Source organism: Microbispora sp. H10830 (assembly GCF_014161375.1).
Taxonomy (GTDB): Bacteria; Actinomycetota; Actinomycetes; order Streptosporangiales; family Streptosporangiaceae; genus Microbispora; species Microbispora catharanthi.
This window is the reverse complement of the sequence record NZ_JABBWX010000020.1, coordinates 57,672-153,935: the sequence shown is the minus strand read 5'-3', so window position 1 is coordinate 153,935 and position 96,264 is coordinate 57,672. Positions and strand designations below refer to the sequence as shown.

At 72.6% G+C, this 96,264-nt stretch carries 86 protein-coding genes, 1 pseudogene and 1 riboswitch (1 of these 88 cut by a window edge); of the genes and pseudogenes, 36 read left to right on the top strand and 51 right to left on the bottom strand.

The features are described from left to right. Positions 1 to 250: pseudogene (locus HHX35_RS36880) on the bottom strand (glycoside hydrolase family 11 protein); the annotation flags it as partial. Between the two features lie 376 nt (positions 251 to 626). Here HHX35_RS36880 and HHX35_RS36875 point away from each other — a divergent pair. Both HHX35_RS36875 and HHX35_RS36870 read left to right on the top strand, forming a co-directional pair. After that, complete coding sequence (locus HHX35_RS36875) at positions 627 to 3,590, top strand: helix-turn-helix transcriptional regulator (RefSeq protein WP_182903232.1); 2,964 nt, start codon at positions 627 to 629, stop codon at positions 3,588 to 3,590. A gap of 38 nt (positions 3,591 to 3,628) precedes the next feature. After that, positions 3,629 to 5,134 carry an aldehyde dehydrogenase family protein gene (locus tag HHX35_RS36870; RefSeq protein WP_182903231.1) on the top strand — a complete coding sequence of 502 codons (1,506 nt, stop codon included), beginning with the start codon at positions 3,629 to 3,631 and terminating at the stop codon, positions 5,132 to 5,134. A 170-nt stretch (positions 5,135 to 5,304) separates the two neighbouring features. Here the strand turns inward: HHX35_RS36870 and HHX35_RS36865 are convergent, their stop codons facing one another. The 5 genes from HHX35_RS36865 to HHX35_RS36845 form a co-directional block, all read right to left on the bottom strand. Continuing rightward, positions 5,305 to 6,096 carry a ThuA domain-containing protein gene (locus HHX35_RS36865; protein WP_182903230.1) on the bottom strand — a complete coding sequence of 264 codons (792 nt, stop codon included), beginning with the start codon at positions 6,094 to 6,096 and terminating at the stop codon, positions 5,305 to 5,307. A gap of 268 nt (positions 6,097 to 6,364) precedes the next feature. Further along, on the bottom strand, positions 6,365 to 7,615 hold the full coding sequence (locus HHX35_RS36860) for an epoxide hydrolase family protein (protein WP_182903229.1): 1,251 nt from the start codon (positions 7,613 to 7,615) through the stop codon (positions 6,365 to 6,367). A 3-nt stretch (positions 7,616 to 7,618) separates the two neighbouring features. Further along, on the bottom strand, positions 7,619 to 8,134 hold the full coding sequence (locus HHX35_RS36855) for a MarR family transcriptional regulator (RefSeq protein WP_310739550.1): 516 nt from the start codon (positions 8,132 to 8,134) through the stop codon (positions 7,619 to 7,621). Between the two features lie 107 nt (positions 8,135 to 8,241). Beyond that, on the bottom strand, positions 8,242 to 11,214 hold the full coding sequence (locus tag HHX35_RS36850) for an AAA family ATPase (RefSeq protein WP_182903228.1): 2,973 nt from the start codon (positions 11,212 to 11,214) through the stop codon (positions 8,242 to 8,244). Positions 11,215 to 11,227: 13 nt separating this feature from the next. Next, positions 11,228 to 11,899, bottom strand: a complete 672-nt coding sequence (locus tag HHX35_RS36845; protein ID WP_182903227.1) for a hypothetical protein — start codon at positions 11,897 to 11,899, stop codon at positions 11,228 to 11,230. Positions 11,900 to 12,235: 336 nt separating this feature from the next. On the opposite strand from HHX35_RS36845, the gene HHX35_RS36840 reads away from it, so the two are divergent. Together HHX35_RS36840 and HHX35_RS36835 are read left to right on the top strand one after the other, a co-directional pair. Next, entirely contained in the window at positions 12,236 to 12,598 is a 363-nt protein-coding gene (locus HHX35_RS36840; RefSeq protein WP_182903226.1) for a carboxymuconolactone decarboxylase family protein, read from the top strand. A gap of 51 nt (positions 12,599 to 12,649) precedes the next feature. Further along, a complete protein-coding gene (locus HHX35_RS36835) occupies positions 12,650 to 13,399 on the top strand; it encodes an SDR family oxidoreductase (RefSeq protein WP_182903225.1) in 750 nt (249 codons plus the stop codon). A 1-nt stretch (position 13,400) separates the two neighbouring features. On the opposite strand, the gene HHX35_RS36830 is transcribed toward HHX35_RS36835, so the two are convergent. Next, a complete protein-coding gene (locus HHX35_RS36830; protein WP_182903224.1) occupies positions 13,401 to 14,624 on the bottom strand; it encodes a nucleotide sugar dehydrogenase in 1,224 nt (407 codons plus the stop codon). Positions 14,625 to 14,791: 167 nt separating this feature from the next. Here HHX35_RS36830 and HHX35_RS36825 point away from each other — a divergent pair, with 167 nt between their 5' ends. Together HHX35_RS36825 and HHX35_RS36820 are read left to right on the top strand one after the other, a co-directional pair. Then, positions 14,792 to 15,961, top strand: coding sequence for a glycosyltransferase (locus HHX35_RS36825; protein ID WP_182903223.1), 1,170 nt, complete (start codon positions 14,792 to 14,794; stop codon positions 15,959 to 15,961). Further along, positions 15,958 to 16,965 (top strand): hypothetical protein, encoded by a 1,008-nt coding sequence (locus HHX35_RS36820; RefSeq protein WP_182903222.1) that lies wholly within the window; start codon positions 15,958 to 15,960, stop codon positions 16,963 to 16,965. The genes HHX35_RS36825 and HHX35_RS36820 overlap by 4 nt, the downstream gene beginning before the upstream one ends. A gap of 6 nt (positions 16,966 to 16,971) precedes the next feature. Here HHX35_RS36820 and HHX35_RS36815 read toward each other — a convergent pair whose 3' ends face one another. Beyond that, entirely contained in the window at positions 16,972 to 18,192 is a 1,221-nt protein-coding gene (locus HHX35_RS36815; RefSeq protein ID WP_139574818.1) for an ABC transporter ATP-binding protein, read from the bottom strand. 126 nt (positions 18,193 to 18,318) lie between these two features. Between HHX35_RS36815 and HHX35_RS36810 the strand changes: the two genes are divergently transcribed. Further along, positions 18,319 to 19,323 carry a LacI family DNA-binding transcriptional regulator gene (locus HHX35_RS36810; protein WP_182903221.1) on the top strand — a complete coding sequence of 335 codons (1,005 nt, stop codon included), beginning with the start codon at positions 18,319 to 18,321 and terminating at the stop codon, positions 19,321 to 19,323. On the opposite strand, the gene HHX35_RS36805 is transcribed toward HHX35_RS36810, so the two are convergent. Further along, positions 19,313 to 19,801 carry a glutathione peroxidase gene (locus HHX35_RS36805; RefSeq protein ID WP_182903220.1) on the bottom strand — a complete coding sequence of 163 codons (489 nt, stop codon included), beginning with the start codon at positions 19,799 to 19,801 and terminating at the stop codon, positions 19,313 to 19,315. The genes HHX35_RS36810 and HHX35_RS36805 overlap by 11 nt on opposite strands. Before the next feature lie 314 nt (positions 19,802 to 20,115). On the opposite strand from HHX35_RS36805, the gene HHX35_RS36800 reads away from it, so the two are divergent. Further along, entirely contained in the window at positions 20,116 to 20,619 is a 504-nt protein-coding gene (locus tag HHX35_RS36800; RefSeq protein ID WP_182903219.1) for a lytic transglycosylase domain-containing protein, read from the top strand. Positions 20,620 to 20,642: 23 nt separating this feature from the next. Here HHX35_RS36800 and HHX35_RS36795 read toward each other — a convergent pair whose 3' ends face one another. Continuing rightward, the gene (locus HHX35_RS36795) at positions 20,643 to 21,335 is read right to left on the bottom strand and encodes a TetR/AcrR family transcriptional regulator C-terminal domain-containing protein (protein WP_182903218.1); all 693 of its coding nucleotides are present in this window, start codon (positions 21,333 to 21,335) and stop codon (positions 20,643 to 20,645) included. Positions 21,336 to 21,442: 107 nt separating this feature from the next. Here HHX35_RS36795 and HHX35_RS36790 point away from each other — a divergent pair, with 107 nt between their 5' ends. The 3 genes from HHX35_RS36790 to HHX35_RS36780 all read left to right on the top strand — a co-directional run bounded on the left by HHX35_RS36790 (position 21,443) and on the right by HHX35_RS36780 (position 24,114). After that, the gene (locus HHX35_RS36790; protein ID WP_182903217.1) at positions 21,443 to 22,555 is read left to right on the top strand and encodes a ferritin-like domain-containing protein; all 1,113 of its coding nucleotides are present in this window, start codon (positions 21,443 to 21,445) and stop codon (positions 22,553 to 22,555) included. Positions 22,556 to 22,663: 108 nt separating this feature from the next. Beyond that, positions 22,664 to 23,227 carry a hypothetical protein gene (locus HHX35_RS36785; RefSeq protein WP_182903216.1) on the top strand — a complete coding sequence of 188 codons (564 nt, stop codon included), beginning with the start codon at positions 22,664 to 22,666 and terminating at the stop codon, positions 23,225 to 23,227. Next, the gene (locus HHX35_RS36780) at positions 23,227 to 24,114 is read left to right on the top strand and encodes a hypothetical protein (protein WP_182903215.1); all 888 of its coding nucleotides are present in this window, start codon (positions 23,227 to 23,229) and stop codon (positions 24,112 to 24,114) included. The genes HHX35_RS36785 and HHX35_RS36780 overlap by 1 nt, the downstream gene beginning before the upstream one ends. A gap of 116 nt (positions 24,115 to 24,230) precedes the next feature. Here HHX35_RS36780 and HHX35_RS36775 read toward each other — a convergent pair whose 3' ends face one another. The 3 genes from HHX35_RS36775 to HHX35_RS36765 form a co-directional block, all read right to left on the bottom strand. Beyond that, complete coding sequence (locus tag HHX35_RS36775; RefSeq protein ID WP_310739549.1) at positions 24,231 to 24,557, bottom strand: DUF202 domain-containing protein; 327 nt, start codon at positions 24,555 to 24,557, stop codon at positions 24,231 to 24,233. 7 nt (positions 24,558 to 24,564) lie between these two features. Further along, positions 24,565 to 24,900, bottom strand: a complete 336-nt coding sequence (locus HHX35_RS36770; protein WP_142562835.1) for a YidH family protein — start codon at positions 24,898 to 24,900, stop codon at positions 24,565 to 24,567. 68 nt (positions 24,901 to 24,968) lie between these two features. After that, positions 24,969 to 25,829: a helix-turn-helix domain-containing protein gene (locus HHX35_RS36765; protein WP_182903214.1), complete on the bottom strand. Its 861-nt coding sequence runs from the start codon at positions 25,827 to 25,829 to the stop codon at positions 24,969 to 24,971. Positions 25,830 to 25,908: 79 nt separating this feature from the next. Here HHX35_RS36765 and HHX35_RS36760 point away from each other — a divergent pair, with 79 nt between their 5' ends. Beyond that, the gene (locus HHX35_RS36760) at positions 25,909 to 27,303 is read left to right on the top strand and encodes an MFS transporter (protein WP_182903213.1); all 1,395 of its coding nucleotides are present in this window, start codon (positions 25,909 to 25,911) and stop codon (positions 27,301 to 27,303) included. A 27-nt stretch (positions 27,304 to 27,330) separates the two neighbouring features. On the opposite strand, the gene HHX35_RS36755 is transcribed toward HHX35_RS36760, so the two are convergent. Both HHX35_RS36755 and HHX35_RS36750 read right to left on the bottom strand, forming a co-directional pair. After that, complete coding sequence (locus tag HHX35_RS36755) at positions 27,331 to 27,696, bottom strand: hypothetical protein (RefSeq protein ID WP_139574802.1); 366 nt, start codon at positions 27,694 to 27,696, stop codon at positions 27,331 to 27,333. A gap of 84 nt (positions 27,697 to 27,780) precedes the next feature. Continuing rightward, positions 27,781 to 28,497, bottom strand: coding sequence for a ferritin-like domain-containing protein (locus tag HHX35_RS36750; RefSeq protein ID WP_182903212.1), 717 nt, complete (start codon positions 28,495 to 28,497; stop codon positions 27,781 to 27,783). Between the two features lie 123 nt (positions 28,498 to 28,620). Between HHX35_RS36750 and HHX35_RS36745 the strand changes: the two genes are divergently transcribed. Further along, on the top strand, positions 28,621 to 28,881 hold the full coding sequence (locus HHX35_RS36745) for a ubiquitin carboxyl-terminal hydrolase 14 (RefSeq protein ID WP_142562839.1): 261 nt from the start codon (positions 28,621 to 28,623) through the stop codon (positions 28,879 to 28,881). An 18-nt stretch (positions 28,882 to 28,899) separates the two neighbouring features. Here the strand turns inward: HHX35_RS36745 and HHX35_RS36740 are convergent, their stop codons facing one another. Together HHX35_RS36740 and HHX35_RS36735 are read right to left on the bottom strand one after the other, a co-directional pair. Further along, entirely contained in the window at positions 28,900 to 30,489 is a 1,590-nt protein-coding gene (locus tag HHX35_RS36740) for a Na+/H+ antiporter (protein ID WP_182903211.1), read from the bottom strand. A 47-nt stretch (positions 30,490 to 30,536) separates the two neighbouring features. Continuing rightward, positions 30,537 to 31,820 (bottom strand): hypothetical protein, encoded by a 1,284-nt coding sequence (locus HHX35_RS36735; RefSeq protein ID WP_182903210.1) that lies wholly within the window; start codon positions 31,818 to 31,820, stop codon positions 30,537 to 30,539. Positions 31,821 to 32,045: 225 nt separating this feature from the next. Between HHX35_RS36735 and HHX35_RS36730 the strand changes: the two genes are divergently transcribed. Then, a complete protein-coding gene (locus HHX35_RS36730; RefSeq protein WP_182903209.1) occupies positions 32,046 to 34,133 on the top strand; it encodes an ATP-dependent DNA helicase in 2,088 nt (695 codons plus the stop codon). Positions 34,134 to 34,176: 43 nt separating this feature from the next. On the opposite strand, the gene HHX35_RS36725 is transcribed toward HHX35_RS36730, so the two are convergent. Further along, on the bottom strand, positions 34,177 to 34,905 hold the full coding sequence (locus HHX35_RS36725) for a hypothetical protein (RefSeq protein ID WP_220506297.1): 729 nt from the start codon (positions 34,903 to 34,905) through the stop codon (positions 34,177 to 34,179). 224 nt (positions 34,906 to 35,129) lie between these two features. Here HHX35_RS36725 and HHX35_RS36720 point away from each other — a divergent pair, with 224 nt between their 5' ends. Beyond that, the gene (locus HHX35_RS36720; protein ID WP_182903208.1) at positions 35,130 to 35,621 is read left to right on the top strand and encodes an NUDIX hydrolase; all 492 of its coding nucleotides are present in this window, start codon (positions 35,130 to 35,132) and stop codon (positions 35,619 to 35,621) included. Between the two features lie 63 nt (positions 35,622 to 35,684). Here the strand turns inward: HHX35_RS36720 and HHX35_RS36715 are convergent, their stop codons facing one another. From HHX35_RS36715 to HHX35_RS36675, 9 genes are all read right to left on the bottom strand, one after another. Continuing rightward, positions 35,685 to 36,479 (bottom strand): SGNH/GDSL hydrolase family protein, encoded by a 795-nt coding sequence (locus HHX35_RS36715; protein WP_182903247.1) that lies wholly within the window; start codon positions 36,477 to 36,479, stop codon positions 35,685 to 35,687. Positions 36,480 to 36,493: 14 nt separating this feature from the next. After that, positions 36,494 to 36,928: a type II 3-dehydroquinate dehydratase gene (gene aroQ, locus HHX35_RS36710; RefSeq protein WP_030505341.1), complete on the bottom strand. Its 435-nt coding sequence runs from the start codon at positions 36,926 to 36,928 to the stop codon at positions 36,494 to 36,496. Then, positions 36,925 to 38,001 carry a 3-dehydroquinate synthase gene (gene aroB, locus HHX35_RS36705; protein WP_182903207.1) on the bottom strand — a complete coding sequence of 359 codons (1,077 nt, stop codon included), beginning with the start codon at positions 37,999 to 38,001 and terminating at the stop codon, positions 36,925 to 36,927. The genes aroQ and aroB overlap by 4 nt, the downstream gene beginning before the upstream one ends. Then, positions 37,998 to 38,510 (bottom strand): shikimate kinase, encoded by a 513-nt coding sequence (locus HHX35_RS36700; RefSeq protein WP_182903206.1) that lies wholly within the window; start codon positions 38,508 to 38,510, stop codon positions 37,998 to 38,000. Before HHX35_RS36700 ends, aroB begins: the two co-directional genes overlap by 4 nt. A 14-nt stretch (positions 38,511 to 38,524) precedes the next feature. Further along, positions 38,525 to 39,703, bottom strand: a complete 1,179-nt coding sequence (gene aroC / locus HHX35_RS36695; RefSeq protein ID WP_182903205.1) for a chorismate synthase — start codon at positions 39,701 to 39,703, stop codon at positions 38,525 to 38,527. Positions 39,704 to 39,796: 93 nt separating this feature from the next. Beyond that, positions 39,797 to 40,495: an A24 family peptidase gene (locus HHX35_RS44890; protein ID WP_182903204.1), complete on the bottom strand. Its 699-nt coding sequence runs from the start codon at positions 40,493 to 40,495 to the stop codon at positions 39,797 to 39,799. A gap of 208 nt (positions 40,496 to 40,703) precedes the next feature. Further along, positions 40,704 to 41,273 (bottom strand): SseB family protein, encoded by a 570-nt coding sequence (locus tag HHX35_RS36685; RefSeq protein ID WP_182903203.1) that lies wholly within the window; start codon positions 41,271 to 41,273, stop codon positions 40,704 to 40,706. A gap of 36 nt (positions 41,274 to 41,309) precedes the next feature. After that, a complete protein-coding gene (locus tag HHX35_RS36680; RefSeq protein WP_182903202.1) occupies positions 41,310 to 42,416 on the bottom strand; it encodes a ring-opening amidohydrolase in 1,107 nt (368 codons plus the stop codon). Then, the gene (locus HHX35_RS36675) at positions 42,416 to 43,351 is read right to left on the bottom strand and encodes a carbamate kinase (RefSeq protein ID WP_285781234.1); all 936 of its coding nucleotides are present in this window, start codon (positions 43,349 to 43,351) and stop codon (positions 42,416 to 42,418) included. Before HHX35_RS36675 ends, HHX35_RS36680 begins: the two co-directional genes overlap by 1 nt. Before the next feature lie 226 nt (positions 43,352 to 43,577). Between HHX35_RS36675 and HHX35_RS36670 the strand changes: the two genes are divergently transcribed. Then, the gene (locus HHX35_RS36670) at positions 43,578 to 44,219 is read left to right on the top strand and encodes a TMEM175 family protein (RefSeq protein ID WP_161628002.1); all 642 of its coding nucleotides are present in this window, start codon (positions 43,578 to 43,580) and stop codon (positions 44,217 to 44,219) included. Here the strand turns inward: HHX35_RS36670 and HHX35_RS44110 are convergent. Beyond that, positions 44,203 to 44,325, bottom strand: a complete 123-nt coding sequence (locus HHX35_RS44110; RefSeq protein ID WP_259405721.1) for a hypothetical protein — start codon at positions 44,323 to 44,325, stop codon at positions 44,203 to 44,205. The two genes, HHX35_RS36670 and HHX35_RS44110, sit on opposite strands and share 17 nt — an antisense overlap. A gap of 277 nt (positions 44,326 to 44,602) precedes the next feature. Continuing rightward, the gene (locus tag HHX35_RS36660) at positions 44,603 to 45,778 is read right to left on the bottom strand and encodes a pyridoxal phosphate-dependent aminotransferase (RefSeq protein WP_182903200.1); all 1,176 of its coding nucleotides are present in this window, start codon (positions 45,776 to 45,778) and stop codon (positions 44,603 to 44,605) included. A 242-nt stretch (positions 45,779 to 46,020) separates the two neighbouring features. Here HHX35_RS36660 and HHX35_RS36655 point away from each other — a divergent pair, with 242 nt between their 5' ends. The 4 genes from HHX35_RS36655 to HHX35_RS36640 are packed head-to-tail and all read left to right on the top strand — an operon-like array spanning position 46,021 to position 48,697. Next, positions 46,021 to 47,064 (top strand): DUF418 domain-containing protein, encoded by a 1,044-nt coding sequence (locus HHX35_RS36655; RefSeq protein ID WP_182903199.1) that lies wholly within the window; start codon positions 46,021 to 46,023, stop codon positions 47,062 to 47,064. Beyond that, positions 46,994 to 47,785, top strand: a complete 792-nt coding sequence (locus tag HHX35_RS36650) for a carbon-nitrogen hydrolase family protein (protein ID WP_182903198.1) — start codon at positions 46,994 to 46,996, stop codon at positions 47,783 to 47,785. Before HHX35_RS36655 ends, HHX35_RS36650 begins: the two co-directional genes overlap by 71 nt. Positions 47,786 to 47,795: 10 nt before the next feature. Then, positions 47,796 to 48,254, top strand: coding sequence for a hypothetical protein (locus HHX35_RS36645; protein ID WP_259405720.1), 459 nt, complete (start codon positions 47,796 to 47,798; stop codon positions 48,252 to 48,254). After that, positions 48,251 to 48,697: a hypothetical protein gene (locus HHX35_RS36640; protein ID WP_182903197.1), complete on the top strand. Its 447-nt coding sequence runs from the start codon at positions 48,251 to 48,253 to the stop codon at positions 48,695 to 48,697. The genes HHX35_RS36645 and HHX35_RS36640 overlap by 4 nt, the downstream gene beginning before the upstream one ends. Before the next feature lie 69 nt (positions 48,698 to 48,766). Here the strand turns inward: HHX35_RS36640 and HHX35_RS36635 are convergent, their stop codons facing one another. From HHX35_RS36635 to HHX35_RS36625, 3 genes are all read right to left on the bottom strand, one after another. Next, positions 48,767 to 50,269 carry a carboxyl transferase domain-containing protein gene (locus tag HHX35_RS36635; RefSeq protein WP_182903196.1) on the bottom strand — a complete coding sequence of 501 codons (1,503 nt, stop codon included), beginning with the start codon at positions 50,267 to 50,269 and terminating at the stop codon, positions 48,767 to 48,769. Further along, the gene (locus HHX35_RS36630; RefSeq protein WP_182903195.1) at positions 50,266 to 51,432 is read right to left on the bottom strand and encodes a CaiB/BaiF CoA-transferase family protein; all 1,167 of its coding nucleotides are present in this window, start codon (positions 51,430 to 51,432) and stop codon (positions 50,266 to 50,268) included. The genes HHX35_RS36635 and HHX35_RS36630 overlap by 4 nt, the downstream gene beginning before the upstream one ends. A 148-nt stretch (positions 51,433 to 51,580) precedes the next feature. Further along, complete coding sequence (locus tag HHX35_RS36625) at positions 51,581 to 51,736, bottom strand: hypothetical protein (RefSeq protein ID WP_161628001.1); 156 nt, start codon at positions 51,734 to 51,736, stop codon at positions 51,581 to 51,583. 209 nt (positions 51,737 to 51,945) lie between these two features. On the opposite strand from HHX35_RS36625, the gene HHX35_RS36620 reads away from it, so the two are divergent. After that, a complete protein-coding gene (locus HHX35_RS36620) occupies positions 51,946 to 53,874 on the top strand; it encodes a hypothetical protein (RefSeq protein ID WP_182903194.1) in 1,929 nt (642 codons plus the stop codon). On the opposite strand, the gene HHX35_RS36615 is transcribed toward HHX35_RS36620, so the two are convergent. After that, positions 53,871 to 54,335, bottom strand: a complete 465-nt coding sequence (locus tag HHX35_RS36615; protein ID WP_182903193.1) for a hypothetical protein — start codon at positions 54,333 to 54,335, stop codon at positions 53,871 to 53,873. The genes HHX35_RS36620 and HHX35_RS36615 overlap by 4 nt on opposite strands. Positions 54,336 to 54,443: 108 nt before the next feature. Here HHX35_RS36615 and HHX35_RS36610 point away from each other — a divergent pair, with 108 nt between their 5' ends. Then, positions 54,444 to 54,734, top strand: a complete 291-nt coding sequence (locus tag HHX35_RS36610; RefSeq protein ID WP_182903192.1) for a hypothetical protein — start codon at positions 54,444 to 54,446, stop codon at positions 54,732 to 54,734. 13 nt (positions 54,735 to 54,747) lie between these two features. On the opposite strand, the gene HHX35_RS36605 is transcribed toward HHX35_RS36610, so the two are convergent. From HHX35_RS36605 to HHX35_RS36595, 3 genes are all read right to left on the bottom strand, one after another. Next, positions 54,748 to 56,595: a hydantoinase B/oxoprolinase family protein gene (locus HHX35_RS36605; RefSeq protein WP_182903191.1), complete on the bottom strand. Its 1,848-nt coding sequence runs from the start codon at positions 56,593 to 56,595 to the stop codon at positions 54,748 to 54,750. After that, a complete protein-coding gene (locus HHX35_RS36600) occupies positions 56,585 to 58,630 on the bottom strand; it encodes a hydantoinase/oxoprolinase family protein (protein WP_182903190.1) in 2,046 nt (681 codons plus the stop codon). Before HHX35_RS36600 ends, HHX35_RS36605 begins: the two co-directional genes overlap by 11 nt. A gap of 94 nt (positions 58,631 to 58,724) precedes the next feature. Continuing rightward, entirely contained in the window at positions 58,725 to 59,387 is a 663-nt protein-coding gene (locus HHX35_RS36595; protein ID WP_182903189.1) for a DsbA family protein, read from the bottom strand. Positions 59,388 to 59,831: 444 nt separating this feature from the next. On the opposite strand from HHX35_RS36595, the gene HHX35_RS36590 reads away from it, so the two are divergent. From HHX35_RS36590 to HHX35_RS36580, 3 genes are all read left to right on the top strand, one after another. Then, complete coding sequence (locus HHX35_RS36590; protein ID WP_182903188.1) at positions 59,832 to 60,800, top strand: hypothetical protein; 969 nt, start codon at positions 59,832 to 59,834, stop codon at positions 60,798 to 60,800. A gap of 106 nt (positions 60,801 to 60,906) precedes the next feature. After that, positions 60,907 to 61,554 (top strand): PadR family transcriptional regulator, encoded by a 648-nt coding sequence (locus tag HHX35_RS36585; RefSeq protein ID WP_182903187.1) that lies wholly within the window; start codon positions 60,907 to 60,909, stop codon positions 61,552 to 61,554. 138 nt (positions 61,555 to 61,692) lie between these two features. Next, a complete protein-coding gene (locus HHX35_RS36580) occupies positions 61,693 to 62,874 on the top strand; it encodes an NAD(P)/FAD-dependent oxidoreductase (RefSeq protein WP_182903186.1) in 1,182 nt (393 codons plus the stop codon). Positions 62,875 to 63,058: 184 nt separating this feature from the next. Here HHX35_RS36580 and HHX35_RS36575 read toward each other — a convergent pair whose 3' ends face one another. Further along, entirely contained in the window at positions 63,059 to 63,751 is a 693-nt protein-coding gene (locus HHX35_RS36575) for a carbon monoxide dehydrogenase subunit G (protein ID WP_182903185.1), read from the bottom strand. 281 nt (positions 63,752 to 64,032) lie between these two features. Here HHX35_RS36575 and HHX35_RS36570 point away from each other — a divergent pair, with 281 nt between their 5' ends. The 3 genes from HHX35_RS36570 to cydB all read left to right on the top strand — a co-directional run bounded on the left by HHX35_RS36570 (position 64,033) and on the right by cydB (position 67,352). Then, a complete protein-coding gene (locus HHX35_RS36570) occupies positions 64,033 to 64,449 on the top strand; it encodes a hypothetical protein (RefSeq protein WP_182903184.1) in 417 nt (138 codons plus the stop codon). A gap of 492 nt (positions 64,450 to 64,941) precedes the next feature. After that, positions 64,942 to 66,429, top strand: coding sequence for a cytochrome ubiquinol oxidase subunit I (locus tag HHX35_RS36565; RefSeq protein WP_182903183.1), 1,488 nt, complete (start codon positions 64,942 to 64,944; stop codon positions 66,427 to 66,429). Positions 66,430 to 66,440: 11 nt separating this feature from the next. Then, a complete protein-coding gene (gene cydB, locus HHX35_RS36560) occupies positions 66,441 to 67,352 on the top strand; it encodes a cytochrome d ubiquinol oxidase subunit II (RefSeq protein WP_139574745.1) in 912 nt (303 codons plus the stop codon). 39 nt (positions 67,353 to 67,391) lie between these two features. Here the strand turns inward: cydB and cutA are convergent, their stop codons facing one another. The 6 genes from cutA to HHX35_RS36530 all read right to left on the bottom strand — a co-directional run bounded on the left by cutA (position 67,392) and on the right by HHX35_RS36530 (position 74,512). After that, positions 67,392 to 69,776 carry an aerobic carbon-monoxide dehydrogenase large subunit gene (gene cutA, locus HHX35_RS36555; RefSeq protein WP_182903182.1) on the bottom strand — a complete coding sequence of 795 codons (2,385 nt, stop codon included), beginning with the start codon at positions 69,774 to 69,776 and terminating at the stop codon, positions 67,392 to 67,394. Then, on the bottom strand, positions 69,773 to 70,261 hold the full coding sequence (locus tag HHX35_RS36550; protein ID WP_182903181.1) for a (2Fe-2S)-binding protein: 489 nt from the start codon (positions 70,259 to 70,261) through the stop codon (positions 69,773 to 69,775). The genes cutA and HHX35_RS36550 overlap by 4 nt, the downstream gene beginning before the upstream one ends. Further along, positions 70,258 to 71,133, bottom strand: a complete 876-nt coding sequence (locus tag HHX35_RS44885) for a xanthine dehydrogenase family protein subunit M (RefSeq protein WP_182903180.1) — start codon at positions 71,131 to 71,133, stop codon at positions 70,258 to 70,260. Before HHX35_RS44885 ends, HHX35_RS36550 begins: the two co-directional genes overlap by 4 nt. Before the next feature lie 27 nt (positions 71,134 to 71,160). Next, on the bottom strand, positions 71,161 to 72,543 hold the full coding sequence (locus HHX35_RS36540; protein WP_182903179.1) for a uracil-xanthine permease family protein: 1,383 nt from the start codon (positions 72,541 to 72,543) through the stop codon (positions 71,161 to 71,163). 146 nt (positions 72,544 to 72,689) lie between these two features. Further along, positions 72,690 to 72,917, bottom strand: a complete 228-nt coding sequence (locus HHX35_RS36535) for an RNA-binding S4 domain-containing protein (RefSeq protein WP_167538717.1) — start codon at positions 72,915 to 72,917, stop codon at positions 72,690 to 72,692. 17 nt (positions 72,918 to 72,934) lie between these two features. Beyond that, entirely contained in the window at positions 72,935 to 74,512 is a 1,578-nt protein-coding gene (locus HHX35_RS36530; protein WP_182903244.1) for a PucR family transcriptional regulator, read from the bottom strand. A gap of 249 nt (positions 74,513 to 74,761) precedes the next feature. Here HHX35_RS36530 and HHX35_RS36525 point away from each other — a divergent pair, with 249 nt between their 5' ends. From HHX35_RS36525 to HHX35_RS42855, 5 genes are all read left to right on the top strand, one after another. Next, the gene (locus HHX35_RS36525) at positions 74,762 to 75,667 is read left to right on the top strand and encodes a DUF2877 domain-containing protein (RefSeq protein ID WP_310739547.1); all 906 of its coding nucleotides are present in this window, start codon (positions 74,762 to 74,764) and stop codon (positions 75,665 to 75,667) included. Beyond that, positions 75,664 to 77,031: an FdrA family protein gene (locus tag HHX35_RS36520; protein WP_310739546.1), complete on the top strand. Its 1,368-nt coding sequence runs from the start codon at positions 75,664 to 75,666 to the stop codon at positions 77,029 to 77,031. Before HHX35_RS36525 ends, HHX35_RS36520 begins: the two co-directional genes overlap by 4 nt. Positions 77,032 to 77,065: 34 nt before the next feature. After that, entirely contained in the window at positions 77,066 to 78,451 is a 1,386-nt protein-coding gene (locus HHX35_RS36515) for a DUF1116 domain-containing protein (protein ID WP_182903178.1), read from the top strand. 152 nt (positions 78,452 to 78,603) lie between these two features. Continuing rightward, positions 78,604 to 80,775: a serine/threonine-protein kinase gene (locus HHX35_RS42860; RefSeq protein ID WP_220506295.1), complete on the top strand. Its 2,172-nt coding sequence runs from the start codon at positions 78,604 to 78,606 to the stop codon at positions 80,773 to 80,775. Between the two features lie 138 nt (positions 80,776 to 80,913). Then, positions 80,914 to 82,563, top strand: a complete 1,650-nt coding sequence (locus HHX35_RS42855; protein ID WP_220506294.1) for a serine/threonine-protein kinase — start codon at positions 80,914 to 80,916, stop codon at positions 82,561 to 82,563. 18 nt (positions 82,564 to 82,581) lie between these two features. Here the strand turns inward: HHX35_RS42855 and HHX35_RS36500 are convergent, their stop codons facing one another. Genes HHX35_RS36500 through HHX35_RS36490 form a run of 3 tightly spaced genes read right to left on the bottom strand, consistent with a single transcriptional unit; the run spans position 82,582 to position 87,391 of the window. After that, positions 82,582 to 84,207 carry a bifunctional 3'-5' exonuclease/DNA polymerase gene (locus HHX35_RS36500; protein WP_310739545.1) on the bottom strand — a complete coding sequence of 542 codons (1,626 nt, stop codon included), beginning with the start codon at positions 84,205 to 84,207 and terminating at the stop codon, positions 82,582 to 82,584. A gap of 51 nt (positions 84,208 to 84,258) precedes the next feature. Further along, positions 84,259 to 85,758, bottom strand: a complete 1,500-nt coding sequence (locus HHX35_RS36495; protein ID WP_182903177.1) for a metallophosphoesterase — start codon at positions 85,756 to 85,758, stop codon at positions 84,259 to 84,261. A gap of 19 nt (positions 85,759 to 85,777) precedes the next feature. Beyond that, positions 85,778 to 87,391, bottom strand: a complete 1,614-nt coding sequence (locus tag HHX35_RS36490; protein WP_259405719.1) for an FAD-binding oxidoreductase — start codon at positions 87,389 to 87,391, stop codon at positions 85,778 to 85,780. A 57-nt stretch (positions 87,392 to 87,448) separates the two neighbouring features. Between HHX35_RS36490 and HHX35_RS36485 the strand changes: the two genes are divergently transcribed. The 3 genes from HHX35_RS36485 (at position 87,449) to HHX35_RS36475 (ending at position 90,478) form a co-directional block, all read left to right on the top strand. Further along, complete coding sequence (locus HHX35_RS36485) at positions 87,449 to 88,966, top strand: glycerol-3-phosphate dehydrogenase/oxidase (RefSeq protein ID WP_182903176.1); 1,518 nt, start codon at positions 87,449 to 87,451, stop codon at positions 88,964 to 88,966. A 175-nt stretch (positions 88,967 to 89,141) separates the two neighbouring features. Next, complete coding sequence (locus HHX35_RS36480) at positions 89,142 to 90,047, top strand: sucrase ferredoxin (RefSeq protein WP_182903175.1); 906 nt, start codon at positions 89,142 to 89,144, stop codon at positions 90,045 to 90,047. A 116-nt stretch (positions 90,048 to 90,163) separates the two neighbouring features. Next, complete coding sequence (locus tag HHX35_RS36475; protein WP_076434697.1) at positions 90,164 to 90,478, top strand: WhiB family transcriptional regulator; 315 nt, start codon at positions 90,164 to 90,166, stop codon at positions 90,476 to 90,478. Positions 90,479 to 90,565: 87 nt separating this feature from the next. Here HHX35_RS36475 and HHX35_RS36470 read toward each other — a convergent pair whose 3' ends face one another. The 5 genes from HHX35_RS36470 to HHX35_RS42845 form a co-directional block, all read right to left on the bottom strand. Further along, positions 90,566 to 91,240, bottom strand: a complete 675-nt coding sequence (locus tag HHX35_RS36470; protein WP_259405729.1) for a phosphoribosyltransferase — start codon at positions 91,238 to 91,240, stop codon at positions 90,566 to 90,568. 48 nt (positions 91,241 to 91,288) lie between these two features. After that, positions 91,289 to 92,389 (bottom strand): ribosome small subunit-dependent GTPase A, encoded by a 1,101-nt coding sequence (rsgA, locus tag HHX35_RS36465; RefSeq protein WP_182903173.1) that lies wholly within the window; start codon positions 92,387 to 92,389, stop codon positions 91,289 to 91,291. 280 nt (positions 92,390 to 92,669) lie between these two features. Then, positions 92,670 to 93,929: a serine hydroxymethyltransferase gene (glyA, locus tag HHX35_RS36460; RefSeq protein WP_139574723.1), complete on the bottom strand. Its 1,260-nt coding sequence runs from the start codon at positions 93,927 to 93,929 to the stop codon at positions 92,670 to 92,672. A gap of 29 nt (positions 93,930 to 93,958) precedes the next feature. Beyond that, positions 93,959 to 94,060: riboswitch (ZMP/ZTP riboswitch) on the bottom strand. A 40-nt stretch (positions 94,061 to 94,100) separates the two neighbouring features. After that, positions 94,101 to 95,543 (bottom strand): serine/threonine-protein kinase, encoded by a 1,443-nt coding sequence (locus HHX35_RS42850; RefSeq protein WP_220506293.1) that lies wholly within the window; start codon positions 95,541 to 95,543, stop codon positions 94,101 to 94,103. A 61-nt stretch (positions 95,544 to 95,604) separates the two neighbouring features. Next, positions 95,605 to 96,264, bottom strand: partial view of a serine/threonine-protein kinase gene (locus HHX35_RS42845; protein WP_220506292.1) — the 3' end only. It continues 828 nt past the right edge of the window; the window shows 660 of its 1,488 coding nt (coding positions 829–1,488); its start codon lies beyond the right edge, outside the window; its stop codon occupies positions 95,605 to 95,607.

Here is a 96,264-nt window from a genome sequence, read left to right as displayed (position 1 = left end):
CGGTGTTGCGCCAGGAGGTGCTGTAGTTCCCGCCGGACCCCAGATCCATGGAGACCGTGCCCTGGCTGTCGGTCCAGAACGAAAAGAAGTAGCCGTTGTTGGTGCCGGTCTGGTTCGTGGTGACGGCAGCGTGGGCGACGCCGGGCAGCAGCGCCACAGCCGCGGCCAGCGCCACGGCGCAGGCCCGGACGACGAGCAGCCTGAGGCCGCCGCGTCTGCGGCCTGACCAGTGAACGGGAGCGTCGATCATGCGCGCTTCCTCCTCGTGAGGCTGAGGGGACAGGCACCGTGGGCTGGGGCGGCCGAAGTGACGGCCACCGCGCCGGCGCCGCGATTCCGAAAGTATCGGCGTAGTGGCGAAAGTATCGGACCACCTCGCCGCGTCGTCAACGTCACCCGAAACGATCCGGAAAAGTACATCCACCCGGCATCGCACGAGAGGAGGCATTCAGCCTGGTGGAAGGTATGGCGACGCGATCAACCGCTCGACGGACGGTTCGGCGGACGCTGAAAAGTTCAGCGGCCTTTCGGATCACGCTTCGGGGCCGGATGCGGCGGCGTGCGATGCCGGGGCGGGCGGAAGCGCGGGACCGGTTCTGTCGGGGTCGCGTGTCATACTCACCTGCGTGGTTGCGCGTACGCCCCAAAGGGTGCTGATCGGGCGTTCCGCAGAGCTCGATCGGCTCGTGGGCGTGCTCGACGCCGCCGCGGCCGGGCTCGCGGGGGTCGCCCTGGTGGGCGGCGACGCGGGGATCGGCAAGACCCGGATCGTCACCGAGCTGTGCGACCTCGCGCAGCGGCGGGGCTTCGTGACCCTCACCGGCCAGTGCGCCGAGCTCGGCGACGCCCTGCCCTACCTGCCGCTCGCGGACGCCCTGCGCGGCGCCGACGCCGACGGGCCGGTCGGTCCGGCCGTCACGGCCCGTCCCGCACTGCGGCGGCTGCTGCCCGGCGACGAGGCGGGCCCGGCGGAGGGGACCACCGGGGGGCTCGCCCAGCAGCGCCTGTTCGGGTCGGTGCTCGACATGCTGTCGGAGGTGGCCGGACGGCAGCCGGTCCTGTTCGTGTTCGAGGACCTGCACTGGGCCGACCGCTCGACCCGGGACCTGCTCGTCTTCCTCACCCGCATGCTGCAGCGCGAGCGGGTCTGCCTCGTCGGCACCTACCGCACGGACGACCTCCACCGCCGCCACCCGCTGCGTCCGGTCCTGGCCGAGCTGCGGCGGCTGCCGCTGGTCACCTCCGTCGAGCTGCCGCCGCTCGGCGACGACGAGATGGCGGAGTATCTCGCCGTCCTCGACCGGTACGGCGAGGGCCCCGCGGGTCCGGTGGCGGGACACGGCCTGACGACCGTCATCGAGCGCGCCGGGGGCAACCCGTTCTTCGCCGAGGAACTCCTGGCGGCCGGCGCCGAACGGGCTCGGCTGCCAGGAACGCTGGCCGACCTGCTGCTCGCCCGGGTGGAAACCCTGTCGGAGACCGCCCGTCAGGTGCTGCGGGTCGCCGCGGTTGCCGGCCGCCGGGTCGGCCACGACCTACTGCGCGACGCGACCGGGCTCGGCGACCTGCCGCTGGAGGACGCGCTGCGCGAGATCGTCTCGCAGCGGCTGCTCACGGCGGGCAGCGACGGTTACACCTTCCGGCACGCGCTCCTCCAGGAGGCCGTCTACGACGACCTGCTGCCGGGCGAGCGGACCCGCCTGCACACCGCGTTCGCCGCGCTGCTCGCCGAACGCGGCGGCGCCCCCGCCGAGCTGGCCCATCACCACCTCGCCGGACACGATCTGCCGGGCGCGCTGCGGGCGTCGGTGGAGGCCGGGCGGCTGGCCGCCGGGCTCGGCGCGCCGGCGGAGGCGCACCGGCACTTCGAGCGGGCGCTCGAGGTCTGGGACCAGGTGCCGGAGGCCGAACGGCTGGCCGGGGAGAACAGGGCGAGGATCGCGCTGGCCAGCGCCGCGGCGGCGGCCGCGGCCGGCGACTACCACCGGGCGGCGGAACAGGTGCGGCGGCTGCGCCGCGAGGCGAGCGACCCGGTCCTGATCGCGGAGACCGGCGAGCGGCTGTCCTACTATCTGGCGGACGCGGGCGGCGACGAGGCCGAGGCGATCGCGGCCGCCCGGGAGGCGGTGGACATCGCACCGCATAGCCCGCTGCTGGCCAGGGCCCTGGCCACCTACGCCCGCGCCCTCTTCAGGCAGTACCACGACGAGGAGGCGGCGGCGACGGCGTCCAGGGCGCTGGAGGTCGCGGAGGCGACCGGCGCCCACGACGCGGAGGTCAGCGCCCTCGTCTCGCTCGCCCTGATCGAGGAGGAGTTCGGGAGCAGCGTCGAGCACGCCGTCGACCTGCTCACGCGCGCCACCCGCCGCCCCTCGGGCGACCTGTCCATCGACCTGCGGGCGCGCTTCAACCTCGCCCGCATCCACTACGAGAACGGCGCCCTCGCGGTGGCCGCCCGCATCACCGAGGACGGCGTACGGCTCGCCGGGGAGACCGGGCTCACCTGGAGCACGTTCGGCACCGACCTGCGTTTCCTGCACTACCTGGTGCACTACGCCGACGGCGACTGGGACGCCGCGGAGCGGCTGGCGGGAGGGTTCGGCGTCCGGGTCGGCACCAGGGCCGAGGCCCAGCTGTCGTCGTTCGCCCTCTTCGCCGAGGTGGGCCGGGGGCGCCCTGGCGCCGACGAGAGACTGCGGTGGCTGTCCCGGTTCTGGCCGGATCCGCTGGTCGCGTACATGGCACGCGGCATGGCGGCCGAGCAGGCGCTGTGGCGCGGCGACCCGCAGACCGCGCTCGACCACGTCGACGCGATCGTCGCGGCGCTCGAGCCGTTCGATCCCAGTGTGATCCGCATCGCGGCCACCGGCCTGTGGGCGTTGGCCGACCTCGGCCGGGCCGGCGAGCCCTGCGACGACCTGCTGCGCCGGGCGCGGTGGGCGGCGGAGAACGGGCCGAACGGCCCGCGCGGCCGCCTGGGCCCGGAAGGGATCGCCTGGCTGGCCCGGGCGGAGGCCGAGTGGCACCGCGCCCACGGCACGGAGGACCCGGAGGTCTGGCGGCGCGCCACCGAGGCCTTCGGCTTCGGCTTCGTCTACGAGGAGGCGCGGTCGCGGTGGCGTCTGGCCGAGAGCCTGCTGCGGACGGGTGACCGCACGGCGGCCCGCGACGAGTGGGAGCGCGCAGTGCACGTGGCCGCCGCGCTGGGAGCCCGGCCCCTCCTGGAGACGCTCAGGGCGGTCGGGGCGCGGGCCGGATTCCCCGACCCGACGGCGGCCACCCCCACGGCCTCCCCCGCCGCCCACGACGGCGACGCACAGGAGATCGCCGCCGGTGAGCCGCCGAGAGCGGCACGGGAGCCGGGGCGGCTGTCCGCGCTCACCGCGCGCGAGCGGGAGGTGCTGGCCCACGTCGCGGGCGGCCTGGCCAACCGGGAGATCGGCGCGCGGCTGTTCATCTCGCAGAAGACGGTCAGCGTGCACGTCTCGAACATCCTGGCCAAGCTCGGCGTGACCAGCCGCACCCAGGCCGCCGCCGTCGCCCTGCAGGAGGGGCTGTCGCCGGGCGCCGCGGACGGAAATACTGTGTAATCGAGGCTTGGCGCCAGCAACAATTCCGGAGGTCAGCGGTGGCTCTGCAGATCGTTTCCGTCGTCGCGGGTGAGGAGCTCTCTTCGGGCACGCCGTACGAGTCCGTGAACCCGGCGCGGCCTTCGGAGACGGTGGCGACCATCCTGCTCGCCGGCGCGGACGACTTCGCCGGCGCCTGCCGCGCCGCGGCGGCGGCCCAGCGGGAGTGGGCGCGCGTCCCCGCGCCGGTGCGCGGACGGGTGATCGCGTCGATCGGCCGCCTGGTCGAGGCCAACACCGAGGCGCTGGCCCGGCTGGTGACCGAGGAGATCGGCAAGCCGTACGCCGAGGCGCTGGGCGAGGTCCGCGAGATCGTCGACACCTGCGACTTCTTCCTCGGCGAGGGCCGCCGTCTCTATGGGCAGACCGTGCCGTCGGAGATGCCCGACAAGAGCCTGTTCACCTTCCGCGTCCCGGTCGGCGTGGCGGCGGTCGTGACGGCGGGCAACTTCCCGGTGGCCGTCCCCTCGTGGTATCTGGTTCCGGCGCTGCTGTGCGGCAACACGGTGGTGTGGAAGCCCGCGGAGTACGCCGCGGCCTCCGCGCACGCGCTCTACCGGCTGTTCGCGGCGGCCGGACTGCCCGACGGCGTGCTCAACCTCGTCTTCGCCGACGGCGGCCAGACGTACGAGGGCCTTGATCGCGCGCTCGGCGAGGGCACCGTGCAGAAGGTCGGCTTCACCGGATCGAGCGCGGTCGGCCGGGCCGTCGGCGAGCTGTGCGGGCGGCACCTGCAGTCGCCCTGTCTGGAGCTCGGCGGCAAGAACCCGATGGTCGTCATGCCGGACGCCGATCTCGACCTCGCCGCCGAGGGCGCCCTGTTCTCCGGCTTCGGCACCGCCGGTCAGCGGTGCACCTCCCTCGGCACGGTCATCGTCCACGAGGACGTCCACGACGAGTTCCTGCGCCGGTTCACCGCCGCCGTGCGCGACGCGAAGATCGGCGACCCGAACGGCGACGTGCTGTACGGCCCGCTGCTCGATCACAAGTTCGCCGAGCGATACGAGGAGTACCTGGGCTGGGTCCAGCCGCACCACACCGTGCTGCCGGGCCCGGTCGGCCGGATGGACGGCGAGGGCCTCTACTACCACCCCGTGGTGGTGGACGGCGTCCGCCCCGACGACCGGCTGTTCCTGGAGGAGACGTTCGGCCCGATCGTGGGCGTGACGACGTTCTCCACCCTCGACGAGGCGATCGCCCTGGCCAACCGGTCGGGATACGGCCTGTCGTCGTCCATCTACACCACCGACCCGAAGGCGGTGTTCCGGTTCCGCGAGGGCGTGTCGGCCGGCATGGTCAGCGTCAACAACTCCACCTCCGGCGCGGAGGCCCACCTGCCGTTCGGCGGGAACGGCAAGTCGGGCAACGGCAGCAGGCAGAGCGGCATGTGGGTGCTCGACCAGTTCACCCGCTGGCAGGCGATGAACTGGGACTACTCGGGCCGCCTGCAGAAGGCCCAGATGGACGTGGCGGAGATCACGCCCGACCTGGGCTTCCGGCTCTGACCCGAGGACCGATCGCCGCCCCGCGACCCGCGGCCCTGACACGCGTGGGCACGCCGCCCGGTGACCACACCGGACGGCGTGCCCGTCACGTGCCTCGTCCGGATGCCTCAGGGCATCGGCCCCGGCACCGCCGCTCGCCCGTCACGCGGTGGAACGATCCCCGCGCGTGCTCAGTCGTCGTGGGGGTCGCAGGGGAAGCTCGCCGCTCCGGCGGTCATCTGGATGCCGCCGAGCAGGTGCTTCAGGAACAGCGGGTCGCTGTAGGCCTCCTTGGTGTGGCCCATGCCCGTGTACCAGGCACGCCCGCCGTCGTAGTTGTGGCACCAGGCGATCGGGTGGTCGCCCATGGCGCCGGAGCCGGGGTTGTAGGACGTCTCGTCGAGGGCGGCGAGCACCCGCACCCCGGCGTCGCGCGGGTTGGTGCGGTAGTTGTACCACTCGTCCCAGCGGTTCCAGCGGTTCGGCAGCCCGCGGTTGGACGCCGCGCCCTGGCCGACGATCTTCACCGTGGCGTACTGCTGTGCCGGGTGGTTGCGGAAGTAGGCGCCGACGAGGCCGCCATACCAGGCCCAGGTGTAGCCCGAGTCCCCGGCGGCGTGCACGCCGGCGAATCCTCCGCCGTTCTCGATGTAGCGCTCGAACGCCGCCTTCTGCTCGGGCTGGCCCAGCGGATCGCCGGTCGTGGACATGAAGACGACGGTCTGATACTTGGCCAGGTTCGCGTCGGTGAACTGGGTGGCGTCCTCCGTCACGTCCACCGCGAAGCCGTTCTCCTGACCGAGCTTCTGGATCGCCGCGACACCGGCGGGGATCGAGTCGTGGCGGAAGGCGGTGGTCTTGGAGAAGACCAGCACGCGGAACGCGGAGTCGTCCGCGCCGGCCGCGTGCGCGCTGACGCCGGCGAACGCCGGCGCGACGATCGCGGACAGCGCCGCCAGAGCGAGTAGTCGCTTACGTGACATGGGTGACAGTCCTCCATCTCGTGCGCCCTGGACGCCGTGGCCCACCTCCAGGGGTGGGTCACGGGTCCGGTGACGAAGGCGGGGTCGTGCGCCGGAAGGTGGCGACGGCCTCAAGTGGCCGCCAAGTTACCCTCTTTGGTCACGAGTGGGAAGAAGTTACATCCAAGTTTCAACGACTTTCGTTTGAGGTAGGACAAAGTCGTGACCGAATCAGAATTACTGCGGACAGTCCGTTCGCCCAGGTCCTCGCCGCGGCGTGAAGGACGGGTCAGCGCCGGCCCCGGAAGGTGCGCCGCAGGTCGTCCACCCACTCGCCGGGAATCTCCCAGGGGATGAAGTGGCCGCCGCGGTCGTGGGCGTTGAGGTTGACGAGGTTGTACCAGCCGGCGCGGTCGCCGTCGAGGAAGTGCCGCACCCGCTGGTCCGTGCTCACGCCGGGCGGATTCTCGTAGCCGACGAAGGTGATGCCGGTGGGGGCCTCGACGACCGGCTGCCGCTCGTGGGACGGGGTCCACGGGTAGCGGTTGTTGTTGGCGTAAGTCCGTATCGACGTGCCGATCGAGTTGGTCACCCAGAAGATCATGGCGTGGGTGAGCAGGTCGTCCTTGGTGAAGACGGTCTCGACGTCGCCGCCGTTGTCGCTCCAGTTCGCCCAGCGCTCCAGTATCCAGGCGAGCATCCCCGCGGGTGAGTCGGACAACCCGTGGGCGAGCGTGCTCGGGGCGAGCACATGCGCGGCGAGGTGGACGGCGAACCGCCTCTCCCACGCGACGACCTGGGCGTGGACGTCGGCGGGCAGGCCGTCGGGGATGGGCTTGCCGCCGCTGAGATCCCAGCCCCGGTCGCCGTTGAACAACGTGAGCTTCTGGCCCGACCCGATGTGGATGGCGTGCAGCTCGCCGGCGTACTTGTGGCCGAGCTGTCCGGTCACCATGGCTCCGACGTCGCAGCCCGCCGCGCCGTACCTCTCGTAGCCGAGCGTCTCGGTCATCAGCGTGTGCCAGAGGTCGGCGACCTTCCAGAAGTTCATGCCGAGGTGGCCCGGCAGTGGGGTGGAGAACCCGAAGCCGGGGAACGAGGGCACGATCACGTCGAACGCCTCGGCGGGGTCGCCGCCGTACGCGCCGGGGTCGGCCAGCGGATCGACGACCTTGGACCAGTGCCAGAACGTCCAGGGCCAGCCGTGGGTGAGGATCAGCGGTGTGGGGGCGGGACCGGCGCCGGGCCTGCGCATGAAGTGGACCGGCACGCCCTCGATCTCGACGCGGTAGTGCTCGTAGGCGTTGATCGCGGCCTCGGCCGCCCGCCAGTCGTAGCCGTCGCGCCAGTAGTCGACGAGTTCCCGCAGGTAGGCGGCGCTCACGCCGTAGCGCCAATCGTCGTTGCCCGCGTCGTCGGGCAGGCGGGTCAGCTCCAGGCGCCGCCGCAGGTCGGCGAGCACCTCGTCGGGCACGTGGATCGGCGCGGGCGCCAGCGGGAACGGCCGGGCCTCGGCGGACGGGGTGGTGGTGGGGTGCATCGTTCATCTCCTCGCACTGTCGCGCGGCGTGTCCGTGCCGGAGTCGCCCGCACAGGCTTCCCCTTCGATCGGTGAGTCTCCGATCGCGGTGGAGTGCAGTTCGACCATGCGGGCCAGCGCGGGCAGCGCCGCCGCGACGGCCGCCCGCTCCGCCTCCGTGAGCCGGTCGGCGAGCTCGGAGAGCCGGGCCATGCGCTCGGCGCGCCGTCCGTCCACGATCGCGGCGCCCGCGGCCGTGACGCTGACGAGGACCGCCCGGCCGTCCGACGGATCGGGGTGACGCTCCACCAGGCCCTCACGCTCCAGCTTGGTGACCATCTGGGTGATCGCCGACTGCGTGACCTGTTCGCTGCCGGCGAGTTCGGTGAGCCGCTTGGGGCCGTCGCCCGCCAGCGTGTGGAGGACGGACAGGGTCGTGAAGCTCAGCCGCCGCTCCGCGGGCAGCCGGATGTGCATGCGGGTGAAGTCTTCGAGCACGCGGGTCAGACCGGCGATGCTCAGCTCGGCGGACTCAGGCACGCGGCAACTGTATCAGAAACTTAATTAAGTTACTGAAGTTAATAACGGGCCGGAAAACGCCGATCCCCGGCGGGCCGTGCCCGCCGGGGATCGGATCGCAGAACGCCTCAGGCCTCCGGGCCTCGCCTGCCGTCGTAGCCGAGCAGCCGCATCGCGACCTCGGGGTCCATGGCCGCCGCGAGCAACTGCGCCCGTTCGGCCGCCCGGTCTCTGGCCTCCTCGGCCCGCCGCCGCCCCGTCTGATGGGACCGGACCAGCAGGGCCGCGACCGCGATGCCGCCGATCACCGCGACCAGCGCGACGGCCAGCAGCACGGCCGTGCCGGCGGGCACGCCCCCGACGGCGGCGGCGGCGGCCCCGGCGCCGGCCGCGCCCCGCGGCGAGGCGAAGAGCAGCACCCCCAGCAGCGTGAGCAGCACCACCGCCACGACGACGCCGACGACCGCCCACAACGCGCCGTACGACGTGCGGGACCGCGCGCCGGGCGCCCCCCCGAGCAGCGGGGCCGGGGAGACCGGTGGCTGCGTGCCGTTCCAGGGCACGAAGTCCGGCTGCGCCACGCCGGGCTGCACCCCCGGGGCGTGCCCGTTGCCGCCGGCCAGGCCGTTCGGCGACGGGGCGACCAGCACCGGCGCGGCGCCGCCCGAGGACGCCGCCACGACCGACGCCTCGATCACCCGCGTCCGGGGCAGCGGAAGCTCGACGGGGACCTCGCTGTGCGCCTTGTGGGCCGCCGCCGCGGCCGTGTGGTATGCCTCGATCTCCTCGTAGAACTCGTCGGAGGTGTAGGCGCTGCCGTCGATGAGCGGGCCCATCCTGCCCTCGATGACCGCGACCACGTCGTCGCCGTTGAGCGTCTTGTGCTGTTCCAGCGCGTGCGCGACCGACAGCACCTCGCGGCGGTTCTCGCGCAGCAGCTCGGCCGTCTTCTCCAGAAGCCGGCTGAGGTTGAACTCGATGCGCTCGGGGAGCATGTCGGGCACCATCTCGTCGCGCCCGCCCGCCGGAGTGCCGGTGAAGCCGGTGCCGCCGCCCCCGGGCTGCGGCTGGGCCGCCTTGCCCTCGCGCAGGCCGAGCTCCTGCAGCGCCGGCAGCGAGGCCACCCCGATGCCCATGCCCCAGTGGGCCTCCATCAGCCCGGTGATCGCGGTGGCGCTCTGCAGGTCGCCGGAGACGCCGGAGGAGTTGTCCTCGCCGAAGAACATCCGCTCCCCCGCCAGCGAGGCGAGGGACACCATGATGTCGGCCTCGTACTCCGACTTCCACCGGGTGAACTGGTCCTCCGGCTTGATGCTGGCCACCATGCCGAGGTAGTCGGCGCCCTTCTCGATCGTCGCCAGGTCGATCTCCAGGTGGTGACGGGTGCGGTAGGCGGCGACCGCGTGGCACGCCTCGTGCACCGCGACCGCGTGCCGCTCACGCTCGATGTACTCGACGTCCTCGGGCGGCCCGAGCTGCTTGAGCCGCTTGGCCCGCATGACGTCCGACCAGGTGATGGTCTCGCGGCCGTCCCGGATCGCGGTGATCAGCGACTCGTTGACCAGGTCCTTGATCGTCGCACCTGTGGCGTACGGCGTGATCGTGGCCAGCTTGTCGATCTGCTCGTCGGTGAGCTGGTGGCTGACCTTGTCGAAGTAGCCCTTGTACGTGCGGATCCGGCCCGCCTTCGAGGGATAACCGACCTTGTAGATGCGGTCGATGCGGCCGGGCCGCAGCAGCGCATCGTCGAGGGCCTCGGGCAGGTTGGTGGCCATCATGATGAGGATGCGGTACTTCGGCGGCGGCTTGGGCCGCATACCGAGCAGCCTGCGCACGTAGCGGTTGACGAAGCCGCGCGGCTTCTTCAGGCCGGAGATCTCGGTGAGCAGAGCCTCCAGTGTCCCCATGCCGCCACCGCCGCCGCCCATGCCCGCGCCGTACATCACGCGGTTGACGAAGGCGCCGGTGCGCGGCGTCCGCGGGCGCGCGGCCTCGGCGGCCGGACCGGCGGCGTGACGGCCGAGCGCGGTGCGGGTGTGCGGGTCGAGGTAGGCGAAGCCGTTGCAACCGGAGCCCTCGAACGGCGCCGGCACCGACCTGCCCCACCCGCCGGGGCCGCCCTGCGCGAGGGCGCCGCGGTTGCCGAGCGAGTCGGCCTCGTCGAAGAAGACGATGACGCCGCCGTACCGCAGGGCCAGCTTGCGCAGCTTGCGGAACAGCGACTTGACCTTCAGGACGCCGACGCCGAAGAACATGTTGATGAACGCGCCCGGGTCGACGAACACGTACGGCTTGCCGGTCGAGCCCGCGACCGCCTCGGCCATCAGCGTCTTGCCGGTGCCGGGCGGGCCCCACAGCAGGATGCCGCTGGGCACGTAGCCGCCCCTGGCCTCGATCTCGTCCGGCTTCTCCAGGAAGACGATGTTCTCCTTGACCCGCTCGACGACGTGGTCCTGGCCCCAGACGTCGGAGAAGCGGGTCTTGATGTCGTCGGGGTAGTAGACGTCGACGCCGCCCCGCGACAGGAACCAGAAGATCGCCACGAACTGCCCGACCGCGACCACCATGATCAGCACGAGCTGCAGGACCATGGGGAGGAAGCCCCACACGGTGGCCGGCACGCTGTACAGCGCCTCCAGCGGCGAGACCTGCTGCAGCTTGCCCAGCACCAGCGCGATGACCGCGATCCAGACGACCCACTTGACGGCCCGCGCGATGCGGTAGCGGTTCCAGTCGTTGAACCTGCGGTGGGTCCAGCGGTTCCAGCCGCCGAAGACCTTCTGCGTCCAGAACCGGTGGTAGCCGGCCGAGCGCTCGCTGATCAGGAAGTGGATCTGCCGGACCACCTCGATGCCCGCAAGCCAGAGCACCCAGGACGCGTCCCGGACGGTCATCACCAAGGCGTCGTAGAGGGAGATGATGCCCTCGTACGTGGCGATCTGGTTCCAGAGCAGCACGCCGAACGCGACGGCGAGCAGGATCAGGAACTTGGTCCGGTCCCACAGCGGCAGACGTTTCCTGGTGCGGGGGTCGCGGTCCACCGGACCCGACCCCGGCTCGCGAAGCCCCTCGTGGTGCTTCGGTGGGAGGGCCGTGCTCATATGAGGGGCTCCTTCACGGGTTGATGAGGTGCTTGACCTTGAAGGACTTGACGACGGCGGCGATCTCCGTGGCCCGCTTTCTGTAGCAGGCGGGCGAGCAGCGGATCAGGAGGGTGGAGACCGTCGTCCCGTCGGCCGACAGATAGGCGGTCTTGTCGAACGTCTGCACCGGCCCGTCCAGCAGGCTGTAATTGAAGACGCTGTGCGTTCCCCGCACACCGTCCGTGACCGGCAGCACCTCGTCGTCCAGCAACTCGAAGCCCGACAGGCCTTGCGTCTCCAATTGCTTCCGCTGTTCCTCGGGCACCGCCACCGGCATCAGAGCGGAGTTGCGCAGATCGTTGAGCGACACCGCGTTCTGCGCGTCCTCGCTGAGCTTCTCCACCCTGGCCAGCACGAACGGTTCGTCCTCGGCGCCTGCTGAGCCCTGCAGCAGATGCCCGAGGGACGGATTGGCGTGAGCGTCGAAGGCCGTCGTCCACACCGCCTGCTTCGCGAGCTGGGCGGTGGCCGACTCGGCGTCACCGAAGAACTCCTTGTCGAGTGTCTTCTGGTCGATCTGCCGCCATGACGCGGGGACCTTGAAGTAGGTGCCGCCCGAGTCGTCGCGTACGTAGGTGTATTCGGCGCCGGCACAGCCGGACAGCACAGAGGCGGCCACCGCCGCCCCCACGACCGTTCCCACCACCCCGGTCCTTACCCGCGGTCTTTCCACCAGGGCCCAACCTCCGCTTTGCGGGTCTACGAGGTAGTAGTGCCCGTTTTCCAACTATCTCTCAACGGTAAATCTGCGATGGGCCGGAAAACTAGACCGAATCTTTCTCGAATCTTGGCTCTTCCTGTTATACGGAGGCTGCTCGCGTCAGCGGCCGGCGCCGGCACCCGCCCCCGGTGGCCCTCAGATTGCGATACCCAATGGACGACCGGCGAAAGCAGGGGAAGACCCGCGCGGTGAGATCGGCGACTGTCGGATGAGCAGATCATGTAACGCCTGACTGCCTCGAACACGACAACTTGATGCATGCCGTCAGGAATCACCGTGGGAGGGCTGGCGTACATGAAGCAGGTCTACGAAGAAGACGGCACCGGCGAGGGGCCGGACGGCTTCTTCGGGGTGACGGCGGAGCGCATGTTCTCCGAGGTGTGGTCCCGGCAGGTCCTCACGGTCAGGGAACGGCGGTTGCTGCTGCTCGGCCTGCTCGTCGGCCAGGACATGGACGACATGCTCGAACTGCACCTCGACACCGCCCTGCGCTCGGGCGAGCTGACCCCGGCCGAACTGCGCGAGACGGTCGTGTTCCTCACCCTGTACGCCGGGTGGCCCCGTGCCGCCCGGCTCAGCGCGAAGGTGGAGGAGCTGATCAGCCGCGCCGCCGGGGTGTGACCGCCGCTACGGGCCGGACGGGTGGACCCGTGCGCTGGGTACGCTGCCGTCATGCCCACCGCACTCATCACCGGCGCGACCGCCGGGATCGGCGCCGCCTTCGCGCGCCGCCTGGCCGCCGACGGATTCTCCCTGGTCCTGGTGGCCCGCGACGAGGAGCGGCTCGCCGCCTCCGCCGAGGCCCTGCACAAGCGGTACGGCGTGCCGGTCGAGCCGCTGCACGCCGACCTGACCACCGAGGAGGGGATGGCGGCGGCCGAGGAGCGGCTGCGCTCCGGCATCGACCTGCTGGTCAACAACGCCGGGTTCGGGCACCCCGGGGGCTTCCTCGACACCCCCGTGGAGGACGAGGTCCGGATGCTGCGGCTGCACTGCGAGGCGGTGCTGCGGCTGACCCGGGCGGCCCTGCCGTACATGATCTCCAAGAGGCGGGGCGGGGTGATCAACGTGGCCTCGGTCGCGGCGTTCCTCCCCGGCGGCACCTACAGCGCCACGAAGTCGTGGGTGGTGAACTACAGCGCCTCGGCGGCCAACATGGTCAACCGGCACGGCGTGCGGGTGATGGCGCTGTGCCCGGGGTTCGTGCGGACCGAGTTCCACGACCGGGCCAAGCTCGACATGTCCGGCCTGCCGCGCTTCGCGTGGCTGTCGGCCGACCGCGTCGCCGCCGACGCGATGCGCGACCTGGCCCGCGGGGCCTGGGTGAGCGTCCCGTCGGCCCGTTACAAGGCGGTCGCGGCGCTCGCCAGGCTCCTGCCGCTCAACCTGGTCGGCCGCATGGCGAGGCTGCGCTACCGCTGACTCACAGCCGCTCGACGTTCGGGCCGCGGCAGCGGCCCCGGGTGTCGAAGACGAACCGGCTCGCCCGCTGGACCAGGTCGTAGTCGTAACAGTCCTGCCCGCCGAGCACGACGACCGCGTCGGCCCTGGCCATCTCCGCGGCATCCGGCTCGACCACCTCGACCCCGGCCGGCACGACGAAATCGTCGGCACGCGGATCCGCGGCCCGCACCCGGGCGCCGAGCCGGCACAGCGTCTTGGCGACCTCGACAGGCGACAGCCCGAGCAACAGGATCCTGCTGCCCCTGAGCGAGCGGCACCTCCGGTTGAGCGCGAGGCCGAGCCGGTCGACCACATGGGCGGGCATGTGCGCGTTGACGTCGTTGGCCGCCTCGACCAGCCGGAATCCCCGTCCGACGCCGCGCCGGATCCCCCACGGCAGGTACGCCACGTCGAGCGGTAGGCAGGAGTCCTCGAGCCCGGGGCAGGGCGCCACGGCGGCGTGCCCGAAGGGCGTGGAGGCGGCGGCCTCGACCGCCTCCCACACGTCGACGCCGACGTGCGCGGCGAAGACCGACAGCTCGTTCGCCAGGGCCGCGCCGACGTGCGCGCGGGCGCTTTCCAGCAGCGCGCACAACTCCGACACCCGGGGCGAGGAGACCGGCACGGTTTCCCGCACCAGCCTGCCGTAGAAGTCCGTCACCGCCCGCAGCGAGGCCGCGTCGACGCCCGAGACGACCTTGGGCGTGTTGCCGAGCCGCCAGCGCGGATTGCCCGGCTCGGCCCGGTGCGGGCTGTGGCCGAGGTGGAAGTCGTCTCCCGCGCACAGGCCCGACCCCTGTTCGAGCAGCGGCCGTACGAACTCCTCCGTGGTGCCGGGATAGGCGGTGCCCTCCAGCACCACGGTCGCCCCCGGCCGCAGGAACGGGGCGATCCGGCCGGCGGCCGAGCCGAGCGGGCCGAGGTCGGGCGCGCCGTTCCGCATGCGCACGGGCGAGGTGAGCACGCAGACGTCGAACCCGGAGGCGTCGGCCGCGTCGGCGCTCGCCGCGTACCGGCCGGAGGCGTGCGCGCCTGCCAGCGCGGCGGCGCCGACGCCCTCGGCGCACGGCTCCCCCGCGTTCAGCCGCTTGACCCGCCACTCGTCCTCGTCGAGGCCGACGACGCGGAATCCCGCCTCCACGGCACGCATCGCCAGGGGCAGCCCGGCCGGGCCCTGGCCCACGACCACCAGCTTCTCCGCCACGCTACGAACTGTAGGAGCGACCCCGCCGCCGCCCCCGGGATTGGCGGACGGGACGGCTGTAAGGCTTGGGTACGGATAGGGAAAAGTCTCTTCCGGCGGCGTCCGGGCGCCCCGTCGGCGGTGGGACCGCGGACTAGCTTCTCCGACATGATCAGGGAGGAGCCAGCATGAAACCGGACGACCGGATTCGTGTCATGGAGATAATCGCCCGGATGAACGTGAGCGGTCCCGCCACCCAGGTCACCGGGTTGTGCGAGCGGCTCAGCCCGGAGGAGTTCGACCACCGCCTGTACACCGGATACGTCGACGGCGGCGAGGGCGACCACCTGCAGCTTCGCGACGTGACGATCCCGGTCCACCGGGTGCCGGGCCTCGGCCGTGCGATCAAGCCGGCCGACGATTACCGGGCCCTGTTCCGGCTGACGAACGCGATGCGCGAGTTCAGGCCGCACATCGTGCACACCAGGACCACCAAGGCGGGCGCGCTCGGCCGCCTCGCGGTGCGGCTGTCGGGCGTCGAGGCGGCCCGGGTGCACAGCTATCACGGCCACCTCCTCGACGGACAGCTCTCCCGCCTGCGGCGGGCCGTCTACGTCCGCACCGAGCGCCGGCTGGCGAGGATGACCGACCGCCTCGTCACGGTCGGCGCCCGGGTGCGCGACGACCTCCTCGCGGCCGGGATCGGCCGGCCCGAGCAGTACGTCGTCATCCCGCCCGGCGCCGGGCTCGCCCCGCTGCCCGAGCGTGCCCGGGCCCGCGCCGCGCTGGGCGTCCCACTGGACGCGCCGGTCGTGGCATACGTCGGTCGGCTGAAGAAGGCCAAACGGCCCGACCGGCTCGCGGAGGTCGCCAGGGCGGTCCTGGCCCGGCTGCCCGGTGCCCGGTTCCTCGTCTGCGGCAGCGGCGAGCTGAAGGAGGAGGTGGAGCGGGCCGTCATGCCGATGTGGGAATCCTTCCGGCTGCTCGGCTGGCGGCGCGACGTCGAGACCGTGTACGCCGCGGCCGACGTGGTGCTGCTCACCTCCGACAGCGAGGGCACGCCGCTGGCGCTCGTGGAGGCCGGCATGGCGGGCCTGCCGGTGGTGGCCACCAGCGTCGGCAGCGTTCCCGAGGTCGTCATGGACCGCCGCACGGGGTTCCTGACCGAGCCGGACCCGGACGAGATGGCCGACCACGTCGTACGGCTGCTGGTGGACCCCGGCCTGGCGCGGCGGATGGGCGAGTCGGCCCGCGCGTGGACCGGGCGGGCGTTCTGCGTGGACCGGCTGGTGGCCGACACCGAGGCCCTCTACCGGGCGCTGCGCGGCGCGACGCGGTCGGAGGTGGGCAGCCGATGACGCCCCTCCCGGCGCTGGCGCCCGCGCTCGCGGGAGCGGTCGCCTGCCTGCTCGCCGCCGCGGGCCTGCGGCCGGTGCGGCGTGCGGTCCCCTATCTGGGCGGGGTGACGCTGGCGGCGGCCACGGCGGGCGCCGCGGTGACGGGCACGATGACCGCCGTGGGCCCGCTCGACCGGCGGGTGAGCGCGGTCCTGCTGGCCGCCGCCGCGGTGGCGCTGCTCGGGCTCATCGCGGACGTGGGCGCGCTGCCGCTCGTCACGCGGCTCATCGTGGAGTCGGTGGCGGCGGGCGGGGTCGTGCTGTGCGGAGTGCAGGTGACGCTGACGGGCGACTGGCTGGACGGCCCGGTCAGCGTGATGTGGATCGTCGCGATGACCAACGCGTACGGGCTGCTCGACCGGCTCGGCGGCGCGCTGGCCGCGGTGGCCGCCGTCACCGGCGCGTTCCTCGCCGGGACGGCGCTCGTGCTGGGCGACCCGCCCCTCGCGGCGCTCGCGGCCGCCCTGGCGGGGGCGTGCCTCGGCGCCCTCCCGTACGGCAGGGCGCGGGGCAGGGTCAGGCTCGGGCCGTCCGCCTCGCTGTTCGCCGGGTTCGTCCTGACCTGCACGGCCGCCGGGCTGACGGCCGGACGCGGCACCGCCGTGGTCGCGGCCGGGCTGCTGCTGCCGGCGCTGGCCGCGATCGTGGGGGCCGGGGCGTACGCCGCCCGCGGTTCGCGGCGGGCGGGCCGGCCGGCGGGACCGTCACGGAAGGCGGCGCCCGCGCTGTGCGGTGTTTCGGCCGGCACCGGGACGGCCGGGCTCGCGGTCGCGCTCGGCTGGGTGCCCGCGAGCGCCGCGGCGACGGTCACCGCCGCGACCGTCACCGCGCTGCTTTTCTACGCGCGCCCGCGGCGGGCGTGGACGTCCTTGTGGATGCCGGCCGGTGACGACCGGCAGCGCGGACGCGTGCCGCGCCCGCGCTCCGCCGGAACCCCCCCGCCGCCCGTAGTACGGCGGGGGTGACCCGGGTCAGCGGCCGATGTTGGCCTCGTGGCCGATGGACAGGCCCGAGTCGACGTCGAAGAAGTGCAGGTTGTGCGTGTCGACGACCAGCTCGATCTCCTGGCCGGGACGGACGTGGCTGCGGGCGTTGACACGCGCGGTCCACAGCGACTTGTCGCCGGTCAGCGGGAGCGTCGTCTCCTCGTCGTCGCCGTCGTGGGCGGCGGCCACGGTGTCCTTGTGCTCGACCGGCGGGGCGTCGATCGTGAACAGGACGTTGATCTCCGAGCCCAGCTCCTCGGTGACGTTGGCGCGGACCGGGATGCGCACCCACCCGGCGCCGTTGCCGCTGGCCGAACCGGCGTCCTCGAAGTCGGAGGGCCGGATGCCGAGGATGATCTTACGGCCGATGTAGCGGTCGAGGCCCGGCTTCTCGGCGAAGGTCGAGTCGGGGACGGGGAGGCGGTAGCCGGCGAAGGCCACGGCCGCGCCGCCGTTGTCGCGGATCAGCTCGGCGTAGGTGAAGTTCATGGCCGGGGAGCCCATGAAGCCGGCGACGAACAGGTTGACCGGGTTGTCGAACAGGTTCTGCGGGGTGTCCACCTGCTGGAGGACGCCGTCGCGCAGGACGCAGACGCGGTCGCCGAGGGTCATGGCCTCGACCTGGTCGTGGGTGACGTACACGGTCGTGACGCCGAGGCGCTCGTGGAGCTGGTTCAGCGAGGCGCGCATGGAGACACGGAGCTTGGCGTCCAGGTTGGACAGCGGCTCGTCCATGAGGAAGGCCTGGGGCTCGCGGACGATGGCGCGGCCCATCGCGACACGCTGGCGCTGACCACCGGACAGGGCGGCCGGCTTGCGCTTGAGGTACTGCTCCAGGCCGAGCATGCGCGCGGCGTCGTTGACCCGCTTCTGGATCTCGGTCTTCGACATCTTGCGCAGCTTGAGGCCGAAGGCGAGGTTCTCCTCGACCGTCATGTGCGGGTACAGCGCGTAGTTCTGGAAGACCATGGCGATGTCGCGGTCCTTCGGAGGAAGGTGGTTCACGACACGGTCGCCGATGACGATCTCGCCGCCGCTGATGTCCTCCAGGCCGGCGATCATCCGCAGGGCGGTGGACTTGCCACAGCCCGACGGGCCGACCAGCACCATGAACTCGCCGTCCTTGATCTCCAGGTTGAGGCCGTTCACGGCCTTCACCCCACCCGCGTAGATCTTGTCGACGTTGTTCAGAACGATAGAAGCCATGCCAGTCCTTCGCGCTTCCGAGACAACAAGAAGAAGTGGATACGTTTTCAAGACTGTCCCGTGAAATACCGCCTATTGTCAAGATTTCGGAGACACAACCCATGGAATCATGATGGAATCGTTTCCATGAGTGGTCCAGCGCAGCGGCGAATAACGATCAAGGAAGTGGCGGAGGCGGCCGGGGTCGGGATGGCCACCGTGTCCCGGGTCCTGTCGGGCGGCTCGGCGAGCGCCGAGACCCGCGAGAAGGTGCTCGCCGTGGCGGCGCGGCTCGACTACCGGCCGAGCGCGCTGGGACGCAACCTGAGGCGCCAGCGGACGGGCGGCATCGGCCTGCTGGTCCCCGACATCACCGACAGCTTCTACGCGCGGCTGACCGACGGCGTGCTGTCGTGCGCGCGCTCGTACGGCGAGCCCGTCACGGTGGGGGTCACCGGCGACGATCCCGAACGGGAGGCCGAGCTGATCGGCACGCTCATCGAGCAGAGCATGGACCGGCTGATCGCGGTGCCGTCCGGGGACGGCGAGATGTGGGCTCCCGCGCTGCGCGCGGGGCTGAACGTCGTGTTCGCCGACCGGCGGGTGCGCGCGGACGTGCCCAGTGTGGTGCCCGACGACCGGGCGGGGGTGCTGACGGCCGTCGAGTACCTGGCCGGGCTGGGCCACCGCAAGATCGCCTATCTCGGCCGGCACGGGCAGTCGCAGCGGGTCGCCGCGTTCGGCGCCGCGGTCGCCTCGCTGGGCCTGCCCGCCGACCGGGATCTGGTCGTGCACGCCCGGTCGAGCCGCGACTCCGCCTACGCCGCGGCCGCGGGCCTGCTGCAGCACCGGCCGGACGTCACCGCGGTGATCGCGGGCGGCAACGTGCTCGGCGAGGCGGCCGTGCTGGCCGCCCGCGAGCTGGACGTGCGCATCCCCAGGGACGTGTCGCTCATCATGTTCGACGACGTGCCCTGGGCCGAGCTGTGCTCCCCGCCGCTGACCGTGATCGCCCAGCCGGCTCAGGACATCGGCTACCGCGCCGCCGAGCTGGTGCTGCGGCAGGGCAGGCGTCCTCCGACCGTCACGCTGCCCACCCAGCTCGTCGTACGGGCGAGCTGCGGGCCCAAGGTCTCGGTCCCTAGGCGATGACCTTCTCGATCGCCTCGGCGATCTCCGGGGCCTCGGGGACGACGCGGGGGCGGAACCGGGCGACCACCTGGCCGTCGGCGGCGACCAGGAACTTCTCGAAGTTCCACTGGATGTCGCCCGCCTCGCCCTCCACGTCGGGGGTCTCGGTCAGCCCGGCGTAGAGAGGATGCCGCCCCGGGCCGTTGACCTCGGTCTTCTCCAGCAACGGGAAGTCCACGCCGTAGGTCGTGGAGCAGAACTCCTTGATCTCCTCCGCCGAGCCGGGCTCCTGGCCCATGAACTGGTTGCAGGGCACGCCGACGACGGTGAACCCCCGGCCGGCGTACGCCCGCTGGAGCGCGACCAGGCCCTCGTACTGCGGGGTCAGCCCGCACCTGGACGCCACGTTGACCACCAGGGCGGCCCCGCCGCCGAGCAGGTCGCCGAGGGTCGTGCCCTCGCCGTCGATCGTGGTCACCGGAATATCGAGAACGCTCATGTCCGCACCCTAAACGAGCGTCCCGTCCGTTCTCGCCGCAGGGCACGCCGTGCACGGTAAGCCGCGCCTCCGGGAACGGTCGGCGTTGGGGGGCGGATCGGCAAAGAACCGTCCGCGAGGTGTCGCGGATGCCGCCGGGGAGGCGGGCGGCCGTATTTCAATCCGCGTGAGGACCCGTCGCGGTGCCCGCCGGAAGCTCTTGGTGATCCGGTGCGGGCCGAGCGGACGGCGGCGCCCACGCCATGGGCGCGCGGCCGCGCGGCGGGCGCCACGCGCGCCCGCCTTCCGCACGCGACCCGACGACAAGGACCGATTTGGACAGCAGAAGCGTTCTACGCAACACAGTCGCCGCCGTCATCGCGGCCACCGTCACCGGTGGCGGAAGCGGAGTGGCGTGGGCCGACGAGTGGGCCGCCGCGGAGCGGACCGGGGAGAGCGTGCGGCCCGTCACCCACGTCGGAGTGTGGACGACGCGGGTGGCGGCGCAGCCGCCCCGGTTCCGCCAGGCGCCGGCGAAGATCCGCAGCAAGGCGTACGCCTTCCGGCTCGTCACCCGCCACACCTGGTCGGGCGAGCAGTTCCAGTGCCTGGACAGCCTGTGGACCAGGGAGAGCAACTGGGACCACCGGGCCTACAACCAGGGCTCGGGCGCCTACGGCATCCCGCAGGCGCTGCCCGGGCGGAAGATGGGCTACGTCGCCAGCGACTGGCGGTTCAACCCGCAGACCCAGATCAGGTGGGGGCTGCGGTACATCAAGGGCCGCTACGGTTCGCCGTGCGGCGCCTGGGGCCACTTCCGGTCCCACAACTGGTACTGACCCGGGCGGAGGCGCCCGGCGGCCTACTGCCGGGCGCCTCCATGACCGGCCCGCTCGCCGCCCCGCTCGCCGGTCCCGCGGCCGGCCTGCGCGTCCGCCCGTGCGGCGGCTCGTACGGCCATCGCCTGGACCAGCAGTTCCAGGCCGAACTCGAACTCCTCGTCGTGGTCGCAGGAGTCCAGATGCGGCCGCAACTCGCTCACCACGGGGAACAGCGCGGGGTCCACCTCGGCGATGACCGCGTCGGCCCGCACAGGGGCGAACGTGGGGGTCACCCCCACCTCCCGCAGCAGCGAGCCGACGACGTACGCGATGAACATGCGCAGCATCCGGACGGCCTCCCGGCCGTCGAAGCCCGCCTCGCGCAGGGTCGCCAGGGCGCGCTCCACCGGGAGGAGGCCCGCGGTCGAGCTCAGCTGCCTGCTCACCACGACCATCGTGGACCGGGGATAGTGGTGGGCGATGCGCCGGAAGGCCCGCGCCTGGATGCGCACCCGCTCGGTCCAGTGGGCGGACGGGTCGTCGGTGAAGCCGATCCGCGACAGCACGTCCTCGGCGACCGCGTCGAGCAGCGCGGCCTTGCTGGGCACGTGGTTGTAAAGCGACATGACGCCGACGCCGAGTTCCGCGGCGATCCTGCGCATCGAGACGGCGTCGGCGCCCTCTCTCTCGATGAGCTCCACGGCGGCGGCCACGATGCGGTTGCGGTTGAGCATGACCGAATCCTCTCTCGCCGCGCACGGTCGCCCGTCCATTGACGTACGTACAGCGTACGTGACACTCTCACAGGGATACGTACGGTGTACGTCAAGGGAGGTCCCCCGTGTCGACCCACGAGCTCTACACCATCCCCGCCGAGCTGTCCACGTGGGACGTGGAGATGACCGGAGCGGCCCGGTTCACCTGGGAGTACGACGACGGCAGGGACCGCATGCTCGCCCTCTACCAGAAGGGCAAGGACAAGCAGTGGGACTCCGTCAAGCGGATCGACTGGGACCTCGAGGTCGACCCCTACGACGTGCTCGGCATCCCCGACACCACGCTCGCCATCTACGGCTCTCCCCTGTGGGACCGCATGGACCGCCGGCAGCGCGACGAGGTGCGCAGGCACAACGCCGCCTGGCAGTTCTCCCAGTTCCTGCACGGCGAGCAGGGCGCGATGATCTGCTCGGCCCGGATCGTCGAGTCGGTGCCCGACCTCGACTCCAAGTTCTACGCCGCCACCCAGACGATGGACGAGGCGCGGCACGCCGAGACGTACGCGCGGTTCCTGCAGGAGAAGGTCGGGCTCGCCTACCCCATCAACGAGCACCTCAAGGCGCTGCTGGACAGCACGCTGAACGACTCCCGGTGGGACATGCCCTACCTCGGCATGCAGGTGCTGATCGAGGGCCTGGCCCTGGCCGCGTTCGGGGTGATGCGCGACATCACCACCAAGCCGCTGCCCAAGCAGATCCTCGCGTACGTGATGCAGGACGAGGCCAGGCACGTGGCGTTCGGCCGGATGGCGCTGCGCGACTACTACCGGAACCTGTCCGACGCCGAGTTGCGCGAGCGCGAGGACTTCGTGATCGAGGGGTGCTACCTCATGCGCGACCGGCTGCGCGGCGAGGAGATCTGGGAGACCGTCGGCCTGTCGCGGCAGGAATCCGCCGAGGCCATGGAGTGCGTGGACCGGTCGGAATACCTGCGGCTGTTCCGTTCGCTGCTGTTCAGCCGGATCGTCCCCTGTGTGAAGGACATCGGCCTGTGGAGCCCCCGCCTGCGGAAGGCGTACGCCGACATGGGCGTGCTCGACATGGCCGGGCAGAGCCTCGACGCGCTGATGCGGCAGGACGAGGAGATCGCCGAGCGGCTCGACGCCGAGCGCTTCGCCCGCGAGGAGGAGGAACGGGCGGAGGAGGTCGCCGGGACCATCGCCGCCGCGGGCGACTGACCGCGGCTCACATCGTGGTCGTCACGACCGTGGACGCCGGCCAATCGATCGGCGAGATTCGCGATCCTTGTCCCCATATATGGGGAATCCTTGCCATACTCCGTCTTCGTGACTGTGGAGTTGACGCGGAGTGGCCGCGGGTCTCGCCGGATCACGGTCGTGGCGATCGCCGCGGTCGTCTTCCTGCTCGCCGGCGTCGGCGCTTACGCCGTCGCCTCCGACGTTCGCGAGCAGGACACGAAATACTGCGGCCACGACTGCGTTCCCGGCCTCGAGATCGGCACCGTGGTGGAGGCGCTGCAGGGCCGGGGGCACACCTGCGCCGACAAGAGACAGTTCTGGTCCTGTGAGCTGAGAATCGGCAAGGTCCGGTTCGAAGCGGACCTCTTCCGCGCCGTCAACGTGGCGGACTTCTACGAATACATCAGCAAGGTCGAGGCCAGGATCATCAACCCGGACAGCACTACGGCGGCGGCCGGGTTGGACTACATGTCGTGGTTCGCGATGCTGCCCCACCGTGACGATCCCTCGACGGTCAAGAAGGTCGACGGCTGGCTGGCCGAGCAGATCGCGGGCGACGGGGATGTGGCCTTCATTCTCGACTGGGAGTACGCGCTGGAGCGGAAGGCGAACACCCGATCCATCGAACTCACGATGAAGAGGAGACATTGATGGCGGCTCCACCCGGCTGGCCGTACTCTCCCGACGGCAGGTTCTGGTGGGACGGCGCCGCCTGGCAGCCGGTGCGGACGCCGCCGCCTCCCGGAACACCCGCCCAGCAGGGCCTCACCGCGCCGCCGCCTCCCTGGCCTGCGACCGGTCACCCGTCCGCGGCCTCGCCCGGACCGCAGACACCCGGGCCGCAGACACCCGGGCCGCAGGCGGCTCAGCCGTACGCCGTCCAGCAGACGCTCCCGTACACGCCCCCCGGAACCGGGGTTCCCGCTCCGGCCCCTTCCGACGCCGGCCCTCGGCCCCGCCGGGCGGGAACCGCGGTATTCGTGCTGGTCACTTCGGGTACGCTGATCGCGGCGCTGGCGCTGGGCGGGGTCGCCGGCGGTGCCGTCGGCCTGGCGACCACCGAACCGGTGACGGACGCCCCCGCGCCTTCCTTCCCCGGGAGGTTCCCCACGGGAAAGCAGCGGTACCTGCCCAAGGTGACGCTCGACATGGTCGCGGTGAACTGGCTCCAGGCGGCCAATTCGTGGAGATGCGCGAGGTCCGCGGCCTCCGACCCGCTGACCGGCGCCAAGATGGGGATGATCTGCCGTCCCGGCGACGCCGCCAGGCTCCATATGTCCGTCTATATCTGGTACGACGGGCCGGACAAGGTGCTGTCCGTGAAAGCCCGCTGCGATCTCGGCGTCAGATCGAAGGCGTGCACGAGCCTCTTCTCGATGATGGCGGGCACTCTGCTTTCTCCCGATCGGACCCTGCGCGGGCAGGCGGAGGCGTGGGCGGGGAAGAACGCGGGCAAGGCGGCGGTGACGGCCATCGGCGGCGTCCGGCTGGAGACCAGCCCGCGCCCGCACAGCATGGAAGCCGTGCCGGCGATCTGAAAGATCCTGCCGGCCACGATTCCCCTCGGTGACCCGCCGTTCCGCGTGACGGCACGGACGAGCGAGCGGGCCGCGCGGGAGCGACGTCCCTTCCGGCTCCCGCCGGACCGGTGGGTTCACGCGGCCAGTACGAGCACCGCGACCAGCGCCGCGGCGGCGACGGCCAGCGCGCCCGCCCAGGCGACGCGGGCGTCCAGCCGGTGGTCGAGCGGACGCCCGTGCCGGAGCGTCCGCTCCAGGGCGCGGTGCCGCCTCCCGGTGCGCAACAGCAGGACCGCCCCGGCCAGCGCGGCCGCCGCGAAGGGGACGGCGAGGCCGGGCAGGTCGTGACGGACCATGATCCCCGCCGCTCCGACGGCCGAGCCCGACATGGTCACGGCCGTGCGGACCCAGGCCATCCGGGTCCGCTCGCTGTGCAGGCCCGGCCTCGGCTCGCCGCTCACGCGCCGCTCACCGTGCCAGGAGGATGAGGAGCAGGGCCAGGACGGCCACCCCGGCCACGCCGTACCCGAACATGGGGGCCAGGGCGGGCGGCGGGAGCGCGCGGTCCTGCCGGAGCGCCCGGTCGATGTGCCGCCAGCGGGGATAGGCCGAGCCCGCCGCCACGGCGGACAGCAGCACGAGCACGACGGCGAGCAGCGTGCGCACCCACGGCACGAAGACGTCCTCGGGAACGACCGCGATGGCGATGCCGCCCGCGCTCAGCGCGAGGGAGGTGCTGATCCAGGTGAGGAACGTGCGCTCGTTGGCGAGGACGAAGCGGGGGTCGGGTTCGTTCTCTTCCATACGAGAACGCTATTTCTGCCCCTTTTCCCCTAGATTTGCCGGGTTGCCACTTCTTAGGGTCGTCTCTTTTACGAGAGATGGGACGACGCCACACGCGTTGTCGTGGCGATCAGGTGACGCAGCCTGTCCTCCGACTCCGAACCGGGCTCTGCGGCGAACAGGTCCATCCCCTGCAGCTCGGGGTCGCCGGGCAGGCCGACGAGCTCGGCGGACAGCCGCAGCTCGCCTGCGACCGGGTGGTCCAGCACGTAGTCACGGTGTGTCGCGACGGCCACGTGATGCTCGTGCCACAGTTTCCCGAACTCGGGGCTCTGCCGGCAGATGGTGTCGACGTGCTCCATGATCTCCGCGTTCTGCGGGTGACGCGCGGCCAGGACGCGGAGCTGGGCCACGTGCTCCCGGGCCAGCCGCGGCCACCCCTCGCCGTGCATGCGCCTGAACCCCTCGTCCAGGAAGATCAGGTGGGCGATCGTCCTGCGCTCTTCCGGGATCGCGGCGAAGTCGGCGAACACGGCGGCCGCCGGCCTGTTCCAGGCGACCACGTCGGCGTGCCGCCCGAGGACGAGCGCGGGGGTGAGCACCAGCGAGTCCAGGACACGCCGCAGCCCCGGCCTGATCGGGGCCTGCGCGACGTCCTGGCGCCGATGCGCCGGGCGGGCCAGCGCGTGCAGGTAGGCCCGCTCGTCCCCGGTGAGCCGCAGCACGTCGGCGATCGCGTCCAGCACCTCGGCCGAGACGTTCCGGCTGTTGCCCTGTTCCAGGCGCGTGTAGTGACTGACGCTGACCCCCGCCGCGAGCGCCAGCTCCTCGCGGCGCAGGCCGCGCACGCGCCGCGTCCCGTTGCCCTTGTAGGGCAGGCCGACGTCCTCCGGCCGCACCCGCGCTCTGCGGGACTTGAGGAACTCGCTCAGCTCGACCCCTCGATCCACGGTCGTCCAGCCTAGGCGACTTTTGAGTAGTCAGAACTCGGGGCTGGCTGGGGCCCGGGGCCGCGATCAGGCTGCCTGCATGCGATCCGTGATCCCTCTCGTCCTTCTCGGCCTGGGCAGCTCGATCACCGCCCTGGACTTCACCGTCGTCTACGTCGCGCTGCCGCAGATCGCCCGCGAGGCGGGGTTCTCCCCGTACGCGCTGCAGTGGGTGGTCAGCGGCTACGCGGTGCCCTTCGGCGGCTTCCTGCTGCTCGGGGGCCGCCTGTCCGATCTGCTCGGCAGGCGGCGCATGTTCGTCTCCGGCATGCTGCTGTACGGCGCCGCCTCGCTGCTCGGCGGGCTGGCCTCCTCCCCCGCACCGCTGGTCTGCGCCAGGGCGCTGCAGGGGCTCGGCGGAGCGGTGCTGATGCCCGCGACCCTCTCTCTGGTCGTCACCATGTTCGCGGAGGGGCCCGCGCGCAACCGGGCGATGACCGTGTGGGCGACGTGCGGCGCCGCCGGGCTGAGCCTCGGCGCGCTGCTCGGCGGCGTCCTGACCGGCGCGTTCGGCTGGGAGGCGGTCTTCTTCGTGAACGTGCCGCTGACGACGGTGGGCGCCGCTGCGGCGTTCGCCGTGCTGACACCGGACGGGAGGCGGCGGGCCGGCGGACTCGACCTGCCGGGAGCCCTCATCGGCACCGCGGGCGTCACCGGACTCGTGTTCGCCGTCGCGCAGGGCCCCCAGCGGGGCTGGACCTCCCCCGGCGCCCTGGCGTCCGCCGCCGCGGCTGCCGGGCTGCTCGCCGCCTTCCTCGTGATCGAGGCACGGAGCCGCGAGCCGTTGCTGCCGCCGCGGCTGCTCGCCAACCGGCACACGGCCGCCGGGGCCGGGGTCATCCTGGTCTACGGCCTGACCCTGCAGTGCGTGCCGTACTTCCTCACGCTGCACTTCCAGGACGTGCTCGGCTACGACGCCGCCGCGTCGGGCCTGGCCTTCCTCGGTCCCACCCTCGCGATCACCGCGGGCAACCTGGCCGCCGAACGGCTCATCCCGCGCCTCGGGCTGCGCGGCACGCTGATCCTCGGCATGGCCGTGGGGGCGACGGGCACGGCGGTGCTGGCGTGGCGCCTGTCGGCCGACGGATCCTACCTCGGTCTGCTGGCCGGCGTCGTCGGGTTCGGGCTCGGCGCGGGCCTGTGGTTCTCCACGATGTTCATCCTCGCCTCGACCGGCGTGGCCCCGCAGGAGCAGGGCGTGGTCTCCGGCCTGTCCTCCACCGTCCTTCAGGCGGGCAGCGCCGCGGGCCTGGCCGTCCTGGTGGCCGTGGCCGGCCGCGGGACCGCCGGCCTGACCGGGGAGGCGCTGCGCGCCGCCACCGCCGGCGGCCTGCGCTCCGCCGTCCTGGTCGCCGCCGTGATCTCCGTGACCGGCGTGGTGGTCACGCTCGCACTCGGTCCCGCCGGAAGGGACCGGCTCGCGGACCGCGCCTGAGCGGAGGGGGCGGTGCCGGGGGCCGGGTCAGAGGCAGGCCCGGCTGACCTCACGCAGGTAGCTCGCACCATCGGTGGCGACCTTCTGCGCCGCGTCCACCGCCGCGTTGGCGTCGTCGACATCGAGCTTCTTGAGGCTGTCGGCGAGTCCCTGGAGAGCGTCCCTGAGCGTGGTGTCGGCGGCCTTGTTCGCCATGTCCTCCAGATCGGCGGCGCCGTCCTCGATCTTCTTGCGCATGGCGGCGGGGTCGTCCACGACCTTGCCGATTTCGCTGATGGTCTGGGTGATCAGTCGCGTCGACTCGGCGCACGTCTGCGCCTTGTCCGCGCTCGCGCAGCCGGAGGCGAGCAGGACGGCGGCCGCGCAGGCGGCGGCGAACGGGAGGAGTCGCATGCCGATCACCCTACCCAACGGCGGCCCGCCCGCGCGGAACCGAAGCCGGGGCGCCCTTCGGGCCCCTCCGCACTCACCCCGTCGTCACCGCGTCATCACCGCGGTGACGACGTCGCGGAAATACCCCGCGACCTCGCGGGCGAAGGCGGTCCTGGACACTCCGGCCCGGCGCAGGGCCTCGCCGTGGTCAAGGGAGACCACGGCCAGCACGCCCGCCAGCAGCGACCACCACAGGGCCGAGGCGATCGACCGCGACAGCCGGGAGGACCTCCGGAAGGACCGCCGCAGCCGGTCACGGTGGAAGGGGACATGGCGCAGCTCGTCGGCGAGGATCCGGCCCGCGACCTCCGCGGCGAGCAGGTCACGGACGCCGTCGCGCACCGCCCGGTAGTAGCCGAGCGCGACCACCTCGGCGAGCATCAGGACCATCAGCTCCGTGCGCAGTCCGAGGAGCCGCCGCAGCCGGACGAAGGCGGCGTCGGTCCAGTGTCCGGAGATCGTCGCCGCGCCCGCCGCCTCCAGGAGCCGGCCCAGCAGGCGGGCGTGCTCGCACTCCTCGGCCACGAACAGGCGGACCGCCTCCGCGTAAACGGGGTCGCCCGCCTGACGGGCCTTGTCCAGCAGGCGGGCGCCGTCGCCGTCCTCCCCCACCTGGAACCGCTGGAGGCTCCGTACGAGGGCGGGCTCCAGCCGTGCTCCCGCGCTCCAGTCGGGGTCGCCCCAGGTGCGCCGCAGCAGCGCCGCGCCCTCGAAGTCGCGTAACCAGGCGGTGAAGTCGCCCGTGTCGACCGTCGTCGTCATGGCCCACGAACCTACGGAAGCGATGTGCAGATCCCGAGGGGGAGTTTGTAGAGGTTCGGCGTACACGGCCCACGGGCGCGGGGGCGCGACGGGCACCCGAGCGCGGGCCGTAGCATCTGCGGCATGGGGAATTGCGAACACCTGCTCGTGGCGGCCGACCCTGAGCCGCTCACTCCCGAGGGCTGCCAGGAGTGCCTGGAGCGCGGCATGCGATGGGTCCACCTGCGCAAGTGCCTGGAATGCGGCCACATCGGCTGCTGCGACTCCTCTCCCGGCAAGCACGCCACCGCCCACTACAAGGAGACCGGCCACCCGGTGATCCGCTCGTTCGAGCCGGGAGAGAACTGGCGCTGGTGCTTCGTGGACCAGCGCCTGAGCCAATAGACCGCGCTCTGAGCCCGCTCAGCCGCGTTCGAGCGTCGCCTCCTCGAAGTCGAGCTCCTGCATGACGCGGTGGAGGACCTCGTCGTCGATGCGCCGCTCGTCGCGCAGCCGCACGAACACCTCACGTTCCGCGGCGAGCATCTCGCGGCGCAACCGCCGGTAGAGCGAGGCGGGCGTCTCCTCGCCCTCGGGGCCGGTGCCGCCGCCGAGCCGCTCCCAGGCGTGCAGGGCCCGGCGCTCGGAGCGGGTGCGCAACTGGTCGACGACCTCTTCGTGGACGTCCAGCACGCCGTCGGAGGTGAGCTCCTCCAGCCGCGCCAGGGCCGCGGCCGCGGCGGCCTGCTGGGCGCCCGCCTCGGCGAGGTCGTCGGCGTACCGCTCCCGGGCCGTGGAGACGCCCAGCCGCCTGATCAGCCAGGGGAACGAGAGCCCGTGGACGATCAGTGTGCCCACGACGATCGCGAACGTCAGGAACAGCAGCAGGTTGCGCTGGGGGAAGTGCTCGGGCAGGGCGAAGGCCGCGGCCAGCGACACCACCCCGCGCATGCCCGCCCAGCTCGTCAGCATCACGTTCTGCCAGGACGGCGTCTTGGGCTCCCTGGCGCGCACCCGCTTCGACAGCATCCGCGGCAGGTAGGTGCTGGGCGGCACCCACGCGATCCGCACGAGCACGACCACCAGGAACAGCACGATCGCGTACGTCGCCAGCTCTCCCGGCCGCTCGCCGTTCAAGCCGGCGATGATCGGGCGCAGTTGCAGGCCGATCAGGGCGAACACGATCGACTCCAGCACCAGGTCGGCGACCTTCCACACCGCGCCCGACAGCAGCCGGGTGCCGTACGTCGTCCGGCTGAGCTCGTGGCCCAGGTAGATGCCGACGATCACGACGGCGATCACCCCGGAGGCGTGCACCGCCTCGGCCGCGAGGTAGGCGGCGTACGGCACGAGCAGCGAGACGCCGTTGGCGATCAGCGCGTCGTCGAGCCGCCGCAGCACGAACCCCGCGAGGTAGGCGATGGCGAGGCCGATCGCCACGCCGAGGCCGGCGGCCAGGAGGAACTGCCCGCCGATGCCGAGCAGGTCGGCGGCGGCGCCGGTCACCGCGCCGACCGCGACCCGGTAGGCGGTCAGCGCCGTGGCGTCGTTGAACAGGCTCTCGCCCACGAGGATGGTCAGCGCGCGTCGCGGCAGGCCGAGCCTGCGTCCGATGGCGACCGCCGACACGGCGTCGGGAGGGGCGACGATCGCGCCGAGCGCGAAGGCCGCCGCGAGCGGGAGCTGGGGGACGATCGCGTGCGCGACGAAGCCGACCACCAGGGTGGTCGCCAGGACGAGCCCGACGGCCAGGAGGCCGACGGGCCTGGCGGCGTCGCGCAGCCGCAGGTATGAGCTGTCCAGCGCCGCCGAGTAGAGCATCGGCGGCAGGAAGACCACCAGGACGATATGGGGGTCGAGGCTGTAGTCGGGGATCCCGGGCACGTAGGAGGCGGCCAGGCCGGCCACCACCAGGAGCAGTGGGGCCGACCAGTCGCGCCATCTGGCCAGGGCGGCGACGCCGAGGGCGCCGGCCGGGAGCAGGAGGAACTGCAATGCCGTTGATGTGTCCATCAAACGACGAGGTTACTTACAGCTGGAACTCCCGCGGACCGGGGCCCTCACCACCCCCGCGAGGTATCCCAGCCCTCCCCGTCCTCGTCCGACCACGGGATCGGGGAGTCCGCGGCGGGCTGCCCGCCGCGCCGCCCCCCGCGGCGCTCGTGCTCGGCGTGCTGATCCGGGGCCTGACCGGCCGGCCACTGGTCCGGCCGCAGGCGCTCGCCCGTGGTGTAGAGCAGCGGTTCGCTCGCGTACTGCTCGTTCGGGTACGGCTCGTTGACGTAGGGCCGGACCGCGCCGAGGCCGAGGGGGTCGCTCGGGTCGACCGCCCCGGGCTGCTGCCCCGCGGGCTGCGGGGCGTGAGGTTGCGGGGCGTGAGGTTGCGGGGCGTGAGGTTGCGGGGCGTGAGGTTGCGGAGCCTGGGGGTAGGCCGGCTGCGGCCCGGTCTGGGCCGAGGACGCGACGAGGCGGTCCTGGGTGGGCGTGCCCCGGGCGACGAGCACGTCGTTGGGGCCGAGCGCGGCGGGCGCCGGGTAGGCCTCGGGGGCCGGGGCGGGCGGCGGCACCGGCGGACGGGCGTACTGCCCCGTCCCCGGATAATCGGGGCCGGGATAGTCCGCGTAGTTGTAGTCGGACGGTGCGGGCTGCTCGGGGAACCCGGCGTCGTGCGACCCGCGGCGGTCCCGGGCGGCGTATCCGTTCTCGCCCTGCGCGTAGCCGTCGCGGGCCCTGCCGTAGCCGTCCGGGGCCTGGCCGTAGCCGTCGGGCGCGGTGACGTGGCCCTCGTCGGCGGCGTACCCGTCCCGGGCCTGGCCGTACGGGATCTGGGACGCGTTGTGCGGCGCGTTCTGGGGCGCGCCGTAGGGGTCCTGCGCCGCGTATCCGTCACCGGGCTGCCCCGCGTACGCGTCGGGCACGGCGTAGGCGTCCTGGGCCCGCGTCGCGTACGCGTCCGGGGATTCGGCCGCGTACGGGTCGTGGACCTGCGTGGCGTACGGGTCGTGGACCTGGGTCGCGTAGGCGTCCTGCCCCTGGTCCTGCGGGTGTGCGGGGTACCCCTCCTGGGGGGCGTAGCCGTCCTGGCCCGCCGTTCCCTGCCGGGGGAACGGTCCCGTCCCGGCGTCCTGCTCCTCGCCACCCGCCTCGGCGAAACCCTCGTCGAGAGTGTCGATCAGCCGTCCCACGTCGTTCATGGGCATGCGGAAACTGGCCGTGCACATCTCGCCCCGCCACAGGCTCAGTACCAGCGTGCCGTCGTGCCACGTGACCCGGAGCACACGGTCCTGGCCTCGCGCGTCGAAGAACACCTCGCCGAACGATGGCAGTGGGACAACTTCCGACATGGCAGACATAGTGCCTTTACCTGCCCTTTTCCGTCCACTCGATCTCGGGAACCCTCGCGAAACTTCCGTTTCGTCCCTTTTCGACCTCACTGGGTAGATCGCCGTTGACCTTGAGAGCACTGACATCTCAGTGTGCCACGCGTGCCGGGAGGGAGTTCCTGGAACGCCAGGATGTGGTGGGGCGGACACGCACAGGATGTCGGTGGCACCGGGTAGCGTTCTTCCGTGCCCAAGGACCGTCCCGAGCTCCCGCCCGTCGAAGAACTCCTCACCGCCGCGGTGACCGCACTGGGCGGCGTCGAGCGCCCGGGGCAGGTCAAGATGGCGCAGGCGGTGCGCGACGCCGTCGAGAGCGAGGAGCACCTCGCGGTGCAGGCCGGCACCGGCACCGGCAAGTCGCTCGCCTACCTCGTGCCCGCGATCAGGCACGCGGCCGAGAAGGGCGAGGCCGTGGTGGTGTCCACCGCCACGATCGCGCTGCAACGCCAGCTGGTCGACCGCGACCTGCCCCGGTTGGCCGACGCGCTGGAGAGCCTGCTGCCGCACCGGCCCGAGTTCGCGATTTTGAAGGGCCGCCGCAACTACCTGTGCCGCCACAAGATGGCCGACGGGATGCCCGAGGACGAGGACGACCAGCTCTTCGACCCGCGTGAGGTCAGCGCCACCGGCCGGATGGTGCAGCGCATCCAGGAGTGGGCCAACGAGACCGAGACCGGCGACCGCGACGAGATCGTGCCCGGCGTGAGCGACCAGGCCTGGCGGCAGTTCTCCGTGACGGCCCGGGAGTGCCTGGGGGCCCAGCGGTGCCCCAGCGGCGCCGACTGCTTCGCCGAGCTCGCGCGGGAGCGCGCGGGCGAGGCCGACGTCGTGGTCACCAACCACGCGCTGCTGGCGATCGACGCCATGGAGGACTTCGCGGTCCTGCCCGAACACGACGTGGTCGTGGTGGACGAGGCACACGAGCTGGTCGACCGGGTGACGTCGGTGGTCACCGGAGAGCTGTCGGAGAGCACGGTGAGCCTCGCCGTGCGCCGGGCCGGACGGCTCGTCGAGCAGGGCGTGGCCGACCGGCTCCAGGAGGCGGGTGAGGACCTGCGCGCCCTGCTGGCCGTCGCCCCGCCCGGCCGCGTCGACACGCTGCCGGGGTCGCTCGGGATGACGCTCGCGCTGGTGCGCGACGCCGCCTTCGCCTGCATCACGGCCCTCGGACCGCGCAACAAGGACAAGGACGACCCGGAGAACGCCGGGCTGCGCAAGGCCGCCTTCACGGCGCTGGACGATGTGCACGACACCGCCCAGCGGATGCTCGACGCCTTCGGCCCGGCGGCCGGCCGCGACGCGGCCGGAGACGACGCGGAGGACAGCGGGAACTCGCGGGACTCAGGAGACTCACGGGATTCGGAGCGCGGCGCGAACGGCGGCCCAGGGGACGCGCGGTCCGAGGAGGTCCACCGGGCGGAGGTCGTCTGGCTGGAGGAGGGGCGCGGGCGCGTTCCTCCCACCCTGCGGGTGGCGCCGCTGTCGGTCGGCGGCATGCTGCGCGACAAGCTGTTCGGCGACCGCACCGTCGTCCTCACGAGCGCGACGCTCGCACTCGGCGGCTCGTTCGACAGCCTGTCCCGCCAGTGGGGCCTGCGAGCCGGGGAGTGGACCGGCCTCGACGTCGGCTCGCCGTTCGATCACCCGCGCCGGGGCATCCTCTACGTCGCCACGCATCTCCCCCAACCCGGCCGCGACGGCCTGCCCGAGGCATACGTCGACGAGATCGCCGAGCTCATCGAGGCGGCCGGCGGCCGGACGCTCGGCCTGTTCTCCTCCATGCGGGCCGCGAAGGCCGCCACGGAGGCGCTGCGCGAGCGGCTCGACGTGCCGCTGCTCTGCCAGGGCGACGACTCGACCTCGCAGCTCGTCAAGCAGTTCGCGGGCGACCCCGCCACCTGCCTGTTCGGCACGCTGTCCCTGTGGCAGGGCGTCGACGTGCCGGGCCCGTCGCTGACCCTGGTGATCATCGACAGGATCCCGTTCCCGCGTCCCGACGACCCGCTCGCCTCGGCCCGGCAGCGGCACGTGGCGGCCACGGGGGGCAACGGTTTCATGGCGGTGGCGGCCACCCACGCCGCGCTGCTGCTGGCGCAGGGCGCGGGCCGGCTGCTGCGGTCGATGGACGACCGGGGCGTCGTCGCCGTTCTCGATCCGAGGCTCGCCACCGCCCGTTACAGCGGGTTCCTGCTCAACTCGCTGCCGCCCTTCTGGCGCACCACCGATCCCGCGAAGGTCCGCGACGCCCTGCGCCGCCTCACCGCCGGCTCCTGAGCCGGGCCTCCGCCTGCGGGAGACCCGGCCGCTCCGGCTCTGGTCACATCTTCGTGGCCGCGCCGAACGTCTCCCCCGCGTTCAGGCGCCGGACGAGGTCGAGCACGGCGTGCGGCCCGCCGTTCGCGGTGACCCATCGGCTCACCCGGCACGCCGCCTTCGCGTAGGTGCGCCGGTCGGCGCCGGCCGCCCGCAGCCAGGCGTCCAGCGTCACCGGCAGCGCGGCGTCCGCGCTCACCAGGCAGCGGTCGGCCGCCGTCTCCGGCGCGAGATACCGCGGGTCGCCGGCGACCAGGACGGCCAGGCCCTCGTCGAACCACTGGGGCACCTCCGCACCACCCGAGTCGAGCCGGGCATGCAGTTCGACATGCGACATCTCGTGTGAGGCGATGACCGGATCCACGCCCTCGGGCGACAGCATCACCGCGCGGTTCAGCACCGCGACGCCCCGCTCCCCTCCGCCGCCGATCCGGCGGTAACAGCGCTCGCTGAGGCAGGCGAGGATCCGCGGGGAGGTCTGCCTGCCGCCGTAGAAGTCGCGGACGCGCCGCTCCGCCTCCTCCACGGTGGAGACCACCTGCCGCCTCCGGTCCGGCGGCAGTCCCGATTCCGCGTAGACATCCGGGGCCAGCCGCTCCAGCCCGTAACAGCCGGGGCAGGTCGTGGCGGCGACCGACGGGAAGGCCACCGCCACGACGGCGGCCGCCGCGATCGGCAGGGCCGCGAGCACGACGAGCAGCCACACCCGTCCGCGCCGTCGTTTCCACGCCATCGTCACTCCCCTTGCTCGAATTCGGCGTCGGCGTCCACCGCGCCGGTGGTCGTGAAGCAGGATCTTCGCGCGTCGTCCGCCCGTCGCGCATCGGACCGGGGTAGGACCTCTCCCGGTCTGAGGCGGCGTTCGCGCGGGCCGGGCTGCCGGTGCGTGGGCCCTACGGCGCCATCCGCGCCTCGGGCAGGGCGTGAGGCCCGCGACCTTGCGTAAAGTGCGGGGACATGAGCGCTGACACCCCTGTCACGTCGGTATGCCTCACCCGGGGCGGCCGACCGGCCTTCGTCGTGAACGTCGAGGTCTTCCTGGAGCGAGACGGCCGGTGGCTGCTCATCCGGCGCGGCAGACGGGAGGCTCACGCACCCGGCATGCTCGCCGGCGTGGGCGGCAAGGTCGAGGTCGACGGCGCGGGACTCGACGTGCTCGAGGAGACGGCACGGCGTGAGGTCGCCGAGGAGATCGGGGTCGACATCACGGGAGCCGGACTCTCCTATGTGGAGAGCGGGTTCTTCGTCACCGACGACGGCGACCCCGTCGTCAACGTGGTCTTCCGCGCGACGATGCCGCCCCACGCCCAGCCCGTGGCCGCCTCGCCGGAGGAGGTGGAGGAATTCCTCTGGCTCACCGCCGCGGAGGCGGAAGGCGATCCGGAGTGCCCACCCTGGACATCACGGGGCCTGCGCCGCGCGACAGCGCGGGCCGGCACGCCGGCGTAGTCGTCTGCGGGGACGCGCCGGCACCGCGGCGCGGGCCCGCCGGGTCAGGGAGATGAAGCAGGGTCAGGAAGCAGGGGGCAGCGGACCGAGTTCGGGTCGCTTGGGGGCGAGGCCGTCGCCGGAGGACGTCCCGCGAAGGCGCCGCCCGATCCACGGGCCGAAGTGCTCCCTGAGCCACTGCACGTCCTCACGGCGCTTGGCCCTCGGGTCCATCGTCTCCCGGGGCGGCCAGGTCTTGCGCCAGTCGTCCTCGCCGGGCACGCCCAGCACGTGCAGCACCCGGGCCGCGACCAGGCGGTGGCCCTCGGCGTTCATGTGCAGCCGGTCGCCGCTCCAGGCCCGCCAGTCCCGCAGCCCCTGCATCGACCACATGTCAACCAGGTGGCAGCCGTACAGGTCGGCGATCGAGCGCACGTGCATGAAGAAGATCGCGAACTTGCCGCGCAGCTGCCGCATGATCGGGGTGTCCCGGGGATCGGTCCCGGTGAACAGCACGACGTCGGCGCCGGTGGCCCGCAGGTCGCGTACGGCGGCGGCCAGCTTCTTGGCCATCTGGTCGGGGTCGGCGCCGGGGCGGATGAGGTCGTTGCCGCCCGCGCAGAAGCTGATGAGGTCGGGCTTCAGCTGGACGGCCACGGGCACCTGGTCGGCGACGATCTGGTCGATCAGCTTCCCCCGCACCGCGAGGTTGGCGTAGCGGAAGTCCGGTTCGAGTAAGGCGAGCCGCTCGGCGACCCGGTCGGCCCAGCCCCGGTAACGGACCACCTCACCCGGCGCCGGAGGGGGCGCGTCCGGGAGGGGGTCGTTGAGTCCCTCGGTGAAGCTGTCTCCGACCGCCACGTACGACCGGTAGCCCATGATCCCTTCTTTCGTCACTCGCCCATGTCCGCGATCGCGCGCAGCGCGAGCTCGTACGACCGCATGCCGAACCCCGCGATCGTCCCGGTGGCCACCGCCGCCACGACCGAGGTGTGGCGGAACTCCTCCCGCGCGTTCGGGTTGGAGATGTGCACCTCGACCAGCGGAGCCGTACGCTGCGCGATCGCGTCGCGCAGCGCGTACGAATAGTGGGTGAAGGCGGCGGGGTTGAGGACCACGGGGGTCCTGCTGTCGGCCGCCTCGTGGATCCAGCTCACCAGCTCGGCCTCGTCGTCGGTCTGCCTGACCTCCACCGACAGGCCCAGCTCGCGGCCGGACTCGCGGCACAGGGCCGCCAGGTCGTCGAAGGTCTGCGCGCCGTAGACGTCGGGCTCCCGGCTGCCGAGACGGCCCAGGTTGGGCCCGTTCAGGACGAGCACCTGCCTCATCGGGCGACCTCCCGGTAGGCGGCTTCGAGCAGTTCCTCCGAGGGGTCCTCCAGGCGGGCGGGCCTGCCGATGTCGTCGAGCACGACGAACCGCAGCACCGCTCCCCTGGCCTTCTTGTCCACGCGCATGTGCTCGCGCAGCCGAGGCCAGGCGTCGGCGCGGTAGGAGGTGGGCAGCCCGACCGACTCGAGGATCGAGCGTGTGCGGTCCACGACGTCGCGGCCGACGCGGCCGTCGAGCCGGGACAGCTCGGCGGCGTAGACCAGCCCGATGGCCACGGCCTCGCCGTGCCTGATGCGGTAGTCCTCGACCCGCTCGATCGCGTGGGCGAGGGTGTGGCCGTAGTTGAGGATCTCCCGGATGCCGCTTTCGCGCAGGTCCGCCCCGACGACGTCGGCCTTCACCCGGATCTTGCGCTCGACCAGCTCGCGGGTGTGCTCGCCCTCGGGGGTGCGGGCGGCGGCGGGGTCGTCCTCGATCAGCATGAGGATCGTGGGATCGGCGATGAACCCGCCCTTGATGATCTCGGCGAGGCCGGCGACGTAGTCCTCGCGCGGCACGCTCGCCAGCGTGGCCAGGTCGCACAGCACGCCCTTCGGCGGGTGGAAGGACCCGACCAGGTTCTTGCCCTCGGGGGTGTTGATGCCGGTCTTGCCGCCGACGGCCGCGTCCACCATGGCCAGCAGCGTGGTCGGCACCTGCACGACCTGGACGCCGCGCAGCCACGTCGCGGCCACGAATCCGGCCAGGTCGGTGGTCGCCCCGCCGCCGACGCCGACGACCGCGTCGGAACGCGTGATGCCGTACCGGCCGAACGCCGACCACAGCTCGGCCGCGACGTGGACGGACTTGGCCTCCTCGCCGTCCGGCACGGGCAGGGCGACGACCTCGTGTCCGGCGCCCTCCAGGGTCTCGCGCACGGGCCTGGCGATCTCGGGCAGCCCGGCGGGGTGGATCACGGCGACCGTGCGCACCTTCGCGTCCAGCAGGCCCGGCAGCTCCGGCAGCACATCGGTGCCGACGACGACGTCGTACGGGCTCTCGCCGCGCACGGTGATGCGCGTCGCGGTCACAGCGCCCCCTCGATCTCGGTCACCACGTCCTCGGGCTCGCGGCCGTCGGTGGCGACGGTGATCGCGGCGAGGCTCTCGTAGATCGGACGGCGCTGCTCCATCAGCTGCCTCAGCCGGCTGCGCGGGTTCAGCACCAGCAGCGGGCGGGCCGAGGCGAGGCCGACCCGCTTGACCGCCTGGTCGAGCCCGACCTGGAGGTACACGACCCGGTGGCCGGACAGCAGCTTCTGGGTGTGCTCGTGCAGGATCGCGCCGCCGCCGAGCGCGAGCACGCCCGGGTGCGTCTCCAGCGCGTCACGCACGGCCTGCGCCTCCAGCTCGCGGAACCTCTCCTCGCCGTCCTCCACGAACACGTCGCTGACGGTCTTGCCCGCGACGGCCTCGACGTCGGCGTCGGTGTCGCGGAACGGCAGGCCGAGGCGGTCCGCGAGGAGCCGCCCGACCGTGGACTTGCCCGAGCCGGGCGGGCCGATGAGGACCGCGGCGGGGCCTTGGGACGCCGATTGCATGATCACAAACCCTATTACTTGATGACCAGGGACGACAGGTAACCCGACAGGTTGCGCGCGACCTCTTCGACGGAGTCGCCGCCGAACTTCTCGACGGCCGCGTCCGCGAGCACCAGCGCCACCATCGCCTCGGCGACGATCGCGGCGGCCGGGACCGCGCAGACGTCCGAGCGCTCGTGGTGCGCCTTGGCCGGTTCGCCGGTCAGCACGTCGACCGTGGCGAGCGCGCGGGGCACGGTGGAGATCGGCTTCATCGCGGCGCTGACCCGCAGCGGCTCGCCGTTGGTCATGCCGCCCTCGACGCCGCCGGCCCGGTTGGTCATCCGGCGCACGCCCTCGGGGGTGTTCTCGATCTCGTCGTGGGCCCGCGAGCCGGGGCGGCGGGCGGTCTCGAAGCCGTCGCCGACCGCGACCCCCTTGATCGCCTGGATGCCCATGAGCGCCCCGGCGAGGCGGGAGTCGAGACGGCGGTCCCAGTGGGTGTAGCTGCCGAGGCCCGGCGGCAGGCCGTAGGCGACGACCTCGACCACGCCGCCGAGGGTGTCGCCGTCCTTGTGCGCCTTGTCGATCTCGGCGACCATCGCCGCGCTGGCGGCCGGGTCGACGCAGCGCACCGGGTCGGCGTCCACCGCCTCCATGTCGCCGGGGCCGGGAAGGACATCGCGGGGCGCCACGGCCTCGCCGATCGAGGTCACATGGCTGATGATGTCGACGCCCAGGGCCTGCTTGAGGAAGGCGCGGGCGACCTGGCCGAGCGCCACCCGGGCGGCGGTCTCCCGGGCGCTGGCCCGGTCGAGCACCGGCCGCGCGTCGTCGAAGCCGTACTTCTGCATGCCGGCGAGGTCCGCGTGGCCGGGGCGGGGCCGCGACCGCGGCGCGTTGCGCGCCTGGCCCTCCAGCACCGCCGGGTCCACCGGATCGGCGGCCATCACGGTCTCCCACTTCGGCCACTCGGTGTTGCCGACGCGGATAGCGACGGGCGAGCCGAGCGTGCGGCCGTGCCGTACGCCGCCGGAGATCGTCACCTCGTCCTGCTCGAACTTCATCCGCGCCCCGCGGCCGTATCCGAGACGGCGGCGGCGCAGCGCCTCGGCGAGGTCGGCGGTGGTCACCTCCACCCCGGCGGGCAGGCCTTCCAGGATCGCGAGAAGCTCGGGGCCGTGTGACTCCCCGGCGGTCAACCAGCGCAGCATGGTGACAAGTCTTCCATGTGCGCCCGACTGCGGCGTCCCCCTGACACCCCCATGACCGTACGCGGATGCCCCCTGACCCGGAAACCGCACGTGCTACCCGCCGGGGAAAGCCCCTGGGAAAGCCCCGGGAAAGGCCACTGCGACGAGCGCCCCCGCGAGCATGAACGGGCCGAACGGGAACTCGGTCGTGCGGGTGGCTCTGCGGGCCAGGAGCAGCCCCACGGCGTACAGCGCGCCGAGGACCTGGCCCGCCATGCCGGCGACGACCGTGGCCTGCATGCCGAGCGCGCCGGTGAGCAGGCCGATCAGCCCGGCCAGCTTGACGTCGCCGAGCCCGAGGCCCGTGGGGCGGGCGAACCACAGCACGGCGTAGACGGCGCCGAGCGCGCAACCCGACGCGACCGCGGGCAGCAGGCGGCCAGACGGCGCGAGCAGGGCCAGCAGGATCGGGTACGACGGCAGCGTGATCGCGTCGGGCAGCCGCCAGGTCCTCCGGTCGATCTCCGCGAGTGCGGCCCCCGCCACCACGGCGTACAGCCACGCGGCGAGCACCCAGCCGTCGTGGACGCGCCAGGCCACCAGCGCCGCGGCCAGCGCGGTCGCGCCCTCGACCACGAACGGCGGGCGGGGCAGCGGCACGGTGCTGGCCGCCGCCGCGAAAGCCTTCCGCGCCTCTCCGCGGCGGCTCTCGCGCCGGTCGTCCGGCTCCGGGCCGAACCCGCCGGAGGCCGCCCGCGCGTACGCGCCGGCGATCAGGCCGAGGACGGCGGCGACGAGGACGACGAGGGACACGCGGCCGACACTAACGCCCGCGCGCCGCCGAGGGCCGGGGCGCGGGCTCCCCTGTGGACGACCGCGTTCCTGTGGACGACGCGACCGTCGCCGGCCGCGCGGCCCGTCTCGGCCCGCGGCGGGTCGGGCGGGTGTTCGGGTGCCACGGCGGCACAGGCGCGTCAGGCAGGAGGAGCCGGGCGTCGCGCGGGGCGGCGGCCGAGGCCGCTCAGGCGCGGCGGCGGCTCCACCAGCGGCCGCGGCGCTTGTCCTCCGCGGTCCCCAGACGGGCCACCGTGGCGCCCGGCACCTCGCGGGCGAGGCGGTCCACGGCGGAGGCGTCCCGCTTGGCCTCCTCCACCGTGGCGAGGGCCTGCAGCATGCCGCCCTCGATCACGAACGGGACCGGCCCGGCCACGTCGACCACCACGGCGGCGGCGCTCTCGTGCCGCGCCGCCTGGCAGACCTGCGGGGCCGTGGCCTGCACCGGCCGGGCGTCCGGGCGCCACCTGCGCATCGGCTCGGTCCCGGTGAAGGCGAGCACGGCCTCACGACCGTCCTTGCCGACCAGTTTCGGGAGGGCCATCTCGCTCTCCTTCTCCTGGCGCAGGCCGTGCTCCCCCACTTCCGACTCGGTGAGCAGCGCGACCACGGGCACCAGCAGCCTCGTCCCGGCGAGCACCGCCAGGACGTCGGCCGCCGTCGCCGTGCCGGCCTGGAACGCCGACAGCGCCGCCGCGACGGACGCGTCGGTGCCGCCGTCGTCGTCGGGGCGCAGGGGCTGCGGAATCGATGGCACGTCTCCCGACCCTACCCAAGGACCGCGCCGGAGGCGTCAGCCCAGGTCGGCGATGGCGATCACGGGGCCTCCGCCGGACGGGCCCTGATGGACCGCCGCCACGGAGACGAACACGGCCGGGTCGCCGCTCACGCTCGCCGCCACCCCGCCGACGGTCGCCTTGATCTGGCGATGCCAGTGGACGTCGGAGTCGTCGAGCATGATGTTGCGCCACCCGCGTACGCGGCCCGACGGGTCGGCCTCGCACTTGATGAACAGGTTCACCAGCCGGTCGCCGAGGTCGTCCGGGTGCGGGCGCTCCGGCAGGTCGACGCCCGCGCCGCGGATGGCCTCCCAGATCCCGTCGGCGTCCAGGGCGTCCTTCATGACCGAGTGGCCGGCGCGGTAGCGCCCGCCGATCCCGCGTACGTTGCCCACCACGACGATCTGGGCCCGGTCGAGCTCGACGCCGCTGGAGCAGGAGGCGACCGACGAGTAGAGCGACAGGTCCTTGTGGATCTGCTCCGCCGAGGGCGTCTCGATCTCCCCGAGCGCGACGGCGATACCGAGCGCCGTGGTGGAGTTGGAGATGTCCATCGACTTCAGCGTGTCCTCGGTGACGACCGTCTGACCGCGCTCCTTGGCGTCGGTGATCGTGGACAGCGTGAGCAGCGGCGTCTTGGTCTGCACGTAGTGGACGTCGGCCGGGTCGTCGATGCCGGCGATCTTCATCGCCTCGCGCACCCCGGCGGCCACCTTCTCGACCATGGCGGGCCTGCCGATGTCCTCGGGGAGGATCACCTCGCTCATCGCCACGCCGACGCTCACCCGCGGCTCGTCGGTCCGTACGGCCGTGGCCGGATCGACGGTCGCGAAGATCGTCGCGTGCGGGCTGAGCACGCCGTCGGTGCCGCCGGACCACACCAGGGGCACCTGTGCGACCTCCTCGGCCGTACGCGTGCCCTTGGCCACGAGCACCTCGCGGAAGGCCCGGTCGGCCAGGATCCGCGTGTAGTCGTTCACGCCGCCGTTGCCCTCGGTCTTGCCGATCACGGCCAGCACGCGGTCGGCCTCGATCACGCCGTCGTCGATCAGCCTCGCCAGCCCGGAGGCGTCGGTGACGCTCTCGATGGGGACCTTCCGTACCTCGATCGGATCCGGCACTATCTCTCCACCCCTCTGTACACCCTCGTACCGATATTTCCTGACAGCGCGGCACCGATGTGGTGCAGCGAGGTGATCACGGCCCGCCCCCCGGTCTCCTCGGCGAAGCACAGGGCGGCCTCGACCTTGGGCCCCATGCTGCCTCCGGCGAAGTGACCGGCCGCCTGCAACTCGCGCAGGGCGGCCACGTCGATCTCACCGATCGGGCGGGCGCGGGGCGTGCCGAAGTCGACGGCGGCGTACGGCACGTCGGTCGCGATCACGAGGTCGGTGGCGCCGACGGCGACCGCCAGCGCGGCGGCGGCGAGATCCTTGTCGATCACGGCCTCGATTCCGGTCAGCGTGCCGTCCTCCCCGCGCACGACCGGCACTCCCCCGCCTCCCGCGGCGACGACGGTGAACCCGGCGTCGATGAGCGCGACGGCCGCGGGGGCGTCCAGGATCTCCACGGGCCGCGGCGAGGCGACCACCCGGCGCCATCCGCGGTCGAAGCGCCGCCAAACCTGGCCGTGCCCCTCGAATCGGCGCGCCTCGTCCTCCCCGAAGTACCGCCCGATCGGCTTGACGGGGTCCTGGAACGCCGGGTCGGCCGGGTCCACGAGCGTGCGGGTGACGATCGCCGCCACCCGGGCGTGCCCCGCCTCGCGCTGCAGGGCGTTCATGATGAGCGTGCCGATCGTGCCCTGCGTCTGGGCCACGCACCAGTCGAGCGGCACCGGCGGCACGACGTGGGCGGCGAGCTGGTTCTTCAGCAGGAGATTGCCGACCTGGGGGCCGTTGCCGTGGGTGAGCACCACCTCGTGCCCGGCCCTGCTCAGCGCCGCCACATGGGCCATCGCCTCGCCGATCGCCCGCTGCTGGTCGGCCGGGGAGGCGCTCCCGTCGGGAGCCGTCATGGCGTTGCCGCCCAGTGCGATCAGTACGCGTCCGCCCACACCCGGAAACTATCCAGCCCCATCCAGGCCTTCATTGGCGAGTGTCGCCCACCCCTGCCGCATTCATGGGCAGATTTCACCAAGCTCGGCAAACACGCTCGGCACCGAGCGGCGAGGCCGTCTCCGCCGGGGTGCGGGCGCATGGCCGTCCCGTCGCCGGCCGGCTCCGGTCCGAGGCGACTTCTGCCAGAATGCTCGCCACTGCCCCCCTTTCATGGAGATCCGCATGGCCACGCCTCAGGTGCGTCCCGGGCTCACGCACGAACGTGTCGGCGTCTTCGCCGACGCGATCTTCGCGATCGCCATCACGCTGCTCGCCCTGGAACTCCCCCGCCCTGAGGGCGAGGACTTCCAGCGGCTGGGCGCCTTCTTCGGCGACCACTTCGGCTCCTTCATGGCCTTCGCCATCGCCTTTCTCATGCTCTGGTTCGCCTGGCGGGCCCATCACACGCTGTTCGACCAGATCGAGCGGGTGTCGCAGTCGATGCTCCTGCTGCACATCCCGCTGCTGTTCTTCGTGGCCGTCCTGCCGTACACGACGTCGATCTTCGGCGAGACCAACGCCAGCCACCTGCCGGCCGAGGCGGACGCCAGGGCCCTGGCGACCGGCCTGTTCGCCGGCAACGAGGCCATCCTGCTGCTCGCCCAGGGCGCGCTGTTCACCCTGGTGCTGGCGCAGCGCGTGCACCGGCCGGACGCCGACCTGCGACGCCTGCGCGGCAACGCCTGCATCTACTGGGCCATCGGGATCTACTGGCTGCTGACCGCCGCGGCGAGCGCGTGGGCGGTCACCGCGGTGCCCTTCCTCTGGCTGGCGACCCCGCTCGTCGCCGCCGGCACGGTCCGTGTGCTCAGGATGAGGCGGTGAAGCCGCGCAACACGTCCGCGATCTCGTCGACCTCGGTGAGCTTCCCCGACGCGGCCGCGATCACGAAGTCGTAGGCGACGTCGTCGTCCCGCGGTTCGATCTCCACTCCGTTCTTCGCACAGAAGACGTACGGTCCGCGAAACGCTGGGCCCCCTTCTCTGCCAGCATGTCGGTGTACTCGTCGTCGGCGACGCGAGCAAGGTAGTCGTCGATCGCGTGCAGGGCGATCTGCTGCATGCTCCGGCCTTCCTTCTCGGCGCGCCGCCGGAGGGCCTCGGTCTGCTCGTCGGTCAGGCGAAGCGTCATGGCCATGGCTCCATCCTATGGAGCGGTATCACGCCGATACCGTCGGCCGAGAGTCGACAGGAGGTGACCCTCCGCCATCACGCCTGATCGCCGCCGAGGCGGCGCAGGCGGGTCACCGCCTCGTCGATGACCTCGTCCCGCTTACAGAAGGCGAACCGCAGGAAGTGACGACCCCGTGCGGGGTGGTCGTAGAAGACCTGGGTCGGGATGGCCACCACCCCCGCCAGCTCGGGCAGCCGCCGGGCCAGCTCCAGACCGTCGTCGAAGCCGAGCGGCCGTATGTCGGTCTGCACGAAATAGGTGCCGGCCGGCCGGAGCACGTCGAAGCCGGCCTTCGCCAGGCCCGTCACGAGGCGGTCCCGCTTGGCCTGCAGGGCCGCCCGCTGGGCCGCGACCCACTCCATCTCCTCCCGCAGGGCGTACGCGACCGCGACCTGCCAGGGGGCGTTCGCGGTGAAGGTGAGGAACTGCTTGACCGCCTGCACGGCGCCCGCGAGCGGCGCCGGAGCGCACACCCAGCCGGTCTTCCAGCCGGTCACGCTGAAGGTCTTGCCCGCTGAGGAGATCATGACCGTGCGCTCGCGCATGCCGGGCAGCGTGGCGAGCGGAACGTGCTCGACGCCGTCGAAGGCGAGGTGCTCGTACACCTCGTCGGTCACCGCGATCAGGTCGTGCTCCAGGCAGACCCGGGCGACGCACTCCAGCTCCTCGCGGGTGAACACGGTCCCGGTCGGGTTGTGCGGCGAGTTCACCAGGATCGCCCGGGTGCGGGGCGTGATCGCCGCCTCCAGCTCGGCCGGATCGAAGGTGAACCGCCCCGCGTCGACACGCAGCGTGACCGCCCTGCGCACGGCTCCCGCGAGCGCGACGGCCGCGGCGTAGGAGTCGTAGTAGGGCTCGAAGACGATCACCTCGTCACCCGGTTCGCAGAGCGCGAGGATCGCCGCGGCGATGGCCTCGGTGGCGCCGACGGTGACGAGGACCTCCCCGTCGGGGTCGTAGGCGAGGCCGTACCACTGCTTGCGGTGCTCGGCGACCGCCTGCCTCAGCTCGGGGAGGCCCGGCCCGGGCGGGTACTGGTTGAGACCGCTCCGCACGGCCTCGACCGCCCGCTCCAGCATGCGCTCCGGCCCATCGGTGTCCGGGAAGCCCTGGCCCAGGTTGATCGAGCCCGTCTCCACGGCCAGCTTCGTCATCGTGGCGAACACGGTCGTGCCGAACTCCCGCATCCGCCGCACCAGCGGCTCGCTCACGGCCCTCACCCTATCCGGGGCCACGGAGGGCGGGGCTCGCCGAGGCCGCCGCCCGCCTTTCCCTGCCCGGAATTCCCGGCGGAAGTGACGCGCTGCCGGGTCTCCGTCCGTCCGCCCTGGGCCAGAGGCGCTGGAACCGCGATCGAACGACTTGCCATGATGGGGCACGAGCGGGCGCCGCGGGGCGTGGCCGCCGACGGGCGGACCCGCGCCTCGACGCGCGCTGACGAAGGGACCGGCGGGTGAGCGTGGCGGCAGGCAGGATCCGGCGGGTCGACGCGCTGCGCGGGTTCGCCGTGTGCGGGATCATGCTGGTCAACGCATGGCAGCAGAGGGTGCGGCAGGGGCCGACCTCGCTGGACTGGGTGATGGAGAACCTGTTCCAGAGCCGCTTCTACCCGATGTTCGCGTTCCTGTTCGGGTTGTCCTTCGCGCTGTTCCTGCGCTCCGCACGGCTGCGCACGCGGCGCCCGCGCGTCGTCATGCTGCGGCGCCTGGCCGTGCTCGCGGCGCTGGGCGCGGCGCACATCCTGATCGACCCCGGCGAGGTGCTGCTGCCGTACGCGCTGCTGGGGGTGGTCGTCCTGCTGCCGGCGAGCTTCCTTCCCCGGGCGGCCGTGCTGCTGGTGGGCTGCGGCGTCCTGGTCGCCGCCGTGCTCGACCCCCGTCCGTACGTGCTGATCACCGCGCTGTTCCTGCTCGGCCTGGCCGCCGCCCCGGAGGCGGCGTCGAGGAGGGGGGCCGGGCGCCTTGGAGGGGCTGACGGATTGGGCGGCGGGCCTTTCCTCGGCGTCGTGTGCGGGGCGGCGGCCCTGCTCGCGGCCGGGCTGACCTGGTGGTGGAACCACGCGCCGCCCGGCGGCGGGGTCTACCAGGCGGCGGCGCTGTGCGGCGCGGTGGCGTACGCGACGGCGTTCCTGCTGCTCGCCCGTCATACGGCGGTGTTCGAGGCGCTGGGCCGGATGACGCTGACCAACTACGTGACGGGCACGACGGTGATCGTGGTGGCGATGCCGCTTCTGAAGGCCGACGGCACCGGAGCCGCCGTCGTGGTGCTCGCCGTCGTCACCGTCGCCGCGCAGGCGGTCTTCTGCAGATGGTGGCTCGCCCGGCACCGGTACGGCCCGCTGGAGTGGGTGTGGCGCACGCTTACCTGGTGGGGCACTTCGCGGGGCACCTGGTGGGGTGTGGCGGCGACCGGGCAGACTGTGATCCGTGACCCGCGTAGCGCTGTGCCAGATCCCCGTCGACCACGACCCGGAGACCAACCTCTCGACCGTGCGTGACGCCCTCGCACGGGCGCGGGGGGCGGACCTCGCCGTGTTCCCCGAGGCGACGCTCGCCCGGTTCGGCCCGGGGATCCTCGAGACCGCCCAGCCGCTGGACGGCCCGTTCGTCACCGGCCTGGCCGAGGCCGCGCGCGAGCACGGCACGGCCGTCATCGCCGGCGTCTTCGAGCCCGCCGCGGACGGCAGGGTCTGGAACACGGCCGTCGCCCTGCGGGAGGACGGCTCGCTCGCCGCGGCCTACCGGAAGATCCACCTGTTCGACTCCTTCGGCGCGAAGGAATCGAAGCTGGTCGCGCCGGGGGACGCTCCGGCGGTCGTGGAGCTGGCCGGGCTCAGGATCGGCCTGATCACCTGCTACGACGTCCGCTTCCCCGAACTGGCCCGCGCGCTGGTCGACCAGGGCGCGGACACGTTCGCGGTGATCGCCGCCTGGGGCTCTGGGCCGCTGAAGGAGGACCACTGGACGACCCTCGTCAGGGCCAGGGCGATCGAGAACACCACCTGGACCATCGCGGTCGGTCAAGCGCCCAACCCCGCCATACCGGACGGGTTCGGTGTGGGCCGCAGCATGCTCGTCGATCCGATGGGCGTCGCCCGGCATGACCTGGGCACCGGCCCCGGCGTGCTGATCGCGGAGATCGACGCGGCGTGGACGGAGACCGCGCGCGCCACCCTCCCCTCACTCGAACACCGCCGGCTCGGAGTCCGCAGATCGTAAACTTGGCCCCATGAGCGAGCCGGGACGCAGGACGCGGATGCAGAAGGTGGTTCCGCCGCGGCTGCTCGTGCCGTACCTGTCGGGCCGTCGCACGATCATCTCCGGCTACGTGTACCGCGTGCAGGACTGCGACCGCCTCACCACCCCCGCCGCGCTCGTCGAGGCCCTCGACCTGTGCTTCGACGGATCGGAGCTGACGCCGGACGTGCCCGAGCTGTACATCGTGCGCTGGGACGCGCGGGACATCGACACCTACGTCGTCCCGTACGGCCCGCACATGGGCGGTGATTGGAGCGATGCACCGCCCTTCACCGGGAACGGCTTCACCGCCTCGCGCGAGCAGGTGGTGCCACAGTTCCACACGATGCCCATGCCGATCCCCGCGGGCGCGGAGATCGTCCACCTCACCGCGGCCGGTGAGCGTCCCTTCGCCGGGTACGACGGCCTGACCTGGCGGCCGGCGCGATGAGCGAGATCGAGCCGGTCGGCCTGGGATTCGTCGCCCGCTACCGCGACCGGGACTACGCCGCCGCGGTCGGGCCGGGCGGCGACGACGTCGTGCTGTTCAGCGAGACGCCGCAGGAGGGGTTCACCTCCGCGGGCGGCTACTGGCGGCTGCGGGTGAGCCGCGCCGCGCTGGAGCGGCTGACCCTGCTGCGCACGGTCGGGGCGTTCGGCGGTGAGCCGTGCCTCGTGCTGGACGAGGACGACGGCGGCGACGGCGGGGAGGGCGGCCTGCACATCGCCTACACCGGCCACAACGGCCTGAAGGCCGAGGCGCTCGGCTACTGGCTGGTGGACCACGGCGCCTACGAGGTGGTCGTGCCCCGCGACGAGGTCCACGCGATCCGGGTGGAGCGCGTCCCGGTGCCGCTCACCGCTGACCGGCCGGACGGTCACGAGAGTCCTTGAGGACCCGGGTTCTCGGGAGCCCGGCGACCGACGCCGGGGCCGGTGGGCGGGTGTGACGAGGTGGCCGGTTCAGGAGCCGAGCGACCGGTAGCGGGCGAAGCGGGCCGCCGTCCGCTCCCCCGCGGGGCGGTCCAGCAGGCCCGCGATCTCGTGTTCGAGCGTGCGGCCGGCCCTGCGGCAGAACTCCTCCGGCTCGTACGCCGCGTCCGGCCGTTCCGGCACGATCCGGTCCACGATGCCGTCCCGCCGCAGGTCGGCGGCGCGTACGCCCTGTGCGGCGGCGATCTCCGGGGCGAAGTCGACGGTCCGGTACAGCAACGCCGACGCGCCCTCAGGCGGGAGCGGCGACAGCCAGGCGTGCTGCGCGCAGACGACCCGGTCGGCCGGGAGCAGGGCCAGCGCGGCGCCGCCCGCGCCCTCCCCCAGCAGCAGGCACACGGTGGGCGCGTCGAGCATGACGAGGTCGGCCAGGCAGCGGGCGATCTCGGCGGCCAGGCCGCCCTCCTCTGCCGCCTTCGACAGCTCCGCCCCGCCGGTGTCGACGACCGTGACCAGCGGCAGGCCCAGTTCGCCGGCCAGGCGCATGCCGCGCCTGGCCACCCGCAGCCCCGCTGGGCCGAGCGTGCTGCCCGCCCGCTGCCGCCGCCGGTCCTGGCCGAGGACGACGGCGGGCGCGGCGCCGAATCTGGCCAGCGCCAGCAGGAGGCCGGGGTCGCGCTCCCCCGTGCCGGTGCCGTGCAGCGGGGTCACGTCCCGCGCGCCGTATCTGAGCAGGTCGCGTACGCCGGGGCGGTCGTCGCGGCGCGAGCGGGTGATGGCCTCCCACGCCGGTGCCGGTTCGGCCGCCTCCTCGGGTGCCGGGCCGGGCTCCAGACCCGCGCGCGGGGCGCAGAGCACGGCCAGCGCCCGGATGGCGATCTCCCGCGCGTCCTCGGCCGAGACCACGGCGTCGACCAGCCCATGGGCGTAGAGGTTCTCCGCGACCTGGACTCCCTGGGGAAACGGGTAGCCGTGCAGCGACTCGAACACCCGAGGCCCGAGGAAGCCGATGAGCGCGCCCGGCTCAGCGGCCGTCACATGCCCGAGCGAGCCCCACGAAGCGAACACCCCGCCCGTCGTGGGATGGCGCAGATAGACGACGTACGGCAGGCCGGCGGCGCGGTGGGCGGCGACCGCCGCGGTGATCTTCACCATCTGGGTGAAGGCCAGCGCGCCCTCCTGCATGCGGGTGCCGCCGCTGGCGGGGGCGGCGAGCAGCGGCAGGCGCTCGGCGGTGGCCCGTTCGACGGCCCGGACGAGCCGCTCGGCCGCCGCCACCCCGATCGAGCCGGCCAGGAAGGAGAACTCGCAGGCGACGACAACCACCCGGCGTCCGTCGAGCGTGCCCTCACCGGTGACGACCGACTCGTCGTACCCCGTCCTGGCCCGGACGCGGGCGAGTTCGGCGGCGTACGCCGACCCGGGCTCGGCCCGGTCCCGCGGAGGCTCGTCCCACGACTTCCACGAGTGCGCGTCGAGCACCCGCGCGATCAGCGTCCGCGCGTCAGGCCTGCCCGCGTCGCCTTCGTTCATGGCGAGCGCCGCTCCCGTTCGGCCAGCCAGTCGAGCACGGCGTCGTTGTCCTGGCCCAGGCCGGGAGGCGCGGCATGCCCGTCATCCGAGGCTCGGCCGTCGAACCGCAGCGGCGGGCCGGGCAACTCGATCGGGCCGAGCACGGGATGGTCGACGGTGACGAGCAGGCCCTGTGACCGCACCTGGTCCCAGGCGTACACCTCGTCGATCGACCGGATCGCGCCCGCGGGCACGCCGATCTCCCCCAGCGCCGCGAGCCAGTGCTCGCGGTCGTGCGCCGCCAGCGCCTTCTCCATCTCGGCGATCAGCTCTTCCCGATGGGCGAACCTATCCCTGTTCGTCGCATATTTCGGCATTTCGGGATCGATGTCTAGTAGCTGGGCGACCTTGCGCCACTGCCCGTCGTTGGCCACCGCGATCTGGATCATGCCGTCGGCGCAGCGGAAGGCGCCGTACGGGGCGATGGAGGCGTGGTGGTTGCCGCCCGCCTTCGGCACCGCGCCGCCGACGGTCCAGGAGGTGCCGTGGTAGGAGTGCACACCCACGACCGACGCCAGCAGGGACGTCCTGACGACCGTCCCGCGACCGGTCCGCTCGCGCTCGTACAGCGCCGCGACCACGCCGTACGCGCCGTGGATGCCCGCGAGCAGGTCGGCGATCGAGGCTCCGACCCGATACGGCTCGTCCGGCGAAGGACCGGTCAGCGACATCAGCCCGGCCTCCCCCTGGGCGATCTGGTCGTAGCCCGGCCGGCCGCCCTCGGGACCGTCGTGGCCGAATCCGGTGATGGACAGGATCACCAGCCGGGGATTGAGGGCGTGCAGGCGCTCGGCGGAGAACCCGAGGCGGTCGAGCACGCCGGTGCGGAAGTTCTCCACCAGCACGTCGCTCTGCCGTACGAGCCGCTCGATCAGGTCGCGGCCCTTCTCGGACTTCATGTCCACCGTGAGCGACCGCTTGTTGCGGTTGGCGGCGAGAAAGTACGTGGATATGTCGTGATCCGGGCCTACGAAGGGCGGGCCCCATCCGCGCGACTCGTCCCCCGACGGGTGCTCCACCTTGATCACGTGGGCGCCCAGATCGCCGAGCATCTGCGCGCAGTGCGGCCCGGCGAGGGCCCGGGACAGATCGAGGACGACGATGCCGCTGAGAGGTCCCTGCACGGCCAGCCTCCACGGGGGTCGCTAAGGAGAACGTCCTTCGGTCTCCACCGGAAAGCCTGCCAGGTCACCCCATAGACGCGACAGCCCGGTGTCCGTGCTGTCCCGTACGGCCCGGCGCCCCGGGCCGCCACCCCCACCCCGGGTTGCGTCAGCGATGCGTGCGATGGCCGCGCCACTGGTCCATCAGCCGGCGCAGCCGCTGCTGGTTCTGCGGATCACGCGCCGCGGTCTTGGCCTTCTCGACGTTCTCCCGGCCCTTGGGGCTCTGCAGGTAGTCCCTGATGCGCTGGACGATAGATGCCATTTATAACTCACCATCCCGTTTGTGCCGTTACTGGACGGCTACCCACGGACACCGCCGCCAATCACCGGTGCCGGGGCGCGCGGGGCGGTACGGTGAAGACCGGGGACGACGTGCGGTGTCGGTGCGCGACCTGGGGGCGAGACGTGGGATCGGATGCACCGGGCACGGGGCCGTTGTCTCCGGACTTCAGTGGCATGTCCCTCGGGCCCATGGATCGTTTCGTCAAGGAACTGGAGCACGCCCGCGGGGTCATCGGGGAACGCGCCGAGGCCGTCCGGCGGGTGTTCGCCGCGAGGGGACTGCCCGCCGCGTCCCTGAGCCCCATCGGCGAGGTCGAACGGTGGATCGACGAACGGCTGCCCGATCTGCGCCGCCGCCACCGGATGGCCGTCGGCCTCTCCCACGCGCCCAGCTGGTCGCCGGGCTCGCTGGTGCCGTACGACGAGAAGAACCTCCTCGGGTCGGCCGAGGCCCGGCGGCTGGGCGGCGCACTCGCCGCGGCGTACAAGGACGTCGATCCGGACGCCCCGTTCGACTTCCACCTCGTGGACAAGTACCGCAAGCTCGTCGAGGACCTGGCCGCGCACGCCGACGACTCCGAGTTCGCCGCCGCCTTCTTCGCCGGCATCGGCGTACGCCGGACCGTCGAACTGCCCCGGCGGCTGCGCCAGGTGCTGCAGGAGAACGTGGACGAGGCCGTGCGGACCGCGAGCCGGGCGTTCGGCTCGGCGGTGAGTGGAGGGTCCGCGGTCCCCGGCTTCGCGGCCGTCGCCGCCGCCGTGCGCACCAGGGCGGACGACGAGGAGGACCGCAGGGACATCGGCGACCTGCTGTCGGCGGGGCGACTGCCCACCGAGTGGCTGGCCGAGGTGGTGGCCACACAGGTGTTCCTCCCCGGGGAGACGACACGCGGCGAGACGCTGACGCCATACCTCGAGGCGCTGGCCGCCGATCCCGCGGCGGCGCGGCTCGCGATCGCGCTGGCGACCAGGAACAGCCCGCTGCCGAGGGACGCCGCCGCCCGTCTGCTCACGCGCCCGGGTCTCGGCTCGCATGACCGACGGCTAGACCTGGTGACGTTCCTGCGGGACCTGAACGACCGCGCGGCCGTGGACGCCGCGTCCGCCGACGCGTTCGGGCGGATGCTCGCCGCCGCGTCCGGCGCGTACGACGAGAAGGACGGAGCCCACAGCGACGTCGCGGCGCGGTTCGCCTTCGCCGTCGTCACCGGGACCTCGGCGTTCCGCTTCGCCCCGCCCACGCGCGTCCACCTCGCCGAGATCGCGGGCGCGTACGCCACCGAGATGACCGAGGGCGCGAACCTCGGCGACTCCAACCAGCTGCTGCCCAGCGCGTTCGGCCCGGTCGAGTCGCGCGTGCCGGGACTGTCGCCGGCGTTCCGGCTGAGCCCGGACGACACCTACCGGTTCCTGCTCACCTTCGCCGGCGGCGAGTCCGACCGCAGGCCCTTCGATCAGGGCATGGGGGACCTCGCCAAGCGCCTCGTCGGCCTGAACGTGCCGCCGATGCTCAAGGCCGCAGACCCCTCTCGCCTGGATGACCTCTTCGCCGCGCTGGGCAACGTCCGCGGCTTCGAACTCGCCGCCGCGGAAAAACACCTCAAGGCTCTCGACGACGTCGCGGAACGCAACGACATCGCGGACGACATGGCCTGGGACGTCAGCCAGTTGGTGCTCGGCAAGGCCCTGCCGCAGGGGGAACTGTTGTGGCTGATGCTCGACCAGGGCCGTGGCCTGCTGAACAACATCAGCCCCGGTGAGGAGACGAACGTCGAGCGACTGCGCGACAGCGACGACGCCGAAACCCTGGGCCGGCAGCACACCGTGGCCGGGCTTCTCCTCGGCGCCGGGTTCCCCGCGGCCGTATCGCCCAAGGACTACCAGGCCACCTGCCCGCCCGGTGTCGCCATCGCCGACGGCGAGGGCAGCCTCCGCCCCTTCCCCGCCATAGCTCAGTCAGGCAACCAGGGCCTGCGAGCCCTCGACCAATGGTTCATCGCCAACGGCCTGGGTGGTGACGAACAACTTTCACTAGGACAGTCGTCACAACGCTGGGCCGACCGATTCGACGGCAATAAGCAACGCGCGCAGGCGCGTGCAGAGCTACTCGGTGGCTAGGAAATCAAGAGGCATTCGGTCTCCCCCTGCACCTGATATCGACCCTTCTCTCTGGAGCTCAGACGGAGGATGGTGCGCGTTGATCGGTTGACGACTTCCACCGGAGTTTTCGCGTCAGATGTTCCAGATATCCGATAGGCGCCCACACGCTTCAGCGCGCCAAGCAGCATGTCGTTGAGCGCGTCAGGTTCGGTTCCTGGCCAAAGATCTTCTCCCGTGGCGGCGAAGGTCTGCTTGGCTTTGCCGTCGCCGCAGGGGAGGTTTTTGCCGCCGGGGTCGGTGATGGTCACGTTCTGGGCGTTGCGCTCCTTCAGTAGTTGAAGGACGTGTTTTTTTAGGGTTTGGCCTGCTTGTGCTGCTGTAGGGGAATCTTCTGATGTGCAGGCGGTTGAGGTGAGAAGCGCCAGCAGGAGCGCGGCAGCGATGGGGCGTAGCCGTACGGAAAAGGGCGCGCCGGGCATCGAGTCCGCCTCCGTGTCTCGCCGGAACCATATCCGGCCACATAATCTCAGGGAGTAGCACGATACGACCACCTGTCTTTTCTGCCGCTGTAAACAGGAGCCCGAAACGTGCCCACGGACGACGATCTGGTGCCGAATCCGAAGTACGACGACCTGCGGGCCGCGCTCGAAACGGTTCGGGAGCACGTTCACGTCCTGGAGACGGCCCTGGACCGGGCCTGCGCCCAGTTCGGCGGTGAACCGGTATGGGTGGGCCCGGCGGCTCGCGCCTTCGCCGAAGAGCTCAACGGCCGCCGGGCTCGGATGAGGACCGCCGTTCAGCACGTGATCGCCGAACTCGAGGCGGAGCTGCGCGCCACACCCGCCAAGGTCTCCCGTTCCGCCGCGATGAGCGGCTGAGGCCGGCGGCACGTCAGACGGTGTCCACCTCCGCGTGCGGAAGGCCGCCGGAGAGTTTGGGGTACCCCGGGCCGCGGTCGAAGAAGGCGGCGGGACGCGTCTCGCGCAGCCGCTCCCGCAGGCGCTCGGTCGCCTCCTTGTCCACGACGACCTCGTCGACGGCTCCGGCCTCGTGTGACACGGACAGCACGACGCCGTAGTCCTCGCGCGCGCCCTCGGACGACACCTTCCCGTCGCGGACGTCGGCGGCCACCCTCTCCGCCGGCCGGTCGTAAGGCGAGCCCCAGCCGCCTCCGCCGGTCGTGCGGATGCGGATGACCTGCCCGGCGCGTACGGGGAAGTCGTCGACCAGGCCCTCCATCTCCACGCCGTCCACCGTGACCTGGAAGGGACGGCCCGCACGGCCGCCGTTGACGCCCCAGCACGACAGGATCGAGCGGTCGGCGATCGACATGAAGGAGGCGTCCCGCAGCATGCGGATGTGCTTGTCGTAGCCGAGGCCGCCACGGAACTCCCCCGGCCCGCCGCTGTCCACGGCCAGGCCCAGCCGCTCGACCCGGAACGGCCAGCGTGCCTCGGCGAACTCCACCGGGATGTTGCGGCTGTCGGGCACCACGTGGATGGTGTCCTCCCCGTCGGCGTACCAGCGCCCGCCCGAGCCGCCGCCGAGCACCTCGCGCATGAGGTAGGGCCCGTCGTCCGACTCGCCGTACACGCCGGTGTAGCGGATGGTCTCCTGGTCGGCGGGCATGCGGCCGCCGGTCGCCTTGGCGAGCACGCCCGCCAGCACGCCGAGCAGGCGCAGGATCACGAACGTACGGGCGTTGGTGGGAGCGGGGAAGATCGGCGTCAGCAGGGTGCCCTTCTCCGGGAAGACCATCCTGATCAGCGGCACGACGCCCTCGTTGACGTCGAGCTCGGCCATCCGCTCGGGCGTGTCGGCGAGGTTGCGCAGGATCGGCGCCAGCCACTTCTTCAGGAAGACGCCGTCGGCGTAGTCTCCGGCGTGGTTGATCGGTCCCTTGGCCTGAGGCGAGGTGCCGGTGAAGTCGATGGTCAGCGGGGCGTCCGCCGCGTGGTCGACGGTGAGAGTGATCCGCTGGGTGTGCAGGCGCGGCTCGTCCACGCCGTCGTGCTCGGCGTAGTCCTCCCAGATGTGCACACCCTCGGGGATCTTCGCGAGCAGCTCGCGGCGGAACGTCTCGGTCGTCTTGTCGATGATCGCGTCGAAGCACGCCTCGACCGCCTCCCGGCCGTACCGGTCGAACAGCTCGCCGAGCCGCCGGGCGCCCATGAGGCAGGCCGAGCACTCCGCGTCGAGGTCCCCCGCCAGCGAATCGGGCATCCGGGAGTTGCGCGTCATGATGGTGAGCGCGGCGCGGTTGGGCACGCCCTGATCCCAGAGCTTGATGGGCGGGACCATCAGGCCCTCCTCGAACGCGCTGCGCGCGTGCGACGGCATCGATCCCGGCACCGCGCCGCCGATGTCGTCGTGGTGGCCGAACGCCTGGACGAACGCGACGACGTCGCCCCCGTGGAAGACCGGCACCGTCACGCACAGGTCGGGCAGGTGGCCGATGCCGCCCTCCGAGAGGTAGACGTCGTTGTGGAAGAAGACGTCGCCGGGCCGCATGGTGCCGATCGGGAAGTCGCGGACGATCGGCTGCACCAGCGCCGAATAAGAGCGCCCGGTCAGCTTGCGCAGCCGCGCGTCGTGGATGCCCGCGCGGAAGTCGTGGGCGTCGCGGATCATCGGCGAGCGGGCGGTGCGGGCGATCGCGGTCTCCACCTCCATCTCCACGGAGGCGAGCGTGCCCTCCACGATCTCCACGAGCACGGGGTCGACGTTCCTATCGGTCATCGCTCACCACCACGAGGTTGCCGTAGTCGTCCATGGTCGCCGTGAAGCCGGGGTGCACCGGCAGGGTCGAGCCGTACTCCTCGATCACGGCCGGGCCGCGCATCGCGGCTCCCGCGCCGAGGTCGGCCCGGCGGTAGATCACGGTCCGGCCCCACTGGTCGTAGTACACGTCGCGGGTCGCGACCGGGCTCGGCTCGTCCTCCTGACGGGGCCTGCGCGCGATCTTCGGCCGGTTGATCGGGCCGATGCCGGACACCCGGAGGTTGACCCACTCGACGGCGTGGCGGGGGTCGTCGCGGTAGCCGTACCCGTAGAGCCTCTCGTGCTCGGCGTGGAACCGCTCGGCGATCACGGCGAGCCACGCCTCGTCCACCGGGCCGTCGGGGGCCGGCACCCGCACCTCGTACGCCTGGCCGTAGTAACGCAGGTCGGCGCTGCGCGCGTACACGTGCTCGGCGAATCCCTCGCGGTCGAGCGCGGCCGCCGCCTGGGCCTCCAGGTCGGCGAGGATCTCGCTGAGCGCATCCGGGGAGGGGTCGCGGGCGACGTGCGTGCGCACGTAGTCGTTCTTCACGTCGACCGTGAGCAGGCCGAACGCGGACACGTTCCCGGGGTCGGGCGGGATGATCGCGGCCCGCAGCCCGAGGATGTCGATGAGGCGGCAGGCCAGCAGCGGTCCGGAGCCGCCGAATGCGACCATCGGGAAGTCCCGCACGTCGAGGCCGCGCTGGACCGTGATCTGCCTGATCGCGTTCGACTGGTTGAACGCGCTGATCTCCAGGATGCCGGTGGCGCAGCGTTCCGCGGTCAGCCCCAGACGGCCCGCCAGCGCCTCGACGCCCGCCCGCGCGGCGGCGACGTCGAGGGGGATCTCGCCGCCGAGCAGATGCGGGGGCACCCGCCCGAGGAAGACGTGCGCGTCGGTCACCGTCACCTCGGTGCCGCCCCTGCCGTAGCAGATCGGCCCGGGGTCCGCGCCCGCCGACCTCGGGCCGACCTTCAGCGTCCCCTCGGGGGAGATCCAGGCGATGGATCCGCCGCCCGCCCCGACCGTGACGATGTCGATCATCGGGATCTTGCACGGGTAGCGGCCGATGCTGCCCTCGGTCGTCAGCGACGGCTCTCCGTCCACCACGACGGCCACGTCGGTCGAGGTGCCGCCGCCGTCGAGGGTGATGGCGCTCGGGTGCCCGGCGGTCCCCGCGATCAGCGCCGCGCCGAGCGCCCCCGCGGCCGGGCCGGACAGCACGGTCGTGATCGGCTGGTGCACCACCTCGGCCGCCGACAGCACGCCGCCGTTGCTCTTCATGACGGAGAACGGCCGGCCGAGCCGCTCCGACAGGTTCTCGATATACCGCCGCATGATCGGCTTGACCGCCGCGTCCACCAGGGTGGTCACCGACCGCTCGTACTCCCGGTACTCCCGCAGCACGTCGCTCGACAGCGACACGACCGCCTCGGGGTGCTCGCGCTCCAGCACCTCGCGCATCCGCCGTTCGTGCCCGGGGTCGGCGTAGGAGTGCAGGAAGCACACCCCGATCGCGGTGACGCCCCGCTCCCTGAACCACCGCGCGACGTCCGCGGCCTGCTCCTCGTCGAACGGCCGGACCTCACGGCCGAGGTGGTCGAGCCGTCCCCCGACGGTCCGCACCCGGTGGACGGGCACGATCCGCGGCGGCTTGACCCAGAAGTAGGAGTTGCCGTACCCGTCCGGCACGCTCTGCCGGGCGATCTCCAGGACGAACTCGAAGCCCTCCGTGGTGACGAAGCCCAGGTGAGACGTGCCGTCCGGGCGGTCCTCCAGCAACTGGTTGGTGGCGACGGTGGTGCCGTGGACGAGGGCGGACACGGCATCGAGGGCGCGGGACCCCGCGTGGGCCTCGAGCACCTTGTGAACGCCTGCCATGAACCCGTCGGCCGGGTTGGCAGGAGTCGAGGGAGTCTTGGTCGTGACGATCTGGCCGGACTCCTCGTCGACGAGCACGACGTCGGTGAAGGTGCCGCCTGTGTCGACCCCGATGCGGACGCTGGACATGCTCCGTGTCTACCGATCGCCGCCGATCGGAAGAACCGGCGCACTCTGCCGAAGAATCGCCGTCCTGTCGTCAGACCCTGCCCGGACGAGTGACTTACACCGCGCAGGTGCCGTCGTCACAGTCCTCCCCGGCCGGCACGCGTACGGCCCTCTCCTCGGCCGTACGCGCCTCGACCTCCCGCAGGGCGGCCACGAGCGTCTCGACGGGCTGCGCGCCCGAGACGGCGAACTTCTCCTCGAACAGGAACAGCGGGACGGCGCGGACGCCGAGCGCACGGGCGCGGGCCAGCTCCGCGCGCACCTCGTCCGCCCCCTCGCCCGTGTCCTCGACTCCCGCCTCGGCGGCCAGGGCGGCCAGCGTGGCGGGGTCGCCGACGTCGAGGCCGTCGGTGAAGTGCGCCCGGAAGAGCCGGTCGGCCATGTCCGCGTCGCGCCCCGCGCGGCCGGCCAGCCGGATCAGCCGGTGCGCCTCGAACGTGTTGGCGGCGACTGCCCGGTCGAAATGGAGCTCCAGCCCGTCCTGCGCCGCCACGCCCGTGACGTGGCCGGTCATCTGCGCCACCCGGGCGGCGCCGCCGAACTTGCGCTCCAGCGCGCGCAGCAGCGGCTCACCGCCGGAGACTCCGTCCGGGTCGAGCTGGAACGGACGATGGGCGACCTCGACGTCCCCCTCGTAGAGGCGCACGGCCTCCCGGAGACGGTGGTGACCGATGTAGCACCAGGGACACACGACATCGGAGAAGATCTCGACTTTCACGACATGTCCCAACCAGCGCCTCCGGCGGCCGATTCCCCGCCGGAGGCGTTTCCCGGGAGTGGCAGGGGCGGCCACAGCCTCACGTCAACCGGCTGGGCAAGGCATTTCCCGGCCCGCACCAGGACCGGGGGCAGGCCCGCGCCGGCCGGTTGCGGCGGGACCGGTGCGTCTAGTTCGCTGTGGCACATGTCACCCCGCGGGAAACTCCTTGTCGCCCTGCTCTCGGCCGTTCTGGTCGCGTCGTGCGCCGGACCCGGAGAGGGGCGCCGGACGGTGCACGCGTCGTCGGACACCCCTCGGCCGCAGTCGCCGGCCCGGCGTACGCCGACACCCGGACAGTCGGCCGCCCGGCCGGCGTCCCCGTTCCTGCCCGCCCCCACCATGGCGGGACCGTGGCGGCCGGTGCGCGTCCTGCCGGCGGCGGAACCTCTGACGCTCACCGGCGTGGCGATACGAGCGGACGGGAGCGCCTGGGCCGTCGGCGCCGGCGCCGTCAACGAGGCCTGGGTGGGACGGTTCACCGTGCGCGGCTGGAAGCGGGTGCCCCTGACCGGCGTGGAGGGCGCTGGGCGCGCCGTGGTGGTGGACCAGGGGGATCACCTGTGGGTCTTCACCGGCGCCCCCGACTACGCGCCGGACATGTCCCGATCCTCTGCCGCGCGGTGGGACGGCCGATCCTGGCGGGTCACCGATCTCGGCGGCGGCCTCGGCATCACCCGGGCACGGGCGATCGGCCCGGAGGTGTGGTTCCTGGCGCGGAAGGGCGACGTCGGCCAGACGAGCGCCACCGTCGTCAAGCGCCGGCGGCCCGACGGCCGCTGGACGGACACGCACATGCCGATCTGGGCCGAGTCGATCGACGGGCGCACCCCCTCTGACGTGTGGGCGGTGGGCCGGGACACGGCCACCCGTCAGCCCGCCGCGGCGAGGTGGAACGGCCGCGCCTGGACCAGTGTGGCCCTTCCACGCCTGCCGTTGGTGGAGGGGTTGAGCGCGTTCTTCTGGGACGTCCTCGCACGCGGCACGAGGGACGTGTGGGCGGTCGGGGGCGTCTTCAACGACACCGGCGACGAGGAGTTCGCACAATGGCTGATCGGCCACTGGAACGGCCGCGAGTGGTCCATGGACGTCATCCGCGACGAGGAGCTCGACGGGACCGGTCTCACCGAGATCGTGGACGACGGGAGGCACGGCGCGTGGATCGAGGCGCAGTGGGGCAGCCGGCTCCTCCACATGGACCGGCACGGCCGCATCAGCCTGCGCCAGCGCCTGGAGGACGGCAAGTGCGAGGGAGGTGACGTCACGGCCCTGGCCTCCCGGCCCGGGACGCCGGCGCTGTGGGCGGTCGGGACCCGTTCCTCCTGCAAGGCCGGCGGGGTTCGCAGAGCGACCGTCTACCGCGCCGCCGCCTGATCCGCCCGGCCCGCCCGCGGCGTACGCCGGGGCCCCCGGTCTTGCGGCCAGTGGACTCGCAGCCGTATATTCGTAGACGAATAAGCGAGCAGGAGGGTGATCGTCGATGGCGAAGCGGCGCAAGGTGGCGAACCTGCTGGCGTTGGCGGTGCTCTCCGCGCTCGCGCATCGGCCGATGCATCCCTACGAGATGGCGGCGGCCCTGCGCGGCTGGAACAAAGAGCACGACATGGGGATCAAGTGGGGGTCTCTCTACACGGTCGTCGGCAACCTGGCCAAGCATGGGCTGATCCAGGAACTGGAGAGCGGTCGCCAGGGGCGCCGCCCGGAGCGGACCGTCTACCGGATCACCGAGGCGGGCCGGGAGGAGCTGGTCGACTGGACCCGGGAGCTGCTCCGCGTCCCCCACACGGAGTTCCCGTGGTTTCGCGCCGGCCTGTCGGTCATGGCGGTGCTCCCCCCGGACGACGTGGCCGGGCTGCTCACCGACCGGCTCGCGGCGATCAGGAAGGGGATCGCCGGGCTGGAGGAGCTCTACGAACGTGACCGCGCGCAGGTGCCGCGTCTTTTCCTCATCGAGACGGAGTACGACCTGGCGATACTCAAGGCGGAAGAGGGCTGGATCGGCGCCCTGCTCGACGAGCTGACCGCGGGCACCTTCCCCGGCCTGCCGGAGTGGCGGGCCTTCCACGAGGCCGGCGGACTGCCGGCCGAGATGAAGGAACTCGCGGAAAAGAACATCACCGACATTTAGCCCTGGTGGCGGTGCTGCAACACCGCCACCAGGAGAACCTTCGAACCGGCATGCGGTGGCCCGAAGATGCAACGAATCGAGAATAACGGGTCTCCTCCCATGACGGTTCGGCGAGCACGTCAATCGACAGGAGGAGAAATGAAGAACGTCGCGATCATCGGCGGCGGCATCGCCGGCCCGGTCACCGCGCTGGCGCTGCGCAAGGCGGGCATCGACGCCACCATCTACGAGGCGTACCCGACCAGCGCCGACGGCGTCGGCGGATCGCTCGTCCTCGCCCCCAACGGCATGGCGGCGCTGGAAATCGTCGGTGCGGCCGACGCGGTGCGGGCGGCCGGGCAGCCCGGCACCCGCTCGGTGATGACGCTCGGCAGTCGCACACGCCTGGAGCTGCCCAGGCTGTCCCAGGTCGGACCGCTGCACATGGTCCGGCGCGCCGACCTCTACCGGGCGCTGCACGACGAGGCCGTGAAGCAGGGCGTCAACGTCGAGTACGGCAGACGGCTCACCGGGGTCGAGGGCAGCACCACGGCGGTCTTCGAGGACGGCAGCCGGGCCCGGTTCGACGTCCTGGTCGGCGCCGACGGCGTCCACTCCACCGTTCGCCGGCTCATCGATCCGGACGCGCCCGGCCCGAAGTGGACCGGGATGCTCGGCCTGGAAGGCGTGTCCTCATATGAGGTGCCCGAAGACCCGGAGACGATGGTCTTCGCCTTCGGCAGGCGCGGCTACTACCTCTACTGGCTCAACGCGGCAGGCGGCAGCACCTGGGGCGTCAACCTGCCCTACCACCGCCCCCTGTCCCTCACCCAGGCCCGCGAGGTGCCGCGCGAGGAGTGGATGCGCATCCTGCGTGAGACGTACGGCGAGGACGTGCCCGGCGGTGAACTGCTCCGTCGCACCCCGGTGACGTCGATGCAGGTGACGGGGGCCCTCTACATCATGCCCAGCGTCCCGCACTGGTATCGGGATCGGATGGTCCTGGTCGGCGACGCCGTCCACGCGCCGTCGAACAGTTCGGGACAGGGCGCGTCGCTCTCGATCGAGAGCGCCGTCGAGCTCGCCCGCTGCCTGCGGGACATCGAGGACGTACCGCGGGCGTTCGCCACGTACGAGCGGCTCCGCCGCACCCGGGTGGAGAAGGTGGCGGCACGCACCTACAAGATCAACAGCGCCAAGACGCCGGGTCCGGTCATGCAGAAGCTGATGCCGCTTCTCATGCCGCTGATGTTGAAGACGTTCCTGAATCCGGACAAGACCGTGGGCCCGGAGCAGCGCTACCGCATCGACTGGGACACACCCGTCGGCGCCCTCTCCTAGGAATCCGCAGCCGGCAGCCGGACCACGGACAGGCCGGTTCCGCCGCGGCGGAACCGGCCTGTCCGTGAAGTCACGGGACGTCGGTGGTCGCGACGCCCTGCCCTACCCGCGGCGGCACGTGTCCCACCTGCGCGGGCCTGCCCTGCCCGGGGCGGCACGCGTCCTGCCCGCGGCGGCGTCTGTCCTACCTGCGGCGGCCTTGGCGGCCGAGGAGCCAGCCGATGACGGCGCTGCCGAGCGCCACCCCGGCGCCGGCGCCGAACGCCGCGAGCATCGTCCAGGGCGGCACACCCTGGCGGGGCGCGGCCGGGACCTCTCGCGTGAACACCCGCGGCGCGGCCTCCCCGGTCACGGCCGCCGCCGCCACCGCCGCACGCTCGTCGCCGGCCGCCGCCACCGGCGTGACCTCGGCGACGACGGTTTCCACGGATCCGGCGGGGACGGACAGCAGGTGCCGCTCGACGGCGGAGAAGAACTCCCCCGCGGTCTTCTTGGCGACCGAGGCGAGCATCCGCTGCCCCACGCCGCCGATCATGCCGCCGACGACGGCCTCGGCGTCGTAGTCGATCCGGGTGCCGCCTCCGGCGTCGCCGAGCCGTACGACCACGGTCGCCTCGACCGTGCCGGGAGCGCCCTGGCCGCGTGCGCCGAGCGTGAACCGGTCCGGCTCCTCCTGGTCGCGCAGCGCCACCTCGCCCTGGTAGACGCCCTTGATCGAGGCGACCCCCGCGGTCACCGTCATCGCGTACACGTTCTCGCCGATCGTCTCCAGGCGCTCGCAGCCGGGGATCGTCCGAACCAGGACGCCGGGGTCCTGGAGGGCGTCCCAGACCCGCTTGCGCTCCGCCGCGACCAGCGCGCTGCCTGAGACCTTCATGGGCCACCTCCGATGCCGAGCACCCTAGAGAATCACCCGTACGGCGAGAACGGCAAGATCTGCCCCGGCACGGCGCCGCGGTCGTGCAGAGTTCACATGCCCCGGAGGCACGGCCGGCTACCGGAGCCATGACGACAGCGCCTCGCCGGCCCGCCGCGCTCCAGCCCTCACCGATTCGCCGCCGCTTGCAAATTGGTCGGCCAAGTTGTATCACTAGGACATTGGCCGACCAAGTTTGCTGACCAAGTTGGTGGGCCATCCATGGAGGAAAGGACACGACCATGCCGTTGGGCATCCGGCTGTCCCCTCTGAACGGCGCCCAGGGACTGGTCGAGGAGGACGCGCACGAGCTCTACCCCGCGCTTGTGTCCGCGCTCGCCGACCTCGACCTGGTCTACCTGCACCTCGTGGCGACCGGCGGCGACGAGCTCAACGCGCGGATCCGCGGCCTGTGGCCGAACGCCCTGATCGTCAACGACCCCGAGGCGATCGACCCCGCGTCCGCCACGGAGAGACTGCTGGACTGGGGCGCCGACCTGGTCGCGCTGGGCAGGGCCTTCCTGGCCAACCCCGACCTGCCCCTGCGTCTGCGCGTCGGCGCGCCGCTGAACGAGGCCGACATGAGCACCGCGTTCGGCGGCGACCACCGCGGCTACACCGACTACCCCACGCTGGCACTCCACCCGGCCGCCGCGTAGGTGTGCCTCAGGCGCGGACGCGGGTGAACAGCCGGCCCCCGAGGTCGGCCCCCACGACCGCACCGCTGTCGTCCCTGGTGAAGAAGCCGCGCCGGCCGTCCCGGCGACTTGTACGGCCCACTCCCACCCGCCCGATCGGGAGGCCCGTACACCCATCCACCGATCCGGCCTTCGCGCCGTCAACCGCGCGGCGTACGGGTGAATCAGCCGCGCGGCGGACGCGGCACTTGTCATCGTTCGTCCATTCTTGATCCCGTGCCTCCCCAGGAGGCGCTCCCGGCGGGACGGGACCCCTGTCCCTGGTGACCGGGACGGTCCGACCGCAATCGTCGGTACTGCAAGCAACGGGGATCCGGCACCGCGAACCGGGGTCCGGGCGGCGCACCGCCCGGCTGTGACGAAGATCGCACCTCGCGGAGCCCTAATGCTCTACAGCTTGTAGTACTACTGGTTATAGAACTACGGGCTGTAGAGCTCCGGCATGAGGGAGACATGGACGCGCTTGACCTGGCACGGTGGCAGTTCGGGGTGACCACCGTGTACCACTTTCTCTTCGTACCTCTGACGATCGGGCTGGGCGTCTACGTCGCCGGGCTCCAGACCGCCTGGCACCTGACGGGCAAGGAGCACTACCTCAGGCTCACGAAGTTCTTCGGCAAGCTCTTTTTGATCAACTTCGCGATGGGCGTGGTCACCGGCATCGTCCAGGAGTTCCAGTTCGGGATGAACTGGAGCGAGTACTCGACCTTCGTCGGCGACGTGTTCGGCGCGCCGCTGGCGCTGGAGGCGCTGCTCGCGTTCTTCCTGGAGTCGACGTTCCTCGGCCTGTGGATCTTCGGCTGGGACCGGCTGCCCAAGCGGATCCATCTCGCCTGTCTGTGGGCGGCCGTCATCGGCTCCAACCTGTCGGCGTACTTCATCCTCGCCGCCAACGCGTGGATGAAGCACCCGGTCGGCTACGAGGTCGTGGACGGCAGGGCCAGGATGACCGACCTGTGGGCGGTGCTGACCAACTCGACGGCCCTCGCCCAGGTGCCGCACGTCGTCGCCGCCTCGTTCGTCGTGGCGGGCGGGTTCGTCATCGCCGTCGCGGGCTACCGCATCCTGCGTGAGCGCGGGCTCGGCCTGCGGCCCGAGCGGTCTCGGCAGAACGGCCGCCCGGCCCGTACGGCCGCCGGGGACGCCACCACGCCGATGCGCCGCCTCCCGGACATGTGGCGGACCAGCCTGCGCGCCGCGCTCGTCATGACGGCGATCGCGGGGGCAGTCGTCGCCGGCAGCGGCGATCTGTCCGGCCAGTTGCTGCGCGAGCAGCAGCCGATGAAGCTCGCCGCGGCGGAGGGCCTGCGCCACGACACCGCCGGAGCGCCGTTCTCGATCGTGCCCGGCGTCGAGGTGCCCGGCCTGCTCAGCCTGCTCGCCGCGCACGATCCCGGCGCGACGGTCCAGGGCGTCGACGACATCCAGGCGCGGTACGAGAAGACCTTCGGACCGGCCGACTACACCCCGAACCTGCCGGTCGTCTTCTGGTCGTTCCGCGTGATGATCGGCTTCGGCATGGCCACGGTCGGCCTGTCCGCGCTCGGCCTGTGGCTGACCCGGCGGCCCCGGCGGCGGCACGGCGGCACGGCGAAGCCGGTGCCCGGCTGGTTCGCCCGCCTGTGCGTGCTGGCGCTCCCGCTGCCCGCCGTCGCGATCATCTCGGGGTGGCTGCTCAGCGAGATCGGCCGCCAGCCGTGGACCGTCCAGGGCGAGCTCATGACGGCCGCCAGCGTGTCGCCCGGCGTCTCGCTCGGCGAGGTCGCGATCACACTGGCGATCTTCACGGTCCTGTACGGCGTGCTGGCGGTGGCCGAGGGCGTGCTGCTGGTGCGGCACGTCAAGGCGGGTCCGGAGCTGCCGCCGGTCGAGAACGTGCCCGCCGGCACCGTTCCCGCCCGCCCCGACGAGGCGCGGCTCACGCCGACGCTCATGTACTGAGGAGCCACGAGATGACGACCTTCTGGTTCATCGTGATCGCGTTCCTCTGGACGGGTTACTTCGTCCTGGAGGGATTCGACTTCGGCGTGGGCGCGCTGCTGCCGCTGCTGTCGCGCTCGGAGGCCGACCGCAGGCAGGTGCTGGCCACCATCGGGCCGGTCTGGGACGGCAACGAGGTGTGGCTGATCACCGCGATCGGAGCCATGTTCGCCGCCTTCCCGGCCTGGTACTCCGGCCTGCTCAGCGGCTTCTACCTGGCGGTCTTCCTCGTCATCGCCGGCCTGGTCGTACGCGGCGTGGGCCTGGAGTGGCGGGGCAAGGTCCACTCCCGGCGCGAGATCGCGCTGTGCGACGCCGGGATCGTCACCGGCAGCGTGCTCCCGGCGTTCCTGTGGGGCGCGATCTTCGGCAACCTGCTGTTCGGCACGGCGCTGGCGACCGTGCTCGGCGGGGCCCTGTCGCTGTCGGTGGCCGTGCTGCACGGCGCGGTGTTCGTGGCGCTCAAGACGACCGGCGGGGTCCGGGCCCGCGCCCGCCGCGCCGCGCTTCTCGCGGCCGTCGGGGCGGTGCCGGTGGCGATCGCCACGCTGCCGTCCGTGCCCGGCAAGGGGCCGATGTGGACGCTGGGCACGGCCCTGCTCGCCGCCGCGGCGCTGGCGGCCGGGGTGACGCTGGTGTGGGGCCGCCGGGAGGGCTGGGCCTTCACCGCGACCGCGACCGCGATCGCCGCGACGACCGCCACCGTCTTCGGCGTGCTGTGGACCGCTCCCCTGCCCGGGCTCACTCTGGCCGAGGCGGCCTCGGCGCCGTACACGCTGACCGTCCTCACCTGGATCGGCCTGATCGCCCTGCCCGGCGTCATCGCCTACCAGGCCTGGACCTACTGGGTCTTCCGCAAGCGCCTCACCGCCGAAGTGTCCTGACTCAGGAACGGGACGTGTACTCCGGCGCTCCGGCGGTGGTCACCGTTCCAGGCGCAGGTGGTGGAGGTCGGAGGGGGAGACGGGCATCCGGGCGATCGTGATGCCCTCGGCGTCCTCGACCGCGGAGGCGATGACGGCCGAGACGGGGATGACCCCGGCCTCCCCCGCGCCCTTGATCCCCAGCGGGTTCAGCGGTGAGGGCGTCTCCAGGTGGGCCGTCTCGATGCGCGGCACCTCCGTGGCGTACGGCATCAGGAAGTCCATGAACGAGGCGTTCAGCAACTGGCCGTGCTCGTCGTAGACCATCTTCTCGTACAGCGCCCCGCCGACGCCCTGGGCGACCCCGCCGTGGATCTGCCCCTCGACGATCATCGGATTGATCAGCTTGCCGCAGTCGTGGACGACGGCGTAACGCAGGATCCTGATCTCCGCGGTGTCGGGGTCGGTCTCCACGATCGCCGCGTGCATGCCGGCGGCGAAGGTGGACCTGACCGGCGAGTAGTAGTCCCGGCCCTCCAGACCCGGCTCCTCCCCCTCCGCCACCGGCGGCCGGTCGTCCGAGGCGGGCCCGGCGAACTGCGTGGCCCGTTTGGCCTCCTCGTCGAAGGCGTACCGCAGCGGGTTGGACAGCACGGCGACGGTCGCCAGCGGGATCGACGCCGACGGCACGCCGGCGACGTGGACCATCCCGTCGCTGATCTCCAAATCGCGCGGGTCGGCCTCCAGCGCCTCCGCCGCGATACGCAGCGCCTTCTCCCTGACCTTCCGGCAGGCGAGCGCGATCGCGTTGCCGCTCATCACGGCCGCCCGTGAGGCGAAGGTGCCCACGGCGTACCCGAAGCGCCGGGTGTCGCCGGTGACGACCGACACCTTCTCGATAGGCACGCCGAGCTCGGTGGCCGCGATCTGCGCGAACACGGTCTCGTGCCCCTGTCCCTGGGAGGTCAGGCCGGTCGAGACGTGCACCCGGCCGTCGGAGGTGACCTGCACGTGCCCGCCCTCGTAGGGGCCGACGCCGGTGCCCTCGACGTAGCAGCCGACGCCGATGCCGATCCTGCGTCCCTCATCCGCCGCGCGGGCCTTCGCCTCCGGGAAGGAGTCCCAGCCGATCAGCTCCTTGAGCATGCGCAGCGCCTCGGGGTAGTCGCCGCTGTCGTAGATCAGCGGGCGCCCGTCCTGGAACGTCATGCCCTGGTCATAGGGGAACTCGTGCGGCTGGATGAAGTTGGCCGCGCGGACCGCGGTGCGGTCCCTGCCGAGGTGGGCGGCGATGCGGTCCATCGTCCGCTCCATGCAGAACACGCCCTGCGGGCGGCCCGCGCCCCGGTAGGGCGTGACCTGCACCGTGTTGGTGTAGATCGAGGAGAACTCGACCCGGTAGGCCCCCACCTTGTACGGCCCGAGCAGCTGCGTCGAGGTGATGATCGGCACGATGATCCCGTACGGCGTGTAGGCGCCGTGGTCGTGCAGGATCTCGACCTCGAGGCCGAGCACGCGCCCCTCGTCGTCGAACCCGACCCGCACGTGCTGGACCTGGCCGCGCTCGTGTGACGAGGAGACGAAGTGCTCGCGCCGGTCCTCGGTCCACTTCACCTCGCGGTTCAGCAGCCGGGCCGCCCACGGGACGAGGACCTCCTCGGGCCACGGATGCACGATCTTGACGCCGAACCCGCCGCCGACGTCGGGCGCGATGACCTCCACCTTGGGCAGCGGCAGCCCGAGCTTGGCCGCGATCGCCATCCGCACGCTCGTGGACGTCTGCGTGGAGGAGTAGACCCGCAGCGACCCGTCGTCGGCGTCCCAGCGGGCGTACACGCCCTTCCCCTCCAGGGGCGTGCACGCGCTGCGCTCGACGTCGAGGCGGAACTCCAGCGTGTGCGGGGCGGCGCCGATCGCCTCCCGCGCGGTCACGCCGCCCGGTCCCGGCACCTCCTGGACGAGGTGCGCGCCGACGTTGCCAGGCACGTCCTCGTGCACGAGATGAACGCCGCGCACGGCCTCCTCGATGCCGACGACGGGCTTGAGGATCTCGTAGTCGACCCGGATCAGGGCACAGGCGTCCTCGGCGAGGTAGCGGTCGCGGGCGACGACCATCACGACCGGCTCGCCGACGTGCCGGACGATCTCCCGGGCCAGCGGGTACGCCGTGCGGCCGTGGGTGAGCGCGGGGTGCGGGATCAGCAGCGGCAGCGGCTCGGCCAGCGCGCCCGGCAGGTCCTCCCACGTGTAGATCGCGACGAGGCCCTCGACGTCGAGGGCGGCCGACACGTCGATGTCGAGGATCCGCGCGTGGGCGTGCGGCGACCTGACGAAGGCGGCGGCCAGCGCGCCTCCGCCCAGGTCGTCGAGGTAGCGCCCCTGGCCGGTGATCAGCCGGGCGTCCTCGCGCCGCCGGACCGGCTCGCCGAACAACCTGGTCGTCACCGGTCCTCCTCCGCCTGGATCTCCGCTGCCCGGTGGACCGCCTTGAGGATGTTCTGGTAGCCGGTGCACCGGCACAGGTTGCCCGCCACGGCCTCCAGCGCCTCCTCCTCGGTCGGTGCGGGGTTGTCCCGCAGGAACGCGGTGACCGTGCACAGGAACCCCGGCGTGCAGAACCCGCACTGCAGGGCGTGGCACTCGGTGAAGGCCCGCTGGACCGGCGACAGCTCGCCGTCGCGCGCCAGCCCCTCCACCGTCGTGATCTCGTGGCCGTCCACCGTCACGGCGAACGTCAGGCACGACCGCACCGGCTCTCCGTCCAGCAGCACCGTGCAGGCGCCGCAGACGCCGTGCTCGCAGCCCACGTGGGTGCCGGTGAGGCCGAGGTCGTGGCGCAGGCAGTCCGACAGCAGCCGCCGCCCGGGCACCGTCGCCTCCCGCACGACCCCGTTGACCGTCAGCCTCACGTGATGGCGTGTCTCGTTCACGATTCCTCCCCGCGGGCCGCGGAGGCGGCGTCCCGCAGCGCCCGTGCGGCGAGCACCCCGGTGAGGTGCCGCCGGTAGTCCGCCGTCGCGTGGATGTCGCCCTCCGGATCGATCCGATCCCGTACGGCTTCCGCCACGGCCTCCCAGCCGGCCGAGGCGGCCGGGCGCGGGCCGCACGCCGCGGTCACGTCCACCACCACCGGGACCGGTCCCACGCTCACGCAGGCGACGCGGGCGGCGGCGATCCGGAGGTCCTCGTCCAGCGTGACGGCGGCGGCCACCCCGGCCACCGCGTAGTCGCCGTGCCGCCGGGCCACCTCGTGGAAGGCCGTGCCCGACCGCCGGGGCAGCGCGGGGAAGAACGCCGACACGGCCAGTTCGCCGGGCCGCAGCGCCGACTCCATCGGGCCGGTGAAGAACTCCGCGGCCGGCACCTCCCGCTCCCCGCCCCGGCTCGCCAGCCGTACGGACCCGCCGAGCAGGGCGAGCACGGCGGGCATCTCGGCGGCGGGGTCGGCGTGCACGAGGCTGCCCACCACAGTGCCGCGGTTGCGGATCACGGGGTGGGCGACCAGCCGCAGCGCCTGCCGCAGCAGCGGCTGCGCGGCGGCGGCCTCCGGCGAGCGCTCCACGGCGGCGTGGCGGGCCAGGGCCCCCACACGTACGCCGGACGGCCCGGCCTCGATCCCGTCCAGGCCGGGCACGCGGTTCACGTCGACGATGTGGGCGGGCGCGGCCAGCCGCATGTTGAGCAGCGGGATCAGGCTCTGGCCGCCCGCCAGCACCTTCCCGTCAGGCCCGGCCTCGGCGAGGACGTCGAGCGCCTCGCTGAGGGTGGCCGGGCCGTGGTAGCCGAACGGAGGCGGCTTCACCGCGTTCGCACCCGCGGCGCGGGCCGTTCAGACGGCCGGGTCGTGTTCGAGCCCGATCTCCCCACCCGTGACCTCCTTCGCTCGTCTGCCCGCGATGGCGCGGAGCAGGTGATAGCCGGCGAGCACCACGATCGTGCCGAGCGCGATCCCGGCGAGCGAGAAGTCGCCGGTGATCTGGTGGGTGACCGGCCCGATCGCGAGGATGATCCCCGCGCCGATCGGCACCATGTTGACCGGGTCGGCGAAGTCCACCCGGTTCTCCACCCAGATCTTGGCGCCGAGCAATCCGATCATGCCGTACAGGATGACCGTGACGCCGCCGAGGACGCCGCCGGGCGTGGCGGAGATCAGCGCGCCGAACTTGGGTGACAGACCGAACAGGATCGCGATGACCGCGGCGATGTAGTAGGCGGCCGTCGAGTAGACCCTGGTGGCCGCCATCACGCCGATGTTCTCGGCGTACGTCGTGGTGGGCGAGCCGCCGACGGCGGTGGCGACCACGGTGCCGACGCCGTCGGCGATGACCGCCCTGCCCATCTGGGGGTCGACGTCGGCGCCGGTCATCTGGCCCACGGCCTTGACGTGGCCGACGTTCTCCGCGATCAGGGCGATCACCGCGGGCAGCACGACCAGCACGGCCGACGCCTGGAACGACGGGGCGTGGAAGTGCGGCAGCCCGATCCAGTCGGCGTCGGCGACGGCCTGGAAGCTCACCCGGGGGTGGGTGTCGATCTTCCCGGTGCCCGCGTTGTAGGCGGTGATGTTCCCGAAGACCTTGTCGGCGAGCCAGGACAGGACGAACCCGAAGACCAGCCCGAGCAGTACGCCGATCCGGCCGAGGAAGCCGCGGAACAGCACGATGAACACGAACGTCGCGGTCATCGTGATCAGCGCGATCCACGGGTCCTGCGGCCAGTACACGTCGGCCACGACGTACGCCAGGCCGAAGCCGATCAGCATGACCACCGCGCCGGTCACGACCGGGGGGAAGACGCGGTGGATGATCTGCACGCCGAGCACGTGGATCGCCACACCGCACAGGGCGAGCACCAGGCCGGCGACGAGGATCGCGCCGGTCACGACCTGGTCGGCCGCCGGGGTGTCGCCGCCGAACGCCGCCCGCACCGCCACGACGCCGCCGACGAACGACGCCGACGTGCCCAGGTAGCTGGGGATCCGCCCCTGGGTGAAGAGCAGGAACAGGATCGTCGCGACGCCCGACATCATCACGGCCGTGTTCGGGTCCAGCCCCATGACGAGGGGGAACACGAAGGTCGCGCCGAACATGGCGATCACGTGCTGGGCGCCGATGCCGACCATGCGCGGCCAGCTCAGCCTCTCGTTCGGTTTGACGACCTCCCCGGGGGCCAGCCCTCTCCCGTCGCCGTGCACTGTCCATCTGAAAGCCATTTACGCCCCTCTTGGTACTGGGCCGTGGGCCGGTCGGCCACCCCGCAGGCGTCCCTCCGCGGCGTTCTAGACCGTTTGGGGCACTTTAGGACTGACGTGCGCGACAGACATGGGCATGATCTGCCAAACCGGCGAGCTCCGGAGCGTCACACCACACGGATCGTGTACCCCTCGCCGGTGACGACCTGGCCTGCCCGGATTTTGCAGGCCTTGCGCAACTCCACGCGTCCGTCGACGCGCACCCGGCCCTCCGCCACGAGGTGCTTGGCCGCGCCGCCGCTGTCGGTGATCTGGCAGAACTTGAGGAGATCGCAGAGCGGGATGTAGTCGCCGTCCAGCTCGAAGGTGATCGCTGGGGCCTTCGCGTCGTTCACGCCGCCAGCTTAGATACTCAGATACCCCGCATGCGCAGGACGTGGAGGGCGAGGGTGAGGTTGAGCCGCAGGTGCGCGTCCTCGGTGAAGTTGCCCAGCATGCGCTCCAGCTTGCCGATCCGGTAGCGCAGGGTGTTGTAGTGGAAGTGCAGCCGGCGCGCGGTCTCGGCGACGTTGAGGTTGGTCTCCAGCAGCGCCTGCAGGGTGCGGCGCAGGTCGGCGTTCTCCGCGTCGTCGTCCCCCGCGAGCGGGCCCAGGGTCTCGCGGACGAAGGCGTGCAGCTCGTCGGTGTCGTTCACCAGCGAAAGCAGCCGGTAGACGCCCAGCTCGTCGAAGTGGGCGACCGCGCCCGCCCCGTGGAGCTGGCGGCCCACCCTGGCGGCCTTCAGCGCCTGACCGTACGCGCCGGGCAGGGCGTCCACGCCGGAGGCGACCCGGCTGAGGCCGGTGGAGAACGTGCCGTCGGAGACGGCGGCGAGCGCGTCCCTGGCCACCTTCGCCGGATCGGCCGCCGCCCCGACGATCGCCACGACCTCGTGGGAGAAGCCGGCGACCGCGCCGCGCGGGTCGTGCTTGCGCACCGACGCCTGCCAGGCCGCCAGCATGCGGTCCTGGACCGGCCGTTCCTCGGCGTCCGGGTCGATCTCGGCGACCAGCACGCTCACCGGGCGTTCCAGGTCCCAGCCGAACGCCTGGGCGCGCTCGGCCACCCGCAACCCGCCCCTGCCGGTGAGCACGTCGCGCAGGAAGTCGGCGCGGTACTTGCTCTCGACGGCGGTGACCGCCTCCTGCTTCGTGATCACCAGCGCCGCGACGGTCGCGGCGCGCTCCAGGATGCCGATGTCGCTGGGGGTCAGCGTGCCGTGGGCGCTGTAGGCCGCGATCCTCCCGTGGTGGTGCCCGCCCGCGACGACGGGCACCGCCGCGTAGTGCCCGTCGCCGGCGGCGGGTGTGGCCGCCGGGGTGCGCGCGAGGGCCGCGTTGATCTCCCGTAGCCGCGCCACCTGCGCGGACTCCCCGGCGGCCGCGAGGAGATGACCGGAGGCGTCGGTCGCCCCCACGGCCACCTGCAGCAGCCCGGCCACCTCCGCCGTGACCTCCCGCATCCCGCCCCCGGCCAGCACGATCTGCACGAGCGCCCGGTGCGCCTCCTCCGTACGGGCGAGGATCGCCGCCTGGCGGTTGAGTATGTCGGTGAGCACCTGGTTGAGGATGTCGTCGAAGCCCACGTCGTTGGGCAGCAGGATCAGCGGGAAGCCCAGCCGGTCGGCCTGCTCGACCATCTCCCCGGGGAGCTCGTCCAGGTAGCGGCCGAGCTTGATCGCCAGGGCGGCGAGGCCGCGCTCGTCCAGGTCGGCCACGAGCCGGTCGAGCGACTGCGGCGTGTTGCGCAGCGGGTAGCCCGTGGTGAGCAGCAGCTCGTGCGGCTTCACCCAGGCGAGAATGTCGGGCACCTCCATCACGTTGAGGCGCTGCACGATGCGGTCGAGGCCGGCCCGCCCGGCGATCAGGCGGGCGTCCGCCAGCGTCGAGACCCCGAGCACCTCGCCCACCGACACGCCGTGGAGGATCGTTCCAGTGCTCGCCAGGCGCATGGCGGGCGGGGCCGGGTCGTTCTGCAATGCCGTCTCCGAGAATGCCGTCACCGGGGGTCGCGACGTCCTCTAGTCATTGGTCGCTCACCCTCCTCGTTCAGCTCGCTCCGGGGACGTCTCAGGCCGATTGTGCCCGACCACGGTCCTGTCAGGAAGAGCCAAGCATTCGGCCGACTGTTGGCATCTTTCTCCGTACGGAGGGGGGAGGCCGGGGCTTAGCGTCGGCAACGACTGGCTTCGGGAGGTCCGGTGAGTGTTGGCACGCGCCCGAAAGGGCGGCGGGCGACGACGCCCGCGTCCCGCCCCCCGGCGGCCTCCGCCTACATGAGCGGCGCCGCGAGCGTGGCCGTACGGCCCGCGATCGAGGCGCCCCGCCGCCCGGCCAGGGTGCTCGCGGCCTTTCCCCTCGCGCTCTACCTGGAGATCAGGAGCGAGTCCGAGCCGCACGTCGTCGCCGTGGTGACGGGCGAGGCCGTCCGCCTGCCCAACGCCGTGGTGCTCGCGGAGCGCCTCGACGGGGTGTCGGCGGGCGACGACGCCTGGGTCGGCGAGGGCTCCGTCGAGGTCGGCGGCGTGTCGATCTGCGTGCGCCGCTGGTGGGACCCCGCTCCCCCGCTCGGCCCCGCCGACCCCGCACGGCTCGCGCCCGCCCTCGGTCTGCTCGGCCGTGCCCGCGCGGTCTCGCCCCGGCGGCCGGGGCTGGACCCGGACGGCGCCCCGGCGCTGCTCGAGCGCGGCTGCCGGGCCGGTTCTCTGGTGGAGAGCATCACCGCGGCCGAGCGGCTGATCGGTCTCGGCCCGGGGCTGACGCCGAGCGGCGACGACATGCTCGCCGGCCTGCTGGTCGCGCTGCGGCACCTCGGCGCGGCGGCGGGAGCGCCCCGCGCCGTCTGGCTGGCCGACTGGCTCGCCGCGGCGGTCACCTACGACGCCCGCACCCGGACCACCCCCATCTCGGCCACTCTGCTGCACTGCGCCGCCAGGGGCGAGGCGAGCCCGGAGGTCACCGGGGTGCTGCGCGGCGTGGCCGGGCACCAGCCGCTGGAGCCGGCCGTGCACCGCCTGCTCCGCCTCGGCCACACCTCGGGCGCCGACCTGGCGTGGGGCGTGCAGATCGGCCTGTCCGCCGTCCTCGCCCATCGGGAGGGCCAGTGAACGACCTGGTCGAGGTGCGCCCCGGGGTCTACCGCGACTCCGTGACGCTGATGCGGGTGAGCCGGGCGCTCTCCGGAATGCCCGGAGTGGCCGTCGCCGTCGTCGCGATGGCGACGGAGCTCAACCTGGGCCTCGCCCGCGATCTCGGCTTCGCGGTGCCGACCGCGACGCCCGGCGACCTGCTGGTGGCGGTCCGGGCGGACTCGCCTGCGGAGCTGGAGGACGCCGCCGCCGAACTGGAGCGACAGCTCGCCGCACGGGCGCCGGCGAGCGGGACGCGGGGCGAGGCGCCGCCGCGTACGACCCGGTCGGCGGCGCGGGCCTTCGAGGCGAGCCTGGCGCTGGTGAGCGTGCCGGGCGAGCACGCCTTCGCCGAGGCGCTCGACGCCGTGGAGGCCGGGCTCTCGGTGATGATCTTCAGTGACAACATGCCGGTGGAGCAGGAGATCCTGCTCAAGGACCGGGCACGGGCCAGGGGCGTGCTCGTGATGGGGCCCGACTGCGGCACCGCGGTCGTGGGCGGGGCCGGCCTGGGCTTCGCCAACGTCCTGCGCCCCGGGCCCGTCGGCGTCGTTGCCGCCTCGGGGACCGGCGCCCAGCAGGTGACGAGCCTGCTCGACCTCGCCGGCGTCGGCGTGTCCCACGTGCTCGGCGTGGGCGGCAGGGACCTGTCCGCGGAGGTGGGCGGGCGCTCGGCCGTGCAGGCGCTGCGCGCGCTCGACGAGGACCCGGCGACCGAGCTGATCGTGCTGGTCTCCAAGCCCCCCGCCCCCGAGGTGGCCCGTGCCGTACGGGACCTCGACCTGGCGACGCCGGTCGTCGCCGCGCTGCTCGGGCCGGGGCAGGACGACCTGACCACCGCCGCGGAGAAGGTGCTGCGGGCCCTCGGCCGCGACGTCCCCGAGTGGCCCTCCTGGCCCGCGCCGCCGACCTCGGCCGGGCGCCGGGACGCGGCGGTCCTTCGGGGGCTCTACGCCGGCGGCACGCTGTGCGCGGAGGCGGCGCTCGTCGCGGGCACAGGCGAGTTCACCGACTTCGGCGACGACGCCTACACGCGGGGCCGGGCCCATCCCATGATCGACCCGGCGCTGCGCCTGGAGGCGCTGCGCGGCGTCGCCTCCGGCGTCGTGCTGATGGACGTCGTGCTCGGGCACGGCGCCGACCCCGACCCGTCCTCCTGGCTCGCGCCCGCGATCCGCGACGCGGTGGCCGGGGGCGTGGACGTGGTCGTGGCCGTCGTCGGCACCGACGGCGACCCTCAGGGGCTGCGTGCCCAGGCCGCCCGGCTGAGCGAGGCCGGGGCGGCGGTCTTCACCTCCAACGCCGCGGCCGCCCGGCACGCCCGCCTCCTCGCGGGCGGGTGACGGGCGTGGCCGCGCCGACCCCGATCGGAGCTTGATGACCCTCTCCATGCTGTACGGCGAGCCGCGCGTCATCACGGTGGGCGCGCAGGTGCTGAGCGAGGCGCTGGACCGGCAGGCCGTGCCGCGGCGGGAGGTCGACTGGCGGCCGCCGCTGCCGGGCGCCTCCGCGGCCCTCGCACGGGTGCTGGCCGACCCCCGGCGCGAGAGCGCCAACGCCACCGCCGTCGGGCGGATGCTGTCGGCGCGCCCCATGCTGACCGGCGTACGTCCGGCGCGTGAGGTTCTCGGCCTGGGGGCCGGGGAGTTCTTCCACGCCGGTCCGCCGATCACCTGGGAACGGGCCTCCGGACCGATGCGGGGGGCGCTCGCCGGGGCGATGCTGTTCGAGGGCCTGGCGGCCACCCCCGAGGCGGCGGAGGACCGCCTGGCCTCCGGCGTGGGGATCACCCTCGACCCCTGCCACCACCACCGCACGGTCGGCCCGATGGCGGGGGTGGTCAGCCCGTCCATGTGGATGCTGGAGGTCGCCGACGCCGAGCACGGCGGCACGGCCTACTGCTCCCTGAACGAGGGGCTGGGCAAGGTCCTGCGCTACGGCGCGTACGGGCCCGAGGTGATCGAGCGGCTGCGCTGGATGGGCGAGGTGCTCGGGCCGGTGCTCGCGGCGGCGCTGGAGCGGTGCGGCCCTCTCGACCTGCGCACGCTCATCGCGCAGGCGCTGCAGATGGGCGACGAGCTACACAACCGCAACCGCGCCGCGACGTCCCTGCTGGTGCGCGAGATCGCGCCCGCGGTCGTGGAGGCCGCCCCGGACCACGCGGCCGAAGTGCTGCGATTCATCAATGGAAATGATCATTTCTTCCTGAACGCGGGAATGGCGGCGGCGAAAGTCAGCGCCGACGCGGCGCGCGGCGTGCCCGGGTCGAGCCTGGTCGTGGCGATGGCGCGCAATGGAACCGATTTCGGAATACAGGTGTCGGGCCTCGGCGACCGGTGGTTCACCGGCCCGGCCGGCGTGCCCGACGGCCTGTACCTCGGCGGATACGGCCCGGACGACGCCAACCCCGACATCGGCGACTCCACCATCACCGAGACTGCGGGCCTGGGCGGCTTCGCCATGGCGGCGGCCCCCGCGATCGTCCGGTTCGTCGGCGGCGAGGTGTCCGACGCCGTGGCGGCCACGACCTCGATGTACGAGATCACCATGGCCGAGCACCCGGCGTACCAGATCCCGGGGCTGGGCTTCCGCGGCACGCCGGCCGGCATCGACGTCGCGCTCGTGGCCAGGACCGGTCTGCTGCCCGTCGTGAACACCGGCATCGCGGGCAGGATCGCCGGAACCGGGCAGGTGGGAGCGGGTCTGGTCAGCCCGCCGGCCGAAGCCTTCACGGCCGCCCTCGACGCGCTGGCCGAGGCGTGAATTCCCTTTGACCGTCATCAGACCGTAATATCGTCGTCAACCTCAGATATCCGATGCAATTCGCACGGTCCGTTCGGGGGATCTTGCGGATCGAGCGTGAATTGGGGACCTTATCTATGACGACAGATCGCCTGCTCGGTATGGTCCCCCCTATGCCAGAGGGTCAGGGACCTGTGGGCCGCGTCCCCGCGGGGGGCGCCCCCGAAGGGCAGGGCCGTCTCGTCGGCCGGCGCTACCGGCTGCTGTCCCCGGTGGGCCGCGGCGGCATGGGGATGGTGTGGCACGCCCACGACGTGCTGCTGGACCGGGACGTCGCGGTCAAGGAACTGCTCCTGCCGTTCGGGCTCGACAACGCCGGCGCGCAGACCGCCCACCGGCGCATGCTGCGCGAGGCGCGCTCGGCCGCCCGGCTCAGCCATCCCGGCATCGTCACCGTCCACGACGTCGTCGAGGAGGACGGGCGGCCGTGGATCGTCATGGAGCTCGTCCGCGCCTGGTCCCTCGAGCAGGCCGTGCGGCAGAGCGGCCCGCTGCCGGTCGTGCAGGCCGCCGAGATCGGCATCCGGGTGCTCGACGCGCTGCGCCACGCCCACGCCGCCGGCATCCTCCACCGGGACGTGAAGCCCGGCAACGTGCTGCTCACCGCCGACCGCGTGGTGCTCACCGACTTCGGCATCGCCGCCATCGAGGGCGACGTCACGATCACCCAGACCGGGCTGCTCATGGGCTCGCCCGCCTACATCCCGCCGGAGCGCCTCCAGGGCCGCCCGATCACCCACGCCGCCGACCTGTGGTCCTTCGGCGCGACGCTGTACGCCGCCGTGGAGGGCCGCCCGCCGTACGAGGGGCCGGACGCGGTCGCCGTGCTCGGCGCGGTGCTCACGCAGGAGCCCAACCGGCCGCGCCGGGCGGGCGCGCTGCTGCCGGTCATCGAGGGCCTGCTCCGCAAGAACCCGGCCGACCGCCTTCCGGCCGCGCAGGTCGCGGAGATGCTGGAGCGGGTGCTGCACAGCCACGGCGCCGGGCTGCCGGGCCGCGCCGGCACGCCGACGTCGGTGCCCACCCCGCAGGACTCCACGCCCGCGGGGTTGCTGCCGCCGCTCGACATCCCCTCGGGGCCGCTGCCCTCGCGCATCATCGAGACGCCCTCGGGTCCGGTCCGCGTGCCGCTCACGGCGGAGAACCTGGCCCCGGGCGCGGCCACCCCGCCCGGCGCCGCGCCCCGTCCCATGGAGCCCCATGCCGGGGAGCCCCGGCCGGCCGACCCGTCGTACGAGCCTCCGGGCGCGTTCGGGCCCGTGAACGCCTTCGGGCAGACCCCCTCCTTCGACCCCGCCTTCGACACGGGCTTCGACCCGCTGTCGTCTCCCTCGGGGTCGACGCACGCGCCGGAGCGGGCGAGGGAGGCCATGTGGCCGACGCCCACGCCGGGCGACATGCCCGGCGACCTGGGCGGCACGCCGCGGGCGCCGCACCGGCCCGGGCAGCACGCGGCGCCCCAGCAGACAGGGCCGCAGCACATGGCGCCGCAACATGCGGCACCGCAACACATGGCGCCGCAACAGGCCGCCGCGCAGGCCGTCTCAGGGCAGGCCGTCTCAGGGCAGGCCGGCGACTCCGGGCCGGTCGCGGACGCCGCGGGCCCGCACGGGCCCCGGGTTGGGCGCAGGCGCAAGGAGCGGGCCGACGAGGTCGCCGGCGGCGAGGGCCGGTCGAAGCTGCTGCTCGTCGTCGCCGCCGCGGCCGTGGTCGCGGTGATCGTCGCGATCGTGTTCGTGCTGCTGCCGAGCGGCCCGGACGAGGCCGTGGTCTCGCAGCAGGACGGCAGGTCGGGCGCCACCCTCGCACCCACCGACGCAGCCACGCCGACCGCTCGCCCGCTGTCGGCCGTACGCGTGCCCGAGGGCTACCACCTGGTGACCGAGGGCGGGGTGGCGCTGGCGGTGCCGAAGGAGTGGACCTCCTCGGTCGACGACGATGTCGTCAGGCTCACGGGCCCGAAGGACAGCGGGCAGAGCGTCACGATCAAGAGGATCCCCGACGGCAGCCTGGCGGCGCTGCGGTCCGCCGAGCAGAACCTGGACATCAAGGACTTCACCGACTACACGCAGGTCCAGCTGCGCCAGGTGGACTACCGCTACCCCGCGGCCGAATGGGAGTACACCTACACCAACACCAGCGAGGTCACCGTCCACGCGGTCATCCGCTATCTGGAGGCGGGCGAACGCGCCTACGCCATCATGTTCGCCTCGCCCGACTTCGACTGGAACGAGTCCGCCGCACCGGTTCGGCAGGCCCTCTGGAGCACCTTCCGCCCCGCCTGACGCCCGGCCCTCGCCGGCGTCGGCGACGCAGCGGCGCGCGCCCCACCCCGGCGCCGTCGCGCGGCGACCTGTTCCCGCGCTCTTTGGAGAGAATGTCCTGATCGACCACGCGTGAATCCCGGATTCCAAGGAGTGCCGGTGCGGACCTTCGAGGCGCTGCGGGAGGACGATCCCCGGCAGGTGGGGCCCTTCCGGATCGAGGCACGCCTCGGCGAGGGCGGGATGGGCCGCGTGTATCTCGGGCGTTCGCGGAGCGGGCGGGCCGTCGCGGTGAAGGTGGTGCGGCCCGAGTTGGCCGGCGACGCCGATTTCCGCCTCAGGTTCGACCGCGAGGTCGCCACGGCCCGCAAGGTCAACGGCTTCTTCACGGCCGGAGTGGTCGACGCCGACCCACAGGGGTCTCCGCCGTGGCTCGCGACGGCGTACGTGCCCGGCGTGTCGTTGGAAGACGCCGTGGACGAGCACGGGCCGTGGCCGGAGGAGTCCGTCCTGGCCCTGGCCGCCGGGCTGGCCGAGGCGCTGGAATCGATCCACGCGGCCGGAGTCGTCCACCGGGACCTCAAGCCGTCGAACGTGCTGCTGGCCGGGGACGGCCCCCGTGTCATCGACTTCGGCATCTCCCTGGCCGCCGAGGGCGGCTCGCTGACGAAGACCGGCATCACCATGGGCACTCCCGGGTTCATGTCCCCGGAGCAGCTCAAGGGCACCCGGGTCGGACCGGCGAGCGACGTGTTCTGCCTGGGGCTCGTGCTGGCGTTCGCCGCGACGGGCACCGGGCCGTTCGGGCAGGGGTCGTGGCAGGGGCTGTGGTATCGCATCGTCCACGAGGAGCCCGCCCTCGACGCGCTGCCGCCCACCGTGCGGACGCTGGTCGCGCGGTGCCTGGCCAAGGAACCCGAAGCACGGCCGGCCCTGTCGGCCGTGCTGAACGAACTGGCCGGCAGCGGCCGTGACTTCGCCTCGCCCACCCAGCAGGGCAGGTGGCTTCCCCCGACCGTGGCGCAGGCGGTGCGTACGCGCGTCGCCCCGACCCGCGCCTCAACCGCGTCACCGGAGCCGCCGGGGGCGCCGTATCCGTACATGTCCGGTGCGCCCGGGCATCCCCGGGCGGGCGGCGGGCCAGGCCCGCAGGTGATCACACCCGGTCCGCGACCGGCCTTCCCCGCGCCGAACCCTCCGTACATTCCTCCCGCTCCCTACTCGGCGGGGCCCGCGCACCTCCCGGCGAGGCCGTACGCGCCGCCGGTGCGTCCCACGGCCGGGCGACGGCCCAGGCGGTACCCCGCCTGGCTGCGGCGGACCACGCGCGCCTGGGCGGTCCTCTGCGGGCTCCTCACGGCCGTCGCCGCCGTGTGCGAGGTCGGCATGGGCATCTCCGCCACGCCGAGGAGCGTTTCCCGCGGCGGTTCTCCGTTGACCGTCGCGCTGAACCCCGCGCTGAAGCCGGCGATCTACGTCTCCGGCGCGTCACCCGATCCGCGCTGCAAGATCGAGACCGGCCGTGGGCGGAACGCCAGGCTCGCCCGGCCGGCGGCGAGCTACCGGCCGTTCGCCATGGGTGACGCCAAGTGGCGGCTGCTCTACGAGATCCGCGCGCCGAAGACGGACACCTACAAGGTGACGTGCTCCGGCGACGACACCGTGTTCGGCGTCGGAGCGGCGCCCTCGGCCGACGTACGGAGCGTCGCCGGCGCCGCCGTGGCGCTCCTGGTGCTCCTTGCCGCCTTCGGAGTGCCGGCCCTGCTGCTGGCCGCCCTCGTCACCCGGAAGTCACGCCCGGCCCCCTGAGCCGGAGGTGTGCCGCGGTCACTTGGCGTCGGCGTAGCAGGTGACGGCCACCGCCTCCATCGGGAAGCGGACCGTGGTGTCGCCGAACAGCAGCCGGGTCGCCTCGTGCGCCGCGCGGCCGACGGCCTCGCGGACCTCGCCCGCCACGTCGAGCGGGCAGTGCACCATCACCTCGTCGTGCTGGAAGAACACCAGTCGTGCCGGGTCCGGCAGCAGCCCGCGCAGCACGGCGAGGAGCGTCAGCGCCCACTCGGCCGCCGTGGCCTGCACGACGAAGTTGCGGGTGAACCTCCCCCGATCCCTGGCCGCCCTGGCGCCCTCAGGACCGGCCACCAGGCGCCGCCACCGGTCCGACGGGGGCGGGCAGGTGCGGCCCAGCCACGAGCGGACCAGCCGCCCCTCCTCCCCCGCGCGTGCCGCGTCCTCCACGAACGCGTACGCCTTCGGGAACCGCTGCCGCATGACGGCCAGCAGCTTGGAGGCGTCGCCGCTGGTCCCGCCGTACATCGCGGACAGCATGGCGATCTTGGCCGAATCGCGGACCCCGCCGAACGCCTGGGCCAGCGCGGCGTACAGGTCGATCTCCCCGGCCGCCCGCGCGAGCCCCCGGTCTCCGGACAGCGCGGCCAGCACCCGGGGTTCGAGCTGCGCGGCGTCGGCGACCACCAGCGTCCAGCCGTCGTCGGCCACCACGACCCTGCGCATGACCTTGGGGATCTGCAGCGCGCCGCCGCCGCTGGTGGCCCATCGGCCGCTCACCACTCCGCCCACGACGTACTCGGGCCTGAAGCGGTCGCCGCCGACCCACTGGTCGGCCCAGGTCCAGCCGTGGAAGCTGTACAGACGGGCCAGCTCCTTGTACGCCAGCAGCGGCGCGACGGCGGGGTGGTCGACCGTCTTCAGCACGCGGGAGCGGGTGGACGGGATCTCGATCCCCGCGGTCTTGAACGCCCGGACGATCTGCTGCGGGGAGTCGGGGTTGACCAGGTGGCCGAAGGCGGCCGACACCTCGTCGGCCAGGGCCTGGAGCTTCGCGGGCCGCATTCCGTGGGCGGGGCGAGGCCCGAGCAGGTCGGTCAGCAGCGCGTCGTGGACGTCCTCGCGCCAGGGCATGCCGTCGTGGCCCATCTCCGCCGCGATGAGCGCACCGGCCGACTCGGCGGCGACGAGCAGGCGGAACCGCCCGGGATCGGGCGTGCGCGCGACGCGGCGGCGCTGATCCTCGAACACCTCCGCGACCATGTCGGCCTCGGGCACGCCGTGGCCCGGCGGCGCCGGGTCGAACAGGCTCGCCTGCGTGCCGCCCGCCTGATGCGCGTCAGACGCCTCGTGCGGGTCGTCGGGCACCGGGAGGCCGCGCAGGCGCGCGTAGGCCGCCTGGACCTGTCTGGGCTCTCCGTAGCGCCCGTCCGCCGCCAGCAGGAGGTTCTCGGTCAGCGCGACGTCGTGGCAGCGCGACAGCCGTACGCCGGCGGACAGGAGCGCCGGGTAGACGCGGCGCGCGTCGGCCCACACCCAGCGGGGCCGCTCGGCGGCCTCCAGCGAGCGCACGGCCGCCGCGAGATCGGAGACCCGGCTCACCGGCCCGCCGAGGGGCTTCATGGTGCCGCCCCCCTCGGCGTCGGCCGCCACCACAACGTGCACCCCACCAGCGTGCCAGGCGGCGCCGACATTTCCCCGGCCGCACCCGGCCGATCAGAGCGGGATCTCGACCTCGTCCTCCAGCGGCGGCTCCTCCTCCTGTGGCAGGCAGCCCGTCGCGGCGAAGCAGCGCAGCCGGAGCGTGTCCCCCGTGACCGACATGTGGAGGAAGCTCTTGAAGAAGGGCGGGGTGTCCCAGTCGGACAGTTCGGAGATGTACCGGTGGAAAACCCGCCCCACCGGCAGCCGGAACGGCATCGGCCAGCCGCCGAGCAGCCGGGCCGCCCACTTCACCCGCGCGCCGATCGGCGCCCCCGGCGTCGGCCGGGGCGGGGTGTTGCCGATCTGCCGGGACATCAGGGCCAGCCCCTCCTCCGGCGTGATGTAGAGCCCGCGCAGCCGCAGCCTCCTGCTGTAGAGCAGGCTGTAGAAGGACAGCGAGTCGCCGCGCAGCGGATAGCACTTGAAGTCGTCCTCGTGGACGCCGCCCGCGTCCACCCGGGGAATCGTGTGGGTGGCGTGCATGAATGCCCCGCCGCCCCCGGACACGACGTACTGGATGAGCCGCCCCTCCGCCCGCACCGGGTAGCGCTGGTAGTTGTGCACGTCGCCGCCGATGGCCGCGACGTAGTTGTGCGCCGGGTCGCGGACCACGTCGTCCACCGTGCCGCCGCCCTCGATCTCGCAGGGGTGGTAGGCGTTGTTGACGTAGATCGGCTTGCCGGTGATCAGGATCTTGGGCCGGGGGCCGGCGGAGACCCGGCGCAGCCACTCGCCCTGCTCCCGGTCGAGGGTGCCCTTGATCCCGGTGTCGATGCCGACGAGCAGCAGGCGGCCGGTGTCGATCACCCAGTAGGGCCCCGGCAGCGCCGGGCCGGGGTTGGGCCGCATCTTCCTGGCCCCGGCGAGGGCGTCCTCGTCGATCGTCTCCGGCTTCTTCCAGAGCAGCCCGCGCAGCCCGTCGGGCGACAGCCGGAACCCTCGCTGTTCCGCGGACAGGGGGTGGGCGTCGCAGAAGACCCGCATGAAGCCGCCGAGCCCGTCGTACCAGTCATGGTTGCCGGGCACGGCGAAGATCGGGGCCGGGTAGTCCTTGTACGGCCGGAAGAACTTGTCGCCGTACTCGTTGCCCGAGCCGGTCGGGTAGATCACGTCGCTCGCGATGACGGCGAACGCGGTGTCCGCGCCGAGCTTGAGCAGCCCGGGCACCACCGCGTACTGCGAGGCGTCGCCCTCGCCGGTGTCGCCGAGCACCAGGAACGAGAACTCCTCCCCCAGGTCGAGCCTGATACGGAAGTCCTCGTCCACGCCGCGGTCGTGCTGGGCCGCCACCCAGCGGCGGCGCACCTGCGGCGAGGGGTCGCCGAACAACTGGGCGAGGATCTCGTTGCGGGACCGCCACAGGGTCGCGGGGTTCAGCCAGGTGAAGGAGTTCCGGTTGGGCCGCAGCGCGTCGAACGTGCCGATCTGCGAGCAGTCCCAGCCCGCTCCGGCCTGCGACACCCGTGACGAGACCTGCTTCCCCCGCGCGGCGGCCGCGCCAACATCGACCATGGGAACAATCTTGGCAATTTCACGGGATCAGCACACCCGGGTTGAGGATCCCGGCGGGATCGAGCCGTTCCTTGATCCCCCGCAGGATCTCGCCGCCCAGGTCGCCGATCTCCGTGGCGTACGCCTCGCGGTGGTCGCGGCCGACGCCGTGGTGGTGCGAGATCGTGCCGCCCGCCTGCACGATCGCCTCGTTCGCCGCGCGTTTGGCGGCCGCCCACTGCCCGAGCGGGTCGCCGGTCTGCGCGGTCACCACGGTGAAGTACAGCGAGGCCCCCGTGGCGTACACGTGGGAGATGTGGCACATGACCAGCGGGGAACCGAGTGCGCCGAGCAGGGCCAGCCGTACGGCGTCGTACAGGCGCGGCAGGTTCGACCAGAAGCAGGCGGTCTCCAGCGTCTCCACCGTCGCCCCCGCGGCCAGCAGGGAGTCGCGCAGGTAGGGGGCGGAGAACCGGCCCTGCGCCCACTTGTCCCCCGGCTCAGGCCCGAGGTGCACCCCGCCCGCCTCGACCAGCACGGCGGAGGCGCTGTCCCGCCGGTGGGCCACGCCGCCCGGGGAGCCCTCGAAGCCCGCCACCAGCAGGCAGCCGGAGTCGCGCCCGGCCGCGCCGAGGTCGGTGGGCTTCGCCAGCCCGACCATGGTCTCGGTCTCGTCCGACAGCCTCAGCACCGTGGGCGGCGGGCCCTCCTGCTGCGCGAGCCGCCGCATGGCGGCCGTGCCCTCGGCGAAGGTGGCGAAGCGCCAGCCCTCGTACGTCCTGACGTCCGGGGCCCGGCGGACGCGCAGCCGAAGCGAGGTGATCACCCCGAAGGCGCCCTCGGAGCCAAGGAACACCTGGCGCAGGTCCGGCCCGGCGGCCGACCTGGGCGCTCGGCCGATCTCCAGCGTGCCCCGGGGCGTCGCGACGGTCATGCCGGCGACCATGTCGTCGAACCTGCCGTACCCGGCCGAGGCCTGCCCGCTGGACCTGGCCGCCGCGAACCCGCCCAGCGTCGCGTACTCGTACGACTGGGGGAAGTGCCCGAGCGTCAGCCCGTGCGCGGCGAGGAGCTGCTCGGCCTGCGGTGCGCGCAGGCCCGGCTCCAGCTCGGCGATCATGGAGACGGGGTCGACGGAGACGAGCCGGTTGAGCCGGGCCAGGTCGAGCGCGACCACGCCCGTGAAGCCCCCCTCGGAGCCACACCGAGCCGCCACGAGGCCGCCGACCACCGAGGTGCCCCCGCCGAACGGCACCACGGCCACCCGCTGCTCCGCGCACAGGCGCAGCACGGCGGCCACCTCGTCGTGCGAGCCGGGGAGCACGACGGCGTCGGGCGCGTCCGAGGCGTCCCCCGCGCGCATGAGCAGCAGGTCGGGGGTGGACTTGCCCCGGGTGTGCCGGATCCGGGCGTCGTCGTCGGCCCGCACGTGCTCGTCCCCCGCGATCGCGGCCAGCGCGGCCAGGACGGGCGGCGGCAGCGCCACCGGCGGCAGCCGCACCTCGCCGAACGTCGCCGCCGGTGTGGCGGGCGCCCGGACGCCGAGGAGTCCCGCCAGCAGGTCGCGCACCGGCGCGGGCAGCTCGGCGGCCTTGGCGGGATCGCCCCAGCCCGACCAGAGCATGGGTTCCGCCGCGGTGAGAGGGGTTTCCATAGCCGTCGCGCCTCCAGGTAGGTTACTAAAGAGTAATGCGGAAGTAGTGGAGGGGATATGAACTCCTCGCTGAACGCGGCCAGGCGCCGGTGGGAGCTCGACGAGGCGGGCACGGACGTCGTGGACGTGCTCGTGGTCGGCCTGGGAGCGACGGGGGCGGGAGCCGCGCTCGACGCCGCCTCCCGCGGGCTGTCGGTGGCCGCCGTGGACGCCCACGATCTAGCGTTCGGCACCTCTCGGTGGAGCTCCAAGCTGATCCACGGCGGGCTGCGCTACCTCGCGAGCGGGCAGGTCGGCGTGGCGTGGGAGAGCGCGGTGGAGCGCGACGCCCTGCTGCGCTTCACGGCGCCCCATCTGGTCGCCGCCCACCCGTACCTGCTGCCGCTGACGCCGGCGGTCCCCCGGGCCCAGGCCGCGGCCCTCATGGCCGGCTACCGCCTGGGCGACGCGCTGCGGGCCGCCGCGGGCACGCCGCGGCGCCTGCTGCCCGGCCCCTCACGGCTCGCGTCCGGCCGGGCGCTCGCGCTCGCCCCGTCGCTGCGCGCGGACGGCCTGCGCGGGGCGCTGCTGTCCTGGGACGGCCGGGTGGTGGACGACGCCCGCCTGGTCGTCGCGCTGGCGCGTACGGCCGCCGCCCACGGCGCGCGGATCCTCACCCGGTGCCGGGCGCTGGCGCTCGCCGGGGACGGCGCCCGGGTGCGCGACGAGCTGACCGGCGACGAGTTCGACATCCGGGCCCGTGCGGTGATCAACGCGACCGGCGTGTGGGCCGGAGAGCTGACGCCGTCGGTGGCGCTGCGTCCCTCGCGGGGCACGCACCTCGTCCTGCGCCCCGGGGCCCTCGGCGCGCTGCGCGCGGGGCTGCACGTGCCGATCCCCGGCGAGCGCGCCCGCTTCGCGCTGGTGCTCCCCCAGGCCGACGGGCGGGTCTACGCCGGGCTGACCGACGAGCCGCTCGACGGCCCGGTCCCGGACGTCCCCGAGGCTCCCGAGAGCGACATCGCGTTCCTGCTGGAGGTCATCGGGACGGCGCTGGACCGGCCGCTGTCCCGCGCGGACGTCGCCGGCGCCTTCGCCGGGCTGCGGCCCCTGGTGGACGCGGTGGACGCGGTGGACGCGCCGGACTCCGCCGACGGCCGGACGGCCGACCTGTCCCGCCGCCACGCCGTGCTGCGCTCGCCGGACGGCGTCGTGACGGTCGTGGGCGGGAAGCTCACGACGTATCGGCGGATGGCCGAGGACGCCGTCGACGCCGCCTGCCCCCACGCCCGCGCGAGCCGTACGGCCCGGCTGCCCCTCGTCGGGGCCGGGCCGGTGCGTCCTGGCGCGCCCCGGTGGCTGGCCCGCAGGTACGGCTCGGAGGCCTGGGCGGTGCGCGACCTGATGCGCGGGGACCCGGCCCTGGCCGAGCCGGTGGCGCTGGGGATCACCCGGGCCGAACTGGTGTGGGCCGTGCGCCACGAGGGCGCCCTGGACGCCGGCGACCTGCTGGACCGGCGGACCAGGATCGGGCTGGTGCCCGAGGACCGCGCGGCGGCCCTCCCCGCCGCAGAGGCCGCCCTGGCCTACTCCTGATCGGCGCCCAGCCCCTCGGCGCCGCCCCCGCCTGTTCTCCACCGCCGCCGTCCGCACCGGCAGTATCCGGATATTTGTGGATTTAACGTGGATTTACGACCCCGCGCCCGCAACCCTTGACGCCATTGGTTAAGGTTAGTCTTACCTAAGAAACACGAGTGAAGGACGGGACCGGATGGCCAACGGGTGCGAGCACCCCGCCGCCTGCCACACGGGGGAGGCGCCGATCCTCGCGAGCGCGACCAAGAAGGGCCGGTTCTGGCTGCTCATCGAGCACGCGGGGCCCTGGGCCGCGGAGTTGGAGGAGTGCCGGCTGCCGGATGACGTCCACCGGCTGATCTCCCGCGCCAGGGCTCTTGACATCCGGCCGCAACTGATCCGCAGGCCTGGCCGCCGCGAGGCCCTCACGGGCCCCCTGCACGTCTACGTCGCCGCGTCCGCGGTGGACGATCCGTGGCTCGCCGAGGGCTTCGTGGAGCGCCCCGACGATCTTGACCTGGGCGCTCTCGTGCACGGAGTGGTTCCGGAGTCCTGCATACTGGTGAACGAGCCGATGTACCTGGTCTGCACGCACGGCAGGCACAACGCGTGCTGTGCGCGTCTGGGACTCCCGCTGGCGCGGTTCCTCGACGAGAACCTGCCCGGCGAAGTGTGGGAAACCACACATGTCGGCGGCGATCGATACGCCGCCAACCTCGTATGCTTGCCACACGGGCTTTACTACGGCAGCATGTCTCAGGCTGCTGCGATCGCGGCGGCAAACGCGTACCGGCACGGCGAGGTCGTCCTCGATCGTTTCCGGGGACGCGCGGGTATCCCTGAGCCACTGCAGGCCGCCGAGCACTTCGTCCGGGCGCATACCGGCGAGATCTCGGTCGGCGGGGTGGCCGTGGAATCCTCCCGGTCGGTGGACGACACCACGATCTGCGTCGTGCGGTGCACGACGGAGCGTGGGACGTCGCGATTCCGGGTCGTGGTCGAGCCCACGGTGTTCACCGCACCGTGCGGGTTGACCTGCGCCGACGGAATCCCGACCTACAGGTTGGCCGAACTGAGCGAGCTCACGCCGGTATTGACCTGAGGGCTCCGCCCCGGAGCCGGGAACACCACGGCCTATCCCGGCGTTGGCACAAGGGACGCCACAAGCGTCCAATGCGGCACAAACACTGAAATACCTCTCACCAAAGGTGGTTTCTCATGTCTCAGGTACGTCGGCAGCTCGCCCGCCCGCGCCCCAGCTGGGGTTGGCAGGATGATGCCGCGTGCCGGGGAGAGGACCTGGTGCTGTTCTTCGGTCCTGACGGCGAGCGTCAGCCCGAGCGCGACATCCGGGAGCGCAAGGCCAAGGCCATCTGCGCTCAGTGTCCTGTGCGAGCGGAGTGCCTCGACTACGCGCTCTCCCGTCCGGAGAAGTACGGCACCTGGGGCGGCCTCAACGAGGACGAGCGCGCGTCCGAGCGTCGCCGTCGTATGCGTCGCGCCGCCAGCGCCGGAATCAGCGCCGTCGCCTGAGCGTTTCCCCCTTCCCCGACACGCGTCACCGCTGGGCGCCTTGCGTCCCGTCCCCCGATGTGGGCGACGGCGCACGCGAGGCGCCCTTCAGGTCTCATCCGTCGTCCCTCCGCTTCCCGCCGTGGCGAGCAGGCCCAGCACGTCGTCATCGGTGAGCTGGTCGAACCGCCGGTACCACTGGCCCACCGCGCGGAAGTTCTCCGGCGTGGCCGGCACGACGACCTCGTCCGCCTCGCCCCGCATCGCCTCCACCGTCTCCGGAGCGGCGACCGGCACCGCCAGCGTCACCCGGCCCCGCCCCGCCTGGATCGCCCGCACGGCCCGCAGCGCCGCACGCGCCGTGCCTCCGGTCGCCAGGCCGTCGTCCACCACGATCACGTCACGGCCGCGCAGTTCCGGCAGCGGCCGGTCTCCCCGGTAGACCCGCACCCGCCTGGCGAGCTCACGCCGTTCCCGTCCGGCCACCTCCGCCACGTCCTCCGGTTCCAGGCCGAGCCGGTCGAGCATCTCGGAGTCGAACACGGGCCGCCCGCCCTCCGCGATCGCGCCGACCCCGAGCTCGGGCCGGGCCGGATGCCCGATCTTCCGGGTCACCAGCACGTCGAGCGGGGCGCGTAGCCGCTCCGCGATCGGCGCGGCCACCGCCACGCCGCCGCGCGGCAGGGCGAGCACCACCGGATCCCGCGGGTTCACGTCCCACAGGACCTCGGCGAGCAGCGCACCCGCCTCGGCGCGGTCGGCGTACGGCAGCCGCACCCGCATCGTCCTCACGCCCCGGTCATACCCGCCCGGAACGGGAGGCATCCGAGCCTAGGGGCGGCTCATGCCCCGCATCTGCTTGTGGATGGTCTTCCACTTGCGGGTCTCCTCGGCGCGCAGCCGGGCGTCGGTGCGGCGGGCCATCCAGGCGGCCTCGCGCTGGAGCCTGTTCCAGCTCTCCAGCCGCCGCTCGGGCAGCTCGCCCGACTCGACCGCCGCCAGCACCGCGCAGCCCGGTTCCTCCCGGTGCCGGCAGTCGGAGAACCGGCAGCCCTCGGCCAGCTCCTCGATGTCGGAGAAGACCAGGTCGACGCCCTCGCTCATCTCGTACAGCCCGACGCGGCGGATGCCCGGGGTGTCGATGACGAGCCCGCCGCCGGGCAGCGGGATCAGCTGCCGGTGGACGGTGGTGTGCCTGCCCCGCCCGTCGGCGGCCCTGACCTGCTGGGTCTCCATGACCTCCGCGCCGGCGAGGGCGTTGACGAGCGTGGACTTGCCCGCGCCCGACGGGCCGAGGATCACCGCGGTCCCCGAGGGGCCGAGGTGGGCGCGCACCAGGTCCACGCCGTCGCCGGTGAGCGAGCAGACCGGGTGGACGTCGACGCCCGGCGCCGCCGCCTCGACGTCGGCGAGGAGATCGTCCAGCCCCTGATCGAAGAGGTCGGCCTTGGTGACGAGCACGACCGGCCGGGCGCCGCTCTCCCAGGCGAGCGCCACGAGGCGCTCGATCCTGCCGAGATCCGCGAAGTCCGTGGCGTGCATCGACGGCTCGGCCACGAAGACCACGTCGACGTTGGCGGCCAGGACCTGGCCCTGGCCGTCACCCGACAGCCCTCCGCGCGAGTCGCGGCTCACGCCGCCCCGGACGAAGGCCGTACGGCGGGGCAGCACCTCGGCCAGTTCGTAGCGGCCCTCATCGAGCCGGGCGAGCGCGACCCAGTCCCCCACGCACGGGAGCTCGAGCGGATCGGCCGCCGCGGCCCTGCGTACGCGGGCGCCGAACCGCGCCTGGTGGTTTCCGTCGGCGGCGATGACCTCGGCGGCGCCCCGGTCGACCCGCGCCACACGCGCGGGAACGGCGCCGCCGGGCAGGTCGGGCAGCTGCTCCGCGAGCCCGTCGTGCCAGCCGAGAAGAGAAAGATCGTTGAACACTGCTGGTGAACACCCTTCGGAAACCGGATGTCCCAGCGAGAAGAGACTAGGCGGACACCCGGGAGTTGACGGACGGCATGGTCGTCAGAAAGACCCGCATAGTCCTCACCTCCCTGGTCCTGGCCGCTAAGTGGCGGCGACGGGGGGAACACTAGCAGCACCCGGAGGGCCCTGCGCAACCGATTAAATCCCCCCAGGGGCATGCCGACGGGCGGCACGAGAACGGCTCCCCGCGACCTCGCGAGGTCGCGGGGAGCCGTCGCTCGTCGATCTGGGGTGATCAGGACAGGCCGGGCGCGGGGAACCGGCTCGTCAGCTCGGTGACCTCGCCGTGCACCCGTGCGATCACGTCCTCCGCGTCGCCCTTGGCCACGGCGGTGACGACCTCGTCCATCCACGCGCCGATCTGGCGCATCTCGGCCTCGCCCATCCCACGCGAGGTGACCGACGGCGTGCCGATGCGGATGCCGGACGGGTCGAACGGCTTGCGCGGGTCGAAGGGCACGGTGTTGTAGTTCGTCTCCAGGCCCGCCCGGTCGAGAGCCTGCGCGGCCGGCTTGCCCCCGACGCCCTTGGACGTGAGGTCCATCAGGATCAGGTGGTTGTCGGTGCCGCCGGAGACCAGGTCGAACCCGCGGGCGAGCAGCTCGTCGGCGAGCGCCTGGGCGTTCTTCACGATCTGCGCGGCGTACGCCTTGAAGTCCGGCTGGGCGGCCTCGTGCAGGGCGACGGCGATGGCGGCGGTGGTGTGGTTGTGCGGGCCGCCCTGCAGGCCGGGGAACACGGCCTTGTCGAGCGCCTTGGCGACCTCGTCGGTGTTCGCCATGAGCATCGCGCCGCGCGGGCCGCGCAGGGTCTTGTGGGTGGTCGTGGAGATCACGTCCGCGTGCCCGACCGGCGAGGGGTGGGCGCCGCCGGCGACGAGGCCCGCGATGTGGGCGATGTCGGCCGCGAGCACCGCGCCGACCTCCTTGGCGATCTCGGCGAAGGCCGGGAAGTCGATCGTGCGCGGGATCGCGGTGCCACCGCAGAAGATCAGCTTGGGCCGGTGCTCGAGCGCCAGCGCGCGCACCTCGTCCATGTCGATCCGGCCGGTGTCGCGGCGCACGCCGTACTTGACCGAGTTGAACCACTTGCCGGTGGCGGACACCGACCAGCCGTGGGTGAGGTGGCCGCCGAACGGCAGGCCCATGCCGAGCACGGTGTCGCCCGGGTTCAGGAACGCCAGGTAGACGGCGAGGTTGGCGGGCGAGCCCGAGTAGGGCTGGACGTTGGCGTGGCTCACGCCGAAGACCGACTTGGCCCGCTCGATCGCCAGCGTCTCGATCTTGTCGATGACCTGCTGGCCCTCGTAGTAACGCTTGCCCGGGTAGCCCTCGGAGTACTTGTTGGTGAGAACGGTCCCGGTCGCCTCCAGGACGGCCCTGGACACGTAGTTCTCGGACGCGATCAGCTTGACGGTGTCGGCCTGCCGCCGCTCCTCCGCCCTGATCAGTTCGGCGATCTCGGGATCGACGACGTTCAGCGAGTTCCCAGCCATGGCGCCTTCCTTCTCCACGTCGACTCTTCGGCGGCGACCCAGGCGCACGGCCTCCGCGAATTCGCTCCCCGGTGGTGCCCCACCTAGCGACGCGCCACAGCAGCACGTCAGCGCCAGTCGCGATGCCTCCAACCCTATCCGAGCGCGCCTCGCCGGAGAGCCGAGTGCGGCTCAGGCGTCGGAAATCGACACATCCCGGAACACGCCGACCAGGGGGATGTCGACGTCCACCGACTCCGCCTCCTCGGGCACGGACGTGTAAACCGCGTAGAACCGCTTCTCCTCACCGGAGCCCACGGCCGTGACCCCGGAGCTGCACATGCACCTGCCGTCCTTCCAGTCGGGGTAGACGGGCTCCTTGGCCCCCGGCGTCGTCAGGCCGACCAGGGACACCGAGTAATCGAGCGCACCCCTGCCGAAGGCGTCCATGAATATCCAGGCGTTCGGTCCCCTGTTCGTGAGCGCCCAGCTCAGCCGGACGTCGCCGTCGCGCAGCCGGATCACTTCGGTGATCTGGACCCGCATCGGATTCTTCTCGATCTCCACGTCACGGGTGGTCGCGGGCGTGCCCGGCAGGTTGCCCTTCGGCTCCCACGGCCGGACGATCACCAGCGCCGTCGCGGCGGCGGCCAGGGCGAGCACCGCCGCCGTGAGGTACGGCCACAGGCGCCGCCCGCGCCGGCCCGGCGGAGCGGAGGCCGCGGGGGTGGCCGCCGGGGCGACGACCGGGGTCCAGGTGTCCCCGACCACCCGGGTGGCCGTCTCGATCCCGGCGCTCTCCCGGCCGAGCAGCGCGTCGAGGAGCCCCTGGGCGGTGGGGCGCCGGGCCGGGTCCTTGTCCAGCGCCCGCTCCACCAGCGGCCGCAGGCGCTCGTCGAGGCCGTCGAGCCGCGGCGGCCGGGACACCACGCGGAAGAGCACCTCGGTGGGGGTGCCGCCGCCGAAGGGCGGGCTGCCGGTGCCGGCGTAGGCGATCACGCACCCCCAGGCGAAGACGTCGGCCGCCGCCGTGATCGATTCGCCGTTCGCCTGCTCCGGGGCCATGTATGAGGGGGTGCCCACGACGGAACCCGTCCGGGTGGCGTCGACGTCGGCCAGCCGGGCGATGCCGAAATCGATCACTTTGGGCCCGAGCACGCCGAGCAGGATGTTCGACGGCTTCAGATCCCGGTGCACGACGCCGGCCGTGTGGATGGCGACCAGGGCGGCGGCCGTCGCGACGGCCAGGGCCTGCAGGCTTCCGCCGGCGAGTGGGCCCTGATCCCTGATCAGCGAGCCGAGGTCGGGCCCTTCGACGTACTCGGTGACGATATAGGCCTGGTCACCGTCCAGTCCGGAGTCGAGCACGGCCGCGGTGCAGAACGGGGCGACCCGTTGGGCGGCCTGCGCCTCCTGGGCGAACCTGCGCCGGAACTCCGGCCCGGCCGCCAGCTCCGGGCGCATGATCTTGATGGCCACCGGCCGGCCCGACGGATCACGCGCGAGGTGGACGATCCCCATCCCGCCCTCCCCGAGCCGCCGCAGCAGTGTGTAACCCCCGATCGAGGGCCGAGGCGGCGCCGGGGACGTCGACGCATCGTCAGTGGGAGGAATCGGCGTCGTCACCCGCCCCATGGTGGCGGAAAGATCAGTCTTTCGCGACGGATTCCCGGACTGTACCGAAGACGCGGTCCGCTCAGCCGTCATAGACGGGAACGTCGGCGAAGAGCCCGAACCCGGGGACGTCGACCCCGATCGTCTCCAGGTCCTGCGGTACGCCGGTGTACGTGGCGTAGAGAGGGAGCACGTCACCCGGATGGAGCCACTGGGTCGGAAGGGCGCTGCACACGCAGCGGTCGTCCTTGCGCGCGGGCAGGAACTTCGACCCGCTGGGCGGGTCCACGAGGCCCGCGCCGGACAGTTCGTCGCCGAACAGGTCCCTCGGCCACCACGATCCTTCGCTGCCGGTCATCGTGATCGTCCACTGGACGGTCACCGAGGTCCCGCGCCGCTTCACGGCGTCCACCGTGACGTGGAGCGGATGCCCGTTGACCTTGATGTCCCTGGACGCCAGCGGGCCCTTCGGCGGCGTCGTCCCGCCGCCGAAAGGATGGAGTGTGAAGATCAGGATCGCGGCGGCCACCGCGAGCGCCCCGCCGGCCACCGCGACCGGCACCCAGCGGCGGCCGCGCCGCCTGCCCGCGCCGCCCGCTCCCGCGTCGCTCCGTTCCGTGCCGCCCAGTCCCGTGCTGCCCGTCCTGCCCGGCCCGTCCGCGCCGTCCGGCGCCGCGCCCGCGCGGCGGGTCGTCTCGGCGGGGGTGGCCCAGATGTCGCTGACGATCCTCGTGGCGGCCTC

Excerpts from the sequence above, each read along its gene's own strand:
- HHX35_RS36780 (WP_182903215.1), top strand. The coding sequence starts at position 23,227 with ATGGCGGCTCCACCCGGCTGGCCGTACTCTCCCGACGGCAGGTTCTGG.
- HHX35_RS42860 (WP_220506295.1), top strand. The coding sequence starts at position 78,604 with ATGCCAGAGGGTCAGGGACCTGTGGGCCGCGTCCCCGCGGGGGGCGCC.
- HHX35_RS36605 (WP_182903191.1), bottom strand. The coding sequence starts at position 56,595 with ATGACCGATAGGAACGTCGACCCCGTGCTCGTGGAGATCGTGGAGGGC.
- HHX35_RS36740 (WP_182903211.1), bottom strand. The coding sequence starts at position 30,489 with ATGGACACATCAACGGCATTGCAGTTCCTCCTGCTCCCGGCCGGCGCC.
- HHX35_RS36860 (WP_182903229.1), bottom strand. The coding sequence starts at position 7,615 with ATGCACCCCACCACCACCCCGTCCGCCGAGGCCCGGCCGTTCCCGCTG.
- HHX35_RS36755 (WP_139574802.1), bottom strand. The coding sequence starts at position 27,696 with ATGCGACTCCTCCCGTTCGCCGCCGCCTGCGCGGCCGCCGTCCTGCTC.
- HHX35_RS36815 (WP_139574818.1), bottom strand. The coding sequence starts at position 18,192 with ATGGCTTCTATCGTTCTGAACAACGTCGACAAGATCTACGCGGGTGGG.
- HHX35_RS36585 (WP_182903187.1), top strand. The coding sequence starts at position 60,907 with ATGGCGAAGCGGCGCAAGGTGGCGAACCTGCTGGCGTTGGCGGTGCTC.
- HHX35_RS36570 (WP_182903184.1), top strand. The coding sequence starts at position 64,033 with ATGCCGTTGGGCATCCGGCTGTCCCCTCTGAACGGCGCCCAGGGACTG.
- HHX35_RS36530 (WP_182903244.1), bottom strand. The coding sequence starts at position 74,512 with ATGCGCCTGGCGAGCACTGGAACGATCCTCCACGGCGTGTCGGTGGGC.
- HHX35_RS36805 (WP_182903220.1), bottom strand. The coding sequence starts at position 19,801 with ATGAGCGTTCTCGATATTCCGGTGACCACGATCGACGGCGAGGGCACG.
- HHX35_RS36820 (WP_182903222.1), top strand. The coding sequence starts at position 15,958 with ATGACGCCCCTCCCGGCGCTGGCGCCCGCGCTCGCGGGAGCGGTCGCC.
- HHX35_RS36810 (WP_182903221.1), top strand. The coding sequence starts at position 18,319 with ATGAGTGGTCCAGCGCAGCGGCGAATAACGATCAAGGAAGTGGCGGAG.
- HHX35_RS36840 (WP_182903226.1), top strand. The coding sequence starts at position 12,236 with ATGCCGTCAGGAATCACCGTGGGAGGGCTGGCGTACATGAAGCAGGTC.
- HHX35_RS36480 (WP_182903175.1), top strand. The coding sequence starts at position 89,142 with ATGGCCAACGGGTGCGAGCACCCCGCCGCCTGCCACACGGGGGAGGCG.
- HHX35_RS36835 (WP_182903225.1), top strand. The coding sequence starts at position 12,650 with ATGCCCACCGCACTCATCACCGGCGCGACCGCCGGGATCGGCGCCGCC.
- HHX35_RS36495 (WP_182903177.1), bottom strand. The coding sequence starts at position 85,758 with ATGGTCGATGTTGGCGCGGCCGCCGCGCGGGGGAAGCAGGTCTCGTCA.
- HHX35_RS36720 (WP_182903208.1), top strand. The coding sequence starts at position 35,130 with ATGAGCGCTGACACCCCTGTCACGTCGGTATGCCTCACCCGGGGCGGC.
- HHX35_RS36515 (WP_182903178.1), top strand. The coding sequence starts at position 77,066 with ATGACCCTCTCCATGCTGTACGGCGAGCCGCGCGTCATCACGGTGGGC.
- HHX35_RS36865 (WP_182903230.1), bottom strand. The coding sequence starts at position 6,096 with ATGTCACGTAAGCGACTACTCGCTCTGGCGGCGCTGTCCGCGATCGTC.
- HHX35_RS36715 (WP_182903247.1), bottom strand. The coding sequence starts at position 36,479 with ATGGGCTACCGGTCGTACGTGGCGGTCGGAGACAGCTTCACCGAGGGA.
- HHX35_RS36700 (WP_182903206.1), bottom strand. The coding sequence starts at position 38,510 with ATGCAATCGGCGTCCCAAGGCCCCGCCGCGGTCCTCATCGGCCCGCCC.
- HHX35_RS36760 (WP_182903213.1), top strand. The coding sequence starts at position 25,909 with ATGCGATCCGTGATCCCTCTCGTCCTTCTCGGCCTGGGCAGCTCGATC.
- HHX35_RS36795 (WP_182903218.1), bottom strand. The coding sequence starts at position 21,335 with ATGCTCAACCGCAACCGCATCGTGGCCGCCGCCGTGGAGCTCATCGAG.
- HHX35_RS36635 (WP_182903196.1), bottom strand. The coding sequence starts at position 50,269 with ATGAACGAAGGCGACGCGGGCAGGCCTGACGCGCGGACGCTGATCGCG.
- HHX35_RS36825 (WP_182903223.1), top strand. The coding sequence starts at position 14,792 with ATGAAACCGGACGACCGGATTCGTGTCATGGAGATAATCGCCCGGATG.
- HHX35_RS36600 (WP_182903190.1), bottom strand. The coding sequence starts at position 58,630 with ATGTCCAGCGTCCGCATCGGGGTCGACACAGGCGGCACCTTCACCGAC.
- HHX35_RS36670 (WP_161628002.1), top strand. The coding sequence starts at position 43,578 with ATGGCCACGCCTCAGGTGCGTCCCGGGCTCACGCACGAACGTGTCGGC.
- HHX35_RS42850 (WP_220506293.1), bottom strand. The coding sequence starts at position 95,543 with ATGGGGCGGGTGACGACGCCGATTCCTCCCACTGACGATGCGTCGACG.
- HHX35_RS36735 (WP_182903210.1), bottom strand. The coding sequence starts at position 31,820 with ATGTCGGAAGTTGTCCCACTGCCATCGTTCGGCGAGGTGTTCTTCGAC.
- HHX35_RS36485 (WP_182903176.1), top strand. The coding sequence starts at position 87,449 with ATGAACTCCTCGCTGAACGCGGCCAGGCGCCGGTGGGAGCTCGACGAG.
- HHX35_RS36745 (WP_142562839.1), top strand. The coding sequence starts at position 28,621 with ATGGGGAATTGCGAACACCTGCTCGTGGCGGCCGACCCTGAGCCGCTC.
- HHX35_RS36615 (WP_182903193.1), bottom strand. The coding sequence starts at position 54,335 with ATGCCCGGCGCGCCCTTTTCCGTACGGCTACGCCCCATCGCTGCCGCG.
- HHX35_RS36770 (WP_142562835.1), bottom strand. The coding sequence starts at position 24,900 with ATGGAAGAGAACGAACCCGACCCCCGCTTCGTCCTCGCCAACGAGCGC.
- cydB (WP_139574745.1), top strand. The coding sequence starts at position 66,441 with ATGACGACCTTCTGGTTCATCGTGATCGCGTTCCTCTGGACGGGTTAC.
- HHX35_RS36475 (WP_076434697.1), top strand. The coding sequence starts at position 90,164 with ATGTCTCAGGTACGTCGGCAGCTCGCCCGCCCGCGCCCCAGCTGGGGT.
- aroQ (WP_030505341.1), bottom strand. The coding sequence starts at position 36,928 with ATGAGGCAGGTGCTCGTCCTGAACGGGCCCAACCTGGGCCGTCTCGGC.
- HHX35_RS36625 (WP_161628001.1), bottom strand. The coding sequence starts at position 51,736 with ATGGCATCTATCGTCCAGCGCATCAGGGACTACCTGCAGAGCCCCAAG.
- HHX35_RS36640 (WP_182903197.1), top strand. The coding sequence starts at position 48,251 with ATGAGCGAGATCGAGCCGGTCGGCCTGGGATTCGTCGCCCGCTACCGC.
- HHX35_RS36620 (WP_182903194.1), top strand. The coding sequence starts at position 51,946 with ATGGATCGTTTCGTCAAGGAACTGGAGCACGCCCGCGGGGTCATCGGG.
- HHX35_RS36580 (WP_182903186.1), top strand. The coding sequence starts at position 61,693 with ATGAAGAACGTCGCGATCATCGGCGGCGGCATCGCCGGCCCGGTCACC.
- HHX35_RS36540 (WP_182903179.1), bottom strand. The coding sequence starts at position 72,543 with ATGGCTTTCAGATGGACAGTGCACGGCGACGGGAGAGGGCTGGCCCCC.
- aroC (WP_182903205.1), bottom strand. The coding sequence starts at position 39,703 with ATGCTGCGCTGGTTGACCGCCGGGGAGTCACACGGCCCCGAGCTTCTC.
- HHX35_RS36850 (WP_182903228.1), bottom strand. The coding sequence starts at position 11,214 with ATGAGCACGGCCCTCCCACCGAAGCACCACGAGGGGCTTCGCGAGCCG.
- HHX35_RS36645 (WP_259405720.1), top strand. The coding sequence starts at position 47,796 with ATGAGCGAGCCGGGACGCAGGACGCGGATGCAGAAGGTGGTTCCGCCG.
- HHX35_RS36490 (WP_259405719.1), bottom strand. The coding sequence starts at position 87,391 with ATGGAAACCCCTCTCACCGCGGCGGAACCCATGCTCTGGTCGGGCTGG.
- HHX35_RS36750 (WP_182903212.1), bottom strand. The coding sequence starts at position 28,497 with ATGACGACGACGGTCGACACGGGCGACTTCACCGCCTGGTTACGCGAC.
- HHX35_RS36575 (WP_182903185.1), bottom strand. The coding sequence starts at position 63,751 with ATGAAGGTCTCAGGCAGCGCGCTGGTCGCGGCGGAGCGCAAGCGGGTC.
- glyA (WP_139574723.1), bottom strand. The coding sequence starts at position 93,929 with ATGGCTGGGAACTCGCTGAACGTCGTCGATCCCGAGATCGCCGAACTG.
- HHX35_RS36565 (WP_182903183.1), top strand. The coding sequence starts at position 64,942 with ATGGACGCGCTTGACCTGGCACGGTGGCAGTTCGGGGTGACCACCGTG.
- HHX35_RS36725 (WP_220506297.1), bottom strand. The coding sequence starts at position 34,905 with ATGGCGTGGAAACGACGGCGCGGACGGGTGTGGCTGCTCGTCGTGCTC.
- HHX35_RS36470 (WP_259405729.1), bottom strand. The coding sequence starts at position 91,240 with ATGCGGGTGCGGCTGCCGTACGCCGACCGCGCCGAGGCGGGTGCGCTG.